Origin of the sequence: Enteractinococcus fodinae (genome assembly GCF_031458395.1) — a bacterium.
Classification (GTDB): domain Bacteria; phylum Actinomycetota; class Actinomycetes; order Actinomycetales; family Micrococcaceae; genus Yaniella; species Yaniella fodinae.
The window spans coordinates 173,015-287,295 of the sequence record NZ_JAVDYJ010000001.1 but is presented as its reverse complement, the minus strand read 5'-3'; the positions used below and the strand labels follow the sequence as shown (position 1 = coordinate 287,295).

The following is a 114,281-nucleotide window of genomic DNA, read 5'->3' as shown; positions in this document are numbered from 1 at the left end:
CTCGGTGACCTCTGGGTGGTTCTCAACCGGGGTTTCGACTTCGGCGGGTGCGGCCGCTGCGGGTTTGCGGCGACGTCTGCGACGGCCCGGGGTATCTTCTTTCGGCCCGGATCCGACCAGAGGAGCTTGGACGGGTGCATCATCGTCGTCGTTGTCCGTGCCACCCGCGGTGATCTGGATGGCAAAAAAATTATCCCCGACGTTGACGGTGTCGCCTACTTGAACGTAGAGCTCTTTGACGGTCCCGGCCCACGGGCTGGGGATTTCGACCAGCGATTTGGCAGTTTCGATTTCTGCGACGACTTGATTGACGGTCACGGTGTCTCCGACGTCGACCAGCCAGTTGACGAGGTCAGCTTCGGTGAGTCCTTCGCCCACGTCGGGCAGGGTAAAAATCTTCAATGTGTGCTCCTTGCGCGGCGTCTAGTAGGTGAAGGTTTCGTCTACGGCATCCAAGACCCGATCCACCGAGGGCAGATAGTCGTGTTCCAGCCGCGACGGCGGGTACGGCATGTGGTAGCCGCCCACGCGTTGCACCGGCGCTTCGAGGCTCAAAAAGGCGCGTTCCATGAGCCCGGCCGAGATTTCCGCTCCGAACCCGGCAAACGTGGATGCCTCGTGGATGATGATCGCCCGGCCGGTGGTTTTCACGGCTTGCGCGATGGTGTCCATATCCAGCGGCGATAGGCCGCGGATATCCAACACCTGCAGGTCGTAACCGTCTTCTTCACCGGCTTCGGCGGCAGCCAGGGCGGTGGCGACCTGAGGCCCCCAGGCCATCAGGGTCGCGTCTTTACCGGGGCGTACTTCAACCGTGGCGAAGGGGTCTTCCACCGGCTGGTCGAAGTTGACCTCACCGCGCACAAAGTAGTGTTTCTTGGGTTCCAAGAGCATGATCGGATCGGCCGATCGGATTGCGGCCCGGGTGACCCAGTAAGCATCGTGGGCGTTGGAATAGGTGACGACTTTCAGCCCGGCAGTGTGAGCGAAATACACTTCGGGAGATTCACTGTGGTGTTCAACCGAACCGATGCCACCGCCATAGGGCAGGCGAATGGTCACCGGGAACTGTTGGGCCCCACGGAACCGGGAATGCATCTTGGCCAGCTGCGATACGATCTGGTCGAACGCCGGGTAGACGAACCCGTCGAACTGGATCTCTGCCACCGGCCGGAAACCGGCCTGGGCCAGCCCGATGGAGGTGCCCACGATCCCCGACTCTCCCAACGGTGCGTCCACGACCCGGTCAGAACCGAATCTGGCAGCAAGTCCCTCCGTTACCCGGTAGACCCCGCCCAGGGCGCCAATGTCTTCACCCTGGAGCAGGACCGAATCGTCTGAGGCCAGTTCATCACCGAGGGCGCGGTTGACGGCTTGGCCAATCGTGAGCTTCTGCGTACCGGATGCGACTTCATCAAATACCGTGGTCACGCTTGCTCGTCCTCCATCCACCGGTCAAATTCTGCTGCCTGGGCTTCAACCAGGGAATGCTCTTCGGCGTAGACCAGGTCAAATTTTTCCCGCAGCGAGACGGTATCGGGGGCATCAATGATATTGTCGCGCAGCTTGGCGGCGAGCTGTTCACCTTCTTCAGTGACCTCGGAGAAGAACGCATCGCCGTAGTCGAAGCGGCGGCGCAGATATGCTTCGGTGCGAACCATCGGGTCGGCCTGAGCATGGGCTTGTTCTTCTTCTTTGGTGCGGTACTTCGTCGGATCATCAGCGGTGGTGTGGGCCCCCATCCGGTAGGTGTGGGCTTCGACCAGCACCGGTCCCCCACCACGACGAGCATGATCCACGGCCCGGTCCATCACGGCGGCAGTGGCGATTGGGTCGTTGCCATCGACGGCGAAACCATCGAAACCATACCCTTGGGCTCGTTTGAACAGCGGCACCTTGGATTGAACTTCGAATGGGGTCGAGATAGCCCAGTAGTTGTTTTGAATGAAAAACACGACCGGCGTATCGAAGGATGCGGCAAAGACCATGGCCTCGTGAATATCGCCTTCGGTCGAAGCACCGTCCCCGAAACATGCGATGGCTACGCGACCTTCGGCTTTGCGTCGTGCGTCAGTCCAGCCGCGTTGCTGCTGAGCAATACCCCAGCCGTAGCCCACGGCGTGCGGTACTTGGGCTGCCAACACAACGGTGTAGGGCTGCATGTTGTAGTCGTTGGGGTTCCAACCGCCATGGACTGCCCCACGGAAGAAATCAAAAACGTATTCGTCAGGGATGCCGCGACCTCGTGCCATGACGTGCTCGCGGTAAGTAGGAAAGATCCAGTCCCGGTCCTCCAGGGCGGTCACCACACCGGCCTGGGCTGCTTCTTGTCCTACTGAGGGGGTCCACAGCACTAATTGGCCTTGGCGCTGAAGGTTGACCCCTTCTGTGTCCAGACGGCGAGTGTGGGCCATGAGCCGGTACATTTCGGCCACTCGTTCGTGTCCGATAGCGGTGGCATCGTCAACAAAATCTTTTGCGGCATCGGTGGGATCAATGAACCCGTCGGCCGATAGAACGCCAATGGCTTCTTCAGGAAGTTGATGCCCGGTCGGGGACGAAATAGTAGACATATTTGCTTCTCCTGGTGAGAGACAGGCGACGCCGCTTCGGGTCAGAATAGGCGCCGCGACTTGCAGGACTTACCCCCATCGTACCCAATGGTGGAGGGTACTCGTGAGGCTAGTCACATGTATTGTACACCCCTTCGACTGGTCGCGTGTGCAGCATGCTATACGCCGTCGGTGCGAACTGGTCAACCGTGTACATGGCGCGGAAATCCGCGGAAATTGCCACATGCATGCGAGCGCAACGATGTGTACCATTTGCGGGCAGGTTACACCTGAAAAATACTGGAATATCTCCAGTATTATGCTCGATGTGACGCTTTCGGTCGAACGTGTCGGAAGTCATGGCAAAGAATTCTTCATAGTACGTGTCTTTGACCGCAGTGCTCGCCTCGTAGTTGGCAGGGGAAGTTTGTAGACTCGAGACAAGATTGCTTCTTCAACGTGGGAGGATGGCGTTATGGCCGCTTCGAAGGATGTACTGGTAGCGGGGGCAGGGCTCATTGGCTTATGCACCGCCTATTCACTGGCTCGAGCGGGTCATCGTGTGACGCTCATTGATAAAGATAAGGTCGGTTCGGGCGCGGCTCGCGGCAACGCCGGGGAGATCACGCCGATACAAGTCACGCCGATGCCACAGCCCGAACAGCTGAGCGAAATCGTCAAAGGGCTCACCACGCGTCGGCACTACCTCAATATTTCCCCGCTTTCCACGCCGCTATTGTCAGCTTTTGGTGCGGGGTTTATCTATAACACGCTACCCTCCAGAGTCCGGAAAAACACTCGAGATCTCGACCAGCTCGCCCGCGGCGCTTTTGCAGCCTTTGACTCCTACCACCAGGACGGTATCTCGCTTGCAGGTGGTGGGTACGGTTTCCTGAATACCCATGTGTCAGCCGATGCGCTGCAGGTGTTCCGTGATAACCAAGTTGCGCGCGCAGACATGCTCGGGCAGAAGCGCCCCGGACAGATCATGCTCGACGGCGAGCTCCACGATTTTGAACCCGTCCTCGATGAGCACGTCCGGGCAGGCTTTTTGGCGCCCACCGAACGCTACATCGATCCAAATATCTTCGTTGACGAATTGCACGCCAAACTGCTCGACTATGGCGCCCAGATCATGGAGCACACCGAGCTGGTGGGCATCGATAGCCATCAGGCCACACTGCGCAGCGCAAGCGGGGAAAGTCAGCTTGGATTCGATCGGGCTGTGGTTGCCACCGGGGCCTGGACCACCCCTAAAATCAAAGGGCTCGAAGCCACCAGGACGACCTGGATTACCTCGGGAACCGGCTACTCCTACCACGTCCAACCGGACCGCCTACCGGGCTATCTGGTCGCGTCGATCGATCGTAAGACCATCGGCGTCCCGTTGTCCGGTGAGCTGCGTGTGGTTGGGTTGATGGATTTCTCGACCGAAGTGGAGAAATTTGAGCCACAACGCATCCACCACCTGGCCTCTCAGGCATCCGCATTCATCAAGGGTATCGGCGACAAGCCGCGCTATAACGAATGGACCGGCCCGCGCCCGATGACGCCGACCGGCCTGCCGATTATTTCGCCGCTCAAATCCGCACCGGATGTCATCGTGGCCACGGGGCACAACATGCACGGCCTCTCACTGGGACCGGTCACCGCCGAAATTGTGACATCCATGGTCGAGGGCAGACCCGGCATCGTTGCCGGCGCCGAAGTCGACATGACGCCCTTTTCGCTCTAACGGTTCAGGCGTTGTTCAGCGAAGGCGGTTGCCACCTCGATGAGGCGATCGTTGGCTTCGACTTCGCCGATGGACACTCGCACGCCCTCGGGGTGGAATGCACGCACTGACAGCGCTTGCTCCCCGCAGGCATCGGCGAACGGTTGAGCCAACTCCCCCAGGGGGAGCCAGACGAAGTTCGCCTGACTGGCCGGAGGCGCATAGCCGAGGCCATCCAGAGCTTCCCACACCCGCGTCCGTTCTGTAACGACCTGCTCAGTATTGGCCAGCACTTCGTCCAGATGCGACAACGAGGCATGAGCCGCCTGCTCGGCAAGACTTGAGGTAGCAAAAGGCGGATGGATAACCTTCAACGGCTGCGAAATTTCAGGTTGAGCGACACCGTATCCGATGCGCAGATTGGCCAACCCGTGTGCTTTGGAGAAGGTCCGCAGCACGGCGACGTTCGGATAGTCGCGATACATGGCCAGCCCATCGACGGCAGCCTCGTCGCGGATGAATTCGATGTAGGCCTCATCGATCACGACCAGGATGTGGGATGGCACCCGTGCCATGAAATCTCGGACCGCCTGGGTACTCAAGACCGCACCGGTTGGATTATTCGGCGTGCACAGCATGATGATGCGCGTGCGATCGGTGATGGCCTCGAGCATGGCCTCTAGATCCAACTCACCGGTATCTTGCAGCGGCACCATGACGTCGCGTGCTCCGGCCGTGCGGATGACGATGGGATAGGCCTCGAATGAGCGCCACGGGATGATGACTTCATCTTGGGTGCCGTTGTCGTTCGTGCCGGCAAACGTCTGCACCAGCGCGGTGAGTACGCCCAATGATCCTGCACCAACGGTGATGTCATTGAACGGCACCTGGTAGGTTTCGCTAATCAATTCCCGCAAGTGCGCGTAGGTCGTCTCCGGGTAACGCTGGACCGACTCCGCGGTCGCTGCTTGCATCATCGCATCGGTGGCCGCCTGAATCGGGGCATACGGATTTTCATTCGAAGCGAGCTTATAGGAGGTTAGCCCCGGCGTCGCAGCCGGAGGCTTGCCAGCCTGGTAGGTGGGCAAGGTGTTCAGCACGGAACGCGGAGTGATAGCAGAAGAATCCATACGCGTTAGTCTAGCGAGCCAACTGGGATCCCGGCATCATCAGGCACGACCAAGCTTGTCGGATAATGCTAAGCCCCCGCAGCAGTAGTCGGCCGGCCCGTGCTAACCGGCGGCGCTCTGTTTGGGCGCTGTCGGTTGTTCGTGTCAGAATACGGATATGAATTATCTTTTGCGCGTGTTGGTGACTGCGGCATCGTTCTGGGTGGCAGTGTGGCTGCTGCCCGGCATGGAAGTGATGACCGATAGCGGTGCTCCAGACACCGGTGAAACCGTTATTGCGCTACTGATTGTATCAGTGATCTTTGGCGTGGTGAATTCGATCGTTCGCCCGATTGTGAGCTTGTTATCGCTCCCGATCACGTGCATAACCCTGGGTCTGTTCACGCTGATTATCAATGCGGCGATGCTCGCGCTCACCGTGTGGCTGACCTCGTTTCTACCGATGTACGTGGTAATTGACAGTTTCTTTTGGACCGCCATCCTGGCAGCGCTGATTATCTCAGTCGTCTCGACCATTATGAACTGGTTGGTCTCTTCAGTCACCAGCTAGAAAGGCTGCCGTCGGACGGTGCCGGTCAGCCACTCATCTAACGGTCGGATCGAGACCGGAGGGGATCCCGCACCGGAGCGTTTGGGCCCGCGGGGCGCTTCGAAAGGATGTTGCGGCACCGGCGCCTGCTGCCGCTTCAACGTGAACTGTTGAATCGCCACCGGCCCGCCCATCTTCATCTCTAAGTTGCCGAAGGGAATTTCGGTCGCCCGAGCGACTTCTGGATCGTCCAACGCGGTTGCTAACTGCTGATCAATCACCGAAATATTGTGTTCGGCCCCGAATACCCCGGCCTCAACGTCTTCAGCGGGATAGCCATGGACCTCCACGGTGGTGCGATTGACTCGGGCCTCATTGCTGGCCCCTGTCAGGGCCGTGACTTTGTCGTGTTGATGTTCGATGTGCACAAAGTTTGTCGACAGATCATCGGTGCTCCGGTGTCCCGTCGGGGCCGCAACCGTGAGCGCGTCGGAAACCTCATATTTTGAAGTGACCTTCTTGCTCAGGGCCACATTCATGGCGTGCATCCCGCCTTGGCTATACCCCATCGGAATGATCTTCGCCCCGGCGGGGACACCGGCTTGGGCAAGTATCTGCAGCGTGGCTTCCTCAACATGTGCCGAATCAGCAGCGATGGCTTCCACCACACCGGTCGCGCCGAACGCCGCATCATCGCGGAGGGCGCCCAACGGGCCACTGTCATCACCCAACGGGGTCGTGCCCGGATACATCACCGCATAGGCATCAGAACCGTCCGATTGACCAATCCGAGCGATCGTCACCGTATCGGCCTCTTGAGCGTAATCCTGCAATAGGTCCATCGCCTGCATCGAACTGTCCATCCCGAGGCTGTCACGAGTCTGCCAGCCATCCGCCGCGGGCTGCGGGGTCACATTGTCAACGTCGTAGGGTGCCAATCGCATGAGTCCTGCGTGTTGTAAGGCGTGGGCCAACATGCCGTAGGTTCGCTGTGAGGGGTCCACGTCCCAAAGACTTTCCTCCAGTCCAAACATCCACCCGATGGCATGTCCCATCGCAAGTTTTGCGCCCGGCACGGTCCCATCCAGTGCAGTGAAGGCGGCTTCAACCGGAGCCCACATGTAGGTATTAGCGCCCCGGATCGCGATTTCGTACATGTCATTGGGGACGTTCAGGCTCGTGGTGAGCCCCAGAATGCTCAGCATCACGGCCGTTGGAGTCACCGCGAAGTCCACCAGATTCGAAATGTGAGCTTCGGCTTCCAGATATCCCGCTACCGCATATTCGACACCTGTGGTGAGCGCTTGCACTTCAGCCCGCATGGCGATCAGCCCGGTCGAAATGCCCACCGTGTTGGCGCCGATCAGCGGACCCTGCGGGGTCATGATCGTCACGCCCGCCAGCAAGCCGCCCGCTGCGGCGGCGTCACCAGCTAGCCGCATGGTTTGTTCGGTAGCTTCTTGAAGCCGGGCCGCTCCCAGGCCAAGCTCATCAAGATTTGCACGCCAATGCGTCGGCCCACCGGTCACGTTGGCACTCATGCGCACACCTGCGCAATCGCCCCAGAGGCAACATCACCCATTGAGGCTCTGGCGGTTGCAAGCAGGGATTGCAGACTCGCAATCATCGTGCGCAACTCATCGATCCCCTGTCCTGCTAGTCGTGCGGTCTCCTGGGTCATGCCCGCTAAATGTTGGGCCTGGTTCTGCCTTTCGCCCACAGCAGTCCGAAAGGCTTCACCGGCCGGAGAATGCCATTCCATGATCAATGTGGCACCCAACTGCCGCTGCACATCCTCGATACCCGCAGCCACCTCCCGCAATTTAGCTACGAGTTGTTCTAACACCTCGATCTGCGCGGCCACTGCGTTCAACCCCGCCTGCGCAATTGAGGGACTGGACACGAACTGTTGGACCGTTTGAGATGCCATCTCACAGGCGCCCTGGGCCACCAGACCCATCCCGGTACCGATCTCTGCCATCGAGGGGATCTCAACCATGACCATCAGCTTCCTCCTTTGCCACCGCCCACCTGTCATTCATGCGCTCTAGCGTAGGAACCCGGGCCGTGGGAGGTAGGGGTCCTAGCCCAAGCTGTGGACAAGCGTTGCCGGCGTATCTCGATGTGGAAAAGGCTGGGTCAGATGTGTCACGGGCCTGACATTGATCGGCAGCCTGTCACTGCCAGTGGCAGAATAAGGGACATGACTGAAAATATGCGCGTGCGTTTGGCTGAGACAGATATTCCTTTAGGCCCCTTGGATGGCCGCTACCGTGGTTACGTAGCAGATTTAGTGGACCACCTCTCCGAGGCAGCCCTGAACCGCAACCGCGTCCACGTCGAAGTCGAGTGGTTCATTCACTTGGCCGACGGCATGGTGGTGCCCGGCCTGCAGCGTCTCACCGATGCACAGCGCGACGGATTGCGCGCTATCGTCACCGAATTTGATGAGGCCTCGGTGGCTGAACTGGCCGAAACGGAAGCTGTGACCGTCCATGACGTCAAAGCTGTCGAATACTTCATCGCCAACCGACTTGAAGGCCTGGGGCTCGGCCATCTCAGCTCGCTGGTGCACTTCGCCTGCACCTCTGAAGACATCAACAACCTGTCCTATGCGCTGGGTGTGCGCGATGCGGTCCAGGATGTCTGGCTGCCAGCCGCTCACAAGATGGTCGACTCGATCGCCGAGGTAGCCAAGGCCGCGGTCGAAACCCCGATGCTGTCGCGCACCCACGGCCAACCAGCCACCCCCACCACACTGGGCAAAGAGCTCGCAGTCTTTGTGCACCGCTTGAACCGCCAGTTGCGCCGCATTGCAGCACAGCAGTACCTGGGCAAAATCAACGGCGCTACCGGAACCTACGCGGCGCACGTGGCCGCAGTCCCGCACGCTAACTGGCCGGTCATCGCCCAAGACTTCGTTGAAGGCCTAGGCCTGACCTTCAATCCGCTGACCACCCAGATCGAAAACCACGACTGGATGTCAGAACTGTACGACGACATCGCACGTTTCAACCAGATTCTTCACGGCTTCTGCGTCGACGTCTGGAGCTACATTTCCATCGGCTACTTCGCGCAGATCCCGGTCGCTGGTGCCACCGGTTCCTCAACGATGCCGCATAAGGTCAACCCGATCCGTTTTGAAAACGCCGAAGCCAACCTCGAGCTGTCCAACGCCCTGCTGAACACCTTGGGTTCCACGCTGATCGAGTCCCGCTGGCAGCGCGACCTGACCGACTCCACTTCCCAGCGCAACATTGGTGTCGCACTGGGACACTCCGTCTTGGCACTGCAGAACGTCACCCGCGGGATGGGCCAGCTCGATGTCGCCGAAGACGCCCTGGCAACCGATCTCGATGGCAACTGGGAAGTCCTGGGTGAAGCTATCCAGACCGTGATGCGTGCCGAAGCCATCGCCGGGGTGGAAGGCATGGATAACCCCTACGAGCGCCTCAAAGATCTCACTCGTGGCCAGCGCGTTGATGCTGCACGGATGCGGGAATTTGTCGGCGAGCTCGGCCTGCCAGAAGCCGCCGAACAGCGCCTCAAAAACCTCACCCCGCACACCTACACCGGTCTAGCCGCAGATCTGGCTCGCGAACAGCTCGACAGCTAAGCTAACGCACCTTATTGCAAAAGCCCTCGGGACAGACGTTCTAGAACGTCCGCCCCGAGGGCTTTGCTGAGCTTTACCCGGTCGCACCCGGCCGCATGGCAGGATGAGCGAATTCTGTGGAGATCCGAATATTCACGACGGCAACCCCGTCTGCGCCGCTGCTTAACCACTGGGCAAAATCATCAAGGTCTTCCAGTGTGTTAACGGTGATACCAATGCCGCCCATAGCTTGCCCAACCGCGGCGAAGTCGACATATGGCAGATACATGGCGCTCGGATCGGCTCCTTGTACGGCATACTGATGGATCTCAGCCCCGTATGCTGCGTCATTGAAAACGATCACTGCACCGCGGTCTGTCTGGTTGATGAAGGTCCCCAAGTCGGCCAGTGCCATTTGGCCGCCGCCATCGCCGGAAATACAGACCGTAAATTTCTCCGGACTCCCGACAGACGCTCCAACGGCGGAGCCAAAACCGAGACCAATAGATTGGAAGGCCGTGCCCACCGCAATGAGGCTGGCCGGGTCTGGGATGTCGAAGCGTTCGCCGATCCAGGTGATGTAGTGGCCGCCGTCCAGCACGATCTGGCGGTTGGCGGGCAGGATTTCGTTCAGTTTCGCCGCCACGTGGCGTGGATTGAGGTATCCGTCGGTACCGTAGACCGGTTCGTGGTCGAGCCCGTCTGTGCCGATGAGGCCGGGCAATTCTTGGCGGTAGGAGGATGGCCGCGGCTGCAGCGACTCGACGGCATGCAGCAGTCTGGGCAGCGCGTCGGTCAAGTCCGCGAAGACGGTCTGTGCGGTCGGCAGGGTCTGGTTCCATTTATCGCTGAGATCAATCCGGTAAATATTGTCCGTCCCGAATAAGGTGCCCTTCCGGGTTTGGAACGCGTTGCTGGTGGCGCCCAGGATGAGCACCATGTCAGCGGCGTGCACCGCAGGAAGTTTGTGTTCCGGGGTGAAACCACCGGCTATGCCCAGGCTATGCTCTGAGCCGCAGACGTTCGAAGCGGTCAAGGAATGCATAAAGACTGCACCTACCGCATCACCGAGTCGGCGTACCAGTTGGCCGGTACCGGTGCGGACCACGCCACCGCCGGTCACAATCAGGGGTCGCTTGGCTGTCACCAGTGCTTGGGCGATCGTCTGCAGTTGCTCATCGCTGGCAGTCGGCTGCGCGATGGGTTCATATGCCTCATGCGATGCCCGATCACCCGCAGGGCGTGGCCCAAGGTCGTAGGGCACCAACACCATGACCGGTTCCTGGCCATCTTCAGCCATGTCGAAAGCACGGGTGAGCGTCGCGGTGACATTATCGGCGCTGATCGTCATGACCGGGATGTTCAGCCCTACGGTCACGGTCTGCTGGTCGATATCGAAGGGGCGGCGCCCTGTCGAAGGAGCGTCACCAACCACAACAACCATCGGGATCCGAGCCAATTGCGCTTCCGCCAAGCCGGTCGCCATATTAGTGAATCCCGCACCGTACGTTGCCGTCGCCACCGCGAGTTTGCCCGTGGCCCGGTAGTAGGCATCGGCTGCGGTGACCGCTGCGACCTCATGACGCACGCCGGTAAAAGCGAAGCCCTGCGATGTCAGCCCGGAAATGAGTTCGACGTTGCCGTTCCCCATCAGCCCGAATACTCTGTCGACCCGTTGGGTGATGATACGAACCATTTCTTCGGTGACGGTGGTGTGTTGGACCGGTGACTGCACCATGGTGGGATCTCCTGCTCGCTATACTCATGATCAGCATCACGCAAGGCAGCAGAACGGACAAGAGCTTTAGAAAAAATTGAGCATTATGCCGAGTACAACGTAGAAAGAAGAGCAGAATGACAAACAGGGATGCCCGTCGTGAACTGGACGGGCTGGACGCTGAGATCCTGCTGGCGCTGATCGATCAGCCGACGGCCACTACAGTGGCACTGGCCCAACGCTTATCGGTGTCACGGAATACCGTGCAGGCACGGTTACAGAAACTCAATGACAACGTGCTGGACTCGTTCCAGCGTCGCCTGTCCCCTCGATCATTGGGTTACGAGGTGAGTGCGTTTATGAATGCTTCGATCCGGCAGGGGTATGACAAAGAAACCATGGCCGCGCTCTCCGAGATTCCCGAGGTGCTCGAGATATATGCAACGACCGGGGATGCTGATCTCCGGTTAACAGTCGTGGCTGAGTCCCCCGAGGACCTGTATCGCGTCAACCGGCTGATCTTAGAGATCCCGGGTATCGTGCGTACCTCAACCGCAGTGGTGTTGAAGGAGTTTCTGAGCTACCGCATCAAACCGTTGTTACAGCGGATTGCTGATTAGTACTCGTCATCGAGCAGAAACGCACCGCGGTTGGTGAGCGCATAGATGAGGTCGTCTTGGGTGACTTTTGCTTCATTGCGCATGATCGCGGCCTTAGCGGCTGATCGTGCTGCAATGGTCAGCTCAGCCTGCGACAGCCCTTCGAAGTACTGTTCGTAGATGTCGACTTCGTTCATCACGGGTTCTGGCGCTCGGTCGCCGAGCTGGGAACGAATGACGCGCATCGCCTCCTCCGGGGAGGGCAGCGAGAAAGTTAGCACCGTATCGAAGTGCCGGAACATCGACCGATCCAACACCCCGCGGCGGTTCGTGGCCGCAATCGCCACCGACCCCTTCCCCAGCACGTCCACAAAGAGCAGGAACGCTTTAAACACCCGACGGGTCATCCCTGAGGCGGTGTCGTCCCCGATGGTGTCGAACACATCGAAGAGGTACACGGCACGGCGCCGCGCGAGCCGGTCGAACACCTCGCGTAACGAGGGGACGTCTTCTTCGGCCGAATACACATTGAGCAGGTTATCCAGATAAACGGTGACCAGCGGAATGCCCAGTTCAGCGGAGATCACCTCGGCGGTGGCGGTCTTACCGGTACCTGCCGGGCCTTCCATCAGCACACGGTGGGCGGGGGTGAATCCGAAATCGCGAAGCAGTGCTGCGTTGCGGTGCTCTTCGAGAATCTGGCGGACGCGTTCTACGAGGTCGCCAGAGATGGTGAGTTCGTTGAAGTCTGCATCTGGTCTGGCGACCTGAATGAATTCGGCGAGATCCGAGTCGATATCGACCCCGAGGTCGTCTTCTTCAACGGTCTGCAGTTCTACGGCTTCTCCGCGTGCTTCTTCGATAGCCTTGCGGATTTCGGTCGCTGCGTTTCGTCGACCTTCGGACAGTTCCCGGTGTGCCACGTCTAGGGCCACCGCATAGAAACCGTCTTCGTCACCAGCAGCGTGGTTCGCCACCATAGCCGCGATATCGTGGCTGAGTCCTGACATTGTTGTATCAAATCCTTGAAAAAATGAATCGCTGCAACACTACCATCAACTATAGTGAGCATGCTGTCTAACCTCGAAAGGTGCCATGAGTTTCGCTAGCATTGTTGCACTGATCGGGCTCGCGTTCCTGGATGCGTCGACATTATCAACGCTGCTCATACCCTTGTGGCTAATTTCCAAGCCCGGTCCATTTCAGCCGCGACGACTCGTCACCTACTTGGTCGTGACCGCCGGGACGTATCTCGTCTTGGGGATCGTGGTCCTCACGGTCGCGTCGCATCTTATCGATACCTACCTCGACACTCTCCAGGGGCCCCTTGCGGATCGGATCTTCATTGGGCTCGGGGTGCTGGTCATCATTATGGGCATCATCGGCATTTTTCGTAGTCGGCGAGAAGCCAAGCCGGGGCCCTCAGTCATCACTCGATTACGCGATAAGGCGCTGGCATCCAACACGTCGACGGCTACCCTGGCGGTGGCCGCGATCGCAGTGGAAGCCGCGACGATGTGGCCGTATTTGGTGGCGATTAGTCTCATCGCGACCAACGGTTCCGGGCTACCCCTCGATATTTTTTGGCTGGCCTTCTACAACGTCTTGATGATCCTGCCGGCCATCATCCTGACGTGGGCGCGAACAAAATATCCAACACAAACTGACCTGCTGTTATCCAAAACCCAGGAGACCATGAGCGCTGCGGGTTCGACTTTTACGTCGTGGTTGGCGATTGTAATCGGTGCGGGGATTATCGTGGCGCAGCTACTCTGACCGTTAAACGTTCATAGCGGCTCACGGTGGGGGCCTTCTTATTTGAGACAGCAGTTAAGCGCTTATGTGCGTTGAGTAGCGTTGGTCGCTGACCTGCCTGTGCGGTTTCGATGTGAAGCAAGCAAGGACAGGACAATCAGTGCGGCTCCGACGAACCAGGAAGTCATGATCGCGGTACGCTCTTCTGTGTGTGCGTTGAAGAATGCCGAGACGATGATCACGGCACCGAGCACCATTTTCATAAACTCAGCCAAAGTCGACGATGCTGTGCTTCCAGCCCACACGGAGACAGCGACGACTAGGAGACCTAACGTCATGAACAGACCTACCGGCGCACTCGGGGTCCAGAGTGGCGCTAAGGCAAAGTAGATGCCGAGTCCCACACTGACCCAATCCTGCCAAGCCGCCCAGCGCCGCCTCTTTCCAACCACCGCGTCATGGACTAACGGGTGACGAAGCGTCCCAGGGGCGTCCCTCTTTTGCACCGTAAAAGTGGTTTTCGATTGTACAGCTGAGTTAGCATGCTTCTTAGCCATCAGCCTCGCCTCCAAAGTCTCCATAGGACGTGTTTTGCGGTCGGCTCGCGAACAATGGCGTTACTACAATTGTAGCGCTGGCGCTTCCGCGTCACCATGGGGAAGTAGCCAAACTTTTAGTAGTCGAGGCGACGATTTTTCTATGATGGATCACCGTGTCCTACCAACCCGCCCACCTGGATCCCTCGTGGATGTGGCTCTATACAATTTCAGGCCGGGTGGGATTACACTGGCGGTATGCATCGCGCGCACCTTTTGCCCACGTCACCACCGAACCGGCGCAGTATCCCGTGGCGGCACATCGCATGGTTCATCGTCCTGACCTTCGGGCTGACATGGCTCGTCGCCTTACCGTTGTATCTTGTGGACGAGCCGGTCACCATGCAACTGTTATATCTGCCCGTCTCGTTGGTCATGATGGGGATCCCCGGGTTCATCGCATGGCTCATCGTGCGCAAAAACCGACCCAAGGGACAGCGCGCTGCAGCACTCGGATTTACCCGGCCTCGGCCAGTGCCACGCTTCATCGGATATCTGGCGTTAGCGTTTATCATTCCGGTCGGCATTGGCCTGTTGAGCTTACCGCTGGCCGCGGGGCTTGGCCTCTACGAAGCCGACTTCGCGAACCTGTCCGGACTGCAAGACACCTTTGCTGACGCAGGGGTTACCGGCATTCCAATTGAAGTCTTGCTCATCGGCCAATTCATCAACGTGGTGCTGGCATCCTGGTTCATTAACCTGCTGCCGGCACTCGGCGAAGAGATCGGTTGGCGCGGGTGGCTGACACCTCAGCTCCTACCCCTCGGCGTGCTGCCGACCATCATCATTACCGGGCTGATATGGGGGCTGTGGCACACCCCGTTGATGCTGCTGGGCCACAACTATCCCCACCTGCCCGGCTGGCTCGCGGTGGTGTTCATGGTCATCTTTTGCACCCTCATTGGCGGGGTGCTGACCTGGCTGACGATCCGAACCAACTCGGTCTGGCCCGCCGCCCTGGGTCACTCGACTATCAACGCGACTGCTGGACTACCCCTGCTCTTCTCAGCCGATGGTACCTATGATCCCGCCCATGTGGGGATCGCTGGCACCACCGGGTGGATCATCACCGCGGTCCTGGTGGCGGTCCTTCTCCTGACGAAGTCATTTCGAACTGCACCACCTGCGGAGGTCGATGCGGGCAAGGCATGGCCAGGAGATTTCCCTACACACGCGCCCGATGCGCCACATCCCGGGGCGCCAGACAGCAAAAAGCCCTAGAGCCCGACGCGCTCGGACCCTAGGGACTTTTCACCCGGACGTTATGGAGTCGGGATGCCTCCATTGACATGGAGCGTTTCACCGATCACATAGCTCGATTCGGCTGAAGTGAGGAATACGAACGCGGGTGCCACCTCGGTTGGCTGACCGGCACGACCCAGCGGAGTATTCTGCCCAAAGTGCGGCAGTTTTTCCTTTGGCTGCCCATCGGATGGCTGGATTGGTGTCCAGATCGGACCGGGAGCTACGGCATTGACGCGGATCCCTTTGGGTGCCAGCTGTTGGCCAAGCCCCTTGCTGAAGTTATTAATCGCCGCCTTGGTGGAGGCGTAGTCAATGAGCATCGGGTTGGGGTTATACCCTTGGATCGAGGTCGTATTCACGATGGTTGATCCCGCCGGCAGATGCTTGAGCGCGGCCTTCGTGATCCAAAACATCGCCTGGATGTTGGTCTTGTATGTTTGTTCCCACTGATCATCGGGCAACTCAGTCAGGTCCTCGGCGATAATCTGCTTACCGGCGTTATTGACCAACGCATCCAGACCCTCGAGCTGGCGGGCGGCATCTTCAACTAACTGCGTGCAGAACTCTTTGTCGCGAATATCCCCTGGCAGGGCGACCGCCTTGCGACCGGTCTCGCGGATGGTTTCGATGACGTGCTGTGCATCTTCTTCTTCGACTTCAAGATAATTTAGCGCGACATCGGCGCCTTCACGGGCAAAGGCGATGGCTACTGCCGCACCGATCCCGGAGTCAGCGCCGGTGATGAGTGCTTTTCGGCCCTCAAGTCGTCCAGTGCCGCGATACGATTCTTCCCCGTGGTCTGCCTTGGGGGTGATCTCTTCATCGAATCCGGGTTCGGGCTGATCCTGTTTCGGTGGGCTAATTTGTGGGAAGCGGTCTACTGGGTTCTGGAAGGTCAACTGGTCTGTCATCATGCAGCCTCCTTACGGCCTGTGTTCGGCGTGAACGTCTAAGAGTTTTTCGATGTGCGGCGGTTGCTTTCTTTTTGTAGCGCGTCGATCAGTTCGTCTTTGGTCATTTTTGAACGGCCAGAGATGTCGAGCTTTTTAGCCTGTTCATACAGGTGTTCTTTCGAGGCGTTCGTATCGACACCGCCTGATGTGTCACGGTCTTGTCCGCCCTGCTTTTTCTCTTCGGACTTAGGTTCAGAAGGCCCGGAGTCCCCCGGCTTGGGTTCCCAGCGGTCCCCTACCTTCTCATGGGTTTGTTTGAGCGCGTCATAAGCCGTGCGGTGTGCACGCTCTTCGTCGTTATATTGGTCCATCGCGGAGTCATAGGCTTTGGCAAATGTCCGCTGTGCCTTCTCATTCGAGCGCTTCAATGTGTCAGGAAGTTCAGATTTCTTTGCGTCGCCAGATTTCGAAGTTTTCGGCATGGAGTCCACTCCTTCTAGTAGGCGGCCGGTGCTCACTACGCTAACAATGCTGTTCGGCACGACGGAAGATCTGTTGGGTTGAAGCTTTTCAGCTTGGGAACCACGCTTCTGGGTTCCTTGTCGGTCGGAGGTGAAGGCCAAGAAGGCTCTCTTGTTCGCGTTCAACAAATGTCACATCCTGGATTTTTCCTCAAAAGCGCACTCCCTTCCGCAGGATCATGCGATCGCAGCAAATCCGAATTTTCAGCTACCGTTCAGTTAGAAGAATTTTCAATTTTTTCGACCAGAATCCCTTGTATTTTTCTTTCTGAATTTCCTAACGTGGAGGGCGGAAGCAAAAGCTTCACAGTGTGTTTCAGGCACACTCGGTGTAATCGAAAGGAGACTGTAAATGGCTGATAACAACAACCCAGGACAGTTCGGAAACCGTAACGATACCGAGGAACAAGCACGCAAAGGCGGCGAACAGAGCCCAGGCCAGTTCGGTGCAAGTGAAGGCGCTGATCCGTCGCGCGCCGGCCAAAAAGGCGGCGAAGAAAGCCCCGGTCGTTTCGACGGCTCGGAAGGCGCCGACCCATCGAAGGCTGGTCAAAAAGGTGGCGAACAGAGCCCAGGCCAGTTCGGTGCTAGCGAAGGCGCAGATCCAGCAGAGGCTGGACGTAAAGGCGGCCGCAACTCCTAAGCGAGTGCCCACGCCACAATAATCAAATATTTCCATCGGCGGGAGGTGTAGACCTCCCGCCGATGTTGTGTTAAACACCACAAATAAACACACTAAAAACCATTACAGTAGCGTCGATTCGTTATGTTCAAACGAGCCGCTGTCTCTTAAGCTTGAACCCATCGCAGAAAACACTGCGCTATGGAAGGAGATACTTATGTGGCTCATCCTAATTTTGGTTGGTCTAGCAATGATCCTCTTCGGTGTACTCGTTGAGGCCGCCCAAGTACTGATCTGGCTCGGGGTAATCCTCGCAGCCGTTTCGGTTATCCTGTGGATCGTCCGCAACGCCAGAGCAGGCTAGCCGAAGTATCGAACACCAGAAAAGCCAAGGGCCACGGATTTTTCCGTGGCCCTTGTGCTATCAAGAAAGCTGGTTAGGCGAAGGCGCCGTGACCGGTGATATCGCGTCCGACCAGCAGCGCCTGGACCGATTCGGTTCCCTCATAGGTGTGAATACCTTCGATATCGGCCATATGCTGGATCACTCCGTTTTCTAACAGGATCCCGTTGCCGCCGAGCATATCGCGCGCATCAGCGGCAATTCGGCGAGCGACCCGAGTGTTGTTGTACTTTGCTAGAGCAGCCTGGGTCGGTTTGAGCGTTCCGGCAGCTTCCAGTTCAGCGATGCGAACCATGTATAACTGCATCGACACCAGATCAGACAGCATCCGGGTCAGGCGCTCTTGGATCATCTGATGTTCGGCCAGGTATTTTCCGAACTGTCGACGCTGGGTCGAATATGAAAGTGCGGATTCAAAGACGGCCGTTGCATGCCCCAGAGCGGACCAGGCGACACCGATGCGGGTTGCATACAGTACCTCGGAAACGTTGCGGAACGATTTCACACCGGGGATCAATGCATCCGTACCGACTTTCACGTCGTCGTAGTAAATGTGAGCTTGATCGATGGCCCGTAGCACCCCTTTGTGGCGGATGGGTGTCCCGCTATACCCTTCGGCGTCTTGCGGCACGATAAACCCACGGACTTTGCCATCGTCGTCGGCGCCTTGATCAGCCACGCGTGCAAAGGTGATCGTGATGCCACCGGAGGAACCGTTGCCGATCCACCGTTTAGAACCGCGGATGACATAAGAGCCATCGGTCTGGCGGGTTGCGGTGGTTTCCAGTCCGGTGGAGTCGGAACCGTGATCCGGCTCCGTCAGACCAAACGCGGCTGGCAGGTCCACGTTGGCGATGGCTTTGACGTATTTGGCCTGTTGTTCCTCGGAGCCAAACATCGTGATGGTGCGCAATGCTAGGCCACCCTGGACGGCAAGGATGGTCCCGAGCGAGCCATCCACACGCGAAAGTTCCATGTTCACTAGACCGGCTGCCAGTGGAGAGAATTGTTCGAGATCTGGGTGGTCTACGCCGTCATTGATCAGGCCTACCTGGCCCATGGCCCGAGCGACTTCTAGCGGGTAGTGGTGGTCGTTCCAGCCCTGGCGCATGGTTTCGACGTGGGCCTGGGCGAAGTCTCGGGTGCGCTGCCAAATCTTGCGATCCGCCTCAGGGATATCGGAAAACACTGCGTAATAGTCCGTGTCGAGCGCGTCGGTGAGTTGGTATTCCGGTTCTTGGTTTCCAGGGAAGGACTTGGCCATGAGACCTCTTTCAGGATCGCGACAGGTATACCTCTCAATCTAGTCCGGTTTTGAAAGCACCGAAATATCATGAACGCGCGGTATCGGGTACTGTGACCTGTCTGGAGACCGTGGGCTATTCGGACCGGTTAAACATCCAGAGTCCAATGCTGGCACCCAGTATTTTTACCGAACCCAGCCCAATCATCACCCAATGTTCTGTGGTGAGCTGGCCATCGCCGGTCAGTATGTTGAGCACCGCAGCTCCGGCAAGTAAGAGTCCAACGATCAGGGTGAAGACCCAGAGGACTTTGATGCCGGATGCGTGTTTATGCATCAGTCATCTTCGGCCGCGAGCTGTCCGCAGGCGCCATCGATTTCTTTTCCTCGAGTATCACGAAGGGTGGTTGGTACGCCGGCATCGTTGAGGCGGTCAATGAATTCTTGCGTGACGTCTGGTTCCGATGCGGTCCATACCGAACCCGGGGTGGGGTTCAGCGGGATCGGATTGACGTGGGCCCACCCGCGGCCGCGGGCATTGATTTTTTTGGCCAACAGATCGGCACGCCAACCGTGATCATTCATGTCTTTGATCAGAGCGTATTCGATAGAAACACGACGCCCAGTTTGAATGTAGTAGTTGAAGGCCGCATCGAGCGCTTCGTCAGCGTCCCAGCGGGAGTTCACGGGGATCATCTGATCGCGCAGTTCATTATCGGGCGCGTGCAAGGACAGCGCAAAGGTGACTGGGATGCCCTCGGCGGCAAGCTTGTTAATCGCAGGAACCAGCCCAACGGTGGATACGGTGATATTGCGGGCTGACATCCCCAAACCGGCAGGTGCATCATCGACCATCCGGTGGACTGCGTTCATCACCCGGCGATAGTTAGCCAGCGGTTCGCCCATGCCCATAAAGACGACGTTGGTGACGCGTTCGATGTCGCGGCCACCTTCTGGCACGCCAAGTTGTCCGTCGGCAATCACCCGGTTGGCTGCGATAATTTGGTCGACGATTTCGGCGGTGGAAAGATTTCGGGTCAGTCCGGCCTGCCCGGTGGCACAGAACGGGCAGTTCATGCCGCAACCGGCCTGCGAAGAAACACATAGGGTGATGCGGTTTTGATAGCGCATCAGTACGGATTCGACCAGCACACCGTCGAAGAGTTTCCACAGGAATTTGATGGTCTGGCGGTCTTCTGTCTCGATCCTGCGCACTTCGGTCAGCAGCTGCGGGAAGAAGTTCTCGACAAGGTCTTGACGCTTATCAGCCGGTAGATCTGTCATATCGGCTGGATCAGTCGTGTAGTGGCTGAAGTAGTGGGTCGACAGCTGACGAGCCCGGAACGCCGGTAGGCCCAGTTCCTTGACCTTTTCTTCACGCTCAGACATGGACATATCCGCAAGATGCTGAGCGGGCTGAGTGACTCGCGGCTGTTTAAACTGCAGCAGCGGACGACCTTCAGTATCGGTCTGCTGGGTCCAGCCTTCGGTGCGAGGTTGCACCTGTGGACGGGGGCGTTCCATCGCTGGACGGACACCGTTCTGGGCAAGGCGCGCGCGCTCATCGGCGAGCTGCTCTACCTCGGGATCCAAAAATTGTTTGCGCGGCGGGTTGAGCTTCAGACGACCGGAGCGGTCTTTCTGAGGCTTCATCGGCCGGGTGCCAGGTTCGCGAGGTATATACTTCTGTGCCATCTGCCATATTGTCTCACACGGCTTCACGATATGATAATGCAGATTTCTCACTTCTCTTGCGGCGATAGTTCCGCGTGTGCTTTTACGAGCACGAACTGTTGCAGAGTAAAAATCTGCTGGGTAGCGTCGAAGCCACCAGCTGGCTCTCTATCAGCTGTTTAACAACTCAACTGACCCCAGAGGTTCTAAGCACATTCTGTGTACGAAGGGAGAAACGTTGACAACGACTCAAGATTCAACCACCCACGATCTCTATCCCACTCGTTCCGTTCCAGAGACGCGAGTATTCGACCGTCAAGGACCCGTGGTGTACGGCAGCGCCGAAGACGGCCCCATGGATGCCGAGCTGCTGAAACACTTTGACGACAAGGGTTATCTGGTCATCGATCAGATCATCACCAAAGATGAACTGGCCGAACTCCAGGCTGAACTGAAACGCCTCGCCGAAAACGCCGACGTAAAGGCGGACGACCGCACCGTTGTGGAACCCAAGTCCAACGAAGTGCGCTCGATCTTCGAGGTGCACAAGACCAACGAGATTATCAAAAAGATCGCGAATGATCCGCGTCTGGTTCGCCGCGCCGAACAGATCCTAGGCTCCCAGGTCTACATCCACCAGAGCCGGATCAATTACAAGCCCGGCTTTGCCGGCAAAGAGTTCTCCTGGCACTCGGATTTCGAAAGCTGGCACGCCGAAGACGGTCTACCCGAACCTCGCGCCCTGAGCATTTCGATCCTGCTGACCGACAACTACTCGTTCAACGGTCCGCTGATGATCATGCCGGGCTCGCACAAGAAGTACATTTCCGTACCGGGTGCCACACCAGAGAATAACTACAAACAGTCACTGGTCATGCAGGGTGCAGGCACCCCGAGCGAAGAAACCCTGACCGAATTTGCTGACACCTACGGCATTGACGTGCTCACAGGCAAGGCAGGCGATGCCATTATCTTCGACTCCAACTGCATGCACGCCTCGAACAGCAATGTCACCCCGTTTTCTCGCTCGAATGTGTTTTTGGTGTACAACTCGGTGGAAAACGCTGCCGTTGAGCCATATGCGGCTCCAGGGCGTCGTCCCGAGTTTATCGCGAGCACGGATTTCACTCCGGCTGGCTCCTAGCATGATCGCTTGATCCCGGCAGACCGGTCAAAACGATCGGACCACCCGGGTAGATCATTCAGCTGCCCTGTCAGGACATCATCCAACTGACAGGGCAGTTGCTTTTCGCGCTCCCGTAGACCGAGCTACGGGAGGCATATCCGAAAACCAAGAGATCTGCTGCCCCCCTACACCAAAAACCGCAGCGGTTCTTCTACAACGCTCACTGCTCTAGAGCTCAGGTGCCCCTAGTTTCGTCGTCGGGATGGCGCTGAGGTGTGAACCTCGACCCGCTGACCTGCCTGATGAGGCTCGTAAAGATTCTTTTAAAGTTGCTCAAATGATTGCACCGCTATTTTGTACGTGCCTATAATAAGCCTGGCCTGTGATGCTCATCACGTTTACCCGCGAGGGTGAATCCATCGTCCAGGGCACACCTATGTGGCTTCGCAAGTAGGCCAGGAGAGCGAGTGAATATGAACATATCCGGAAACGCGTCAAGAGAAAAGCAGCGCCTCAGGGCAGTCGTGACCACCTGCGCGGCACTGGCTTTGCTAACTGCTTGCGCCGGCGACGCTGGCAACGCAGACGCTAGCGATGGAGGCGAAGGGTTTCCCTACGGCGCCGAACAGTCAGAAGTCGATGCGGTACTCGAAGGCCTTGAACCGGTCCAACTTACCGTACAAGCAGGGGCACCAGCGGAGAACTCCATTTCTGGTCGGCGCATGATGGACTTCAAAGAAGAAATCGAGACTCGATCAAACGGACAGATCGAGATCGACATCGCCTGGGGCATGGCGGTGGCCGGATACCCAGAGGCGGTCGATGCGGTAGTCGACGGGCGCGTAGATATTTCCTATCACCTGGTTTCTTATGAGCCGCAGCGGTTCCCGGAGGCAAGCGCTATTGGCACCGCGCTCGGCCTCGTCGAGTACTCCCCGAAGGTCGGAGAGATGGTGACCAATGCGGTCGCAAACGAGATCGGTTGGAATGACGAGGCGCTTTTAGATCGCTACGAGGCGGAAGGCGTCACGACGATTACCCCTCTGCTCGGCAACGGAGCATACTCGCTCAACTGCAACTCAGAGATCAATACCGCAGAGGACCTTGCCGGCTCGCAAGTTCGTGCCGGCAGTGCTGGACAGAGCGATGCGATCGCCCACTTCGACGCCGTTCCTTCGAGCCTTGAGTTTACCGAGGCATTCGAAGCACTGCAGCGTAATACGATCGACTGTGATTTATCGCCGATGAGCGCCAAGGAGATCAGCGGCATCTATGAGGCCGCCCCACACCTTGCATATTCGACTCAGGCAAACTGGCCGCGCTTCTCCGGCACCTACATCGCCGGACCAAGTTTTGAGCAGCTGCCCCTGGCGTATCAGCAGATCATTTTCGACAGCGCGGCAATCATCACAAGTGGCTCAGCCCAAAGCTACGTTGACTCTAACGCTCAGCACATTCAAGACCTCGCCAGCGTCGACGGGACGATCACTGAATTTGATGATGCGTTCCAAGAGGAACTCCAACAGGTGCTCATCGGTCAGGTTGAAGAACAAATTGCGGAGGGCTACCTGCCGGAAGATACGGTCGCAAACATTGAAGAGCTGACCGAAAAATGGTCGCAGCGTGTTGCCGACCTCGGATTCGAAGATGGCGGCGACATGGAGTCGATGGACGAATGGTACTCCGCCGATGAAGACTGGTCGAGCTATGCCTGGGACATGTGGGAGAACTCTGGAGCCCTTGACCACCGCCCCGGGAACTGACCCCGCTCTCATCTCAGAAGCTCTGATCGAGATCAATAGTCTGAAAATTCAGCCGAATGGTCGTCCAGACACACCGGGGCGCCCCGGTTTTTACCCGACCGGAGCGCCCCTGCGACATGTGTCTATGACATGTTAGGCGTAATCGTCGTCGTCTTCTTCAATCGGGACATCGGTCTGTTGGTCCACCCAGTCCACCTCGCTGACCGTGTCCGGCTTGGCCTGCGGGAGCACCAGCTGATCTTCCTCCTCGTCATCTCCGACGAATTGATCGATCAGCACTTCTTCAGGAACTTCAACCTGCGGTTTTTGGTTTTTCGCTGGCATAACGACTCCTTTCGCTGGGCTCTCAGCCTTACATCATCACCACTGAGTTTCAAGACCATAAGGGCTTAGACTCATAAAACCATCGTGCTAGAACCAGCTGCCGCGGCGCAACCCAAAATCGACGCTTAAAATTCTCCACTGACAAGCTTGAAAGCTAAACTTCCCCTAGTCAGAAGCGCTTGCTTTATTTTAGGAATTATGGTATATCCATGAACTATAGGAGGTATGTACCTCCTGTACTACCCGTGGTTTAACGTCCAATGAAAGGAGTATTCATGCTGATGCGCACAGATCCGTTCCGTGAGATTGACCGACTCACCCAACAGCTGTTGGGCACGACCGGCACAACATCGCGTCCGACCATGATGCTCATGGACGCCTGGCGTGATGGCGACACCTTCCACGTCGAATTCGACCTTCCCGGCGTGGATCCGTCGAGCATCGACCTAGACGTCGAGCGCAACGTCGTGACTGTCAATGCACACCGCGAATCGATGGCCGATGAAGTCGAACGGCTAGCAGCCGAACGACCACGCGGACACTTCAGTCGGCAATTGGTGCTCGGTGAGAACCTCGACACCGACAACATCACCGCGAACTATGCCGATGGTGTACTGGCGTTGGAAATCCCGGTCGCGGAATCTGCCAAACCACGCAAGATCGAAATTGGCCATAACGCCAACTCGAGAGGAAGCGCAAAGTCGATCACGTCCTAGCGCATCTACACCCGAACTCGGCCACGAGTTCACCCCGTTATGATCCGAAAGGAGGCACCTGAAAATGAGAAAAACCACCCTCTTCAATTTCTTGACCCCTACCCCTGGCACCCCGCCACTTCAGGTGCCAGATGACGAGTTGGAGTTCGATTGGATTCAGGTATCTGAAACACCCTGCTAATCCATAGGACTCTTTGGTAGATGCGCCGCGGCCCTTTTAGGACCGCGGCACATTTATGCTACCCATGCGCCACCGTTGTCATTACGCTAGAGCAGGTGAGCACTACGCGGAAGAACGTCCATCCCATCCCTGACGAAAGTTGACCATGACATCGCGCGATATTTTTTACACCTCTGACATCTACGACGCCGCTGAACACGAAGTAGCCTCACTGGACCTCCAGCTGGAAAGCCTCGGGACACACCGCCAGTTCCACGGTCGAATTCGCACCGTCTCGTGTCTCCACGACAACGGGCTGGTCAAAGCTATCGCGAATGAACCCGGTGAGGGCCAGGTTCTGGTGGTCGATGGTGGTGGCAGCCTGCACAGCGCGCTGATGGGAGGCAATATCGCCCAAGCCTTTGCTGACAACGGCTGGGCCGGGGTGATCATTCACGGTGCCGTACGTGATCGTCACGAGATCAACGCGCTACCGATGGGTGTCAAAGCGCTCGGCTCGAATCCGCGTAAATCCGCCAAAGACGGCGTCGGCGTTCGTGATATCCCGGTGACCATTCACAACGTCGAATTCATCCCGGGAGCCAGGGTCTACGCCGATGAGGACGGGGTCATCGTCGACGCCCGCGATATACAACCGCTGTCATAGCTTCTAGCCGGGACCTGCAACGCCGACTAGGGTGAAGATCACGACCTGTCCTTCCGAGCGTTATCCCTATGGAAGCGAGCACATCATGGACACTGAAAACCCCATCACCCAGCTCAGCGCAGAAGACGCCCTCAAATTTCTGTCTGAAAGGTCTCTTGGCAGACTCGCGATTTCAATCAATGGCCGGCCCGACGTTTTCCCGGTCAACTATGCCATCAACGCACGTTCCCCCGATGATGTCGTGGCCTATATTCGAGCTTCTGCGGGCAATAAATTATTCGCCACAGCCGTCGGCTCACCGCTCGCCCTGGAAACGGATCTCGTCGAAACCGAAACTGCCACCAGCGCTATCCTGTACGGCACGGCTCGACAAGTCCAATACCCGGACGAACTTCAACTGGTCGACTCTATGGGCCTTACCGCCTGGATTGCCGACTACAAACCCGAAGTCATCGCCATCGATGTCGAGCGCATCTCGGGGCGCACCTTTAAACTAGGTCCCGCTCCGGATAACCCCCTCACCGAGACCCCCGACTGAGCCGGTCAACCGCGCCAAATCTGTGAACAATGCCTAGCCAACCAGGAGCGTTGCGCCTAGGTTAGAAGATGCCCCCTGCCCTTGAACACCGGCAAGAATTGGATGTCAACGATGGCACACAACGTGACAGAAAAGCTCATCCACAGTCACCTGGTCAACGGCACCGCACAGCCGGGCCACGAAATTGGACTACGCATAGACCAAACCCTGACCCAAGATGCCACGGGCACCATGGTGATGCTCGAATTAGAATCTCTGGGTCTGGACCGCATTCAAACCGAATTATCGGTTCAATACGTGGACCACAATTTGCTGCAAACCGATGCGAAGAACCCTGAAGATCACCAGTTTTTGCAGTCTGCAGCCCAGCGCTACGGCCTCTGGTTTTCCAAACCCGGCAATGGCGTATCCCATCCGGTGCACCAGGCCAGATTCGGCCGGCCGGGTGTGACCATGATTGGTTCAGACTCCCACACGTGTGCCGCCGGGGCAATTGGCATGCTGGCCATCGGCGCCGGTGGGTTAGAAATCGCAATGGCCATGGCCGGGGACCCGCTGTATGTGCAGATGCCGGAAGTCTGGGGTGTCGAACTGACCGGACAGTTGCCCGACTGGGTCTCGGCCAAAGATGTCATCCTTGAAATGCTGCGACGCCACGGGGTCAAAGGCGGGACCGGGCGAGTCGTGGAATACTACGGCGACGGCTTGAAACACCTGACTGCGATGGACCGCCATGTGATTGCCAACATGGGCGCCGAACTGGGCGCGACCACCAGTGTCTTCCCGGCCGACGATGTCACCCGAGAATTCTTTGAAGCCGTGGGACGCCCCGAAGACTTCACCGAGTTGATCGCCGATGAAGGCGCAACCTACGACGTCCAAGAACACATCAACCTATCCGAACTCGAACCGCTCATCGCCTACCCATCCTCACCGGGCAACGTCGTCCCCGTGCGCGAAGTCGCCGGGGAAGACGTCTTCCAAGTCGTCGTCGGGTCGTCTGCGAATCCTGGGCTGCGCGATTTCGCGATCGTGGCGGAAATACTTCGCGGACGCCAAGCACACGATCAAGTCTCCTTAGACATCAACCCCACCTCTCGAGAGATCCTGATGGACCTGACCAAAGGCGGATGGACCTTTGAGCTGCTCAGTTCCGGCGCTCGCCTGCATCAGTCCGGCTGTATGGGATGTATCGGGATGGGCCAAGCCCCCGCGATCGGCCGCAACAGCTTGCGCACGATGCCGCGAAACTTCCCCGGCCGTTCAGGTACCGACGAAGACGCCGTCTGGCTATGTTCGCCCGAAACCGCAGCAGCTGCGGCACTGACCGGCAAGATTACCGACCCTCGTGAGCTGGACATGGAATACCCCAGCTTCCAGTTGCCCAAGCAGTACAGCGTCAACAATGACATGCTGCTGCCGCCTCTGGACGAGGAAGAGGCCCGGAAAGTCGAACTGGTCAAAGGCCACAACATCGAGTCCTTACCGGAGTTCGATGATCTCCCCGACGAACTTGAATTGCCCGTCCTGCTCAAGGTCGGTGACAACGTCTCGACCGATGAAATTATGCCCGCCGGTTCACGCGTGCTGCCGTATCGCAGCAACATCCCCAAGATGGCCGAATTCGTGTACATCCAGGTTGATGACACCTATTCCAAGCGAGCCGCGGACAACTCCGGCGAACATGCCATCGTGGGTGGGGACAACTACGGGCAGGGCTCCTCACGCGAACACGCCGTCATCGCGCCCCGATATCTGGGGTTACGCGTGGTCGTAGCGCAATCATTTGCGCGCATTCACTGGCAAAATCTGGCCAACTTCGGGGTGTTGGCCCTCGAATTTGAAAACCCGGAAGACTACGATCGGCTCAGCCAAAACGATGTGCTGCGCTTCACCGGACTTCACGAGGCACTGAAACAGGGTTCGACGATTACCGCTGACCTCAACGGCGAAGAGCTCACACTGCGACACCGGTTGTCCGAACGACAAGTTGACATGGTCTTAGCTGGTGGTCGCATCCCACACCGCGCAGCCGAAAAAGCTAGCTCCGAAGAGACTCCGGAAGAAGAGATCCGGCCCATGCAGCCCGAAGGCTAGCCGGATCACCACATTCGCTCCCTCATGGCATCGTCCCAGGAAGTTCCTGGGACGATGTTTTCGTGTGAAGACTCATTCTTGCACTCTGCCGCAAGCAAATCAGGCTTGACCTATACCCCTAGGGGGTATAGAAATGAAGCTAGCGTTCCAAACGAAACTAGGTGACCCTATGGCAACCACACAAGCTTCGGAACCCGATTCGGTCGGCTATTCCGATACCAAAGATGACTACGTCAAACGGCTTGCTCGTATTGAAGGCCAAGTTCGTGGCATCAAGCGCATGCTCGAAAACGATACGTACTGTATTGATGTGCTCACTCAAATTTCGGCGGTCAATAAAGCGCTCCACTCGCTGAGCCTGGGACTGGTGACCGACCATATGAACCACTGCGTCATCGATGCGGTCGCATCCGGCGATGAAGCAGTTATTGAAGAAAAAGTACAAGAAGTCTCGGCCACTATCGGCCGGCTCCTACGGTAAAGGACGGACATCTCATGGCACAGACCACCCTGCAACTTGAAGGCCTTACCTGCCAGAACTGCGTCGGCTCAGTCTCGAAAGCGCTCTACGGGCTTCCGGGCGTTGCAGAGGTAGACGTTGACTTGGTCAACGATGGTATCTCAACCGCGATCGTCACCTCGAACCCGACGCCTTCCCCCGAACAGTTCCAGACCGCCATCAACGACGCCGGATATACCGTCGTTGACTACTCCTTCAACATCTAAGGAATTTCATGACAACCGACACGACGGATTCCACCCGCGAAGTGCAACTCGATATCAGCGGCATGTCGTGTGCCGCGTGTGTCTCGCGGGTGGAACGTCAGCTCGAAAAACTTGACGGGGTCGAAGCCTCCGTCAACCTGCCGCTGAACCAAGCCTTCGTCAAAGCCCCCGTCGGCCTCGAAGATCAGGTCCTCGTCGAGGCGGTCTCCAAGGCAGGTTACGACGCGACCCTGCCGGGACAGCAACAACCCACTCAGGGCGAAGACGACGAGCTGGAATCACCAGCAGTCGATGACGCTCCCGGCGCGGCAGAGCTGAAACCGCGGCTAATCGTCTCGGCAATTCTGACCGTGCCGTTGTTCCTGATCTCGATGTTCACCGCTTTCCAGTTCCCGCACTGGGGCTGGGTTGCGATGGTGCTGTCGTTTCCGGTGACCTTCTGGGGCGGTTGGCCATTCCACCGGGGCGCGGTCATGGCCGCCCGGCACGGCAGCTCGACCATGGACACGCTGGTCTCGATCGGGGTGACCGCCGCGTGGGTATATTCGACGGTGGAACTGGTGCTGCACCCGACCATGACCGCAGCGGCCGGCACGCACGACCACTCGCTGTATTACGAGACCGCCGGCGTGGTGACCACGTTCTTATTGTTGGGTCGCTATTTAGAAGCCCGAGCGAAAAACCGTGCCAGCGAGGCCCTACGTTCGCTATTGAACCTGGCCGCAACCAAGGCCACCGTGTTGCGCGATGGCCAAGAAGTCGTGATTGATGCCGCCGAACTGCAGGTGGGCGATCAATTCGTGGTCCGTCCCGGTGAAAAGATCGCCACCGACGGGTTTGTGGTGTCCGGTCAGTCAGCTGTGGATACCTCATTGATCACCGGTGAATCGGTCCCCGTGGAGATCGCTGAACACGATACTGTCATCGGCGCGACGATGAACACGTCGGGTCGGCTCGTGGTTCGAGCAACTCGGACCGGATCAGACACGACCTTGGCCCAGATGGGGCAGCTCGTCTCCCGTGCGCAGTCCGAAAAAGCGCCAATCGCCCGATTGGCTGACCGCATTTCGTCGGTCTTCGTCCCCATCGTCTTGGTCATCGCGCTGGTGACGTTGGCGGTCTGGTGGCTGTTGGGTGAGCCAGCGACCGCGTTTCGTGCGGCCGTCACCGTGCTGATCATTGCCTGCCCGTGTGCCTTAGGCCTGGCGACCCCGATTGGCCTGCTGGCCGGGACCGGCCGGGCCTCACAAATGGGGATTCTCATTAGCGGCCCACAGGTATTAGAAGATTCTCGCGGGGTCGACACCGTGGTGCTCGACAAGACCGGGACCGTGACTGAAGGGAACATGGCCGTTTCCAACGTTGTCGCCTTCGGGAATCGCGATGCCGAAGATGTCCTGGTGGCTGCAGCTGCCGTCGAGCTCGGCTCAGAGCACCCGATTGCCCAAGCGATTGTTGACGCTGGTCAGCAACACACGACGCTGCCGCAGGTGATGGGCTTTTCGTCAACTGCCGGTGGCGGCGTCACCGGCACGATCCTGACACCTGATGCGCAGTACAAGGTTGCCGCGGGACGCTCGGTCTTCATCGCGGAGCACGTTGAGGGCCTGACTGCAGAACACGAACAAATGTTCGCTGAGGCGGAAGCTGCTGGAGCGACTGCCGTTTGGGTCGCAATTGACGGGCAGATCGCAGGCATCATCTCGCTGCAGGATCAGATTAAAGCCACCTCGGCGGCCGCCATAGCCGAGTTGAAGGACATGGGCCTGACCCCAATCCTGCTCACCGGTGACAACGAGCATGTGGCCCGGCAGGTCGCGGCGGAAGTTGGAATCGATCCGGCGCACGTATTCGCCGGGGTGCAACCCCAAGACAAGGTTGACAAGGTCAAAGAGCTCCAAGCTGCGGGTCGTACCGTCGCGATGGTCGGCGATGGGATCAACGACGCGCCCGCCCTGGCACAAGCTGACCTGGGGATCGCCATGGGATCTGGCACCGATGTGGCCCGCGAAGCCGCAGACATCACCGTTATGGGCTCATCTGTCACGCAGGTGTCCCAGGCACTGCAGCTATCTCGGAAGACACTGCAGATTATCCGCACGAACCTGTTCTGGGCATTTGCCTATAACACCGCGGGCATCCCCATTGCTGCCCTGGGGTTACTCAACCCGATGTTCGCAGGGGCTGCGATGGCGGCCTCGTCAGTCCTGGTGGTACTCAACTCCCTGCGGCTGACCCGATTCGGGCGCTAATCCACCCGTAAGATGCCTGCCGCGCGCGGCAGTGGTGAGCCGGTCAACGAACCGGGCTGCCACTGCCGCCGTTGCGTTCGTGGGGTCCAGGCTCGGGCTAAGTTCCGCGATATCGGCGTGTACCAGCTTGCCCGAGGACGCCACATGATCAATCACCGCAGACACCAGCGGCAACGGCACACCATAGGTCGCCGGGGTACTCACCCCCGGCGCAACCGCTGCCGGCAACACGTCCAGGTCAATCGTCAGATACACGATATCGACTTGTTGGAGTAATTGCGCGACCGATTGCCCGGCATCACTTGGGTAGGTGATCCATCGATCGTCGGTGACCCACCCGATACCGGATTGGCGTGCTCGGTTGAAGAGATCGGCCGTGTTGGACGCCTCGGCGATACCCATCGCCGAGACCAGTGTGGGGCGTCCGGCTTCAGCTGCCATAATTTGCGCGAATCCGGTACCCGAGGTGGCGATTTCGGTGGGCCGATTATCGAAATGGGCATCCAGATTGATAATGCCTAACCGTGCATCAGGGAACGCACCGCGCACGCCCAAATAGGATGCCCAGGTAATTTCGTGGCCCCCACCCAGCCCTACGGTCAACTTCCCTTGGCGCAGCAACTGGGCCAGCGCTTCACCATAGCGCTGCTGTGCTGATTCAAGATCTCCGTCCACGACCTGCACATCGCCGCCATCAAATAACGGAATATCATGGTGGACGGCAATGGAACCTAACTGAGCTCGAATTGCTGCTGGACCGTCGACCGCCCCGGCACGGCCCTGATTCCGGACCACGCCCTCATCAGAGGCCAACCCCAACAGCACAAACCCAGCAGTTGCCTCGTCAACCGGAGCAATTCGGGAGTGCCAGCGGGCATGTTCCGGGCCGGGACCATCATTGCGACCGGTCCATTCGGGAAATTCAAAGTCAGTCATGGTCTCTAGCCTAGGGGCTCTCGCGTCGTATCCGCCGAATCAGCCTTGGATATACCGGGCGCCGGCCCGATCGACATCAAATCCTGGCAGGGCGTCGGTGAAAACCCGGTAATAGGCCAGCTGTTCGCGGGATCGCAAGGGCGGATTCACCTCAGTTGCTTCCTGTTGGAACACCGCTTCAGGGATGGTGTCCTCAAAATGGTCTTGCAGCACCTCGTTCATGCCGGTGCCCTCACCAAATTTTTCTTTACGGCGCCAGAGAATGTCATCGGGCAACCATCCGTCAAAGGCTCGCCGCAGCATCCACTTGGCGGGTCGTTCTGCGCTGAGTAATTTCCATTCCGGAGGCAACGCGAGAGCCAGTTCGACGACATCGAGATCGAGGAATGGCAGCCGGGCTTCGAGCCCATGCGCCCCCGCAATCCGGTCAACTCGCTGGAGACCACTGATGTGCATCCCTTCGACCATGGCCACCAGATCTTCGTGCAATGCTTCACCGGTCTCGTGCCGAGCGTAGGACGCATAACCGGCAAATAATTCATCGGCACCTTCGCCGGCGAGAACAACTTTGACCTTGTCGGCCGCCAGCTGGTTGACGAAATGATGAGGGACCGCGCTGTGGACTAAGTTGGGGTCGAAGGACTCGAGCTGCGCGATGACGCGAGGAACCAGGGCAATGGCATCCTCTGCGGTGTAGGTGAGTTCATGGTGCTCGGTACCGGTGTGTTCAGCTACTGCTCGTGCTGCGAGCAGATCTCCGCTATCAGCCATGCCCACCGAGAAGGTCGGAAGGGTCCACCCGCGTTCTGCTGCCAGTTTGGCGGCGATCGCGGTGACGATGCTGGAATCCACGCCACCCGAGAGCAAAACCCCCATCGGGACTGCAGCGTCCATCGAGCGTTCGACCGAACGGATGATGGTGTCACGGATGGCGTCAAAGATCCACGCCGGTGGCTCTTCGCTGGGAGCCCGACTCGTCAGTAACACCGGGGTGCTCGCGGGGAAACGCGGTCCGGTCTCCAGGCCACCGCTGGGCGTCCAGATGTACCCGGGCGGGAATGGCTCCACTGCTGGCCGCCAGTCTTCGTCGAATGCTTTGAGTTCCGAGGCGAACACCACGGTGTCACCACGTCTGGCCCAATAAAGCGGAGCGACCCCGAGTGAGTCACGGGCCGCTACGAACTGTCCATCGGCAGTCGCCACGACGAGCGCAAAGGCACCCCAGAGTTGTTCGAATGCCGCCAAACCTTGGTCTTCAAAGAGCAACAGCGCGGCTTCAAGATCCGTGTTGGTGCGGAAGCGTTCCGTCCCGAGGCGCTCCCGGATGCGTCGGTAATTATAGATTTTCCCGTCACCGATCATCCACGTTCCTGGTTGGTGTCCAGCTACCGGTTGATACCCATTTTCTGGATCGGTGATGGCCAAATACCGTGATCCCAACACCGCTGGGGTTTCGGCTCCGGTTTGTTGTATCCCCACCCCGTCTGGGCCTCGATGGGCGAGACGATCAAGCATGCGTTGCACGTCTGACGTTTCGAAAGGGCCGTGTGCTGCCACAATTGCGGACATGGGTGTGTACTCCTCGCGCGGTTCGGGCCGTTGCTGCATCTGCTAATTCAAGGTCTGCAAGCCATTCTAGAATACGACCGCCAAAGAGCAGAGGGGAAGGAACGACCGTTCGACGTTGTCAACGGCGACCTAGGCATCTCGACGAGCACAGCGACTCAGCGCTCATCCTTGAGCACCGAGTATTATGCTGGAAGACACCTTGACTATGCCAGACGAGCGTTTGGAGCCGCATGACAGATCCCGATCGCCATCACACGCTGCCCGCTTCAGTTGATCCTGCCACGGTCGTGCGCGGCGATTTCGGTCCGCATGATCATCCCATTTTGGGCTCACCAGACCGGGCGCCGGAGTGGCTGGGATTTCACGTTTCCGAATATGGCGACGGCTATGCTCGGGCGCACATGCGGGTCCGGGCCGATATGCTCAACGGTTTCAACATCGCCCACGGTGGCATGATCTTTGCCTTTGCCGACACGTGTTTCGCGTGGGCGTGCAATAACCCCGACGGGGACGGCTCGGTGGTCACCGTAACGCAGGGTGCTGACGTTAATTTCCTGTCTTCACCCGCAGAAGGTGCCATGCTGACTGCGATCGGCGTGCGTCACTCCTCGACCGGTCGATCAGGACTGTGTGATGTCACTGTCACCGATGATCAGCAACAAGTCGTTCTAGAATTCCGCGGCCGGTTCCGCACTGTGACACGGCGTTGAGAAGAGAGGTTGATGCACGATGGCGAAAGGTTCAGGCGGATTGAAACGCGGCCTGTCGAGAGCGATTTTGACTGCTGCCGGGACCACGCTGACGGCAACTGACCAGGACGGCGACGAACCACATTTTCCGTCCCAGGCAATCTATTACGCCAACCATTCCTCGAACCTGGACTTCGTGGCGATCCTAGCGGTCGTGCCCAAGGAGCTGCAGCCGCACGTGCGACCCATCGCAGCTGCCGACTATTGGGGCAAGGGCCTCCGGGGTGCCGTGGCGCGCGGAATTTTCAACGCGCACCTGGTGCAGCGCTATAAAGACCGGCCCTATACGCGCGCCGATATGCGGGTCACGCTGCGCACGGACTCTGGCAGCTCACCGAAGGCAGCGCAACTGGCCGGGATGACCGAAGTCCTGGACGAGGGTAACTCGCTGATTATTTTCCCGGAAGGCACCCGTGGACCCTCCGATCATGTCGCGAGGTTCCACGCCGGGCTCTACCGGCTAGCTCGGCACGCGCCGCAGCTGCCGGTTGTGCCGGTGACGCTCAAACATTTGGGGCGGGTCCTGCCCAAGGGCGCGATTTTCCCTCGAGCCCATCCCTCCCAAGTCGTCGTCCACGACCCGATCTATTTGGGCGACAACGAAGCACAGGATGATTTTTTGGCTCGAGCTCGAGAGATTATCGCAGCCGAACTGCAACGGGAAGGTTAGTGCTCCACCTTCGAGGCGGCGGCTTCGTCGAGGTAAAACGTGCAGTCGCTGTGCATCTGCAGGGATGACCCCGGACGTTCTTCTGCCGGTGGCTCCTGCAAGGAGTCGCGAATCGCGTCGGCTTTGGCTTCCCCGAATGCCATCAGGATGGCTTGGCGGGATTTCAAGATGGTACCGATCCCCTGGGTCACGGCTAGCGGTGGGACTTCTTCCACGCCGCCGTCAAAGAATCGGGAGTTGTCTTTGCGGGTCAGTTCGGTCAATGCGCCAACGTGAGTCGGGGCATCGAACGGCGTACCGGGCTCGTTGAAGCCGATGTGGCCATTGCGACCGATGCCGAGCAGCTGCAAGTCGATGCCGCCAGCTTCGGCGATCTTCTCGTCGTAGTAGCGGACCGGGCCTTCGGTGGAATCGTCACCGGCCTCTGGGATGTGTACTTGAGACGGGTCTACCTTCAACGGTTCGGTGACCGTGCGGTTGATGACCGCGTGATAGGACTCCGGGTGGTCCCACGACAACCCGATGTACTCGTCCAGGGCAAAAAACTGAAGCTGGGAAACGTCGGTATTGTGCTCTTGAATCTTGTCTGCCAGCAGCGCGTAGGCCAGTTCCGGGGTGGAGCCGGTGGCAACACCGATGACGGCGTTGGGCTTTTCTACGATGAGGTCGTGCAACCGTTGTGCGACTTCTTCGGAGGCGTGTTCTTTATCGGGCAGAATTTTGACTTTGACCATTGTGTTGTCCCCGTTTCGATACGTTACACCGGTTAAGTGTACTGGCCAGCTGGCGTATCGCCTATCTTCCCGAGTTGTGCGCGCCGGATTTTTTTCAGTTGATATTTCAACTAACTGTGATCATCGCTGCCGAGCTGCTTAGCGGTCGAGTCCCCGCACGGTCAGGGCATCGGCGACGTCGTCGGCATGTTTGAGCGACAGCACCAGCACGGGCACGACCCAGGACCAGGGAGCCAGTCGGACCCCGCGGGCGCGCTGGGCCTCACGTACCTGCCGGATGAAGCCGACGATTTGTCCCAGTGCCGACAGCATCAACGCCACGGCCAAGGCGACCTTATAGGGGTTCACACCCAGGGGTTTTAACGGGGTGGTCAGCCGCTCGACCGTGGCAATCAAATGTTTGATCCGGGTGGTGCGGGTGAAAAGTTGAGCAGCCAAAATGATCGTTGTCAGCCGCGCGATGACGGTTGCGGCGACTTCCGGTTCGTTGAAAATCAACTGGGTGATCAACAAGAAGACGAGTAACAGCGCCATCCGCAACACATCGGAGCCCAGGATGCGCAGCGGGAGTCGGGCCACGAGGTAGCCCAGAACCGGGACGGCCACCACTGCCACGGACCAATACGCATTGGGTAGCCAGAACAGCGCGATCGACCCGATGGCAAGGCACAACAGTTTCAGCCAGGTTGGGGTGCGGTGAATGAAGGAATCTGCCGGGTAGTACAACGAGAGCATTAGCCGATGTGCTCCCGGTACTTACAGATGCTGTCGGGACCGCGGTGGGCGACCTGGGCATCGTGGACCCACAGGATGTCGTCACATCGGGCCGCGAGCTCTAGGTCATGAGTAATCAGCACGAGCTGCCGGTCGGATGCGGCGAAGAGTTGGTCGGCGACGAGCTTGGCGTATCGGGCGTCCAGCATCGTCGTGGGCTCATCGGCGATGAGCACATCGGGACGTGTCGCCAACACGGTAGCCAGCGCCAGTCGCTGCAACTGGCCCGACGACAACGACAGTGCTGGACGGTCCGCCAGTTCGGTCAGGTCGTGCTCTGCCAGGACGGCTTCCAGCGTGGCCTGGCGTTGGTCTTTGGGCAGGTGACGCAGCGAGAGTTCGATGTCTTCGGCGACCGAGGGCATAATGACCTGGGCTGCGGCGTTGGCGATGATCATCCCGACCCGCCCGGAGAGCGCTTTGCGTCCGGTGGCCACTTCGATGCCCTGAATTTTTGCCGAGCCGGTGTAGTCCAGCAGGCCCGCGAGGACTTTGGCCAGGGTAGATTTGCCCGACCCGTTTTCTCCGATAATCGCCGTCGTTGGCTTGTCGAGGGTCAGCGAGACGTTGTCGAGCAGGACCGCGTCATCCGGTTTGACGGTGACGGTCACGTTGGCAAGTTCGATCATAGTTTCCTGGTTAATACCGCGACACCCATGCCGCCGGCAATTGCTGCGGCGGTCACGGCGAAGGTACCCGATGGTGAGGTGTGGAGTTGTTCGAGGGTGGTCAACAAGGCGATCGCACCGGAAGCCGCCCACGGATGCCCGTGTGCCAGTGCCCCGCCGCGCTGATTGACCGTCGAGGGGTCAACGCCCAGCCGCTGGCACACCGCCAAGACTTGGGCCGCATAGGCTTCGACAATATCGAGCACCCCGAGCTGCTGGATAGCCAGTTCGTGAGCGGCCAACAGCGTTTCGATGGCCGGTGCTGCGCCGAGTCCGGGCAGGGCCGGATCAGCTCCGACGAGCCGATAGTCGACGACTTCGACACCCAAGTGGTCTTGTAGAACTGTCTCAGGGGCGAGCTGCACGGCGGCTGCGGCATCGGCGATCCGCGCTGCAGACAGTGCGGTCACGGTGGCTTGTGGATGATCGGTGACGGTGTCGAGCCGTCCCAGCAATTTCTGGATGTCGCGCGGGCCATCGTCGCGGTGTTGCCCCACGATCCACGCTGACGGGTGGGCCATGGCCCGGTTGTGGCTTTGCCGCGCGTATGCCTCTTGGGCTTGGCGAGTCAGCCCGCAGGTGACGGCGAGTTCGTCGGCGGCGGTGGTCATGTCGGGATCCGCAAAGCCGGCCGGGGTGAACGCGGTTTGAGTGCGTTGCGTATCCGGCCAGGCCGTGGATGGTGACTCCGTACCACCCGCGACCACGGTTTGGCCGGTGAGCTGGGCGTGTGCTGCCGCCTGCCCGATCGCGACCAGGCTCGAACCGCACTGGGCGTCCAAGGTCACTGCGCCGGCGGTTTCCCAGCCTGCGGCCAATCCGGCGATGCGAGCAATATTGCCACCGGGGCCCACGGTGTTGCCGATCATGATGACCTCCGGCTGGACGGGCATGGCGGCGAAGACGGTCGCGGCCAGTTGGTCGTCGGTGAGGTCAGCTTGACCGCGATGCCAGCCGGTCACTGCGGTGCGGGCACCGGCGGTGACAACAATGCGGGTCATATTACCTCCGGGACTACTCGCCGAATCTTACCCGACGCAGTCCGATCCAGCCGGTCGACCGTATGCCATTGCACGGGCTGGGCGGCTTTGGGCAGTCGCGAGCGCACCCAAGCACGCAGCGTAGCGACCTCCGGGCTCCCTTCAACCCAGGCCACGACACGCTGACCTAATAACGCATCCGGTTGACCCAACACCAGGCTGGCGGTCACGTTTGGGTGCTGGTTCAGCACAGCCTCGACGTCGGCTGGTACGACGGTGGCGCCCGCAGTCAGGATCGCGTTGTCCGAGCGTCCGCAGAATTCCAGGGCGCCGTCATCGGATGCGTGTACGCGGTCGCCCACGGTGGCCCATTCGATCCCGTCAAGATTGGTACGGCGCAACGTCCCGCGGAGTACCTGGCAGGCGATGTGCGGGCCGGCCACCCAGAGTTGCCCGTCGATGATGCGCACGGCAACGTGCGGAAATGGGCGCATGCCGTCGCCGAGATCCCACGCGATGAAACTGAGCTCTGCGGCTCCCACGTAGCTGACGATGCGTAAGCCCACCGCCTGGGCTCGGGCGGCCAGAGCTGGATCGACTCGGTCACCGCCGACCAGCACGGTTCGTATTGTGCTGGGTTCGCCGGCTTCAAGCAGTTCTACCAGGTGCTCTAACCAGGTCGGGGTGACATGGGCAGCCACAGCACGCGCGACTCCAGGGTCCTCGGGAGTCGGGAGGATGAGGTCGAGTCTTGATTCCTGGGCCCACGCGGCCGAAAATAACGCCATGGATGACACGTGGTGCACCGGCATCCACAGCCCGTCACCGGGGGTTAGCCCAAGTTGGGTGTCGAGTGGTTTGAAAGCGACTCGCCAGCTGTCGGCGCTGCGGACGACCACTTTGGGCGCTCCCGTGGTGCCCGAGGTCAGCGCTGCCCAGGCCGCTTCGTCGGGCAGTCGGACATTAAGCAGCTCACTGGCCACCGGCGCCCGCGGATCGATCATCAGCGGGACCCCGTCGTTGGCCCGCACGCTGAGCGCGAGGGTGAGGGCGTCCTGCGCGTTCGAAGCCTCAATGACTGACAGGTTCGGGCGCTGCGGCACGTTTCGGTTCTCTTTCAAAGGCGCGCGGATAGGCGCGGTACAGTCCCATCGTCACCAGTGTTGCCACTGCAACCTTGAAGAGGTCGCCGGGTAAAAACGCCAGGGAGGTGATAATGGTTTCGCCGATGCTCAGTTGCGTCAGCCAGGCTTGCACTGGGATACCGAAGAAATAAATGACCAGGATGCCGCCGACGATCGAGCCGACCACCACGCGCCACCACACCGGGCGGCTGCCGACGATCAGACCGATAATGATCGGGGCGACCAGCCAGCCGATGAGATAGCCGGCCGTGGGCGACATAAACACACCGATCCCACCGCGGCCCCCGGCGAGTAGTGGCAGCCCGATGGCAACCCCAAGCAGCAACAATCCCATCGACGCCGCACCGCGCCACGGTCCCAGCACTGCGCCGGCGAGCATGACACCCAGCGTTTGCAGCGTGATCGGCACCGCGCCACCGACGCTGATGGCCCCGATCAGCCCCATTCCCGCGGTCAGTGCCGCAAACACCGCGATGCGCGCTATATCTCTGGCCGACATGTTGCTCCTTAGTGCAGAAGTGATTGAACACCGTTCAATGAACAGTGTTCAGGATAGCGTATTGTGCCCGCATCGCCAACTGCACATCGAGTTGATACATTGGGCCCATGAGTGATCTTGGTTCCCTCTTGCAGCGATTGGATGGCGCCGGCTACGGCAGTTACAAGCAATTGCGCGGCACCCACCGGTTGACCGACCAACTCGAGCTCAGCGTTGATCGCGTCCAATCTGATCCGTATGCGCCACCGTCCCTCATCCAAGTGCACGTGCCACTTGCAGCGACCGGCATCTCCCCCAACCTTGTCACCGGTGACGGCGCCGTTGCGGTTGCAGATCATCTCACCCGACGCGTGGCCCTCGCCATCGCGGATTTGGCACCCCACGGTGGCAAAACCGGTGGCGGTCTGAGTATCGATAGTCCGCGCCAACAGGTGCTGGAGCGTTCATCGGTGGTCTTCACCGGCCAGCCTGTTCCTGAGGTGACCGTCCGGCTGGAAGCCGCGCTTCCGGCCCAGGGTCGGCGCATCCGCGGACGGGCCGCAGCCACACTGTTGACCCAGACCCTTCCCAAGGTGCTCGACGCAGCATTGTTGCAGATTGACCACGGCGAGCTCGATGCGGCCGTGGCGCTCTTTGCAGATCAGCTGCGCTTACGCGAACTGTTAGTCGAACACGATCTGGTGGGCTTTGTCGCCAACGGATCCGTGCTGCCCCGTGCGGCAGGCAACTCAGATCTCCCGGCGCACCAGGCCGTGCCATTTGAGGCACCTGCGTCCTTAGAACAGACCTTTGACCTGCCGTCTGGGCGGACCGTGACCGGCATGGGCCTGCCGCGGGGCGTCAGCTTGATTATCGGCGGTGGGTATCACGGCAAGTCAACCCTGTTACGCGCACTGGAACGCGGCGTGTATAACCATGTGGCCGGTGATGGTCGGGAACTGGTGATCACGGTGGACGATGCGCTTGCGCTGCGCGCAGAAGACGGGCGCAGCGTGGCTGATGTTGATATTTCCACGTTCATTGCGGATCTGCCGGGCGGTACTGACACCACACGGTTTTCTACCACGAATGCATCCGGTTCGACGTCTCAGGCGGCGAGTTTGATGGAAGGTTTGGAAGCGGGCGCATCAGCGTTCCTCATCGATGAGGACACGTCAGCCACCAACTTCATGATTCGCGATGATCGTATGCGTCAACTCGTGCCGGCACATAAGGAACCCATCACCCCGTTACTGGATCGAGTGCGAGCACTGTGGGAGGACCAAGGTGTCTCCACGGTGTTGGTCGCAGGGGGCTCCGGTGCGTTCGTCGATGTCGCCGATCGGGTTTTGCTGCTAGACCATTATCGCGTGACCGATATGACGGAACGCGCCCAGCAGCTAGCCGAACCCATTGCGCCCCAGCGACCATTCCCACCGGCCCGGCATCGCGCACTGCAACCGACACGAAAAACTGACGGGCGGCAGTCGGGTGGTCGCTCGCGTGGTCCCAAGCCGCCGCAGGCAAAGGGCACGCATGCCATCCGCCACGGTCGAGGCACTATCAATCTGGGCGCGCTGAGTCAGTTGGTCGATCCATCACAGACCAACAGTATTGCGGCCATCATCGCTTTGGTGGAGTCCCGTGCCGACGGGCAGCGCACGCTGGTCGACCTGATCAGCGAAGTGTTCGAGGAGATGAACGCCGCGGGGTTAGAGACCATTTCGCCGCACAAGGGACATCCCGGCCGGTTGGTCGCCCCACGGCTTGCCGAAGTCGTGGCGGCGATCAACCGAAACCGGGATGTGTGCGTTGCTGATTAGGCGCTATGCGTCCCAGGTGGCGTATGGCTTATAGTCATCGGGCAGGACGTTGAGTAAGTGATCCACTTCGCCGTCCGAGACTGCTTCCATGAGCACCGAAAATGCAGCGTGGGTACGGGTTTGGCTCTCATCCAAAGCGGTGTCCAGGCGTTTGCCAACCCGGCGCACCATATCGGAAGCGTCGAAGCGCTCTTTGACTTCTGGAGCGTTACCAGTCAACACTTCGGCGTATTCTTTGGGGAGTTGGGCCGCGAAGGCTTCGCGTTCTTCGCCCAGATCACGGTAGGCAAGCACTTCCAATACGGCTAGTACCGTGTCATTGGCTTCTTCAAATGAGTCCAATCCGGCGCGTTGTTGTACTCGTTCGGTAATTTCGGTGGGTTGCATAGTGTACTCCTTGACTCCGCGGTCGTCACCGCGTCAGTTGCAAATTGGTTAGCGGGCTGTGCCACCGGGCTGGTCTACGCCTTCGGGTTCCTGAGGCACCGCATCAGCCACATCGTCGATGCTGCTGAATTCACGGTCGGGTAGGGCGTGGAGTGCCTCGAGGGTTTTGGCGTCCGCACTGCGAGTTTGTGCGTAGTGCAAGACTTCTTCTTTCGTTTTGGGGAAGTCTGCGCCCTGCAGTGATTTGGCAGCTCGGATGTCGTCACGTTTAGTCATGGGTTCCTCCTAGCGGGTGGCGGCTTCGAAACGCAAGAGCGCTGCCACACCATCTTCGACTTCGGTTTCAACCAGTCTGGCCTCTGCACCGGTGCGCATTGCAGCGGCGACGAGTTCAGCCTCGTTGGCTGCCGGGCGATCATATTCCAACAACAGGGTCTCGACTGCACCCTGCTCAGCGGCCTGCGCGACTGCGTCAGCGCCTGACAGTGCCGTATTGTGGGCTAGCCCGTATTCGTAGCGTTGGGTATTGTCTTGCATGCGTTGCTGGGTGAGCTCTTCGGCCAGCGATTGTAGTTCTTCGGTCAGTATTGCTTCGGCGGTGTCATCCTCGATGCCGCCTTTTTCGATCTCGCGCAGTGCCAACTGTTCGTCTGCCAGTTCTTCGCGCAAGGCGCTGCGACCTTGTACTTCACCGGCCAGCACAACGACGTCGGGATGCCAACGACGTGCGACCTCGGTGATGTGGTCCGCGACGTCGCGCAGGTTTTGTCTGACGACTTCATCGGCGCGGTTCTGAATTCTCGAATGTGCCATGCCGTTTTCGCGCAGTTTCGAGACCGCGTCATCGCCGTCAATATCGGTGCTGGAGCGTTGATCTACGCGGTGGGACTCAGCCACGTGTAGCTGCCGGATGGTGGCCCCGGTCTGGTCGGTAATCGCCACCAGCATTTGTACAACGCGGTCGCGTTCGCGCAGATAATCACCGAGTTCTGGTGCATCGCGCCAGTAGATGCGATCACCGGTCCCTTGGGACGCATCAAACGCATCGTCAAGTAACACTCCATCAGTGTTGGCGACCAGCACCTTGCCGGTGGACTGCACTTGAGTGAGTTCAGCGGCGTACACGGCGTCATCCAGCGATTCCAACACGCTGTCTGGCGCGCCTGCTTCCGCCAACTGGTGACGCAGATCGTCCCAGCGTAATTGCAGCTGGTGTTCGGCATCTGCTGCCGGGGACCGGGACTCGAGATAGACAGTCGCAAACGGTCCTTGGTGGTCGTACAATTTCCGTAGAGTTTCAAGTTGCATTACTGGAACTCCTAACCTCTAACGGTTCAATTCGGTCACTTTTCTATTGTGAACAGATTCAACCCGAACTTGGCAACAGGTGATTGGATCAGGTTTCCTGAGAGTTGCCTTGACGGCCCATGTCGAAGCCAGAGACTATGATGAAACATAATGTCTACAATTACTCGCCATGAGCTCAGTCGCGTGGGGTTGCGCTTACTTGCCGAGCACGGACTCGCCGACGTCTCGATGCGTCGGGTTGCTAAAGAATTTGATGTCGCGGTGTCGGCGTTATATTGGCATGTCAAAGATAAACAGTCGCTGTTGGGCGCGATGGTAGATGAATTATTAGCCAACGTGGATTTCGCTCCGCCGACTGGCGACTGGCGTACGGATCTCGCCACGCGGGCCGAGCTGATTTATGACACCATCTTGCATACGCGAGATGCGGCTGAACTGACCGCCTCGGTCTTGGCGCTGGGCACCGGTGGCACCAAGCTGCGCGAGGCTCTTGACGAGGTCTCCCCCGACGCCGTCACCACCGATGCCATTATGTCGTTATTGATCGGTCATGCCACGCTGCATCAACAGCGCATCCAGGCTCAAGCGCTCGGCATCGATGTCGCACCGACCACGACCTCAACGTTCCGCCAGACTCTTGAATTAGTGATCTAATATTTGCAGTTCGTACTACACAACCCAGTGCGTGTAGTCGGCTAGGTCATCTGGGAAGTGGGAGACGAAGCGGTTTCGCTCTTCTGTGGGGACGTTTTCGACCAACGCGGTCAATGCGGCACGGGTCCAGGTCTCACTTTGCGGATAACTAACATTTGCACGTTCGCCCACGCGCCGAATGAACTCCTCCACATCGAAGTGCTCATGCGAGGTGCGATCCGGATCATTTAAAATGGCGCCGTATTCTGGAGGAAGTTCTGCTGCAAAACCCGTGTGGGCACCGCTGAGGTCACGTTCGGCCAGCGTCTCGAGTACGGCATTGATCAAACGTTCGGCCGTCTCGGGTGATATCTCGCCGATTCGCTGCTGGACTAGGTCCACAATTGCATTCGTTGCCATCGTGTTCTCCTTCGATCAGATTATTTGGCTCAATACCGAGTCATACGTTGTGCACTTTTCATCAGGCAATTCGGGCCCGTAATCTATTGTTTTCAGATCCCCTGGGGCACTGGCAAGGGGCAGCTATCGAAGGTCGCCACCCTGCTGCTTTCCGCGAAGCTTGGGTTGGTCACCTGCGTTCGCTAGCCCAGCAGATTATGATCCACCCCGGACGAGTGCGGTCCCGAGGTTAATTGCGCAGCCGTGTCTTGAAGGTCTCCATTGGGCTTCGCGAGTGAGCAGATAGGTACCTAGACGTGCCCCAGCGTCTAACGCAGAATCAACTGGATGAACTAAGCATGCTGCATCCTGCTTTGGATAATGAAAGCATGCCTGATTGCCTGCCTCATCGTGACGGCACAGCGTTAGGCGGCGACGGGCCAGGCGATGTCGATGGGTCCCATGGGTGGGTCGGTTGTGTCGTGCCGGAATTGGCTGATCGGGGGTCGGGTGGGCACCGTGTACTGGTGCCCGGTCGGGGTGGTGACCATCAACAAATCGGGGGTGCCAGTGTAGCTCCAGCCACGATTCTCTTTGCGCTGGTTACAGCGTTTACACAGTCCGGTGGCGTTGTCCCAGCTGGTGGTCCCGCCTTTTGCCCAGGGTTTGCGGTGGTCAGCATCCTCGACGGGGCTATTACACCACGGCGTGGCGCAGGTGTCATCCCGGATGGCCAACATCTTGGACAGCCCCTCAGGGAAGTGGCGTCGTTTGGACTCTAAGGCCACCAGTTGGCCATCGGTGGCCCGGGTGTACATGCGTCGGAAAAACTTCGCCGCCTCAGGATCTGCCAACCATTGCTTGACCATGCCCGCAGGCAGGGGCCCGTGGCCGGGGATCCAAGCCGGCACATCATCATCACCAAACAGGCTGCTATCGTGCATCACGACCACGACTTCGGCGGTGACCCCATCGGCGGTGGTTTGGCCGGTGAGCAGTTCCACGAACACATCGGCCATGGTCTGGTCCCGGCTCAAGGGCTCGGCCGCAGGGGTGTCACCGGCGGCTTCGGCCTCGGTCTGCCGCCGCCGGTGGGCGGCCAGGCGTTTATTCGTCTGTTGCTTTAGTGCGTCCATGACCGCTACCGCTTGATGGGTGGGTAACTCGGCGGTCAGATACGAGAGGCCGTCACTGCCCGGATCCAAACAGACCCGACGGTCACGCTTATTCTGCGCGGCGCGCTCCTCAGCGGCCGCACGATCCAACCGGTAGGCATGCCCCAAAATCAGCTTGCGCAGCTGGGAGCTGGAGGCCTTCCCCAACCGGTGGGCAATCAGGCCATCAATCTCCCGACGATGCGCCTCTGAGAGGTGGCTCGTCTGCTCGGCCACGATCCGAGCATGATATTCGCTGACGCGCCCATCAGCTAACGCCTCGTAAGTGTTCGGTAGAACGTTACACAGCGCGGTGGCCGTATACGTCAGCGCGGCCCCGACAAACGGGGATTCCCCACGAGCTAGCCCGACTTCGGCCTCAATGCCTTTGAGCTGTTCAGAGGTCGTGATGCGCATGCCGGCTTCATGGGCCTTACGCTGCTCAACAAACGCATTCGTGGCACTCGCTTGGGCAGCCGCCAACGCGCGTTTCGCACGCTCAAGATGCTGCAGCCGGTCAATGTTGTCTTCCTCGGACGCAGCAGGCGGCAACGAGGTCAGGGAGTCAATGAACTCCTGGACCCGATCTGCCATCTCAACTGCTGTTTCCATACCCTTAATGCTACCTATTCACACGGACACGATAAGCCAGAGCTCGCAGTTTGTGGACAACCCCGCGAAGGTTTCCGAGCCTGTGGATAAACGCCACTACGCTCTCGCTTAGGATATACTTCTCCCAGTTTGTTCCATGCACGCTGGCTTGTCTGTGCAAACTTTTAGTCCGGGTCTCAGTACGACCACTAGCTGTCCGTCTCACTGGACTACCCGCCGCTTTGGTCCGACCTTCGAAGGCCCCCACCCTCTAGTGCTTCTCATTTTCGTCTCATCTGAATAGACCATAATGGACGCATGTCTCGCACCGTACTCTCCCGGATTGTTTGGACAGCGATCCTCTTGGCAGCCGTCATCGCTGGGGTCTGGGCTACCCAGAATGTGTTCGCGGGTCCCGAAGATCATGACCTCGGCCCGGTCGTGGTCAACACCCACGAACCACTGCCGACCCCATCGCCAGAACCGGAAGACACGCCCACGCCCGCAGAACCGCCCCCAGCTAGTCCCGAGCCGACGCCGGTCGAACCGGCACCAGTCCAACCCGCGCCGCCCGTGAGCGTCGACGACGATTGGGACGACGATGATGACGATGACGATTGGGATGACGACGACGACTGGGATGACGACGACTGGGACGACGATGACGACGACTAACGCGCCGCAACGTGCCGCGGGTAGTCGTGTTCCGGTCCGTGTTCGTCTCCTGACTGGCATGATGCTGCTAGCAGGCCTGACCCTTCTAATTGCCGGGGCGGTGAACTATCTGGTCGAACGCAAAAACCTCGCGACGACCTTAGATGAGGCACTCGCGCGGGACGTCGAAGAGGTCCGTGTGCTGGCAGATACCGGGATCGATCCGGAGAGTCAACAGCACTTCACTAATGCTGCAGATCTGATGTACATAGCAATGCAGTACAACCAACTATCTGAGACGCAAAGTATGTTGGGGATGCAGGACGGGGAGATCGTGTGGAGTGCGCCAGAAAACGTTTCGCTGCGCCTCGAAGACGACCCCGAATTTGTCAGCTGGGCTGCGAGCCTGAACCCTGATTCCGTATATCTCACGACCGTGGATACCGCACACACCACTTACCGCGCCGCAGTGATTCCGATCAACTTGGCAGAAGACACTACGCCGGGCGTGTTTATCGAAGCCTTCGATGCAACAGCCGAACACCGTGCGTTGCAAGTGTCGCTGGTGATTTTCACGGCCGCTGGTGCCGGGGCACTGCTGCTCGGTGGCATCATTGCGTGGCTGCTTGTTGGGCGGGTGCTGCAGCCGGTTCGTGCGCTACAAGAAACCGCACAGCGCATTACCGAACAAGATCTCGACACCCGCATTCAAGCCCGCGGGCACGACGAATTCGCGGAACTGACCGAAACCATCAATGAGATGCTCGACCGGTTGCAACAGGCCCTGGAACAACAAAAACAGCTGCTCAATGATGTCGGCCACGAGCTGCGCACGCCGATCACGATTGTCCGTGGGCACCTGGAGCTCATGGATGCCAACGATCCAAACGACGTCAACGACACCCGCGACATCGGGCTCGACGAGTTGCAGCGGATGTCACTGTTAGTCAACGACCTGGTAGTCCTGGCACAATCCAACCGGACTGATTTCATCCGCCCGGCGCCCGTGGATATCGCCGCACTCATGCGCGACATCGGAGCCAAAGCCGCAGCGCTGGGGCATCGCAACTGGCAGCTCAAAGCCAACGCCGAGGGCACCGTCGACATTGATGCTTCCCGAATCACCCAGGCCATGCTGCAGTTATGCGCCAACGCGGTGAAGTTCTCTGAACCCGGCACACCGGTGGAGCTGGGCAGCGCGATCCGGGAAAACCACAACGGAACCACCGAATTATTTTTGTGGGTTTCTGATGCTGGCATCGGGATCGATCCGGAAGACCAGCAGGTCATTTTCAAACGTTTCGGTCGGGCAGGCAACGGCGAACGGACCCAGGGGTCCGGACTGGGGCTGAATATCGTCGCCGCCATCGCCAGCGCACACGGCGGTGACATCCGCGTGGAATCCGCCCCGGGCGCGGGCTCGATCTTCATTCTCAACATCCCATTGCACCCCGGCAGTAATGCACCCGAGGTAACGAATATGCTGGAACCATCCCCAGGTCAGGAGGCCGCCCAATGAACCGCATCCTCATCGTCGAAGATGAACCACGGATCAGTTCATTTCTCGCCAAGGGGCTCAAGGCTGCCGGCTACACCACCTTGGCCGTCGGCACCGCGGCCGAAGGCCGAGCCCAGGCCGTCACCGCGACCTTCGACCTGATCATCCTGGATCTGGGCCTGCCCGACGGGGATGGCTACAGCGTGCTGAGCTACATTCGGTCGCTGGGCCTGGATATCCCGGTCATCATCCTGACCGCACGTAATTCGGTCCACGACACCGTGGCTGGTCTGCAGTCGGGCGCCGACGACTATATGGCCAAGCCGTTTCACTTCGACGAATTGCTGGCCCGCGTGCAATTACGTTTGCGTCCGGCGGCCCAAGAAGCCGAAGTCTCGATTCTGTCGCATCACGGACTAGAACTCGATCTGTTGCGCCGAGTCGCGACCGTCGACGGGGTCGAAGTGGATCTGTCGGCCCGCGAGTTCGAATTAGCCGAAACGTTTCTGCGCCACCCCGGCCAAGCACTGTCCCGGGAACAGCTACTGTCCAGGGTGTGGGGATATGACTTCGACCCGGGCTCCAACGTCGTCGATGTGTACGTCCGGTACTTGCGCAATAAACTTGGCGCCGAGCGGTTCGAGACGGTCCGCGGGGTCGGATACCGTCTCGCGGCTCGAACCGAGGCCTAGGCCGCGCGAACCCAGTCGTGGCGGGTCAGCAGCCTGGACCACTTATTGGCCGGCAGCTCAGGATGCAAGGCGGCCACCCCCAAACAGTACTTGGACATACTCACGGGCCGGATGCCGAGATCTGCGAGCGCCCGATCAGCTGCACCTTGCCCATCGGCTGATTTCGTTTCCACGATCACCATGTCGGGTCCGTGCACCGCTGTTGCAGTATTGGAGTACTGCAGTTCGACGTCGCAGGTCACCCGTTCCCCATTGACCGCGTTGACGAAGGTGGCACGCCGATACGCATTATGCATCACCGGGTGCAGTTCGGGCACCTGCTCCCCGTATTCGGTGGCGAGGACCTGGGCGGTGAACTCGACGTTCTGCGGGGTCAATTCGTGGGCCTGGTCTATCGACTGTTCACGACGGTGTTTGATCGTTGCCCCACGTCGCCCTTTCGTTTTGATCTCGAACATACACAGCTCCGAATCCACGTAGGTGCGCGACCGGACCTTATACCGACGACGGCGTCCTTGCCGGTGGGCGCGGTATTGCTCGAAGTCTGCGGTATCAAAGTAGGTCGACCGGTAACGAAACGTGCGCAGCCCATCGATCTGCATGACCGAAAACTCTGGCCCCAGCCTGGCAGTGAAGTTCGCAAACTGTTCGGGGGTGAGCAGGAACTTCTTATCCACCCGGGTCTGCAGCGCCGCATTCTCGACCACGTCGGCGAGCGCGATGGTGGTGCGGTCAGACACCGCGGCCTCCAGAGCGAGCCGGGACTGACTGGGCGTTGGAGGTTTGATAACGGTGTGGTTCATCGCCGACCTCCGGTGAACTGTTCCGCGGGTTGTGGCACGCTGACGGTCTGTTCAGCTGTGATGGGGCCAGCCCAGGATGTTGGTTGGTGGACGGTGGGTTCGGTGGGCGGGTTGGTCTTGTACCGGACGTCGACGATGGTCAGGTCTCGCACCATATCTAATTCCAGTACCACGGTGCGCAGGACCTTGGCATTCAGCAGGTCTTCCAGGGCCTCGATGCGCTGGTCTTCCGAGGGGTAGGCGCGATCCAAGGTGACCGTTTGGCGTTGCGTCCGAGCCCCGACCCAGTGATGGTCCGCCACGTACATGACGGCAACGAGCAACGCGGTGATCGTGGGCGAGACCCACGCTGGATCCGGGTGCAACCCGTTGATCAGCCCGATCGCCAGTGAGATGAAATAGTAAGCGACCTCTTCTTGGGTCAATGTGTCCGAACGCAGTCGGATGATCGACAGGATCCCAAAGAGTCCAAGGCCTAGCCCCAAGCCCGCTTCGGATTCGGACAACAGCAGGGTCACGGCGAAGATCCCCATGCTCAAGGCGATATACGCTAGCGCCAAGTCGCGCCGGAAGTGCCGACGAAAATACACCAGATACACCAGGACGGTCATCCCAAGAACATTGGCCACCAGGCCGATCCACAACGCCAACATGAGCGGTCTCCTTTTCATTTGTTTTTCGCTTCCTGTTCACTGTAGGAAGTGATTGTGAAGCGAAAAGTAGAAGACGATGAGAAGATTCTCATGGAGACTGGCACCTAGGCTGGGGGACGAAACGTATCCACGCAATTTAGGACAGGTGATCACGATGGCAGCAACTCCGCGACCGCAGGTAACCGAGCTTGAACAAGGCGAAGTGTTCGAGACCAAACGCATGGAAGCAATCGAGGGGGTGCAATGGCCTCCGCATAAAGCATCACATGAATCGGTGCTGGTGGTGACCGAAGGCCGACTCACCGTGGAATACCCCGATGCTCAACCGGTGGTACAGGCCGGCGAGAGCATCGTCATTCCGGCGGATACCTGGCACGAGATTGTCCCCGACCCAGCCTTTAGCGCGATTCACATCATGCCCAAAGGCATCCGGTTTACTTTTTCTGCCTGAGTGATCGGAAACGCCGCCCGCAAATTAGTGATTGGGTTGTGTGGAGAAACGACGCAAGGTCAGGGCGGGATTGGTGGTTCGAGTGGTCTCCAGGCGCTCTGGGTTCAGCTGGGCCCGGGCGATGCCCACTTCGTCACCGATCAACGCCAAAGGAATGCCCATCGGATCGATGATCGCACTGTGGCCGATCCCGACGGGTGCTGACTGGTCAGCACCCAAGACATAGGCGGTGTTCTCAATGGCGCGTGCGCGCAGCAGCGTCATCCAATGAGTTTCTTTAAGCGGCCCCGGAACCCACGCGGCCGGAGTGACCAGCACATTGGCGCCAGCATCAACCAGCATGCGCGCAACTTCTGGGAAGCGGAGGTCGTAACAGGTCTGCAAGCCGAACCGCAGCCCGTTGATGTCGATGAGTTGCGGCTCTTCAATGCTTCCGGGCGTGACCCAGTCGGATTCTCGCATTCCGAAAGCATCATAGAGGTGTATTTTGCGATAGGTCGCTTCGATCTCACCGTTACGCATAGCGACCAGCGTATTAAAAATCCGGCCGTTGCCGTCGGGCTCGTGGACGCCAGCGACGAGAACGATATCATGCTCTTCAGTCAGTTGCCGCAGCGCGCTGACCGACAGACCATCCAGTGGTTCGGCGGTTTCAACGTAGGTCTCATCGAGCCCGAATTTCGCATACGTCGCGTACTCGGGCAGGACCGCGATATCGGCACCCTGCTCAGCGGCCTGCATCACGTAACCTCGGATTGTGTCCAGGTTCGCGGCTTTATCTGTGGTCGGCGCGAATTGGATGACTGCCGCTTCGACGCTCATAATGCTCTACCTTCCATCGGCGGTTCCTTGCACACTAACGGAAACTCCCACGTCCTGGGAAGGCGTTCGGCACGCCCGACGCACGAAAAAGCGGTGATGACTGGCTGATCTTCGCCAGTCACCACCGTTTTCCTCACGGAGTGTGTTGTTAGAAGCTGTTAGGACGGTTTAGCGTTTGCTTTCCAGACTGCGTATGGGCTGAGATCTTTTGGTAGGGCACTGAGCAGATCCAGCTGTTCGCCATCCGAGACGGCCTCAGCCAAGGTTGACAGCGCCGCATGGGTGCGGGCCTGAGTATCTTTCTGGGAGGTGCCCAGTCGTTTCCCGACCCGGTTGACGAACTCGTCAGCGTCAAATTTCTCGCGGCTGCTTTTATCACCCTGTGTGATGACGGGAGCGATCTCTTCGGGCAGCTGCGCGGCGAAGTTATCATGCGCTCCGTCCAGATCACGTTCGGCCAGAGTCTCGGCAACTGCCTGCAAGGTTTCCTTGGCGGTCTCGTTTGAATCGATACCTGCTCGTTGTTGTACGACGTCGATCATTTCTGTCATTTGCATAGCGTTCTCCTTTCGGAAGTGCTAACTGCTCTGCCTCTATTGTGAGCAAAGTTGTGGGGGCAAATGCAAGGGGAAAGACTCGATTTTGCGGGAATCTTCAGCATCCGTTCACTCGCCAGCCAGCACATCAACGTGTACGTGGTCGAGATGGCGCAGAATCTCATTGTCAGGGTCCGGGGCGTCATAGTCTGCCCACTGTCCGCGGGTGCTGTGGACACTCCAGACCAGGTCGTCGAAAATCACGTACTCGATGTGGAGTTCATTCGCGTGGGCCACGAGCCATTGGGCCAATATCCAACCCTCGCGACGATGCTCTTCGGTGACCGGACGAAAGAAGACGTCGATGGCGCGACCGTCGTAGTGGGCGGAGCCCGGCATATGCCCTTCCTCCACGCCACCGGGTGCAAACCCGCCCATCGGCACCTCGCCGAATACCTCAGTGATCGCTTCGCGGACGCGCTCGGCGCGTGGGGTCAGGCCTGTTTCGGTCGGCTCTTGAGCTGGCAGGTCAGCCTCGGCCTCTCCCTGGCAACTCAAGCTTGGGCCGGCATCGTCGGAGGGCCCCTCGGCCAACTGTTCTAACACCCTGTCGTCGATATCCGAGGTATCTGGAGTGTCGAGGCCACGGGCCGCCAATGCCACCGCTGAGATGGCGCGTTGCGCTTCGTCTCGATCCAGCCCGATGGTTTCGTCGGCGTTCACGGTGCATTCCGAAAACACGTGGAACGGGCCTTCGCTGTTTTGCATGCTGCGGAATAGACCCGGCCCGAAGTAAGCCAACCCTCCGATAATTGCCACGGTCATCACAAGAGTAAGGACAATGCGGAGACCGCTGCGGCGCGGGCGGGAAGCTGTGGTCATCGGCGTGCTGTGTTAGGCCTCCGGGTGATCGCTTGGACCAACCGAGGAGTCCGTGTGCTGCCGGGCGAGCGGGAAAGGGCCCCGCAGTCCTAAGAATTCAACGGGATTTTGCCGCGCAAAGTATACCGTTCGTGGATGACATCCAGGGTGGCAGTGGTTTCTTCGGCGTTGACGCTGCGCGACACCGTGGCAAAGTGTAAAACGTGGCGGACAAAGGCGATCATGGCGACCAGCACCGGCTCTAAGAATTACGGAGAGAAACACACCTGCCACTCTGCCGAAGGGTAGTCGTTCGTTTTCTGGGGCATTAGGGTTCGCCGCATAAGCGGGCTTTGCGAAGAGGGATTTCACGATCTCTCGTTTCGTCAGACGTCAAACATGAGGAACATGCTTTCACGATATGAAAATCGGGTTTCAAAAGGTAAGCGACAGTGTATCGCGCCTCACAAGCTGGCAGTCAAGTTAATTACCAGTAACTCGAAAGCGCAGCGCATCCTGCCCCAGCTGGCACCCCATCCCAGGCCCCTCAGAGTCGTATGAAGCACTCAGCAACACCTCGCTTGTCTGCAACCCCAACATGTGCAAGGACAACTCAGGCGACGGAACGTGACGATTGACACATTTGCACATTCACGCCAAACTAGTTCTCGTCGCATAGAAAGATGATTTCACGATGCGGAACCCTGGTCTGCATCGCGTAAGACGGCGCGACACCAAAACGAGACCCACGGGATCATGACTCAAATGAGACAGTCCGGGTGCAATGATACAGAACTATCGAAGGTCGTCAATGAACGCGATAAACACTGACCAGCTACAAGACACTCGAAACCCTAAACGGCGATTTAGCGGCCTCGATAAGTTTTTCGAGATCACCGCGCGAGGTTCATCAATCAAGCAAGAAATCCGCGGGGGCATCGTAGCGTTTGTCGCAATGGCATACATTGTCGTCCTCAACCCCTTGATTCTTGGCGGCTCGGCCGATGTGACGGGCACCAGCCTGGATTCAGCACAGCTGACAGCGGTCACCGGCCTCGTAGCCGGGGTAACCACCATCCTATTTGGCGCGGTGGCTCGGTTACCCTTCGCCCTTGCCGCAGGCCTGGGGATGAATAGCTTCCTCGCTGTCTCCGTGGTACAAGATGTGACTTGGCCCGAAGCTATGGGACTGACCATGATCAATGGTGTCATCATCGTCGTCCTAGGGGCTACCGGCATCCGGACAGCGATCTTTCACGCTGTTCCCCATGCTCTGAAAGTCGCGATCACGGTAGGCATCGGGTTATTCATCGCCTTCATCGGGTTTGTCAACTCTGGTTTTGTGACGGCCACCGAGGCAGGACCACCAGTGCAGTTAGGGCAAAACGGTTCCATCAGCTCGCTCCCTACCCTCGTGTTCATTCTGGCACTCGTGCTTATCGGCACCCTGGTAGCTCGCGGAGTCCCCGGTGGCATCCTCATTGGCATCGTCGTTGCGACCGTGATCGCGATTATCGTTCAAGCCTTTGCCAATCTGGGTACAGTTGGTGACCCACAAAACCCAGACCCAGCCGGCTGGAACCTTGCACAACCACAGCTACCCGACCAGATCGTGGCACTTCCCGACTTCGCGCTTGTCGGTGCTTTCGACCTCTTCGGAGCCTTCGAACGCATCGGGCTGCTGGCTGCCACGATGCTCGTATTCACGCTAGTCTTCACGAACTTCTTCGACGCAATGGGCACCATGACAGGACTGGCCCGCAACGCAGGACTCCAAAACGCAGACGGCACATTCCCGCGCATTCGCCAAGCTTTTGTGGTTGAAGGTGTAGGAGCCATCGCCGGTGGTGGCGCGTCGGCATCATCGAATACCGTCTTCGTCGACGCCGCCGCAGGCATCGCTGAGGGGGCACGAACTGGGCTGGCAGCCATTGTCACTGGCGTACTGTTTCTGGCCTCAATGTTCTTTTCACCCCTAATTGGCGTGATCCCTATGGAAGCCGGGGCTGCAGCGCTCGTGGTGGTGGGCGCCATGATGGTCACCTCGATCCGAGATATCGACATGAGTGACTTCCGGGTTTCCCTGCCGGTCTTCCTCACCATGGTCACGATGCCGCTAACCTATTCCATCGCAAACGGCATCGGTGTCGGATTCATCTCATGGGCTGTCATTCACGTGCTGAGCAAACGGGGGCGCGACGTGCACTGGTTGCTGTGGGTCGTCTCACTCGGCTTTGTCTTATACTTTGTCCGCGAACCGATATCGACTATGTTGGGGGCATGATGAATGTGATCTATTGCACCGCTTGGCCGAAAGGCCGCATCGCCCACGGACGATGAAGCATTGATGTCCGCGGCCTTCTTTGCCGCGTAGTACGCGATGTTCTTCACTACTGTTCGCATGGATAACCAGGAGTCTCGAAGAACCACATAGTTGTTCTAACCATGCATGGTGCGCCTCAAAATTGAGGCACAGGAGGATGGTGCGATGTCTGCGAAGACATTTCGCTCGACAGTACAAGTATCTGTCAATGGGGAAACCCGCGATTTTGACGGCCCACCACACTCAAATGCCCTCGATTTTTTGCGCGCGCAAGGGCTCACAGCAGCCAAAGAAGGCTGCGCCGAGGGCGAGTGCGGTGCCTGCGCAATCATGGTTGCGCGACCTGACGCCGATGGCACCACCCGGTGGACGTCGGTCAACTCATGCCTAGTTCCCGCCGCGTCACTCGATGGCCAAGAAGTTGTCACCGCAGAAGGGCTAGCCAACGGCCGGGTGCACCCGGTACAACAAGAGATGGCCGAACGGGGCGGTTCGCAGTGCGGGTATTGCACCCCCGGTTTTATCTGCTCGATGGCCGCCGAGTTCTATCGCCCAGAACGCGCCGAAGACGCCGAAGAAGGTTGCAGTAGCTGCGGCCCAAATGGCTTTGATCCGCATTCATTGTCAGGCAACTTGTGCCGCTGTACTGGCTACCGGCCAATTATTGACGCCGCCTATGCCCTCGACCAGCCCGCAAGCGATGATGCACTCGCTGCGCGCCGCGAGCAACCAGCTCCTGCTCCTGTCGCAACAGACTACTCCGCCGCCGATACTGCAAGCGGAAAGACGGGCCGCTATCGCCGTCCTGCCACGCTGGCTGAAACGTTGGAGATCCTAGCGGCCGAACCTGCAACCCAGCTCGTCTCGGGGGCTACCGATTTCGGTGTGGAGGTCAATCTCAAACACGTTCGGGCTAAATCCGTGCTCGCGATCGACCGGCTGCCAGAATTGCGCGGGGTTCAACGAACACCTGCACATATTGAGCTCGGTGCGGCACATACCCTGTCCGAACTGGAACGCGAACTCGATGGCGAAATTCCCTTGCTCGGCAAGCTCTTCCCGCAATTCGCCTCACGACTCATCCGCAACGCAGCGACTATTGGCGGAAACCTCGGCACGGGCTCGCCGATCGGGGATACTCCACCAGCCCTACTCGCGCTTGACGCCAAGCTCGTGCTGAGCTCCGTCCGAGGCCAACGGGTCGTCGACATCGCCGATTATTTCACCGGTTATCGACAGACCGTGGCCGAACCCGATGAACTCATCAGCGCGATCCGTATTCCGCTACCGTTGGCGCCGCTGACGTCGTTCCAGAAGATTGCGAAACGCCGGTTCGACGATATTTCTTCGGTTGCGATCGGTTATGCGATCGCCGTCGAAAACGACATCATTCAACATGCGCGCCTCGGCCTGGGTGGTGTGGCAGCCACCCCGATACGCGCCTATAGTACCGAAGCCGAGCTCGAAGGGGCCAAATTTAGCCTAGAAACTTTCCGAGCAGCCGCAGAGGTCATGGCTACCGAGGGGACTCCCATGGACGATCACCGGGCTAGTTCTAAATACCGGATCGCGATGCTGCGTTCCTCATTGGAGCGGTTCTACGCTCAGCAGGTGGGCTTAAATCACGACGCCGGCGACCTGAAAGGGGCAAACCGATGACCAGTCTCTCACAGCGACCAGCCAATCCCATTGTCGGCGAGTCACACTACCACGAGAGTGCATACGAGCATGTCACCGGCCGAGCGCTCTACACCGATGACCTCGGTGGACGATTCACGAACCTGCTGCACGCGTATCCCGTGCAATCAACTATCGCCCACGCTGAACTCAAGTCGGTTGATACATCAGCGGCCTATGAGATCCCAGGTGTCGTGCGTGTGGTTACCGCCGAAGACATTCCTGGGGTGAACGATCAGGGCACCAGGGGTGATGAACCCATGCTGCCGGTTGATGAGATCATGTTCTACGGCCAACCTATCGCCTGGGTCTTCGCTGAAACTCTCGAGGCAGCAAAAGAAGGCGCAGCCCAAGTCTGCGTCGAGGTTGAAGAGCTGCCGTCCCTGATCACTATCCAGGATGCGATCGAAGCGGACAGTTTTCAGGGCGTTCAGCCGGTTATCAATAAAGGCGATCTTGAGGGCGGTTTCCAACTTGCCGAGCACGTTTTCAGCGGAGAATTCGAGTTTGCTGGCCAAGACCACTTTTATCTTGAGACTCAAGCTTCACTGGCGCACTTCGATGAAAATGGCCAGCTGTTCATTAATTCATCGACGCAGCATCCAACCGAAACCCAAGACATCGTCTCCCATGTGCTCGGGGTTCCCGCCCACGAGGTTACCGTGCAGTGCGTGCGCATGGGCGGGGCATTCGGCGGCAAGGAAATGCAATCGCACGGTTATGCAGCCGTTGCGGCGCTCGGCGCCACCCTCACCGGCCGACCAACCAGGGTGCGGCTTAATCGTACGCTCGATATGACTATGACTGGCAAACGTCATGGTTTCCACGCGAGCTGGAAAGTGGGCTTTTCCGACGAGGGGAAGATTCTGGCTCTGGATGCAACGCTGACCTCCGACGGCGGTTGGAGCATGGACCTTTCCGTGCCGGTGCTCACCAGAGCGTTGTGCCACATTGATAACGGTTACTGGGTGCCCAATATCCGCGTCCACGGACGTATTGCAAAATGCCACAAGACTTCCCAAACAGCTTTTCGAGGTTTTGGCGGTCCTCAGGGCATGTTAGTCATGGAAGATTTGTTGGGACGGGTAGCTCCAAAGCTGGGCTTGAGCCCAGCAGAGCTTCGTCGTCGGAATTTCTATTCCGAGGATCAAGATACGCCCTACTTCCAACCGGTCCGCCACGCAGATCGACTCAAAAGTGCGTGGGATCAGGTGATATCCACCGCTGATATTGAAGCCAGGCAGGCTGCGATCGCTGACTTTAATGCCCGCAATACTTACGTCAAGCGAGCACTCGCCATGACACCGGTCAAATTCGGGATTTCGTTCAACCTCACGGCCTTCAACCAGGGCGGGGCGCTCGTGCTCGTCTATAAAGACGGTTCGGTGCTCGTCAACCACGGGGGCACCGAGATGGGTCAGGGCCTGCATACCAAGATGCTGCAGGTCGCCGCCACGAGCCTCGGTGTGCCATTATCGATGGTGCGTTCGGCTCCGACCCGGACAGATAAGGTTCCGAACACCTCCGCAACGGCCGCCAGCTCGGGAACTGATCTCAACGGTGGGGCTATCAAAGACGCTTGCGATCAGATCAAGACGCGGTTGGCGCAGGTTGCCGCCGGCATGCTTGGCGTACCCGCCCACGAAGTGCGGTTCGCTCGTGGGGTCGTCTCGGGGCTGTCGACCACCAAGACGGTTGAGTGGCAAGAACTTATCACCGTTGCTTATATGCAGCGGATCCAGCTCTCGGCCGCCGGTTTCTACCGGACCGAGGGACTGTACTGGGACTTGGCCAACATGAAGGGCGAGCCTTTTAAGTACTTCGTTTACGGAGTGTCAGCCAGCGAAGTGGAAGTCAGCGCGTTTGACGGTTCGTACAAGATTCGCCGTGTCGACATCGTCCATGACGTTGGTGATTCTCTCTCGCCGCTGATCGATATCGGCCAGATTGAGGGCGGTTTTGTCCAAGGCGCCGGCTGGTTGACTCTTGAAGACTTCCGGTGGGATACCTCTGACGGCCCGGGACGCGGACGGGTCGCGACTCAAGGCGCCAGTACCTATAAGATTCCGAGTCTATCCGAAATGCCAGAGATTTTTAACGTAGACCTGCTGGATAAAGCGCACGAAGATGGCGCCATTTATGGTTCCAAAGCAGTCGGTGAACCCCCGCTGATGCTTGCCTTCTCCGTGCGCGAGGCACTGCGGGAGGCAATCACTGCGTTCGGTGCTCCAGGCACCAGCGTGGAACTTGCCTCACCAGCTACCCCGGAGGCTGTGTTCTGGGCTATCGAGTCCGTGCGCGACCAGCAGGACGCTAGCCAAGACATTCCTGCACGTGACGCGCTTGACGTCAGGAACGTCCCTTCATGACCTGGATTGATACGGCAGCTAAACTGCGTGACGAGCAGGTGCCGGCTGTTTTGGTAACGATTGCTGCTGTCCGGGGCCACGCACCCCGGGATGCAGGAGCAAAGTTCATTGTCACCGCTGATAAGTTCTACGGGACCATTGGCGGTGGCAATCTGGAAATGACAGCCACTACCCGTGCCCGGGAATTGCTGGCCGAAAACCTTACCGAACCCGAGATGCTCACGCTGCACCTCAACGATAGAGCTCCGGTGAAGTACGGTAAGCAATGCTGCGGTGGAGAAGTCACGATCTTGTTCGAGCCGCTGACTGTCCCCGAAACCGTCGCGGTATTCGGCATCGGTAACATTGGGCTGGAAATCGCGCGCATCCTTGGCCGACAAAATCTCCGGTTAGAACTGTCTGATTCCCGGCTCGACTATCTGGCACAACTCGACAACCTCGAGACGCCAGTCGCGCACATCAACCGACACCACTCGGTAGCTGGCGAACAGGTCATCTCCAAGTTGCCGGTTGGAGCGCACGTACTGATCATGACGCATGACCATGCCGAAGATCTCATGCTCTGTGATGCAGCATTGCGCCATAAGGAGCTCGGCTCTATCGGGCTCATCGGTTCCAACGCGAAGTGGCAGCGGTTTCGCAAGAAGCTCTTAGCCGAGGGCCACGACGCCGCAGACATCGACACAATTGACTGCCCGATCGGACTACCTGACCTGCCCGGAAAACAGCCCGCAACCATCGCTGTGAGCGTCGCGGCCGAGCTGCTACGCCGCATGGCCTAAAACCTCACTTGACTCACTGCCCAAGGACACCACATGTACATTTATCGTGCCCGAGTATTCGATACCCCCACCAACCCATTTACCGGTGGAACACTCCGCACCGACACTGACGTCGCTCTTGTCGTAGACGATGGCGAAATCATCGCACGCACCGACATCAATTCGGCGACCGAGTCCTACCCCACAGTCGAGATCATCGATGTACGCGACGGCATCCTGATTCCCGGGCTGGTTGACACCCACGTCCACTATCCCCAAATCCGGGCGATTGGCCACTTGGGCAAACCTCTGCTCGAATGGCTCGACGAATGTGCCTTACCCGAAGAGGAAAAACTCGCCGACAACACGTACGCGCACCAGTTAGCTGGAGAGTTCCTGACCGGCTTGATTTCTTCGGGGACGACCTCGGCGATGGTGTTTGGCTCGCACTTTGCTTCAGCCGTGGATATTCTGTTTGAGCGTGCTCAGCATTTGGGCCTCCGGATGACCGCCGGATTGGTCACCAGTGACTGCACGCTGCCCGAGCCATTACTGACAACCATCGATCAGTCGTTGGCTGAAGCCCAGCAGCTCATCGATCGTTGGCACGGTACCGACCGGTTGCGCTATGCCGTCACACCCCGTTTTTCATTATCGGCGGGCCCGGACCTCTTAGCTGCCCACGGGGAACTCGTACAAGATCGTCCCGGCATTTGGGTGACCTCCCATATCAACGAGAATCAGGATGAAATCAGCGATGTCGCGGCACTCCATCCCGAAGCGCAGGATTACCTCGACACGTATGACAAGGCAGGCTTGCTCAGCGCGCAGACGATTCTTGCTCATAATGTCCACCCCACCGAGCGAGAACTGTTGAGAATGGCCGAAACCGGCCTCGCCGTAGCGCATTGCCCGACGTCTAATTCGGCGCTTGCCAGTGGGTTCTTTCCGCTCAAACGCCATATCGAGACCGGAGTCAACGTCGCCCTCGGTTCAGACGTGGGCGCTGGAAATGGTTTCAGCCTCCTCAAAGAAGGCGTGCAGGCCTATTTCATGCAGCAGCTTGATCCCAGTGGCGGACTGCCCATGACCGCGGCACATCTGCTCTATCTGGCCACCTCGGCCGGGGCGCAGGCGCTGCAGCTCGATGCGCAGGTTGGTGACCTATCCGTGGGGAAACGCTTTGATGCAGTCCTCATCCGTCCTACCGCGGGACACCCACTTGACGTCGGCCTCGCTCATGCAGCCGACGATGAAGGCGCACTGGCGAAAATCTTCGCACTGGGTACTCCCGCAGATATCGAGTGTGTCTGGATCGACGGCCAACAGGTCAAATCACACAGTCAGTATCAAGCTGCTGGTTTATAAGAGTGTTACGGCGGGTTAGGATTCTCGCTGTCCAGCGGCATTCTTACTCAGAGGGAAAGGTCCGCGCAGACCTAAGAATTCGACCGTTTTGCCACGTTCGGTGTACCGCTCATTGATCGCGTCCAGCATGGCACCTGTCGAATGGTCCCAGACGTTTGCTTCGCGCAGGTCTATGACGACATGGGCTGGGTCGAGTGCGTATTCGAACTGATTGGCCAGATCATGCGAGGAAGCGAAGAACAGCTGGCCCTTGACCAGGTACGTCGCGGTCGATTCGTCGGCATTGACGCTGCGCGACACCGTGGCAAAGTGCGAGACGTGGCGGACGAAGGCGATCATGGCGGCCAGCACGCCCAGCCCCACACCGATGGCCAGGTTTCCGGTCACCACGGTTGGGACAACGGTGATGAGCATGACCAGGGTCTCGGATTTGGGCATGTTCTTCAGGGTGCGCGGTGCAATTGAGTGCCACTCGAAGGTCGCGTAGGCAACGTAGACCATCACGGCGACCAGTACGGCCATAGGCATCATCCCGACGATGTCGCCCAGTCCGATGGCCAGCACCAGCAGGAACACGCCCGCAACGAAGGTGGAGATTCTGGTGCGAGCACCTGAAGCGCGCACGTTAATCATGGTCTGGCCGATCATCGCACAACCGCCCATGCCGCCGAAGAACCCGGCCAGGATGTTGGCCCCGCCTTGGCCGACGGACTCGCGGGTTTTGCTCGATGGGGTGTCGGTGATGTTGTCGACCAGTTGAGCGGTCATCAGCGATTCCAGCAACCCAACGACCGCCATGGCCAAAGCTGCCGGGAAAATGATTTCCAGTGTCTCCAGCGTAAACGGCACATCCGGGATGAAGAAGAACGGCAGCTCATCTGGCAGGTCGCCCTTATCCGAAACCGTGGGCACGTTGACGCTGAAGATCACGACAATCAGGGTCACGACGACGATGGCGACCAGCGCTGATGGGATGACTTCGGTGACCTTAGGCCACAGGAAGATGATGGCTAGCCCGAGCGCAAACAGCGGGTAGACGGCCCAGGGCACATCGATGAGGTCTGGCAATTGGGCAATAAAGATCAGGATCGCCAGCGCGTTGACGAAGCCGGTCATGACCGACTGCGGGATGAATCGCATCAACTTGGCCACACCAATCACACCCAGCACGATCTGCAAGATCCCAGCCAGGATGACGGTCGCGAACAGATACTGCACCCCGTGGGAGGCAACAATGGGCGCGACGACCAGGGCCGTGGCGGCAGTTGCCGCCGAGATCATCGCAGGACGTCCGCCAAGAAACGCAATAGAAATCGCCATGATGCCGGCGGCATACAGGCCGACTTTCGGGTCGACGTTGGCGATGAGTGCAAACGCAATCGCTTCGGGGATAAGTGCCAGTGAGACCACCAAACCCGCGAGCACTTCAGTGCGCAGCCACGCTGGCCGCTTGAAAGTCTCTCGAACCGATTGGCGTAATGCGGGAGTGACCGTCTCCGCAGACATAGAACACCTCTGTCGCAAAGTATTTGTAGTCAGACACGCGAGCGCGGGCGTAGTCTGGGGGATATGAGTGAACATACGCATTCTACCGACGATGTCCGGGAAGTTGACACTGGGTCTTTCACGATCAGCTACCAAGCGCGCGTTGGAGCGGAACCCTTCCAATTGTGGGAACTGGCGGCAAACCCGCACCGACATCACGAACTCGACGGTGGCGGGACCCTTTCGGCCAAAGTCTCAGGCCCAGAATATTTGACCGAAGGTGACACGTTTAACATCTGGATGCGCCGTCTCGGGCTGCCCTATACCCTCACCATGCGCGTCGTCACCGCCGACCCGGAACGCGAGATCGCCTGGCAACATCCTGCCGGACACATCTGGCGGTGGGCATTTCAACCAGCCGAGGGGCAAGGCACCTGGGTCACCGAAACTTTCGACTACACCCAGGTCAAACCCATCGTCATCCGAGGCTTCAATTGGGCAGGCGTCTTCAATGCCAACGCACGACAGATGCGCAACAGCCTGCTGCAGCTCCAAGAACGTTACCCGGTGAGCCATGACTGAGCCCCGAACCAATGGTCTCCGTCGAGTGACCGTCTATACCGGATCAAAACACGGCAACTCTGACGTGTGTGTCGAGGCCGTCGAAGCCTTCGCTCAAGCAGTGGCCGACCGTGGCATCGGTGTGGCGTTTGGCGGTGGCGACGTCGGCCTGATGGGTGTACTCGCCGACACGGCCCTGGCTGCCGGGGCGGAAGTCTTCGGTGTGACACCCGAGTGGCTCTTGACCTCAGAAACCCCACACCAGAGGCTGACCCAGCTGGAGATCGTGGCCGATATGCATGCCCGCAAACACCGGATGGCTGAACTCGGTGACGCATTCGTTGCACTGCCCGGCGGGATCGGCACACTCGAGGAATTTTTTGAGGTCTGGACCTGGCAACAGTTGGGCATCCATACCAAACCGGTCGCACTGTTGAATACGGCAGGTTTTTGGGATCCGCTGCTTGCCATGATCGATCACATGGCCGCCCAGGGGTTTGTGCGCCGGTCGTTTACCGAAGCGCTCATCGTGGAAAGCACGCCGGACGCACTGTTGGACGCCCTGGCCTCGTGGCAGCCCTCGACCCAGCACACCTCTGCCCCAGGCGATTAACCCCGCCACGTTGTCCACAGTCGTATCGGCTAAGGCTGAGTTTTCCACGTTAACCCACTTGCGGTACCCCAGCTAGGCGATGTGCTGCTGAAGTTGCGATATGACACAGCACATCGAAACCGAGGCCAATCCCGCATCGCTGGTAAGCCAAGCTGATCGGCTCGTGTCGGATGCGTTGCGAACGTACCGAGAACCCGATGCATATACTCGGCTTGCACGGTTCCAGAGCGACCAGGCTGCAATTGATTGGGGCACCGTGTGGGGCACCGGCGAGCCCCCGGACGCGACCATGCAAGCGCCGGACATACCGTTTCCTGTTCTGCTGCGCAACATCGAGCAACTGGCGCGCAAAGTCGAGGCGCTGCAGATCATCACGGCGGGCTTCGCAGCCAACGCGTACGCTTCAGAAACTGAACGGGCAGACATCTTTGGCATGCCCACGGGCAAAGCAGCCTTCCGCAACATCGCCGAATATCTGCGTGATGCCCTGAGCATCTCGCTGCGGGAAGCCAAAACACGAGTCAAACTCGCCCAGGAACTCATCCCGGCACCCAGCCTGGACGGTGGGCATATGCCCGACTCTCGCTATGAAGAGGTTGCGGCACGGTTCTTTGCAGCAGATATCGATGCGGCAGCCGCCGATATTGTGGTGGATACCGTCAATCAGGTCGAGCGCGCTGCCGCTCAGGCCAAGGTGCTCACACCACAGGTCCAGGACCGTCTAGCAGCGGGCCAAGCACAGTTGGCGGAACAGGCCAGCCTCTTGGATCCCGATGGGTTGCGCCAAGTCGCCAAACGGTGGTCGCAATACATCACGTACTGGTTCGATCAGGATGGCGCACCAGATCATGAGGTCCTCGATCGTAAACGCGGGGCGTTCTACCGCGGCCAGGCCCAAGGGCTGCACAACTGGGTATTGCGCGTTGATGCGCTCTTCCACGAACGGCTACGCGTCTTAGCGTCCGTGGTGAACAACCCGCACGCCAGTTTCGAACCGCTTAAAGCACTGCTAGAAAACCTCTTTGGGACCACACTGCCGCACTTCACCGCCCCGGTGGTACGAAAAGCACTAGAAGACCACGGCCAGCAAGCACTATTTAGTGAAGATGAAGTCGGTGAGCCCATCCCGGCGGCTGATGAGCGCACCCGTGAACAGAAACTCCTCGACGGACTTACAGCTGTCTTCGACACCGGCATGTCGCTGGCATCGACCACGTTCCCGACCGTTGGTGGGCTCCCGCCGCAACTCAGCGTCATCATGGATTACCAAACCCTCTACGAGCAGTTGCCCCACGACTGTTCAGCGACCGGACCATCGCGGCCCACCGCCCCGAACTTTATTTCTCAGGCCCTGTTCACCGGGCCGATCTCACCGGCTTCCATCCGGCCCCTGTCGTGTGAAGCAGAGCTGATCCCCGCAGTCCTGGGTTCACACGGCGCGATCTTAGACCTAGGTCGCAAGGCCAGGCTCTTCACGCCCGACCAACGACGCGCCCTCATTGCACGCGATCGAGGTTGTGCTGCACCCAACTGCACCATCCCGGCACCGTGGTGCGACGCGCACCACGTCAATCCGTGGCATTCCGGTGGCTCTACCGCGATTGCCAATGCGGTCCTCCTGTGCTCCCACCATCATCACGCGGTGCATGCCAGAATGTGGAGCATCACGATGCACGACGGCATCGCGTGGTTTGTGCCAGCACCGTATCTGGATCCAGACCAACGGCCACGCCGCAACCGATTCTGGCGGTAGTCACGTCTTGTGATCATTGACGGTCGCGAGGTTGTTAGTCACCTTGTGTCATTCGATATGCTGACGAATACACAACGACCGCTACCCACTGATGCCGGCAAAGGAACCGTTCGCCATGATCCGGAAGCCATTCAACATGCCGCCGAAAGCTTTTGGTCCCGCAGAAGCCGACCCAAACGCCGAGGTCTCGATCTTTCCGGTGACTGACGCTCCACCACCGCGCACGGGTACCCCACCATCAATCTCGCGAAAGCTTGAAGGGGACGGCGCGAACCTCATTTTTCTAACCTTCGCACCCGGCCAAGTGCTGCGCTCCCATACCTCAGCCCATCCCATTACCGTGCAAGCGCTCCAAGGGCAACTGCTCCTGACGACCGACCAAGGTGAGATTTTGCTTGAACCCGGCACAGTGGTTCACCTGCGCGCCATGGTCGTGCACGAGGTGTCCGCAGCCCAAGATGCCCCAGCAGAAAACGTCCTACTGCTCACGATGCTCACCGGCGAGCGCCACTCGACGGAACCGATAGCTCAAGACACCACAGACTAAGAGCGTGCATTCAAAGACGCGGTGTCCTATGTGTGAGTCAGCGAGGATCGTCGAGAACGGCGTGTAATCACCAATGCAGATGTCGCAGCCCACGCACGAATAATCTCTACCTTCTAGTGCAGCGCGCTGCGCGAGACTTGATCGTCAAAGATCATGAAGGTTTGGGTATCGACCACCCCGGCCAAGGGCTGGATCTCATCGAAGACCACTCGACGGAGATCAGCAGTATCGCGAGCTCGGACCAGCAAAATCACATCCATCGGCCCGCCGGTCAAGGTCACATGCCAGACTTCGGGAATGGCAAGCAGCTTTTGCCGTAAAGCCCGCCAATTATGTTGGCGAAGTTTGAGGATCACATGTGCCGAAGCCCCCAGCCCAAGTTTGGCTGGGTCGACGTTGATGGTGAAACCCGTAATGACGCCTGACTTCAGCAGTTGCTGAACTCGTGCGTGACAATGCGCCCGCGAGATGTGCACGGAAGCTGCGAGCGCGGTCATCGACATCCGTCCATCTTTGGCAAGCGCTGCGATGATTTTACGATCCACGGCATCCAACACAGTCGTCTCAGCCGTGTGCGGATCGTCAGCTGTCATCGCCTCCACCATCCTGTTCAGGAAATGCCCTCTTGTCGAACGAATTGATCACCAGCATAGGTACATTTCGCCAATCTGTCTGCACTTTTCGAATCCCACCCCACAATTCGTAGCCTTTGGCTGATACTAGTGTTATCTACTTCACACGAACGCTGGAGGGAGTGCCCGCCATGATGCCGGAAAACGCACAACCTGATCTGTCAGAAGAACAAGCCAAGAAACTGGGGATCAGCTTAGAAGATTATCTGTTGCCCACGCACGGTCGGATCCAGATGATCTCAGAGAGCGGGGAACTCTTATCCATCGAGGAGCAGGGATCCACCCCCGGCCACGAGTACCCGATGCCCACCCGGGAAGAACTCTTAGCAGGCTACCGCCAACTGGTCATTGGGCGCCGGGTCAATGACCAAAACTATGCGCTGGTCCGTCAGGGTCGGATGGCCGTCTATCCCTCGTCGCACGGGCAAGAGGCTTCGGAAGTCGCAGCCGCCTTATGCCTGTCGCCGCGTGACTGGCTGTTTCCTACATACCGGGATACCGTGGCGGTCATTACTCGAGGGGTCGATCCGGTCCAGGTGATGACGAACTTCCGCGGTGATTGGCATCAGGGCTATAACCCGCACGAGCACAACACCTCGATCCAATCCACCCCGTTGACCACTCAACTGTTGCACGCCGTTGGCATGGCCCAAGCGGCCCGGCTCAAGGGCGAAGAAATGGTGGTCCTGGGCATGGTTGGAGAAGGTGGCACATCCGAAGGTGACTTCCACGAAGCACTCAACTTCGCCTCGGTCTTCAAACTCCCTGTTATTTTCTTTGTGCAGAACAACAAGTACGCCATCTCGGTCCCGCTGTCTAGGCAGACCGCAGCACCATCCCTGGCACATAAGGCCGTGGGGTACGGCATGGCAGGCGAACTCGTCGACGGCAATGACCTTGCCGCCCTACTGGCGGTGCTGGGTCGTGCGGTCAAACTCTGCCGAGAAGGTGGCGGACCCTATCTGGTCGAGGCTGATACCTATCGCATCCAGTCCCACACCAACGCTGACGACGCGACCCGATACCGGCACAGTGCCGAGGTCGACGAATGGACCAAACGCGACCCGCTGCATCGAATGCGGACCTACCTCCAGAACGAAGGTGCACTGACCGAGGAGCTTGAGGCGCAGTACCAAGACGATGCCGAACAGGTCGCTGCGTCATTACGCGAGGCGATGGGTCAGCAGCCCGACATTGACCCGCTGGAGTTATTCGATCACGTGTACACGGTCCAAACCCCGCAGCTGGCGGAACAACGCGCACAGCTCGCCGATGAACTGGCCCGCGAATCGCAGACCGAACAGGCCTAAGGAGCACGCTATGAGTAAGGAAAAATCGTCACTCACCCTAGCGGCTGCACTCAATGCGGCCCTGGCCGATGAAATGTCCCACGACGACATGGTCGTGGTCTTTGGCGAAGACGTCGGTACCCTGGGCGGGGTCTTTCGGATTACCGAAGGCCTCAGCCAGCAGTTTGGCGACCACCGGTGCTTCGACACACCGCTGGCCGAATCCGGCATCGCCGGCACTGCCATCGGCATGGCCCTTGGCGGGGCGCGCCCCGTGATTGAAATGCAGTTCGATGCCTTTGCCTATCCGGCATTCCAACAACTAATGAGCCACTTGGCCAAGATGCGCAACCGTACCAGGGGTCATGCTTCGTTGCCGGTGACCGTTCGCATTCCCTATGGCGGCGGTATTGGCGGGGTCGAACACCACGCCGATTCTTCTGAGTCCTACTATGCCCATACGCCGGGCCTGAAGGTCTACACCCCGGCCACGGTAGAGGACGCATACCTCATGCTGCGCTATGCGATCCGCTTGGATGACCCCGTCATCTTTATGGAGCCCAAGAAACTGTATTGGACTAAGGCTGATGTCTCGCTCGAGGAGTTACGCCACGAGTTCGATCGCCGCTGGGCTCAGGTGGAAACCCAGCGCGACCACGGCGAACCCTACGCACGAGCCAATGTGGCACGCACCGGCGAAGACGTCACCCTGGTCTCGTATGGACCATCCGTCGTGACGTGCCTTGCCGCCGCCGAAGCCGCGGCCGATGAAGGCATCAGTGTGGAAGTCGTGGACCTGCGCAGCATCAACCCGTTGGATGAGGAGACTATTATCGACTCGGTCACCAAAACCGGTCGGGCCGTGGTCGTGGCCGAAGCCCAGGGATTTGCTTCCGTCGCGTCGGAGCTGACCGCTCGGATTCAGCAGCGTTGTTTTCATTCCCTTGCCGCTCCGGTCCTGCGCGTCACCGGTTTCGACATCCCGTTCCCGCCCCCGATGCTCGAGAAATACCACCTGCCCAGCGTCGACCGGATTATGGACACCATTGATGACCTGCAGTGGGACGATACACCCGTAGACTACAGCCCCCGCGTTGCAGTAGGAGGACGGTCATGACCCGTCAGGTATTTGAACTCCCCGATCTCGGTGAGGGCCTCACCGAAGCTGAACTCGTCAACTGGCTGGTCGCAGAAGGCGACGAAATCGTCGTGGACCAAGCGGTGGCCGAAGTCGAAACGGCCAAAGCGCTCGTCGAAGTCCCCTCCCCCTACGGCGGGACGGTGCTGACCCTGCACGGCCAACCCGGTGACACGCTCATCGTCGGATCTCCGCTTATCACCATTGGCGACCCAGCCGACGAGGCATCCCAGCCCAGTGAACAAGCCGGAGCGTTAGATTATCGCGAAGAAGAACGAGCCGGCATTACCGCGGCGGAAGAACCCGCTGATGGCGCTTCGGGCAATGTCCTAATCGGCTATGGCACCACGGGCGGGACCAGCTCGCGTCGGACACGCACTTCGAAGCGCTTGGCCACCGCATCCCAGAACGGTTCGAAGCAACCTACCCCCAGCACGACAGCCCCGCGGGTTATCTCGCCGTTGGTCCGCCAGCTGGCCAAACGGCACGGCATCGACATCGGTCAGTTGACCGGCAGCGGCCCCCAGGGGATCATCCTCCGAGCTGATGTCCAGGCCGCCATCGACGCGACTGGCGCAAGCGCTTCTAAGGAAACCGTCTCGGCTTCCGTGGTCGAAGAGCCAACTCCTATCACCCAAGAACGACACGACTCCCGCTCCGGGCTGGCGATTACCGAACGTATCCCGATCAAAGGGGTCCGCAAGATGGTCGCCGAGCAAATGGTGCGCTCGCGGTCGCAGATCCCCGAGGCAACCGCGTGGCTTGATGTGGATGTCACCGAACTCGTCGAGCTCCGTGCGCAGTTGAAGCATGAAAACCCAGAGACCGCACCCAGTCTGCTCGGGCTCATCGCTCGGTTCACCACCGCAGCCCTTCGACGCTATCCGGTGATGAACTCGCGCATCATGGACTCCGAGGATGGTCAAGAGATCGTCTACTTCGACGGGCTCAACCTGGGGTTGGCCGCCCAGACTGACCGTGGCCTGGTGGTCCCTGCGGTTGAGCACGCCGAACGACTCTCTGCCCGTGAGCTGACCAGCGAAATCAACAGTCTGGTTGAGAAAGCACGGCGTGGTGAGTGCACCCCCGCCGAACTGACCCGTGGGACGTTCACGTTGAATAACTACGGGGTTTTTGGCACCGATGGTGCGGCCGCAATCATTAATGCTCCCGAGGTCGCCATCCTCGGGGTCGGCCGAATCATAGATCGGCCCTGGGTCGTCGACGGTGAACTAGCCGTTCGTAAAGTCACCGAGTTGACCCTGTCCTTTGACCACCGGGTGACCGACGGTGGTACCGCCTCAGCGTTTTTGACGGCGGTAGCAGCTGCGATGCAGCATCCGGTCTCAGCACTGGCAGATCTCTAGCTGCCGACACACTCACACCGTGCACTAGCGGGAGGGCGGTCTCGTCCTCCCGCTAGTACAGTGCAGCGCTACCCCTCTGGATCGATCAAAGACTTCGTATGACGGATCAATGCATCGAGCCCGAAATAAAATGGGGGATCTGCATATTGATTCCGAGCAGGGCTAGCAGCGGCGGGTAGATCAACGTGCGATTCTTCCTTCGAAGCGGTCACGACGCGTTCCAACCACTCGCTATCTTCCGTTACCTCCGCGGTATCGAAAATCGTTGAGGGTGCATCCACATCGAGGGCTGAGCCGAAAAGGAACGACTCAAATGCCACAATCACGTTGATGACTTCTGAATCAGGCAGGCCCGCACTAGCAAGGGCCTGCGAGACCGTGTTGTACATGTGGAGGGTCTTGGGAGCTTCGGAAACTGGGGTGACCGCAATCGTCGGGATGAGCGAGGGGTACTCCGCAAATACCGCCCGATATGAGGACGCCCAATCCTTGAGGGCGGCCTCAAGTGTCGTTTGTTGATCAATGAGTTGCTGCATACCATCTAAGGACACTCGGGAAACCAGCGCATCTTGAATCAACAACACGATATCCGCTTTATTCGTCACATGGTTATAGAGCGCTGAAGCCGCGACTTTGAGTCGCTTGGCCAGTTTCGTCATCGTCAGATGCTCGAGCCCCCGAGCCGTGACGAGTTCAAGCGCCTCAGCGCCAATTAATTCCCGGCTCAGGACGGGCTGGACAGGTCGACCTGCGGTTCGTTTTTCACTCTTCAATGTGTCCCCAGATTCGGATGAAATACGCGTCCCATCTTACCTTTCCGCTCACCACGTCCGGCCCATGCGGGTTCGTTCGATGGGGTATACAACAACACCCCTCTTGTGTATCATGTCACTAAATGAATGACGTTCATTATGCGAGGAAGACGTGACGAGTTTGTTTACATCCGCTGAAAATACCCCCCTCATCGAGCGCGACGTTGTGGTCATCGGTGCGGGACCGGCTGGCCTCATGGCCGCCTACACCCTGAAAAAGGCCGGAAAATCGGTCGCCGTACTTGAAGCAAGAAATCGAGTGGGAGGTCGGACGTGGTCCGGCAAAGTTCAAGACGATCGCGGTCACGAGCACTTCATTGAAATCGGTGGTCAATGGATCTCGCCCGATCAGACCCGACTTATCGAACTCGTCGAAGAGCTGGGATTAGCCACCTTCTCGCGCTATCGGGAAGGCAAAAACGTATATGTTTCCCCGGATGGCACCCGCCATACTTACACCGGGGATCAACTACCGGTAGCCGAAGAAACTGCCGCCCAAATAGAAAAACTCATTGGCTTACTTGATGCGAAAGTCGCCGAAATGAACGTGACCCAACCCTGGAACATGCCAGACGCCGAGGTATTGGACAGCATCTCGTTCCGCGATTGGTTGAAACAACACTCTGATGATCAAGAAGCTATCGATAACGTTTCGATCTATATCGCCTCCGGCATGCTCACCAAACCTGCCCATACGTTCTCGGCACTTCAAGCGATCCTCATGGCAGCCTCAGCAGGTTCTTTCTCCAATCTTGTCGACGAAGACTTTATTCTCGATAAGCGCGTGGTCGGTGGCATGCAGTCGGTGGCCCTAAAGCTGGCGGAAAATCTCGGAAATGACGTGTATCTGTCTTCTCCGGTACGACAGCTGAACTGGGCCACCGTCGACCCCCAGACAGCAGATCCGCTCAACCAGGTGTTAGCTGACGTGCGCAACGGGGTAATAGATGATGGGGCTCCAGCAGAGGTCACCGCATACTCGGACACCGTGACCGTGAAGGCAAAAAACGCCGTCCTGGCTATTCCGCCGAACCTCTACCACCGTATTCAATACGTTCCCGCCCTACCGCGTGAACAAATGATTGCTCACCAGCACATCTCGATGGGTCTGGTCATCAAAATACACGCGGTGTACGAGACCCCATTCTGGCGTGACAAGGGCTTATCCGGCACCGGGTTTGGAGGCGGGCGTATGGTGCAAGAAGTATATGACAACACCAACTACGGCCCGAACCTGGTCGACGAGCACGAGGGGGAAAGCCCCCACGGTACACTGGTGAGCTTTGTTTCCGATGTGCATGCCGAGACGCTTTGGGCCCTTCCGGCTGCAGAACGCAAGCAATGCATTCTCGAAGAGCTCGCAACGTATCTGGGAGACGAAGCGCTGCGGCCAATCGCGTTTTATCTTTCTGATATGGCAGCTGAAGAATGGACTCGGGGCGCCTATGCCACAAGTTATGACCTCGGTGGGTTGAGTCGCTGGGGGCATCTACAGAACCGCCCAACCGGTTCAATCTATTATGCCTGTTCCGATATCGCAGCCGAAGGATACCAACACGTCGACGGCGCGATCCGGCAAGGCGAAAATGCCGCCCAACGCATCCTTGCGAGACTGCAGTGAAGCCTCCAACCTTCCGGAACCTGGTCATCGCCTACACCGCGACTCCCACGGGCCGCGATGCGCTGAACCTTGGGATTGCCATGGCCCGCACCTCGGGAGCACACCTCAATCTCGTGACGGTGTTACCCGAAGATAACGTGTATTCGGCGGTTTACCCGGCCGATCGCGGGCATATGCCCATCATCCAGGCGAAAGTTCGGGCTTGGTTAGAGGAAGCGCAAGCTTCCTTGCCGCCAGAGATCAATAGCAGTATTCACACTGTGAGTAACTCCTCGGATGCGGCGGGGTTGCTGTCGGCAGCCGAACAACTCGGTGGTTCGGCCATCGTTCTAGGTGGTCAAGGCGCAGGGTTACTGCAACGCTATCGGCTGGGATCAACAGCTACCACACTGCTGCATTCCAGCCCCGTCCCGGTGGTGCTGGCACCGGGTGGATATCAAAACCAAGACAAACTGTCATGGCTCACGGCGATGTTCGGGGCACGCCCCGGCGCTGAAGCTGTCATTCAGTATGCGCTGCAGGCCGCCCAGACTTTCGATTTGCCCTTGCGCCTCGTGTCCTTATTATTTCTCGATAAAGAGCGAACCGATTTCTTACCCGAAGGCATGCATGCGGCAGATCTCATTGCCCAAGTCGAACAGTTTGGCAACAGGCAATTAGCCGACCAAGCAGCGGACATGGTGGCGAGGAAGCTCGCCTCGACCGTCGTCGCCACCGGGAAAGATGTCCACGATGCAGTCGATCAGCTGACCTGGATGGATCACGAGCTGGTCATTTTCGGCTCCTCTCGGCTGGCGTCCCAACAGCACATATTTCTCGGCGCAACCGCTGCCAAAATTCTGCGACATATCCCCTCCCCCATGATGATCATCCCCGCGGAGACCAACTAGCAGAGCGCTGGCACTCACCCTGAGGCCAACGCCACGAACCGAAAGAGGTTGTCATGAGCACCTCCCCTCCCCTCAGCACCCCAAGCTCAAAATCCCCTGGTCCAACGTCCGAGCGAAAGCATTCACCGAAAGGACTGGCCACCGGTCAGATCGGCATTATCGGCGCGACCGTGATCGGTGTGTCCTGTATTGCGCCTGCCTATACGCTGACCTCGGGACTCGGGCCGACCATCTCCACGGTCGGCACTCAAGTGCCCGCCATTTTGCTCGTCGGTTTTATTCCGATGCTGCTGGTGGCATTTGGTTATCGCGAACTTAACAACCGCGTCCCGGACTCCGGCACCTCGTTCACGTGGAGCGCCAAAGCGTTCAACCCGTGGATCGGGTGGATGAACGGCTGGGGATTGATCGCAGCGACCGTCATCGTGTTGTCGAATCTCGCCGCGGTGGCCGTGGACTTTTTCTATATTCTGTTATCCCAAGTGTTTGGCAACCCTGATATCGCAGCCTGGACGCAAAATCTTTGGATCAATATCCCCACGACGCTGCTCTTTACTGCGATCGCCGCGTGGGTGGCCTACCGTGGTCTGGACACGACCCAAAAGCTGCAGTACTTGCTGGTGACGTTTCAGGTCCTTGTGCTGGGCGCGTTTGTTGTAGCCGCGCTCGTGCAGGCCAACAGCGGGCAAGCCTATGACCCCACTCCGGTGAGCTTGGACTGGTTTAATCCACTCGAGATCACCGACTTCTCGGTTTTCGCAGCTGGCATCTCGCTGTCCATCTTTATGTTTTGGGGTTGGGACGCAGTGCTGACGATGAATGAAGAAACCAGGAATCCGGAAAAGACCCCGGGGCGTGCAGCAACGCTGACGATTCTGATCATTATTACGCTCTACATCCTGGTGACCATCGGGGTCATCACGTGGGCTGGTATTGGTGATCAGGGACTGGGCGCAGGCAATCCGGACAATCAAGAGTCGATTTTTGCTGTGCTCTCTGGACCAGTACTGGGTCCGGTCGCTATTTTGATGTCGATCGCTATCCTCGCGTCGTCCTTCGCATCGCTGCAGACCACCATGATCTCGCCGTCAAGAACCATCCTGGCCATGGGGTACTACAAAGCGTTTCCGCCGGCTTTCTCGAAGATCTCGCCTCGTTTCCGCACCCCCTCAGTGGCAACCATCGCCTCGGCGGTAGGCACCGGTGGCTTTTACACGATTACGAGACTGATCAGCGAGAACGCACTGTGGGATACTATTACCGCCTTGGGCTTGATGATCTGCTTCTACTACGGGATCACCGCCATGGCGTGCGTGTGGTATTTCCGTAAAGAACTCACCGGCTCCATCCGAGATTTCCTCTTCCGGGGGCTGTTCCCGGGCCTCGGCGGGATCGTGTTGCTGGTGATGTTTTTCCAGACCGCAGTAGACTCAATCGACCCGGACTATGGATCCGGAACTTCCCTTGGCGGCATCGGTATGGTATTCATCCTCGGTATGGGAGTGCTATTCCTCGGCGTCGTTCTCATGATCTGGGCACGTATTAAACACCCTGCGTTTTTTGCTGGTGAGACCTTACCGAAGACCACGTCCGTCACCGATGACACCACAACAATCACCACGATTTAGGAGCACCATTGGTTACCTCGAACGTATTTCAAACGATCAACCCGGCCACTGGAGAAGTGGTAGCAGAGCATCCAACCATCACCGATGCCGACGTTGACCGTCTCGTCCAGAAGTCTCGAGACGCTTTTTCGTCCTGGCGCGCTCTCAGCATCGACGAGCGTGCCGCCAAAGTCGCCCGGCTTGCTGACCTGCTGGAAGAGCATGCCGACGAGCTTGCGGCGATAATGACCAAGGATATGGGCAAACCGCTGACCGAGGCGAAAGACGAGACGGAGTTCAGCGCCGAGATCTTCCGTTACTACGCAACCAACGGCCCCCGTTTGGCAGCCGACCAGAAAGTCAGTGAGGATGACGAGACCGTATCCTATATTCAGCGTCGCCCCATCGGGCCGTTGCTGGGCATTATGCCGTGGAATTTTCCGTACTATCAGATCGCTCGCTTCGCGGCACCCAACTTGGTGTTAGGCAACACCATCATCTTAAAACATGCCGAGTCGTGTCCTGAGTCGGCGCTGGCGATGCAGCGGATGATGGATGAGGCCGGTATCCCCGAGGGCGTCTATCAGAACGTCTTTGCAACCCACGACCAAATTTCCCAGTTCATTGCACATCCGCACATCCAAGGGATATCACTCACCGGTTCTGAGCGCGCCGGGGCAGCTATTGCAGAACAGGCTGGCAAGCACTTGAAAAAGGCTGTTTTAGAGCTGGGCGGTTCAGATCCGTACGTGATTTTGAGTACCGACGATGTGAAGGCCGCAGCCCAACAGGCTTTTGCGGTGCGGATGGAAAATACGGGGCAGGCCTGTAATTCAAATAAACGCATTATCGTCATGTCGGATATTTATGACGATTTCTTGGCCGAAATGGTCAAGCTTGCTTCCGATCTCAAGCCCGGCGACCCAAGTCAGCTTTCGGACGACAGCTATGCACCATTGTCATCCGAAAAAGCGGCGGAACAATTGGTAGACCAAATTCGTCGAGCCAAAGACGCCGGCGCGACAATTCATGTCGGCGGGGATCGAGCCGACCTGCCGGGCTTCTACGTGCAGCCGACAGTGCTGACGGATGTCCCGCAGGGTTCAGAGATCTATTACGAGGAGTTCTTTGGCCCGGTCATTAACATTTTTCGGGTGGATTCTGACGAGGAAGCGTTGCGGTTGGCCAATGATACCCAGTACGGGCTCGGGTCTGCAGTATTTGCCACGGATGACGAAAGAGCACGACAATTCGCAGAGCAGTTGGAAGCCGGGATGGTTGGCTCCAACACCTCTCCCGAAGAATCCGCCGAAGTACCCTTCGGTGGGGTGAAACGCTCCGGTTACGGGCGCGAACTCGGTCCGGTGGGCATGGACGAATTCGTCAATAAGCGACTACTCACCGTCAAGAAATAATTTCTTGAGCAAGAACAAATGCGGGAGCCAGCACATGCTGACTCCCGCATTCTCATCAGACGTGACGTTTCACGTTCGCGTCGTCTAGTACGCCTGTTTGCGCTGCTCCACGATCAGGTGGATCAGCGCGAACTTGCCCTCGTTATCGATCGCGTTGTAGCACGCCTCAAGCGCATCCGAGATCTGGGAGTTATCGGTGACTCGGACACCGTACCCGCCAAACGCATCGGCCATGGCCGCGAAATCAGGGTTCTTCAACTGTGTGCCGGACACCCGGCCCGGGTAGTCGCGCTCCTGGTGGGTACGGATCGTGCCGTACTCTTGGTTATCCATCACGATGACGAGCGGGGTGGCACCGTATTGTGCCGCGGTGGCAAGTTCTTGACCGTTCATCAAGAATTCGCCGTCCCCGGCAACGGTCACGACGCGTTTGCCCGGGTTGTCGAGCGAGACAGTCACCGCAGAGGGGATCGAGTACCCCATGGAGCCGTTGCGCGCGGAAATCAACGACGCGTAGTGGTGGGTTGGGAAGTACCGGTGCACCCAGTTGGTGTGCTCGCCGGCGCCGAAGGTGACCATCGCGTCATACGGCAAGGTTGGGACGAGCTTGGCCATCATCGCATCCATGGATGCTGGCCCTTCGTCGATATTTTCTGTTGGGAGTGCCGCGAATTCTTCTTGCTGGCACCGCATCTTGGCGGTCCAAGCTTGCCACTCTGGTTTATTCGGCAGCTCCATGCGGACCAGGTCGCGCACGAAGTCGGCCGGTTTGGCCACGATCTGGTGGGAGACCGGACCCGAGCGCCCGCGTAGGGCCGGGTCGATGGTGACCAGGAAGTTTTTCTTATCCCAGTTCTGTCGGATCGTGAACCCGTCGGTGACCGTATCGCCGGGAACCGTCCCGACGAACACAATTAGGTCGGTTTCTTCTAAGAGGTCATAGGTTGGTTTCGGACGGCCATACCCCATGGGCCCAACATAGGAGGGCGAATCGAACGGGATGGTTCCCTGGGTACGCCACTCAACCGCGCCGGCGATCTTGTGCTCTTCCAACCATTCGCTTAGCTGTGTGGAGGCTTCATGCGTCCAGTCGTTACCACCGGTAATGAACAGTGGTTTCTCAGATTCAAGCAGCGCCTCGCGCAGCTGTTTCCAATCGTCGACGGTCATACCGCCCCCGGCGACCGGAATCTTCGGGTGCAACCGGGCATCAATTTCTTGCTGAATGATGTCTTCGGGCAGACCGACAACTACCGGGCCGGGACGTCCCGAAGCCGCGGCAAACATCGCCTCTGCCACGATTTCCGAAGCTCGATCGGCGTGGTCGAGCACCATGACGCGTTTGGTTCCAGTGCCGAACCAGGCGTGTGGGTCGAATTCTTGGAAGGCTTCTTTTTCGCGGTGTTCGAAAGGAATCAACCCCACAAACAGCACCATGGCCGTTGAGTCCTGCCAAGCGGTGTGCAGCGCAACGTGAGCATTGGCAGCACCGGGGCCACGGGTTACCATGGCCACACCGGGTGTTTGGTGAAGCTTCCCCTCGGCCTCGGCCATGTAAGTGGCGCCACCCTCGTGACGGCACACAATGTTTTGGATTGGGGAATCGGCGAGTCCGTCGAGAACATCTAAGAATGATTCACCAGGCACGCTATAGACGCGCTCGACGCCGTGGGCAACCAGCGTATCGACGATGACGTGACCTGCAGATTTCCGCTGGCCGTTACTATTATGGGGGTAGTTCATACAGGAAAGCTCCTTGACTGAAAAAATGTAGGTTCAGCCCAGTCGCCATTGACCTGTGGGCAGCACTAACCAGTATAAGGTACCAATTCCACTCCGGAATACGTGAACTGTAACCCCACGTTGCATCAGAAGAGACCCATTACCCGCTCTATTCGCAGCACCCAGAGTGCCGCACTTGGAGGAAGTACACCATGGCAAAAGTGATCATCATAGGTGGCCACGGAAAAATCGCTCAGCTGGCAACCCCACTATTGATCGAGGCGGGCCACACGGTCACCTCGATCATTCGGAAACCCGAGCAAGAAGACCGAATTAAAGAATTAGGCGCCACGCCCCAGGTGTTTGACGTCGAAACCGCTACCCAGGATGACTTTGCTGGCGTACTCGCCGACCACGATGCAGTGGTATGGGCAGCCGGGGCCGGTGGTGGCAACCCAGACCGCACCTATGCCGTGGACCGTGATGCAGCCATCGCCTCCATCGACGCAGCCCAAGGGGCAGGAGCGATGCGCTACATCATGATCTCCTACCTGGGTTCTTCGCTAGATCACGGGGTGCCCGAAGATCACGCGTTTTATCCTTACGCCCAGTCCAAGGCGCTTGCTGATGAGCATCTGATGGATTCCGATTTGGACTGGACGATTCTGGGCCCTGGCGCGCTGACCGATGACGAACCCTTCGGCATGATCCGTCGCCTGGGGCGTCAAACCGATGAAGAGCTCGGCGAAGATGAAAGCCGCGACACCTCGCGCGGCAACGTTGCCCAGGCTATCGTCGCAGCACTCGGGGCAGATGCCAGCATCCGCACCATCGTGGATTTCGTTGATGGGGACACTCGAATCGAAGAGGTCTTTGGAGGTTAAGCCCTCCCACCCTGTGCATCTGCTGCGCGTTCTGTAGGAGTTATGGGCGGTCTCGACCCTTCGAGGTGACCGCCCATAACTTCATGCCTGTCTTATCGGTGTTGCTCGAGAGTCCATGTGAAGCTCGGACTCTGGCGCTTGGCAAAAGCTGCACGGCCGGCTGCCAGATCCTCACCCACTCTGAAATCATGCCAGATTTCTGACCATAGCTCCTCGTATTCGGGTTCGTTCTCCTGCTTCATCAAGCGTTTCATTGAAACAGTCGAAAATTGAGAACGCGCCACGACAGTCTGCAGGATTTCTTCACGTCTTAGTTCGAATTCGTCTGCGGGTACCGCGGTGGAGACGAGGTTCCAGTTTTCGGCTTGCTCTACGGTGACCTCGTCGGCTGTCATCAGGAGGAAGTTTGCCCGCTTTTCTCCTACCTGTCGTTTGAGGCGTTCCAAACCGGAGCGTGGATAGATAATGCCAAGCTTTGATGGGGTGATCGCTATCCGAGTGTTACTCGAGGCAACCACTACGTCTGCAGCAGCAGCGATTTGCCAGCCACCGCCCATACAGATACCTTCTACGAAAGCGAACGTTGGTTTTCTGACACTTGAGATAGCTCGATCCGCCAGGCTCAGTTCATCGACACCATCATCGTGCGCAGTAGCTCCGGAGAACAGCACGCTATCAAGATCCTTCAGGTTTGCACCCGCCGAGAAATTCCCCTCGGCACCACGGATTGAAATAACCTTCACAGCGGGGTCGTTATCGAGCGTGTACATCGCTTGAACCATTTGGCGGCACATCTGAAGGTTGAATGCATTCTTACGTTTCGGGTTGTTGATGATCACATGTCCGATGTGATCTTCAATCTCGACCAGAATTGTTCCGGTTGAGACTTCCTGCTGTGTTGATTGATGATCAAACTGCTGCTTTGGCATGGCCTCCGACGACTCCCTTATCGATCAATTCTTCTGTCGTGTCTGTAGTTATCCCTGCACAGAACAGTATCGCGAATGTGTTCTGGGATAGTTCACTGGGCCCAGCGTTGAAAGAGCCGGAGGTGAGCAAAAGTTGCACTGCCGCTTTCCCTATTGAGCGCACATTCCGTCGAAGCATTACATAGCGCGTTTTGCGGCAGAAGGTGTCGCTCCCTATGCTCCGGCGTCCCTGCGCCAACAAGGCCCCGAAGCATGGCCAATTGTCAGATGAACTTCCTACACTTGACCCATGGACCTACAGCAGACTGATAACACGAGCGCGGAACTGATGGTTGGACCGCCAAGTTCACTTCCAACCGATCACGGCACCTTCACGTTACGTGCCTATACATTCAACGGGGTCACTCATGTTGCGATGACGATGGGTGATCCTGCTAGCTCTGATGCACCGCTTGTGCGGATGCACAGCGAATGCCTCACCGGAGATGTGCTGGGTTCACATCGGTGCGACTGCGGTGATCAGCTGGAGGCAGCGCTGCAGGCTATTTCTTCGGCGGGTGCTGGCATCTTGTTGTATTTGCGTGGCCAAGAGGGCCGGGGCATCGGGTTGGATAATAAGCTTCGGGCCTACGCACTGCAGGATACCGAAGGGTTGGATACCGTCGAAGCGAATCGTGCACTCGGGCTGCCGGATGACGCCAGGGACTATCGAGTCGCAGCCGAAATGCTTCGGCACCTGGGCACCCAGCGTATCCGGTTATTATCTTCGAATCCTGCCAAGTCAGATGCGCTGACCGAACACGGCATTACCGTCGTGCAGCGCCTCAATTTGCAACTGCCCGATCGGCCCGAAAACAGCGCCTATTTGCAGAGCAAACGCCAGCGGATGAACCACGACGTGCCCAACGGGCATCCGGAGTTGGATCATTCTCTGGAACTGGATGTCTACAAGACCATTGCGACCCACGATGAAGTCATCGCGCAACTGGCCCAAAGCGAAGACGGCTTTATTGCTGCCCGCACCGGGGATGCCGAGTTCGTCTCGGGTGAGCTCGATCGTCGTCACCTGCATTGTATGCGTGCAGCAGTGGGCGCTGTCCTGGTCGGTGTCGGCACCGTCGCGGCAGATAATCCGCAGCTGACGGTGCGGGCAGTGGAAGGTGAGAACCCAGTGCGCGTAGTTCTTGATCCCCGCGCACGCGTGCCACGGGACTCCACCGTGCTGCAGTCCGACGATGCGCCAACTTTATGGTTGGTCGGCGCTGATGTGCAGATCAACGAGCAACTGGCTGACCACGTCACCGTAGCCCAGCTGCCGCAATCATCTGCTGACAAGATTGATCCGCACGCGGTGATTGCGCTGATTCGCAAGCACGTGTCCGGTTCGATCTTGATTGAAGGCGGCGGACAGACAGTGTCCGAGTTCTTATCAGCCGAGGCGTTAGACCGCCTGTTTCTGACGAAAGCACCGGTGCTGATCGGTGACGGCGTGCCCGGCATCCGGTTCGAAGGCTCCGGGCAGATGAGCAAGGCCCTGCGGTACCCGTTCCGGCGCTACATTTTCGGGCAGGATGTCTGCACCGAGTACATGCTCAGCCCCGCAGCCCGGGAACACTCCGCGCAAATGCCCGCTCAACTCCGCGGCGTCCAGAACGCGGACGTGGTTGCCGAAGCTCAACCTTCAGCCTGAGCGCACGGACTCCAACACGTCCAGAACGGTGTTTGCAGTGGCCTGCCAGCCATACGATAAGCGCTGGCGGGCCACTCGCGCGTCTGCCTGAAATGTTTCGCGCAGGCTGGGCTCGGTCAGCCACCGTCGTAGCGCTTCGACCCACGCGGTCTCTTCGAGCGCCAGCGCGGCCCCACCCCCGAGCGCCTCTTCAGCACCGGTCCCAGCGGTAACGAAAGCCGGGATCCCCGCTGCGGTGGCTTCGCGAACCACGAGCCCAAACGTTTCAGCCCGCGACGGGAACACCAACAGGTCAGCGGTGTCGTACAGTGCTGCGAGCGCGTCCGCATCTAACTCACCAGCCAGGGTGGTCCGCGATCCGGGCAGTTGCGCCAGATCGCGGCGCAGGCCAGCGGCATAAGCGGCATCGGTGGCTGGCCCGGCAAATGTGCAGTGCCAGGCGGTGAACCCCAGCGCATCGAGTTGTCCAAGCACGTGTGCCAGGAAACGCTGGTTTTTATTGGGTTCGATCCCGCCCACACTGATGAAATGGCGGCCCTTGCTGCCGGTGGCCACCGGTCGGGGTTCGACTCCCGGGGCAGCCACCACCACGTCAATGTCGTGGCGTTCTTGCAGTGCCTCAGCTGCGAAGTGGCTCGTGGCCACGACCGCGTCAGCTGCCTTCAGACAGTTCCCTTCGCGGCGGGTGGCCGTTGGGGATTCGGCCAGCGCGTGCACAAGTTGAACTATGGGCACGTCTGCGCAGACGGGTGCGTCCAGAGCACACCCGATCAAACCGTCGAGCAACACGGGTCCGTCGAGCCGACGCAGAAGGTCGGTTAGGGCCTGCACATCTGCTCGGGTCGGCTGGGGCCAGGCGCCGGGTAATTCGTGACGCTGAATCTTACCGGCTGCGGCATCTATCACGGCGTGGTTGTAGCGTAACCCTCCGCTGATTCTGCCAAGCTGCGGTTCGACCAGATGGAACATTATTGACGGTCGGGCACGGTGTAGCTCACGCGAGCCCGCGGGTTTTCGTGGATGGTCACCGATACTCCGACTTCGGGCAAATCTGCCAGGTTGTCAGCTAGTTTATCGCCGACATACTGGGCGATGACTTCCGAGGTGGATAGCCGTCCTTTGAAGTCTGGGTGCGAGTCGAGATCGGCATAGCGTAGCGGCTCGAGTGTATCATCTAGCAGTTGGGTGGCGTGTCCGATATCAAGAACCACGGAGTGCTCATCGAGTTGCGGCCGGGTGAAGGTCGCTTCCACGGTCAGGGTGGCGCCGTGCAATTGTTGGGCCGGGCCGAAGAATTCGTTGGGCAGGCTGTGAGCAATCATCACGTAGTCGTTGACGGTCAGACTAAACATCCGGTATTCCTCTTTCTATGTCGTGGTAGGTAAAAACATGGCATAAGGTTGCGGCGGCAAACTCACCGGGTTGGGTCACGGCGTCCATGACTGCGGGCAGTTCGTGCCAGGCAGAGACCCCGGAGATGAGATTCTCAAATCGTGGGTCGGTTAGTGACTCGAGCCCAGCTCGCTGACGCTGTTGCGTGGTCCGGCGGTGCCGATGCCCAACGGCAACTTGGCCGACCTGGCTCGCGACAATGTTGAGCCGACGGGCGTGAAAATCGGCGCCCAGTGGGACGGCGGGTGCGTTTTCACCGTACCAAGACGCTTCGATGACGGTGCCATCATCCCCGGTGATCTCAAGTGCTCTGGCCAGGCCTGCTTCGTGACCGGAGACGTGAATGGCGAGATCGCAGTCGGCTGATGCCTCTTCGGGCGCTACGGCGGTGATGCCCCAGCTGCTGATCAACTCGCGCCGTGCCGGGTTGGTTTCAAGCACTTCGAGACGCTCTAGCGGAAATTTGGAGGCCAGCAGCGCCGTGGTGGCACCAATCATGCCGGCCCCTACAATCGCGATGCGATCCGCATAGCGTGGAGGCTGTTGCCACAGGATGTTGATGGCTGTTTCTGCGGCACCGGTTAGCAGTGCCCGGTGATCCGAAATCTCATCGGGGATCACTAGGAGCTCGGAGGGGTCCACCACGTGATGACTGTGGTGCGGCAGCAGGCCGAACACTCGTTTGTCGAGCCACTCGTCGGGGCCTTGGTCGACGATGCCCACGCCCAGATACCCGTAGGAAACCGGATAGGAAAAATCACCCAGTTGGTGCGGGGCTCGCATGAGTGCGGCGATGTTGGGTGGCACCTGGCCGTTGTGCACTAAGGTCTCGGTGCCTTTGGATATGGCCGATGCTGTGGTGCGGATTCGCACCTGATGTTGGGTGTCGATGGTTGGAGTATCGACTTGCCGCCATCGTCCTTGACGTGGAGATTCCGTCCAATATTGCCAGGCCATGAGTGCATCCTACTGGCTCACGCGAACAGAGGCTATGACTGACTCCACGGCCGCTGAAGCTTGCGGCTAGGTGTTGGCCAGGGTAGATAATCCGAGGCTGCCGAATTTGGCGGGCACGTCGTGAGTTCCGATCGGAGCGTGGGCAACCATGCCGGTAAAGCCTTTTGGACACTTCAGGATCATCAGTGAGCTGCGACCTTCGTCGAGCCGGCATCCATACATGCGTTCCCATCCGGCTACCGTCCAGTGTTGGATGGTGTGGGGTCCATAGCCAGGCAGTGTGCTGGCCAAACCACCTGGCTCGAAGACCTGGGACATCCATTCCATCACGGGCCCATCGTCATTGATAATCTGACGTAGCAGCACCAAAACATCATTGGCGGTCGTCACACCGTGGAATCCCTCACCAGCGGAGAGTTTTTCAAGGCCGGTGATGGTGGTATTTGGGAGATGGGCAACAGCTTGACGGCCGCATTCGAGAATGTCGATCCCCTCTGCCTCGAAATACTCGAAGAGGGCTTGGACTGCTGCTCCATCGCCCGAGCCGGTGACGAGCCGCATCGCGTCATCAACTGTGAGTTTCAGCTCGCCCGGGAGATGCCGAAGTGTGCCGGTCTCGGCGTGTTCGCGATGCTGTGCACGGATTGGGATGACGCGCTGTAAGAGCTCAGGATTCGTACCTGCTGCTTCGACCACGGCCTGGGCGAAGAAGATCTTGCCGATACCTGAGAAGGTGAACTCGACGTCGGCATTGACCGCACGACCGCCTTCCACCGCAAAAAGCAGTTCGCCAAGTTCTTGTTCCCAGAAGTCAGACTCGATGACTTGCCGGTGCACGATGGGGACCGGCGTGCCGTCTAGGAAGGTCTGTTCGACGACCTGACCGATGGCGGCAAAACATTCCATGGCCCGAACCCGCCCTGGCGTACCATCAAACAGCTCGACCGGGACCGATTCGGCAAATACCGCGACTGAGGCGACCGGTTGGTTCTGGTGATCTAGCAAGATCCCGACCTGGGAGAGCCCACGAATGCCCCGCCCGTTCTTCTCAACAAATCGGCCCTGGGTGACATAAGCCCCCAATAGCGGGGTGTAGATATGGCTCATGAGCTCTAGCGCGAGCTGACACAGTTCGGTGGTGAGGCGGAGTTTCTTAGCGTGCTCATCGTCCATGGCCCCGTGGGCGAGGTGTTCTAAGAGGAGCGCTTGGTCAGTGGCCGAGGTGACCGTCATAGCATCGATCGGATGTGACCAGGCCAGCTCAGCTGACCGCGGGAAGACCTCGCGATGCAGCGTGTGGTACATGCCCAGTTGTGCGCAATAGTCGTTGACCCATTGCAGCGCATCCCCGGTGGCTTCTTCCATGGCACGGAACACGAGTTGAGTACAGATGTTGTCGGAGGTGATCATCATTTGCGCCAGATGATCTCGCAGGCTGAGCTCAATACCGGCCGATAGATTGCGCATCACCCCGGCTTGCACCCCGTCTTTGAGTGAGGCATCAATGGGGTAGGTGTCGTCTAGGGAGAGTTTCTGCACATGCACGAGCGCCAGACATGCCAGCAGCACACTGACTTTCCTGGTGCTAAAGGCACCGATGACCTGCTCTCCACCCTGGCTAATGTGCTGCCCCGAGGCGATCTCGCGAACATCCCAGTGCACCGCGAAAGGGTAGTGCTGAGTAATGCCGTCGATGCATTGCGCCAGCTGGTTCAGGTCCTGTGCCATGTACCCCACACTTAGTTTTTTGGAAGAGTTGATTCGCCAATCACTATCATCACGTTAGCCTGGACGGCACGCTCGGTACATGTCCTTTAGTTGAATCGTGACTCCACTACGATACCTGAAGTAGCAGGCTTGCCTCACAATAACAAGCCTGTCGTAGGAAACTTCGGCACCCCAAACGATGGTCCGCAGCGGTGGCGAGTTGTTCAATTCCAGCCTCATAGTCTCGGCAATAGCGCCGAAATCATCCCTCATGAGACCAGGAAAGGTCATCAAAAGGCAGGCAGGAGGCCTAGAGTTGGCGCAGAAAGTCTCTGATCCATTCTGCGGTTTGCGCCACACCGCCAAAGGTATAGAAATGGACGCCGACGTTACCTGAATACTGTGTTGCCGCGGTTTCAGCGGCCAGGTTGTGCAGGAAGTTGTCTGGGCCGGCGCTCCCCATGAGATTAGCTAACGAGAATCCGTATTTTTTCACGATGCCCGTCGAGGATGCGACCCCAAATCTGCGGGCATAACCTAACAGTCGCTTGATGCCGGCCGGTCCTGGGACGCCAATACGGACCGGCACTGAAATCCCCAGGGCCTCTAGCTCACTGAGCCATCTGGCGATTGGATCCGTATCGAAGCCAAACTGCGTGATGATCACCGTCTGAAATTCACGTTCTGCTAACAGCTCGAGTTTGCTTTTCAATTCGCGGGCCAGCAGGTCATCGGCGATTTCTGGATGTCCTTCGGCGTAGCCTGCAACTGCGATCTCGTCCACCTCGTAGTCATCAAAGAGCTCCGATGCCAACATCTCGCGAGCCGAGCTATAGGGCCCCATGGGCTCGGCGGGATCCCCACCGACAGCAAAGAGATGCCGCACTGCATCGACCCTGGCTAACTCTTCCAAGAACCTGAGCAGTTCGGTTTCGCTGCGTAGCCGTCGGGCCGAGATGTGCGGCACCGGGGTGAAGCCGAGTTCTTTGACGGCCCGGGCTGCGGCGACTCGCATCTGAAGATCTTCATTGCCGAGAAACGTGACATTGATGCGCGTACCTTGCGGAATGGCGGGCGCAGCTTCCCGCAGCGCGTCGACATCTTTGCCCGTCATCTCTAAAGAAAAGTCCTGCAGGAGCGAATGGACTTGGGTGGTATGGCCGGAATCAGACATTCGTACCCTCACTGTTGCATCGCGACGGGGTCGATCCATGTCGCACCTCACATACTACTGAGGTGATGGGGCAGGTTGGCAAGAGCATGCCAGGCGCTACTGCGGCGCGCTGGGCGCCGCAGGGCAGTTACACCTTGTAGGCTGCGGGCAATTCCACCTTGCCACTAGGTAGCAGAGCATCCTCGTCGAGCACACGAACCTGCAGCGCTTCTGTTTGATCCGCCCAGTCCGCGGTGATGCCGAGCTTCGAGGCCGGGCGGAAACCAAAGCGTGGGTAATAGTGCGGGTAACCATAGACCAGCACAAACGGTTCGCCGTCTTCACGGGCGAGCTCAAGCACTGCTTCAATGACCGCGGTGCCAGCACCCTCACCTTGATGCTGGGGCAGCACTCCGGTCGGGGCAAGCATCAAGCCGGGCTGGCCACCCACCGTGCAGCGGTGCAGCAAAGCATACGCGGCGGCACTTGTCTCGAATTCGGAATCAGGTATCGCGGCGGTGAAACCCAACACTGAATACCGGGAGATCCAATGCGTCTGCTCATCGCGCAGCTCATCGACGAGATCAGCCTCCGCATCCGTTCCGAAAGCAGCTTCCAAGATCCTCCGGATCGAGGCTTGATCTTCAGCCGAACCTTCTCGCTCACTGCGTGTTCGCCATAGATGACCGGTACGCCGCATTGCAACTCCTTCTAGGACAGTTGAATGCATTCTATTGGAGCCCACCCTGCTATTCAATGCTGCGCTCCTAGGACACCAAGACTTGCACCTGCGTGCCTTCACCCCGTACTCTTCCCGATTCGCGATGGACCAAGCGGACACATGTGGCGTATATTGTGAACCACATCACAACGTATTGGAGTGTGATGCCATTCCGACCGGTCAGTACATACATTGGGTGAGTTGGGTAGACGAGATTTCATAGCGGCGCTGCACGGTCGGCAGTTCATCTCATAACCTTTGGAGATCACCATGAGCGCATCGACCTATGATGCTAGGCAACGTTCGGAGGAACGCCGCGTTCTAGCAGGCACGTTGGTCGGCACCACCATCGAGTGGTACGACTTTTTCATCTACGCCCAGGCTGCTGCCTTCGTCCTGGCGCCCTTATTCTTTGAGCCACTATCCGAAGAGAACGCGCCGCTGGCCCAAATCGTCGCGTGGGCTTCAGTTGGTGTTTCCTTCCTCTTTCGGCCCCTGGGGGCCATCGTTATTGGCCATCTTGGCGATAAATACGGGCGCAAGATCATGCTGGTCATGACGCTGCTGGGCATGGGCGTGGCCACCACTATCATTGGTTTACTCCCCACGTACGCCACAATCGGCGTCGCAGCCCCAATCTTGTTGATCCTGATGCGCATCCTGCAGGGCTTCTCAGCAGGTGGTGAATGGGGTGGTGCTGCACTGATGGCAGTTGAACACGCACCACGCAACCGTCGATCGCTCTTCGGTTCAGCACCGCAAATAGGCGTGCCCCTGGGCATGTTGCTGGCTACGTCGTTCATGTTCGCGCTGACCTCAGCTCTGACGGAGGAACAATTCATGGCCTGGGGCTGGCGCATCCCGTTTCTTTCCTCGGTCATTTTGATTGTCGTGGGACATCTCATCCGGCGAGCAGTCGCCGAATCCCCGGTCTTTACTGAACTGCAAGAACGGAAGAAGAAATCCTCAGCACCCCTGCGCCAACTGCTGCGCAATCACAAACGCCCGGTCGTGTTAGCTGCACTCATCTTCGCTGGAAACAACGCAGCCGGCTACCTGGTCATTGCCTTCTTTGCATCCTACGGAGCAAATGTACTTGGCATGCCGCGCTCAGCGACATTGGTGGCTTCACTGGTTGGCGGCGTCGGCTGGTTTATCTTCACCCTGTTGGGCGGTTGGCTCGGCGATAAAATTGGCAAGCGCACGACCTTCACGATTGGGTATGCCTGGATCGTCGTCTGGTCTATTCCGATGTGGTTCCTGCTCGACACTGCTTCGCTTACCCTCTTCACCCTTGCGATTGTCCTGCTCACCGTTGGGCTTGGACCTTCATATGGCCCCCAGTCGGCGCTCTATGCAGAGATGTTCCCAGCATCGGTTCGGTATTCGGGGGCGTCCATTGGTTATGCTTTCGGGTCCATCATCGGGGGCGCCTTTGCGCCGATGATCTCGGAGATGATCCTGACCGCGACCGGACAGTCATGGATGATCGGGCTGTATATCGCACTGATTTCATTGGTCTCGCTGATTGCGGTCCGGCTGGTCTCGAAAGATATCGAGGGGCGCAACCTCACCGATGAAGACCATGGCGACGTCACCACCGATGACCAAGCGAAACCCGATCTCGCCGCAGGCTGAGTCGAAGGAGGTACTATGACTCGTCACGATGTTCCCCAACCGTGGACCCCGTCTGCACCGCCAACCGATCCTGGCCAGTTAGATCCTGAGGAGCACTACCATCAGGAACAGATCCGGGAGCTACAATTTGAGCGGCTGCGCTGGACCCTGCACCACGCTTATCACAACGTCCCGGCATATCAACAGCTCTACGATGAGCACGGCGTGCATCCACGCGATTTCACCTCGCTGGAGGACATCACGCTCTTTCCTTGCATTGACAAGGAGTTCCTCCGCGCGGCGTACCCGCTGAAGGCACTGGCAGTCCCGATGGATAAGGTGCGTCGCATTCACGCCTCCTCGGGTACTACCGGCCAGCCAACCGTGGTGGCGTATACCGAAAACGATCTGCAGATGTGGGCCACCCTGGCGGCCCGGTCATTGCGCAATTCCGGTGTTCGACCGGGCCACATTGTGCACAATGCTTATGGTTATGGCCTGTTCACCGGTGGGCTGGGCGCCCACTACGGCGCTGAACGCCTCGGCTGTCCAGTCGTGCCGATGTCTGGCGGTCAAACGGAAAAACAGGTGCAGATGATCACGGATCTGCAACCTGATGTCATCCTGTGTACGCCCACGTACCTGTTAGCCCTGGCCGATGGGTTCACCAAAGCGGGTATTCCACCCCGGGACACCTCATTGAAGGTGGGAGTGCTCGGGGCAGAACCGTGGACCGACGGGATGCGTGTCGAGATCGAATCGCTGTTTGATATGAAAGCTTGCGATATTTATGGCCTGTCGGAGCTGCTAGGTCCCGGGATGGCCAGTGAATCAGTTGAAACCCAGGACGGGTGCCATATTTGGGAGGACCATTTCTATCCTGAGATTCTCGATCCGTTCACCAGCGAGGTATTAGAAGATGGTGAGCACGGCGAGTTAGTGTTCTCGGCGCTGACCCGGGAAGCGCTGCCGATCATTCGGTTTCGGACCCACGATCTGACCACCCTGCGGCCGGGAACCGCGCGGGCCGGTCACCGTCGCATGGATCGTATCGTCGGGCGCTCAGATGACATGATTATCTTGCGCGGCGTCAATCTGTTCCCGAGCCAGATCGAAGAGATTGCGCTCGAAATTGAGACGCTATCGCCGCACTTCTTGCTGGAGATTACCCGGCCCAAGAGGCTCGATGAACTCACGATCAAAATTGAGCGGAGGGAAACTGCGAGTGCTGCAGAAGCCGAAGCTGGGGGCCAAGAGCTCCGGTCACGCATTAAGAACCGGATCGGGTGTACGTGCAATATTGAAATCGCAGAACCGCATTCGCTAGCGCGATCCTCAGGGAAGCTCCGGCGAATTTACGATCTGCGTAATGCCCATTAACGACGACACCTCGTCTCGGCTTTCCTGCCGAGACGAGGTGGTCAGCCGAGGCTAAGAAACTTAGGCTGAGAAGAAGTCGTCCGTGGTGGCGTTAGGGTGTTTCGCCAGCGGGGTGACGTGGACGTTCATGTACGGGAACATCGGGAACCCCGACAAGATCTCGTGGAACTCATCGTGGCTGTCCACATCGAAGATCGAGTAGTTGGCGTATTCTCCCACGACCCGCCAGATGCCTTTCATGACACCTTGGCTCTGCAGGTTGCCGGAGTACTCTTTTTCACGTGCCTGGAAATCAGCTTTTGTTGCTGCGTCCATCGACTCGGGGAAGGTCACGTCCATACGGGCAAGAAATAGCATGCCTCTCCTTTCATTTGTAGGGTGGTTTCACAGCGTCAGCAGTTTATAAGCTCACGCCAAAGATGAGTGGGACCAGAGTGTAGAGCATCAACATGATGACCCCAATGGAAATGATGTTGAGCCAAATGCCAGCGCGCGTCATCTGCTTAATCGTGATCTCACCCGAACCGAATGCAACCGCATTAGACGGCGTCGCTACAGGCAGCATGTAGGCCGAGCAAACTGCCAGCGTCACGGCAATGGTCATAAAGAGTGGATCGATACCTACCCCAAGAGCGACGGCCCCGAAGATCGGGAAGAATGCAGCGGCCGTAGCGGTATTCGAGGTCAGCTCGGTCAGGATCAAGCTGACGAGAATGACCGCAATGATGATAATCCAGGAGGCCATCGCACTCATGCCGGAAACTTGTTCTCCGACCCATGCACTAAAGCCGGTTTGGGTGAACATGGCAGACAGCGACAAACCGCCACCAAAGAGCAGCAAGAGGCCCCAGGGGATTTCTTTGGATGCCGACCAGCGCAACAGTGGCGCCCCGGTCGCGTCATCACGGCGGCGTTCAGCTGGGACAATAAAGCATGCGACCGCAGCGGCCATCGCGACTTGCGCATCGCTGATGGTGCCTAAGAAGGCGAGGTTTTCTGCGACCCATCCGATCTGGGACAACAGCGGGACGGCAATCCAGAAGAAGATCGCTGCTGCAAAGATCCAAGCCACACGGCGTTCCGGTGTGGTCATCGAGCCCAGTTTGGCATGCTCTTGGTCGATGAGTTCTTTACCGCCCGGCAGGGCGTCGATTTCTGGGCGGTACACGATTTTGGTCAACACGACCCAGGCGATGGTCAGCATAATGATGGCCCATGGGACACCAATGAGCATCCAGGTACCAAATGCCATATCGATGCCGTGAGAATCCATCAGATAGCCCTTCATCAGGGCCATCGGAGGTTGTCCAATGAGGGTGGCGGTAGAACCGATGGTGACACCGTAGGCCACACCCAACAGCAGTGATGCAGCGAATTTTTTGCCGGCCGCCTCGGGGTCGATGGACCTCACGAGGTTCAAAATAGACACGGCAATCGGCACCATGATCACAGCGGTGGCGGTATTGGACACCCATGCAGAAATGAAGGCCGAGGCAATCATCAGGCCCAACACGATTTGGGATGGCTTGGTGCCGACGAGCTTGATTGTCCACAAAGCCACACGCAGATGCAGGTTGGACTTCTCCGTCGCCAGACCCAAGACGACCCCGCCCATGACCAGGAAGATCACGGTGCTAGCGTATGGTGCCGCAACTTCGCCGAGCTCCCCGATACCGAATAAGGGGAACAGCACCAGCGGTAACAACGAGGTGACTGGGATGGGTGCCGCTTCGGTCATCCACCAGATGGCCATCCAGAGCGCGATGCCTGCAACGGCGCGGCCTTCAAAGGACAAGGTATCGGGCAGGATGAGCCCGAGGATGAGCCCAGCAACCGGGCCTAACCCGACGAGCCACCAGTTGCGTTTGGTCGCGCGGTCGAGGGCATCCTGGGAAGCCTCATGTTCAGTACTGGCGTTATTACCAGCGGCAAGCTTTGATTCGGGGGCCGTAGCCATCGATCCTCCACACTTAGGTAGGTGCAGTGTGACTTTGATGAGTCAGCAAGTTTTCATGTCAGTGGTCACCGTCGCTGATGACTCGATTCACTATAAAGCTTCTTATCGAGATGTAAAAGTACGCCAATGGGCAGTATTGATATCCTGAGCATATGAATATCGCTCCAAAATGTCTTTCACTTGTGCCTCCCAGTCCCCCTACGCTATTGACATCGCCAGCCATGATCGCATCGTTGTATGCGGCGAAGCAGTAAGGAGAAGCCATGGTTGAACTGCGACACCTGCGCTACTTTATTGCCGTCGCAGAAGAACGACACTTCGGGCGCGCCGCGGATCGACTTCATATGGCACAGCCGCCATTGTCGAACCAGATTAAACAGCTAGAAGCTGAACTTGGCACCGTTTTACTCGAGCGCACGACCCGACGCGTTGACCTCACCGAAGCAGGGGCGCTGCTTTTGGAACGCGCGCGACAGATTCTGGCCGATGTCGAGGCAACAGAGATTGACGTGGCCGAAGTGGGCCGGGGTGCCGCAGGTGTGCTGCGGCTCGGATTCTCCGGTACCGCCACCTACCGCCTTATGCCAGAAATCGTGCGCGTCGCTCGCGAGCGCCTACCTTTGGTACGACTTCAGATCTCCGGCGAGATGCTCACTCCGCACATGGAAGAAGCCCTGCTAGAAAACCGGTTGGATATAGCGGTCTTGCGACCACCGGTCCGCTCAGCGCAGCTTGAACTCGACCAGATCCAAGCTTCACGCCTCGTTGTGGCCTTACACCGCCATCACCCCCTAGCAGCAGACAGCGGACCAATCTCTATCGAAGAGCTCGCCGAGGAAGATCTCGTCAGCTATCCCCAAGGTTCTTCGGTGTTCTCTGTGGTGGCGGAACTCGCGCGTCAGGCAGGTTTCCGCCCACGCATTGTGCAAGAAGCGACCGAAACCTCAACCCTCATCGCCTTGGTCGGGGCGGGTTTGGGCGTTAGTTTCCTTCCGGGCTCCCAATCGCTGCCACTGAATGCCTCCATTGTCATCCGACCGCTCGCGGACGACGTTTCACTTGGCCTGGCGACCGCGTGGAAGTCCGGCAATGACAGCCCGTTGCTGACCTCGTTTATTCAGCTGATTCGCGAATCTGCAGAAAATTTAGAAAACCTCGATCAACAATCTCAAGAAGAAGTCCTGGAGGGACCATGAAGATCACAGCTATTGAAGCGATTCCCTATGCGATTCCCTATACGCATCCCCTCAAATTCGCCTCCGGCGAGGTAACCACCGCAGACCACATCCTGGTGCGGATCCACACCGACGCCGGCATCACAGGAACCGCAGATGCCCCGCCGCGCCCATACACCTACGGGGAAACACAGACTTCAATTAAAGTGATCGTCGAAGACGTCTTCGGGCCAGAGATCATCGGCTTGGATCCCTTCGATCGCGAGAAGGTACACGAAGTGATGGACCGGACGATCAATAACCAGGTCGCAAAAGGTGCCGTCGATATCGCTCTGTGGGACCTGGTGGGTAAGGCTTTACAGATCCCGGTTCACAAGCTGCTGGGCGGTTACACCGACTCCATGCGTGTCAGCCACATGCTCGGCTTCAAACCCGCCGAAGAATTGCTAGAAGAAGCCCAACGATTTGGCCAGGAATATGGCATCACGACCTTCAAGCTCAAAGTCGGTCGGCGCCCGCTGTCACTGGACATCGAAGCGTGCCACGTGCTGCGCGAAGGCCTCGGCGACGACGTGGAGATCTATCTCGACGCCAACCGCGGCTGGAGCGCGAACGAAGCCATGGAAGTCCTGCGCCAGACCGCTGATCTCGGCTTGACGATGCTCGAAGAACCCTGTGACGCCAAAGAAGCCATGAGCCGACGCCGTCTGGTCGACCACTCCCCAATTCCGATCGTCGCCGACGAATCCGTACCGACCGCAGGTGATGCATCACGCGAGCTCCTCTCCGGCGGCGCTAACGCCATCTGCATCAAGACTGCCCGCTCTGGGTTTACCGAAGCCACAGAAATCCTCGGCCTGTGCACCGGCCTTGGGGTTGACGTAACCATGGGCAACCAGATCGACACTCAAGTGGGCTCTATGGCCACCGTGACCTTTGGGGCTGCTCACCGTGCCTCATCGGCACGCGCCGGCGAACTGTCGAACTTCCTCGATATGTCTGATGACCTACTCGCCGATCCGATCCAGATTCACAACGGTCGCATCTCGGTTCGCGATCTACCCGGCGTCGGGGCTGAAATTGATGAAGACAAACTCAACCACTACCGCATAGACAAGTAAACCTTGCTGCACCACACGGCCTGGTTCCTCGGATCTCCGAGTGACCAGGCCGTTTTGTCATTTCATCCCGCTTCTAAAAAACTTCGTCTCCAACTTGTGACTACCCTCACAGTGTGCCATAATATCTTTTCAGACCGATCGTTCAGTGAGTTAAACCACATCTGCGCACCGGGCCACACACAGCCCGACATCTCAGCACTGAAAGGTCTGCCACACCAATCATCAGATCACTGGGGAGACTATGACTACCTCTGCTCATGCAACGCGCTCGCGCTCAGAAGAGCGCCGCGTCCTCGCTGGAACTCTCGTTGGCACCACCATCGAGTGGTACGACTTCTTCATTTACGCCCAGGCCGCCGCGTTCGTCCTGGCGCCACTATTTTTCGAACCGCTCTCTGAAGACAGTCCCGCCCTCGCGCAGATTATCTCGTGGGCCTCTGTGGGTATTTCATTCCTGTTCAGACCGCTTGGTGCCGTCGTCGCCGGCCACCTCGGCGACAAGTTCGGCCGAAAACTCATGCTGGTGCTGACCCTGATGGGGATGGGTGTTGCGACCGCAGCAATCGGGCTGTTGCCAACTTATGCGTCCATCGGTATCGCTGCTCCAATTCTGTTGATCCTGATGCGTATCCTCCAGGGTTTCTCCGCTGGCGGAGAATGGGGCGGTGCCGCCCTGATGGCCGTTGAACACGCTCCGACAAATCGCCGTTCGTTCTTCGGCTCGTTCCCCCAAATTGGCGTTCCACTGGGCATGATCCTGGCAACGCTGTTTATGTTCTCGTTGACCACCTTCCTCACCGAAGAACAGTTCCTCGCCTGGGGCTGGCGTATCCCGTTCTTGTCATCAGTCGTACTGATCCTGGTCGGTTACCTCATCCGTCGGGCAGTAGCAGAGTCACCGGTCTTCACCGAAATGCAAGAACGCCGCAAAGAATCTTCTGCCCCACTGGGCGAACTGCTGCGTAACCACAAGCGCCCGGTCATCTTGGCCGCCCTGATCTTCGCCGCCAACAACGCCGCCGGGTACCTGGTCATCGCCTTCTTCGCCTCCTACGGTGCCAACGTGCTGGGCATGCCACGCTCCGCGACGCTAGTTGCCTCAATTGTCGGCGGGGTCGGCTGGCTGGTGTTCACCATGTTCGGTGGCTGGATCGGCGACAAGATCGGCAAGCGCAAGACGTTCATCATCGGGTACGCCTGGATCATTGTCTGGGCCATCCCAATGTGGTTCCTCATTGACACCGCTTCGCTGGTGCTATTCACCCTGGCGATCTTTATGCTCACCGTGGGCCTCGGCCCATCCTATGGTCCACAGTCTGCGCTCTATGCCGAGATGTTCCCGGCCTCGGTGCGCTACTCCGGCGTCTCGATCGGCTACGCATTCGGCTCGATCATTGGTGGTGCGTTTGCCCCGATGATTTCCGAACTGATCCTCAATGCGACCGGCCAGTCCTGGATGATCGGCGTTTACATCGCTGGCTTGGCAACGGTCTCGCTCATCGCCGTCATCATGGTCCCGCGCTCCGTTGAAGGACGCGACCTATCCGACGTCGTCGAGACACCGAATGCCACCGGAGAAGTTGCACCGGCTAAGGTCTAAAGTACATATCGCACTGACGTACATGATGGCGCTGGGCACCACCGAAGGGTGGCACCCAGCGCCATCGCATGTTCACGTCGCCACCGTTGACGAAAGGACATCATGCCCACTCCTCTGGACGAGCTGCAGGCACTTGCCGAACAATTCGAAGCGCTCGATGTGCGCCTGGACGATGACAGGCCAGACCGCATCGTCGCCGCCATGAACCGCCCCAAGGTGCTCAACGCCATCGATGAAACCATGGTCAAGGAATTCCATGCGCTGTGCCAGTGGTTAGAAGACCATCCGATGATCTTGATCATCACCGGCACCACCACCCCGCACCCGAAAGACTCGTCCCGTCAACGCGGCATCTTTGCCTCTGGGGCAGATATTGCGCAGCTGCGCGAACGACGCAGAGCCGATGCCTTGCGCGGGGTTAACTCCAAAATCTTTTCTCGCATCAAAGCACTGCCCATGCCGGTCATTGCAGCGGTGGACGGCTTCGCACTGGGTGGTGGCGCCGAACTCGCCTGGGCGGCTGACTTCCGGGTGGCCACCACAAAGGTTCGTGTCGGCCAGCCCGAGGTGGGGTTGGGTATTTCGCCGGCGGCCGGTGCGATGTGGCGCATCAAAGAACTCGCCGGGGAGCCCATCGCACTTGAACTTTTACTCACCGGGCGTATCCTCAACGCTGAAGAAGCCCTCGAGCACAAACTGGTGAACTCGGTCCACGAACCCGAAGACCTCATGGCTGCCGCCCACGAACTCGCCGACAACATCGCCAAGCAAGATCCCTTGGCAGTACAGGTCACCAAGCGCGTCTTTCAGATGCCACCGGCAGCGCATCCGTGGGTCGATGATCTTGGTCAGGCGATCCTGTTCGAGTCGGAAGCCAAGTTCGATCGGATGCAAGCGTTTCTGGATGGTCGAAAGAAGTAGGTGACAGCGGGCGTGACCCGCGTCGCAAAACGAGCTGGCCGGTGAATGTAATCTGCGCTATACTGGCCACAATTACTGAACGACCGTTCAGACTGTAATGAAGGAGTTTTTCACCTCATGACAATCAATGCACCAGCACATACGATCCTGCCCTCATTTGCTCAGGGACAGTGGCAGGCCCCTGAAAATCCGGAAAAAGTTGCGCAAGTATTTGACGCAAACACCGGCGAAATCATCACCGGCGTTTCCTCCGAGGACATCGATATTGCCGGCATGGTCGACTATGCCCGCACCGTTGGTCAGAAATCATTAGGTGACCTGACCATCCACCAGCGCGCTCTGAAGCTCAAAGAACTTGCCCAGTACCTGAACGGTCGGAAGGAAGAGCTCTATGAGATCTCTTTTCGCGCCGGTGCCACCCAGCGCGACCACTTGATCGATACTGACGGCGGCATTTCCACGCTCTTCGTGTTCTCTTCGAAGGGTCGCCGCGAGATGCCAAACAGCAACGTGGTCATCGATGGCCAGACCGAAGTGCTCTCCCGTGATGGCTCCTTCCTGGGTACCCACATTTATAACCGCATCCCCGGTGTAGCCGTTCAGATTAACGCGTTCAACTTCCCCGTGTGGGGCATGCTGGAGAAATTTGCACCCAGCTTCATTGCCGGTGTGCCAACCATCGTCAAGCCTGCAACCTCCACCGGGTATATCACCGAAGCTGCAGTCCGCATGATGTTGGAATCAGGCATCCTGCCGGAAGGTTCCCTCCAGCTGCTCTCAGGCTCGGCACGGGATCTGCTGGATCACCTGGACTACCGTGACCACGTTGCCTTTACCGGTTCGTTGAACACTGCCAACACCCTGCGCAGCCACGAAAGTGTGCTCAACGGTGGTGTACGGTTCACCGCCGAAGCTGACTCCCTCAACGCGGCAATTCTTGGCCCGGATGCCACAGAAGACACCCCAGAATTCGATGCTTTCGTCAAGGCCGTGTTCGTGGAAATGACCGCCAAGGCCGGCCAGAAATGTACCGCGATTCGTCGCGTCATTGTTCCTGAGTCGATCAAAGAGCCCTTCATTACTGCCTTGGCTGATCGTCTCAACGACAAGGTCACCGTAGGTGCCGCAAACGCTGAAGGCACCACCATGGGCCCGCTGGCTTCGAAAGACCAGCAACAGGATGTTGCCGACGCAACCCAGCAGCTCATTGATGCTGGTGGCAAGGTTCGTCTTGGTGGGCCAGATCAGGTCGCTCAGTACGATGAAGCCGGTGCGTTTTTCCCACCGACCATCTTAGAGTTCGACGACGCCGACACCGACGCGGTCCACACCGTGGAAGCATTCGGTCCGGTCACCTCGGTGATCACCTACCAGGATGACGTCAACGAAGCGGTTCGTTTGGCCGCTCGTGGCGCCGGCTCGCTGGTTGCCACCGTGACCTCCAACGACGACACCTTCGTCGCCGACGCGACGCTGGGCATTTCAGCCCACCACGGTCGTGTGCACGTGTTGAACCGTGACACCGCCAAGTCATCAACCGGTCACGGTTCCCCGCTGCCGCACCTGGTCCACGGTGGACCCGGTCGTGCAGGTGGCGGCGAAGAACTCGGTGGCGTGCGCGCGGTCAAGCATTACATGCAGCGCACCGCTGTGCAGGGTTCACCCGATATGCTCACCGCCATCACTGGCGTCTGGCATCAGGGGGCCAAAGCCAACACCGTCACGCGTGAACAAGTGGACAACGGCACGGGCGAACACCCATTCCGCAAGCCACTGGATAGCCTGCGGATCGGTGACCAGTTCGCTTCTGAACTGCGCCACGTCAGCCTGCAAGAGATCCTGGACTTCGCTGAAGAAACCGGTGATAAGTTCTACGCACACGTCGATGAAGAAGCCGCCATGGCCAACCCATTCTTCCCGCGTCGCGTGGCCCACGGTTACCTGCTGGTCTCTTGGGCAGCCGGTCTGTTCGTCGATGCCGCACCAGGTCCCGTCCTGGCCAACTACGGCTTAGAGAACCTGTCGTTCATCACCCCGGTCACTTACGATGACTCGATCCGAGTTACGTTGACCGCCAAGCAGATCACCCCGCGTGTCACCGATGAATACGGTGAGGTCCGCTGGGATGCCGTGCTGCACAACCAGAACGATGAGATCGTGGCAACCTACGACGTGCTGACCCTGGTCACTAAGACCTGGCCTGAACAATACCCACAGCAGTAAGCGTCGAAGCGCTCGTCCCGGGGCCGGTATGATTCCACGCGAATTGTATCGGCCCCAGGCCGTTAAGGGCGCTCTGTCAACACGGTGGCGAACTGTTCGCGCAGTTGGGCTTTTTGGACTTTGCCCATGACGTTTCGCGGCAGGTGCTCCACTTTCCGGTACGCGCGAGGACGTTTATAGCGGGCCAGCTGGTCTGCCAGCAGGTCGTTGAGTTCCGCTTCACTTGGCAGCCGCCCGTTGGTGGTCACCACCACGGCCACCACTCCTTCACCCAGGTCTGCGTGGGGCACACCGATAACGGCAGACTCCACCACTGCGGGATGCTCATCGAGAAGTTGTTCAATTTCTTTCGGATACACGTTGTACCCACCCGAGATGATCATGTCTTTCGATCGTCCGGAGATATGAAGGTACCCGTCGGTGTCATAAAATCCTTGATCACCGGTGATAAAGAACCCGGTGTCGCGTTTTTCTTCATGAGTTTTCTCGGGATTTCGCCAGTACCGGTCAAAGACGTTTGGGCCACGCACTTCGATCGAACCGATCTGCCCGGCGGGCAATGCTTCACCGGAGTGCGGCTCCACGACGCGTACTTCCACCCCGGGCAACGGTTGCCCGACGCTGCCGGCTTTTCGTAGGCCGCGGTACGGGTTGGTGGTATTCATACCTGTCTCGGTCATCCCATAGCGCTCCAGGATGTGATGACCTGTGCGGTCGTAAAACGCGTCGAAGTCTGCGCTCAGCAGCGGCGCGGAGCCCGAAACGAATAAGCGCATGTTCGCTGTGGCGCTGCGTGTCAGCCGATCAGAGGCTAGCAGCCGTGTGTAGAAGGTGGGGACCCCCATCAACACGGTCGCCGTCGTGAACCGGTCCACCACCCCATCGACGTCGAACTTGTCCATCCACAGCAGCGTGGCGCCCGACGTCAAACTCATGTTGATCGCGACGAAGAGCCCGTGAATGTGAAAGATGGGCAGCGCGTGGATGAGCCGGTCGGTTTCGGTGAATTCCCACGCTTCTAAGAGGGCACGACAGTTACTGGCCAGATTCTCGTGGGTCAGCACCGCGCCCTTGGACCTCCCGGTCGTGCCAGAGGTGTAGAGGATCGCTGCAGGATCTCCTGGCCCCACAGGGGTCACGGCCGTGAGTCTGGTGTCAGAGGCACTCAGGGTGCCATTTCCCGCCGCATCCAGGGTAAACAGCGCGGCGGTGGGTCGCATGTCGCGCACCGTGGAGGCAGCAGCGGGATCCACTACGACGGCGGCAGGTTCAGCGTCGTCGAGAAAATATTGCAACTCGGCACCGGTATAGGCGGTGTTCAGCGGCAAATACACGCCACCGATTTGTAGCACAGCAAGGTAGGTCGCCACGGCGCGCACAGATTTTTGGACTTGGCAGGCGACGCGGTCACCGGGCTGTACGCCTGCCGTGGCCAGCATCGAAGCGATGCGTTGCGATTTTTCGAGCAGGTCGCGATAGGTGACCGCGGTGCCGTCGTCGCATTCCACAGCCGCCTTGTTCGGGTGGGTTTCGACCCGGTCTACAAAAGCCGTATAAATGTTATCCATCGAAGGTTCCGCCACGACTATCCGTCCCATTGCTCTACAGTGGTGCCGCTACGTCACCCAGCGGATTCCATCGGGAAAATCAACAGCGAGCTCGAAGCGGTCGCCACAACTTTGCCAGCCGCGTCGAGGACTTCCCCTTCAGCAAATCCTACACGGCGCCCGGCCTTGACCACGCGGCCCGTGCAACTAAGAGGAGCGCTGTCAACCGTAACTGGGCGCAAAAAATTTGTGTTAATATCAATGGACGTGTAACCGACACCTGCCGGCAGGGTCGTGTGGAGTGCACAACCCAGGGCCGAATCGAGCAGCGTACACACGTATCCGCCGTGCACCATGCCGATGGGGTTGTAGTGGGACTCATCTGGTGTGCCCTGGAAGGTGACCGTGCCGTGTTCGACCTCGGTGATCGTCATGTTCAGATGACTGGCCATCGGGGCCCCCGGGAGCTCTCCGGCGGCGATCTTTTTGATGAAGTCAAGACCAGCCATCGTGGGCATCTGTGCCAGGCCCGGTTTCGGGTCTTCCCAACTCACTACGGTTTCTCTTTCTGTCGTACGCGCGCTCATCTACAAGTCCAATCTATTTCTACTATTGTCAGTGGTCCTGTCGGATTGACGAAGCCACCGCCTCACGCAAGAACTCTCCACCGGAGGAAGATGGCGGAGGTGGCTGTTCCCGCTTCCTGTCGATTGCTAATGCTCAAGCTAGAATACCCCAAATGTGCTGTCAATCACTTGTGGCAAGCTTCTGCTTACGACGCTCGGCGCTTCCTCTTGACTTTCCTCGCGTGAAGCAGTTCACTGTACTACGCGACATGGAATACAGATTTCACATGGTGGAGGATATCTCGCGTGGATGTGCAGACTTTTAATGAGCTCTCGCCAGCCGAGGCTGAAAAGCTGGTTAGGCCGTGTCTCGACGTCCCACGCTGGATGGACGATATCGTCCAAGGTCGGCCCTACACCGACGTAAACGAGCTCCTTGATCGTGCCGAACAGTCCGGTAAGAAGTTAACACCATCTGAAGTGAACCAGGCACTGGCTCATCACCCTCGCATCGGCGAACGAGCCGAAGGTGAGACGGAAGAAGCGACGCTCTCCCGACGTGAACAGGCCGGTTTAGGTATCGACGACGATACCCAAGCTCAACTAAAGCAAGGAAACGCTGAGTACGAGAAGCGATTCGACCAGGTCTTTCTCATCCGGGCGGCAGGTCGTAGCTCCCAGGAAATTCTCGCAGAGCTACGCCGACGTCTCCAGAACTCACCCGAAGATGAAGTGGCCGAAACCGCAGAGCAGCTTAATCAAATCGCACGACTTCGGTTAGAAGGATTGTTTTCATGAGTTTTGTTACCGCCCATGTGCTAGATGCCTCCCTTGGCACCCCTGCTGCAGGTGTGCATATTTCCTTGCAGCACAGCGATGGTGTCGAGATTGCCCAGGCTGTCACCAATGATGACGGTCGTGTGCCCGATTTGGGCCCTGAAACCCTGGCGTCCGGAATTTACCGGATTACCTTTGGAACCGGCGACTATTTCGCCAGCCGGAACGTTGAGACGTTCTATCCGTCTATCACCATCGATTTCAAAGTCGATGCCGGGCAGAAGCACTATCACGTTCCGTTGCTGTTGAGTCCGTTCGCGTATTCCACCTACCGCGGCAGCTGACCCAGGAGTTGACCGGAGATTCCGTCAGCGGTTGCCGCAAGGATTTAACGGAACCATTTAGGAGATCATGCAATGACCAGCAATACAGCGGAGACAAAACAGGCAGGATCCGGCACTGTTCGCCTCGCCGCTAATCAGTACGGGAAAGCCGAAAACCATGTGGTGCGTGTGTATCGCGATAGTGCACGCCATAGCATCCGGGATCTGAACGTTACCTCTCAGTTGCGCGGCGACTTTGAACTTGCCCACACTGAAGGTGATAACGAACACGTCGTAGCGACTGATACCCAGAAAAACACCGTATTTGCCAAGGCCAAGGAAAACGGCATTGAGTCACCGGAACAGTTCCTTCTGGGGCTTGCAGATCACTTCACCAGTAATTTCGACTGGGTGACCGGCGGCCGGTGGGCTGCCGAAGAATACGGGTGGTCACGGATCAATGACCACGACCACTCATTCTATAAGTCTGCGCCAGAAATTCGTACGGCTGTTGTAATGCGCAACGGTGACCGCGACATTGTGATCTCCGGGTTTTACGATCTGACCGTCCTCAAGACGACTGCTTCAGGCTTCGTGGGCTACCCGAAAGATAAGTACACGACACTGCCTGAAACCGAAGACCGTATCCTGGCGACTGATATCGCCACCCGCTGGCGCTACAACACGACAGATATCGATTACGATGCTACGTACAAGCGCGTGAAAGAGATCATTTTAGAGACCTTCACCGATCACTACTCTTACGCGCTGCAGCACACGCTGTATCAGATGGCAGAAAAAGTCATCGCCTCGGTTCCCGAAATCGATGAAATCAAGTTCTCGTGCCCCAATAAGCACCACTTCCTCTACGACCTCGAGCGCTTCGATATCGACAACCCCAATGAAGTCTTCCATGCGGCGGATCGTCCCTACGGCCTCATCGAAGCAACGGTTGCACGGGCTGATGTCGAACTTGATGAACGTGATTGGATCGGTATTGCAGGCTTCTGCTAGATCGTCCCAGCGGTAAATACGACAACGTATGCCGGTGGGGCTTCGATCTCACTGGGGATCGAGCCCCACCGGGTTTTTGGTGGTATTACCGAAGCTCTTCTAGCTCAGCCATGGCTTCGCGGCATTTTCCTTTCCCAGGCCGCCATGAAGGCGCACTACAGGGCGATAACCAGCTCAAAGCTCGACGCGATTAAGGTCCGCGCTGATGTCTCGGGCAGCCGCTTGCAACAGGGGCACAGCTCGCTCCGCAAATTCATCATCGAGTCGGCTTGTGGGGCCCGAGACCGAGACGGCCATTGGGGTTGGGGCACCATCAATATTGACGGCAAAACACCGGACCCCAAGCTCTTGCTCCTCCTCATCGATGGCATAACCGCGCTCGCGAATGCGTTCCAGTTCTGCTTTGAGTTCCCCAAAATCCGTGATGGACTTCTCTGTCAGTCGCGGCATACCGGTGGAGTGGATAATTTGTGCGACACGTGCTTCTTCAAGGTTTGGCAGAACGGCTTTGCCGACACCCGTGGCCGAAAGATGGACCCGACGACCGACCTCGGTGAACATTCTCATAGAGTGCTCCGAAGGCACCTGGGCAGCGTAGACCATCATGTCACCGTCGAGCACGGCAATGTTTGCTGTCTCGCCTAAGGAGGCCACTAACCCTCGAAGATGCGGACGAACAATGTCGCCAATCTGCTGACCGGCAAGATCTCCCAAACGCATCAGCGTCGGCCCGAGCGCATACCCGCGATCCTGCAATTGCCTAGCGCAACCTAAATTTACCAGTGTACGCAAGAGACGGTGAATCGTTGGCATGGGCAGATCAGCTCGCTCAGCCAGTTCGCTGAGTGTAGCCTGCCCACCGGCATCAGCAATGAGACCCAGCAGCTTAAACGCCCGCTCAACAGACTGCACACCTGCCTTTGCAGACTTTGGCGAGGTCGGGGTGTTTTTCTGCTGCGTGTCGATCATGATACCTATCCTTGCTTACCGCTCGTGCCATCCGCGCTGTAGTGATGTATGACACGTTACCTTGGAATTTGGAAAAAGACTTCCACTTGCCGAAATGAATGTGATCAGGAATACTATATTCCACAGAGTAAACATGGATTTCCATTATACGGAATTCGCTGAGCCTTTCATGAGGAGTGTTCACGGTTGCACCGAGCCCTGGTTATTCACTCATCGTGCCACCCTCCCCGTCGGCGAGTTTCACCGCGAGGTCGGATCCGCAACCAGAAGTCGTCCCAGACCTTGCAGCTCCTGCAATGGCCGCAACCGGCCGATCGGAATCTTCAACTCGAATTCATAACGTGCTGGCGTTCCCCGGATCCTTCCGTGACTTACTAAATACAGGAACCCATAGCACCACCGACGCCTAGTCTTTTCTTCACGACCGACCCCACTACACCACAGGAGTGCATACCTATGACTACAGAAACTGCAACCATCAAAGTCGTCGGACGCCGTGACTTACCTGGCGCCGAAGAAATCCTCACTGCAGAGGCACTGAACTTCCTTGAAAAACTCCACCAGCGCTTCGCGGCCACGCGAGAGGAGCTACTCGAAGCTCGCGTGACCGCACGTGAGGAAGCGGCTAAAGCGGGCGGTATGGACTTCTTACCCGAAACCCGTGAGGTCCGCGAATCCGAGTGGCAAGTCGCCCCGGCACCGGAGAAGTTCCGCGACCGTCGCGTCGAAATAACTGGTCCCGTTGCCCCAGCGAAAATGGCAATTAACGCACTGAATTCCGGGGCCAAAGTCTGGCTGGCTGACCTTGAAGATGCTTCGGCACCGTTCTGGAGCAACGTCCTGGAATCCCAGCTGAACCTCTACGACGCGGCTCGTCGCCAGCTGTCCTTCACCTCTCCCGATGGTAAGTCCTATAGCCTCCGCGAAGACGGAGAACTAGCAACCGTCGTGGTACGTCCACGCGGCTGGCACCTGAGCGAAAAGAACATCGAAGTCAACGGTGAACGTGCCATCGGAGCCCTGGTCGATTTCGGTCTGCACTTCTTCCACAACGCAGCACTGCTGCATACCAACGGCGAAGGCCCGTTCTACTACCTGCCGAAGCTTGAGTCTTACCTCGAGGCGCGGCTGTGGAATGACATCTTTACCTTCGCCGAGGCTGAACTCGGCCTCGAGCACGGTATTGTGCGAGCGACTGTGTTGATCGAAACCATTCCGGCCGCTTTCCAGATGGACGAGATCTTGTACGAATTGCGCGATCACGCCGCCGGACTGAACGCTGGTCGCTGGGACTACCTGTTCTCGATTATCAAAACTTTCCGTGAAGCCGGCGAAAAATTCATTCTGCCCGACCGTGCCGATGTGTCGATGACCGCACCGATGATGCGCGCCTACACCGACCTACTGGTCAAAACCTGTCACCGCCGCGGCGCGTTTGCGATTGGCGGTATGGCAGCGTTCATCCCGAACCGTCGCGAGCCAGAAACCACAAAGAACGCCTTCGAGAAGGTGCATGCCGATAAGAAGCGTGAAGCAGAAGACGGCTTTGACGGCTCATGGGTCGCACACCCAGACCTCGTGGAAATCTGCGTTGAGGAATTCACCAAAGTCCTCGGCGATAAACCAAATCAGCTGGACCGGCAACGGGACGATGTCAATGTCACCGCTGAAGATCTGCTGGATGTGTCGTCCGCTCCAGGGCAGGTGACCGAGGCAGGAGTGCGTGACAACCTGTATGTCGCAGTGGCTTACATTGCGGCCTGGCTCGGTGGAAGCGGGGCTGTAGCAATCCACAACCTGATGGAAGACGCTGCAACCGCAGAAATTTCACGCTCCCAGATTTGGCAACAAATCGCCAATCAGGTCACCGCAGCAGACACCGGTGAAGTTATCACAGCAGAGCGAGTCGCGACCATCCTTGAAGAAGAGGTCGCCCGCCTGCGCGAGGAAGTCAACGACGATGAACGCTTCGAACGCTACTACCAACCGGCTGCTGACATCGTCAAGCAGATGACCTCCGGCCGCGAAGAAGATTTCGTTACCTTCCTCACCATTCCTGCCTACGAGGTGATCGACTAGTGACGCTAGATCAACGGCTCCTCGACCAAGTGGATCAGCAGCTCGCCCGCACAGATGAGCTGCTGTCCCAGCGGTACCCAGGTGATGACGGTCGGCGCCAAGCCGTCCACACGGTCTACACGCCGGCCGATCAGTTCACGCCTGACGTGGTCGCACGATGGGGCCAGCAAGCCCTTGAAGCGGTGCAGCAACAGGGCTCTATGATCGACGTGGTGACGCAGGTCCTTGATCAACGTGCTGACGATGCCCAATACGTCGAACGTCTGGCTGATCTTGTCGAACGCAAGCTCACCAATGAACCCATCGAAGATCTGCGCATCGATTTCGAAGACGGCTATGGGCGTCGATCAGATGCCGAAGAGGATCAGCACGCAATTCAGGCGGCGAAGGGTGTCGCTCAGAGTCTGCGTGACGGCATCGCTCCACCATTTATCGGGATTCGTTTCAAATGCATGGAATCCGATGTGCGAGCTCGCGGTCTGCGCACCTTAGATCTCTATCTTTCGACCCTCGTCGACGAAATAGGTTCGCTACCGGAATCAACCGTGTTGACGTTGCCGAAGGTAACGACGGTCGACCAGGTCAAGGCGATGAACGATGTCGCGTCCGCGCTGGAGTCTGGACTCGGGCTCGATGAGAGGCAACTGCGCTATGAAGTGCAGGTCGAAACACCGCAGCTTATCGTGGGGGCCGAGGGCCAAGCTGAGGTCTCCCGCGTGATCCATGCCGGAGAAGGGCGCATCACATCCCTACATTATGGGACCTATGATTACTCGGCTTCCTTAGGGATCGCCGCCGCCTACCAGGCGATGGACCACCCGGCTGCTGACTTTGCCAAAAACGTGATGCTCACGGCAGTCGCGGGCACCGGGGTACACCTATCCGACGGATCAACCAACATTCTGCCGCTGGGTAACCCACAGGAAGTCCGTGAGGCCTGGGGGCTGCATGCTCGCCTCGTGGCACGCCATCTTCGTCGTGGTATTTACCAGGGCTGGGATCTGCACGCAGCGCAGTTGCCAACGCGGTTCATCGCAACGTTTGATTTTTTCAACCGCTCGCTCGAGTCTGCGGTGGATCGGCTCGGACGATATGTTCGGGTCGAGTCGGGCTCGATCATGGATGAACCGGCAACGGCCAAAGCCTTGGCGCGCTATATTGTGCGAAGTACCTCGTGTGGCGCAGCCAACCCTGCAGAAATCCAACAGCGGCTTGGCATCAGCGAGGACGTATTGCTTACCCTGGCCGCCACCGGCTTGACACCCCAGATGTCGGCGAACAATTAGAACAGCTCAAGGAGAAACATTTTCATGACCGCATCGTATTATGCGCCCCACGGTGGCCATCCCCCACAAACCGACCTCCTGACGGATCGGGCGGTGGTTACCGAAGCATATACGGTCATACCGCGAGGGGTTTTACGAGACATCGTGACCTCAGTACTGCCAGAATGGGAAGGTACCCGATCATGGATACTGAACCGGCCAGTCAGTGGCGGAGCGACGACCTTTGCACAACTGCTGGTTGAAGTCGAACCTGGTGGCGGCTCGGATCACCCCGAACCACAACCGGAAGTCCAAGGACTCATTTTCCTCATGGAAGGAACCCTCGAGGTTACCTACCAGGGTGAAACGCATGAGCTCACACCGGGCGGTTTCGCCTATTTACCGGCTGGAGAGCAGTGGCGTATACGAGCTACCGGAGATGCGCCGGCGCGGTTCAACTGGATCCGCAAGCGCTACGAACCGCTCGCTGGCCATGTTCCCACCGCACAGTTTGGCAACGAGCAGGACCTAGAACCTTCCGGTATGCCTGGAACTAATAATGCTTGGCGTACAACACGGTTACTGGATCCTGATGATCTCGCATATGACATGCACGTCAACATCGTCACGTTCGAACCCGGCGCGGTCATTCCGTTTGCCGAAACGCATGTCATGGAACATGGGATTTACATCCTGGAAGGTAAAGCCGTCTACCGGTTGAATACCGACTGGGTAGAAGTTCAAGAGGGCGATTACTTCTCGCTGCGGGCGTTTTGTCCGCAAGCCTGCTATGCGGGCGGCCCTTCGAACTTCCGCTACCTGTTATACAAGGACGTAAACCGTCAGGTTATGCTCTAGAGCACGAAGGACTCTGCTAGCTGCATAGCACGATGATTTCACGGCACTGGGCTTCGGCGACCACTCATGGTCGCCGAAGCCCACGCTGTTTAAGGACGAATGAACCGTCCCTTCCCCTCTGAGTTCTCTACGTGCTTACCGCGCAGCCAAGTGGAGATCACTTTTCCAGTGAGTTCTCGCCCCTCATATGGGGTAATTGGGTTGCGGTGATACAGTGCGCCAGCGTCGACGGTCCATGTCGCCTTCGGATCAAAGATGACGAGATCAGCATCGTAACCAACCGCTATACGACCTTTGGAGGGTACGCGCGCGATCTCCGCTGGCGTGGACCCCATCCATGAGACGACTTGAGCCAACTCAAAACCGCGCTGCACTGCTTCGGTCCAGATGACCGACAGGCCTAATTGCAACGAAGAGATGCCGCCCCAGGCCGTGTCGAAATTGCCCTCCCCGTGCTCTTTGAGTTCAAGTGTCGACGGCGAGTGATCTGACACAATGATATCGATCGTGCCGTCTTGCAGGCCCTGCCACAGTCGATCCCGATTCTCAGCTTCACGGATGGGTGGTGCGCATTTGAAAGCAGTCTTGCCATCGCCGATTTCTTCGCTCAACAACGTCAGATAGTGCGGACACGTTTCCACGGTAAGGGGTAGTCCTTCAGCCTTTGCCCCTGCGATAAGTTCTAGACTGTCAGCGTCCGACAGGTGCAGAATATGGGCGCGGACGCCAGTGTCACGGACGCCCTCGATGATGGATCGGATTGCAGCTTTCTCGGCCTCTCGAGGTCGTGAAGCCAAGAAATCGATGTACTTGGGGCCGCCGCTGACGCCTCGACTACGGGTGTGTTCCAATGTATGCGCGTCTTCTGCATGGATGATCATCACACCGTCGAACGTCGCGATCTCTGCCATATGGGTCCGCATCTCCTCGGGTTCAAGATGTGGGAACTCATCAACGCCTGAATGCTCGAGGAAACATTTAAAACCGAAAACCCCTGCATCATGCAGCGGTTTCAGATCATGGATGTTATCGGGAATTGCGCCACCCCAGAACCCCGTATCAATATAGAGCTGCCCTTGTGCGGCCTGTTGTTTCTGCTGCAGGGCATCAACATTGACGGTCGAGGGTACGGAGTTCAGTGGCATGTCGATGAGGGTCGTGACGCCACCTGCTGCAGCGGCCTTGGTAGCGGTTTCGAACCCTTCCCACTCTGTGCGGCCCGGTTCGTTGACGTGCACGTGGGTATCGACCAGTCCGGGCATGAGGATCTGCTGTTCTGGCACTTCGATGACTTTGGAAGCGCCCAGACCAGCACCCAGCGGCTCAATCACCTCGATCTTCTCATCACGCACTGCAACTTCTAATGCTGCGATACGTCCTTGGAACAGAGCCTGGGGGGCTCGAAATACCACATCAAAATCGGGTTGCGTCATCCCGACCCTCACTTTCTAATTGCCCTAAGTTGTAACTAAAGTAGCACCAATCTGCTCACCAACAGACTCTAATAACAGCATGGCTTGGGACATTAATACCTTGGGGCCTGACATTAGAGGGGTCGCAAATGTCCCAGCCATCATTACTTATGATTTCAGATCGTGAAATTTATTTTTCGCTTCGTGAATCTCCTCATCGGATCATTGTGATCTATGTCAAACATTACTGAGATCTACTTGACAGCCCGTACGTGAACTGGCTTACTGTTATGGATACTCCTTGAAACCACAATTTCACGCTGTGAAAACTCATCTCACTCCCAGAGAATAGGGACGCCTTGAAATCTCGCTTACTAAAACCCGACTACGTCCGCAATCCGAACGCGCCAGAAAATGAGAAACTCCCGTTCGGCAAGACGGTGGCCTTTGGCTTACAACACATCCTGACGATGTACGGTGGCATCCTCGCGGTACCCCTCATCATCGGAAATGCAGCAGGCCTCTCCGCTGACCAAATCGCCACGCTCGTGACCGCGAGTTTATTTGTCGGTGGGCTCGCGACCGTGTTGCAGTCGGCAGGGCTACCGTTCTTAGGGTCTCGTCTCCCGCTCGTGCAGGGCGTCTCATTTGCTGCGGTCGCCACCATGCTTGCCATCCTGTCAGGCAACGGCTCCCTAACAGACGTCTTCGGCGCGATCATAGTTGCCAGCATTATCGGGTTTCTGATTGCCCCGTTCTTCGCCAAGATTATTCGGTTCTTTCCACCGGTCGTGACCGGTACGGTTATTACCGCCATCGGGCTAACACTGTTCCCCGTTGCTGCCAACTGGGCTATGGGTGGCAACGCAGAAGCTGAAGGTTACGGGTCAACGATGAATATTGGCTTGGCCGTGATGACCTTCGTCATTATTATGATTTTCTCGAAGGTCGGCGTTGCAGCACTGTCCCGGCTGTCGATCTTACTGGGCCTTTTTGTCGGGACGATCATCGCTTCCTTGCTCGGCCAGGCTGATTTCAGCCAGGTCGGATCCGGGTCGCCGATCTCGTTTCCGCTCATCTTCGAGTTTGGCCTACCCACCTTTGATCTTGCAGCCATTATTTCAATGGTGATCGTCATCTTGGTCATCAAGACCGAAACTACCGCAGACATTATCGCGGTGGGAGAGATCATTGGGAGCCCCGTCGACTCGCGGCGTATCGCCGATGGGCTCCGCGCAGATATGCTCTCGTCAGCCATCGCACCGGTTTTTGGTTCGTTCACGCAATCGGCTTTCGCACAAAACGTTGGGCTCGTCGCTCTATCGGGCGTGAAGTCGCGCTGGGTCGTAACCGCTGGCGGCGGCATCATGGTCGCTCTAGGACTCATCCCGTGGTTGGGCCAAATCGTGGCAGCCATCCCAATGCCGGTTCTCGGTGGTGCAGGCATCGTCTTGTTTGGCACAGTAGCCGCCTCGGGTATTCGGAACCTATCAACCGTTAAGTACGAAGGCAATATGAATCTCATCATTGTTGCCTCGGCGCTAGCCTTCGGCATGATCCCCGTGGTGCAACCAGAGTTCTACAGCGGCTTCCCTTCTTGGATAGAAACCATCTTCGAATCAGGTATCTCATCGGCTGCTATTGTGGCTGTCATTCTCAATATCGTCTTCAATGAGCTCAAGATCGGTAACTCCCCAGACCCCTCGGTATTTGCGGCCAAACCGATCAGATTTCTGACGAAAACCCAATTGGAAGACTTGGAAGACGGTGACGTCTTCATTGATGGCAAACTCGTGGACTGCGACGGCGAAGAGGTCCCCGTGGTACCCGATGAGAAGGTTGATGAAATCCGAGAGCGCATTGAACACGGTGAAGTCACCTCCACCCAAGAATTAGTGAAAGTCGTTCTCGAAGAGCAGCCGACAGCTTCGTCAGATAAAGATCAGAGCCCACCTCGTAAGTAAACAACCTTGAAGCCACAAGATCCCGGTCTTCAACTTACCGAAACCGGGATCTTGGCAGGCGGCGGTATCGCGGACGGGTAGCTTGTCGTTTCTCCAGAAAAATGCTCTAAAACTTTCAGGGCATGGTCTCAGTGTCTCAACCGAAACCATGCCCTGAACAGGTAGGTGTGCCCCTTTAGTCGTCGTAGGTGTAGAAACCCTTACCCGACTTGCGGCCTAGCTCGCCGCGCTCGACCATGTCGCGCATCAATTGTGGAGGCTCGAAGCGAGGTCCGAGTTTATCGGTCAGATACTCAGCGACGCCCAAGCGGACATCCAGCCCGACAATGTCGGTCAATGCCAGCGGGCCGATCGGGTGCTTATAGCCCAGGGTCATCGCGTTGTCGATGTCCTCGGCAGAAGCCACGCCTTCTTCGACCATCCGGATGGCTTCCAGTCCAAGGGCCACCCCGAGCCGCGACGAAGCGAATCCTGGAGCATCGTTGATGGTCACCGCAGTTTTGCCAATACCTTCAACCCACTGTGCTGCCAGGGCTTTGAGCTGGTCGGAGGTCTGTTCACCGATGATCACCTCGACGAGTTTCGACGCTGGCACCGGGTTGAAGAAGTGCAGACCGCAAAACTGCTGCGGACGTTGCAGCTGTTCTGCCAACCCGTTGACCGACATCGATGATGTGTTGGTCGCCAGGTAGGCATCGTCGCCCAAATGCGATTCGACGGCCTGTAGCGATGAGACTTTCAAGTCAAAGTCTTCGGGTACCGCTTCAATGACCAGACCGGCGGTGGCGAAGTCGCCGTGATCGGTCGTGACCGACAGGTTGGCGGCGAGCTCGTCTACGGTGCCGTCGACTTTGCCGCGCTCGACCGAGCCTGAGACGTCGCGCAGGATGCGGTCGCGGGCTGCGGTCGCTGATTCGGTATCGCGTTCTACGACAACGACCTGTGAGCCCGAGGTGAGAAACGCGTGGGCAATACCGGCGCCCATACGACCCCCGCCGAGCACGC

Annotated in this window: 109 protein-coding genes (2 of these 109 running past the window's edge); 57 read left to right on the top strand and 52 right to left on the bottom strand. The window is 58.3% G+C overall.

Annotated elements, in window-relative coordinates; genetic code table 11:
- The 3 genes in view from J2S62_RS01340 to J2S62_RS01330 are tightly spaced (at most 21 nt apart) and all read right to left on the bottom strand, a layout consistent with a single transcriptional unit that may run on beyond the window.
- Positions 1-402: the beginning of a dihydrolipoamide acetyltransferase family protein gene (locus J2S62_RS01340; protein WP_310170407.1), read on the bottom strand. 921 nt of this gene lie to the left of the window's left edge; only the first 402 of its 1,323 coding nucleotides appear in the window; it begins with the start codon at positions 400-402; its stop codon lies beyond the left edge, outside the window.
- 21 nt (positions 403-423) lie between these two features.
- Positions 424-1,431: an alpha-ketoacid dehydrogenase subunit beta gene (locus J2S62_RS01335; RefSeq protein ID WP_310170406.1), complete on the bottom strand. Its 1,008-nt coding sequence runs from the start codon at positions 1,429-1,431 to the stop codon at positions 424-426.
- Positions 1,428-2,573 carry a thiamine pyrophosphate-dependent enzyme gene (locus J2S62_RS01330; RefSeq protein WP_310170404.1) on the bottom strand — a complete coding sequence of 382 codons (1,146 nt, stop codon included), beginning with the start codon at positions 2,571-2,573 and terminating at the stop codon, positions 1,428-1,430. The genes J2S62_RS01335 and J2S62_RS01330 overlap by 4 nt, the downstream gene beginning before the upstream one ends.
- Positions 2,574-3,027: 454 nt before the next feature.
- On the opposite strand from J2S62_RS01330, the gene J2S62_RS01325 reads away from it, so the two are divergent.
- Entirely contained in the window at positions 3,028-4,287 is a 1,260-nt protein-coding gene (locus J2S62_RS01325; protein ID WP_310170402.1) for an NAD(P)/FAD-dependent oxidoreductase, read from the top strand.
- Here the strand turns inward: J2S62_RS01325 and J2S62_RS01320 are convergent.
- Positions 4,284-5,396, bottom strand: a complete 1,113-nt coding sequence (locus J2S62_RS01320; protein WP_310170400.1) for a histidinol-phosphate transaminase — start codon at positions 5,394-5,396, stop codon at positions 4,284-4,286. The genes J2S62_RS01325 and J2S62_RS01320 overlap by 4 nt on opposite strands.
- Before the next feature lie 157 nt (positions 5,397-5,553).
- On the opposite strand from J2S62_RS01320, the gene J2S62_RS01315 reads away from it, so the two are divergent.
- Positions 5,554-5,946 carry a phage holin family protein gene (locus tag J2S62_RS01315; protein ID WP_310170398.1) on the top strand — a complete coding sequence of 131 codons (393 nt, stop codon included), beginning with the start codon at positions 5,554-5,556 and terminating at the stop codon, positions 5,944-5,946.
- On the opposite strand, the gene J2S62_RS01310 is transcribed toward J2S62_RS01315, so the two are convergent.
- Together J2S62_RS01310 and J2S62_RS01305 are read right to left on the bottom strand one after the other, a co-directional pair.
- Positions 5,943-7,466, bottom strand: coding sequence for a hypothetical protein (locus J2S62_RS01310; RefSeq protein ID WP_310170397.1), 1,524 nt, complete (start codon positions 7,464-7,466; stop codon positions 5,943-5,945). The genes J2S62_RS01315 and J2S62_RS01310 overlap by 4 nt on opposite strands.
- The gene (locus J2S62_RS01305; RefSeq protein ID WP_310170396.1) at positions 7,463-7,924 is read right to left on the bottom strand and encodes a hypothetical protein; all 462 of its coding nucleotides are present in this window, start codon (positions 7,922-7,924) and stop codon (positions 7,463-7,465) included. Before J2S62_RS01305 ends, J2S62_RS01310 begins: the two co-directional genes overlap by 4 nt.
- A 204-nt stretch (positions 7,925-8,128) precedes the next feature.
- On the opposite strand from J2S62_RS01305, the gene purB reads away from it, so the two are divergent.
- Positions 8,129-9,541 carry an adenylosuccinate lyase gene (purB, locus tag J2S62_RS01300; protein WP_310170394.1) on the top strand — a complete coding sequence of 471 codons (1,413 nt, stop codon included), beginning with the start codon at positions 8,129-8,131 and terminating at the stop codon, positions 9,539-9,541.
- Between the two features lie 73 nt (positions 9,542-9,614).
- Here the strand turns inward: purB and J2S62_RS01295 are convergent, their stop codons facing one another.
- A complete protein-coding gene (locus J2S62_RS01295; RefSeq protein ID WP_310170392.1) occupies positions 9,615-11,258 on the bottom strand; it encodes a thiamine pyrophosphate-binding protein in 1,644 nt (547 codons plus the stop codon).
- Positions 11,259-11,374: 116 nt separating this feature from the next.
- Here J2S62_RS01295 and J2S62_RS01290 point away from each other — a divergent pair, with 116 nt between their 5' ends.
- On the top strand, positions 11,375-11,857 hold the full coding sequence (locus J2S62_RS01290; protein WP_310170390.1) for an Lrp/AsnC family transcriptional regulator: 483 nt from the start codon (positions 11,375-11,377) through the stop codon (positions 11,855-11,857).
- Here the strand turns inward: J2S62_RS01290 and J2S62_RS01285 are convergent.
- Complete coding sequence (locus J2S62_RS01285) at positions 11,854-12,846, bottom strand: ATP-binding protein (protein ID WP_310170388.1); 993 nt, start codon at positions 12,844-12,846, stop codon at positions 11,854-11,856. The two genes, J2S62_RS01290 and J2S62_RS01285, sit on opposite strands and share 4 nt — an antisense overlap.
- Before the next feature lie 85 nt (positions 12,847-12,931).
- Between J2S62_RS01285 and J2S62_RS01280 the strand changes: the two genes are divergently transcribed.
- Positions 12,932-13,612, top strand: coding sequence for a GAP family protein (locus tag J2S62_RS01280; RefSeq protein WP_310170386.1), 681 nt, complete (start codon positions 12,932-12,934; stop codon positions 13,610-13,612).
- A gap of 62 nt (positions 13,613-13,674) precedes the next feature.
- Here J2S62_RS01280 and J2S62_RS13605 read toward each other — a convergent pair whose 3' ends face one another.
- Entirely contained in the window at positions 13,675-14,148 is a 474-nt protein-coding gene (locus J2S62_RS13605; RefSeq protein WP_456077485.1) for an SPW repeat domain-containing protein, read from the bottom strand.
- A 237-nt stretch (positions 14,149-14,385) separates the two neighbouring features.
- Here J2S62_RS13605 and J2S62_RS01270 point away from each other — a divergent pair, with 237 nt between their 5' ends.
- Positions 14,386-15,408, top strand: a complete 1,023-nt coding sequence (locus tag J2S62_RS01270) for a CPBP family intramembrane glutamic endopeptidase (protein ID WP_310170381.1) — start codon at positions 14,386-14,388, stop codon at positions 15,406-15,408.
- Between the two features lie 41 nt (positions 15,409-15,449).
- Here the strand turns inward: J2S62_RS01270 and J2S62_RS01265 are convergent, their stop codons facing one another.
- Together J2S62_RS01265 and J2S62_RS01260 are read right to left on the bottom strand one after the other, a co-directional pair.
- A complete protein-coding gene (locus tag J2S62_RS01265) occupies positions 15,450-16,343 on the bottom strand; it encodes an SDR family oxidoreductase (RefSeq protein ID WP_310175682.1) in 894 nt (297 codons plus the stop codon).
- 38 nt (positions 16,344-16,381) lie between these two features.
- Positions 16,382-16,807 carry a ChaB family protein gene (locus J2S62_RS01260; RefSeq protein WP_310170379.1) on the bottom strand — a complete coding sequence of 142 codons (426 nt, stop codon included), beginning with the start codon at positions 16,805-16,807 and terminating at the stop codon, positions 16,382-16,384.
- 391 nt (positions 16,808-17,198) lie between these two features.
- Here J2S62_RS01260 and J2S62_RS01255 point away from each other — a divergent pair, with 391 nt between their 5' ends.
- Both J2S62_RS01255 and J2S62_RS01250 read left to right on the top strand, forming a co-directional pair.
- The gene (locus J2S62_RS01255) at positions 17,199-17,489 is read left to right on the top strand and encodes a stress protein (RefSeq protein ID WP_310170378.1); all 291 of its coding nucleotides are present in this window, start codon (positions 17,199-17,201) and stop codon (positions 17,487-17,489) included.
- A gap of 196 nt (positions 17,490-17,685) precedes the next feature.
- On the top strand, positions 17,686-17,832 hold the full coding sequence (locus J2S62_RS01250) for a hypothetical protein (protein ID WP_310170376.1): 147 nt from the start codon (positions 17,686-17,688) through the stop codon (positions 17,830-17,832).
- A gap of 73 nt (positions 17,833-17,905) precedes the next feature.
- Here the strand turns inward: J2S62_RS01250 and J2S62_RS01245 are convergent, their stop codons facing one another.
- The 3 genes from J2S62_RS01245 to rlmN form a co-directional block, all read right to left on the bottom strand.
- A complete protein-coding gene (locus J2S62_RS01245) occupies positions 17,906-19,135 on the bottom strand; it encodes an acyl-CoA dehydrogenase family protein (RefSeq protein ID WP_310170374.1) in 1,230 nt (409 codons plus the stop codon).
- Positions 19,136-19,250: 115 nt separating this feature from the next.
- Positions 19,251-19,451: a hypothetical protein gene (locus tag J2S62_RS01240; protein WP_310170372.1), complete on the bottom strand. Its 201-nt coding sequence runs from the start codon at positions 19,449-19,451 to the stop codon at positions 19,251-19,253.
- Positions 19,451-20,809, bottom strand: a complete 1,359-nt coding sequence (gene rlmN, locus J2S62_RS01235; protein WP_310170370.1) for a 23S rRNA (adenine(2503)-C(2))-methyltransferase RlmN — start codon at positions 20,807-20,809, stop codon at positions 19,451-19,453. The genes J2S62_RS01240 and rlmN overlap by 1 nt, the downstream gene beginning before the upstream one ends.
- Positions 20,810-21,026: 217 nt before the next feature.
- Here rlmN and thpD point away from each other — a divergent pair, with 217 nt between their 5' ends.
- Positions 21,027-21,932, top strand: a complete 906-nt coding sequence (gene thpD / locus J2S62_RS01230; RefSeq protein ID WP_310170368.1) for an ectoine hydroxylase — start codon at positions 21,027-21,029, stop codon at positions 21,930-21,932.
- Between the two features lie 455 nt (positions 21,933-22,387).
- The gene (locus J2S62_RS01225) at positions 22,388-23,677 is read left to right on the top strand and encodes a type 2 periplasmic-binding domain-containing protein (RefSeq protein ID WP_310170365.1); all 1,290 of its coding nucleotides are present in this window, start codon (positions 22,388-22,390) and stop codon (positions 23,675-23,677) included.
- A 132-nt stretch (positions 23,678-23,809) separates the two neighbouring features.
- Here J2S62_RS01225 and J2S62_RS01220 read toward each other — a convergent pair whose 3' ends face one another.
- Positions 23,810-24,001: a hypothetical protein gene (locus J2S62_RS01220; protein ID WP_310170363.1), complete on the bottom strand. Its 192-nt coding sequence runs from the start codon at positions 23,999-24,001 to the stop codon at positions 23,810-23,812.
- A 275-nt stretch (positions 24,002-24,276) separates the two neighbouring features.
- On the opposite strand from J2S62_RS01220, the gene J2S62_RS01215 reads away from it, so the two are divergent.
- The 7 genes from J2S62_RS01215 to J2S62_RS01185 all read left to right on the top strand — a co-directional run bounded on the left by J2S62_RS01215 (position 24,277) and on the right by J2S62_RS01185 (position 31,157).
- Positions 24,277-24,717, top strand: coding sequence for an Hsp20/alpha crystallin family protein (locus J2S62_RS01215; RefSeq protein WP_310170359.1), 441 nt, complete (start codon positions 24,277-24,279; stop codon positions 24,715-24,717).
- A gap of 326 nt (positions 24,718-25,043) precedes the next feature.
- On the top strand, positions 25,044-25,544 hold the full coding sequence (gene rraA, locus J2S62_RS01210) for a ribonuclease E activity regulator RraA (RefSeq protein ID WP_310170357.1): 501 nt from the start codon (positions 25,044-25,046) through the stop codon (positions 25,542-25,544).
- An 85-nt stretch (positions 25,545-25,629) separates the two neighbouring features.
- Positions 25,630-26,082 carry a pyridoxamine 5'-phosphate oxidase family protein gene (locus J2S62_RS01205; RefSeq protein WP_310170355.1) on the top strand — a complete coding sequence of 151 codons (453 nt, stop codon included), beginning with the start codon at positions 25,630-25,632 and terminating at the stop codon, positions 26,080-26,082.
- A 111-nt stretch (positions 26,083-26,193) separates the two neighbouring features.
- On the top strand, positions 26,194-28,179 hold the full coding sequence (locus tag J2S62_RS01200) for an aconitate hydratase (protein WP_310170352.1): 1,986 nt from the start codon (positions 26,194-26,196) through the stop codon (positions 28,177-28,179).
- Between the two features lie 169 nt (positions 28,180-28,348).
- A complete protein-coding gene (locus J2S62_RS01195) occupies positions 28,349-28,660 on the top strand; it encodes a metal-sensitive transcriptional regulator (RefSeq protein WP_310170350.1) in 312 nt (103 codons plus the stop codon).
- A gap of 14 nt (positions 28,661-28,674) precedes the next feature.
- Positions 28,675-28,905: a heavy-metal-associated domain-containing protein gene (locus tag J2S62_RS01190; protein WP_310170347.1), complete on the top strand. Its 231-nt coding sequence runs from the start codon at positions 28,675-28,677 to the stop codon at positions 28,903-28,905.
- A gap of 8 nt (positions 28,906-28,913) precedes the next feature.
- A complete protein-coding gene (locus J2S62_RS01185) occupies positions 28,914-31,157 on the top strand; it encodes a heavy metal translocating P-type ATPase (protein WP_310170344.1) in 2,244 nt (747 codons plus the stop codon).
- On the opposite strand, the gene hutG is transcribed toward J2S62_RS01185, so the two are convergent.
- Both hutG and J2S62_RS01175 read right to left on the bottom strand, forming a co-directional pair.
- Entirely contained in the window at positions 31,107-32,093 is a 987-nt protein-coding gene (gene hutG, locus J2S62_RS01180; RefSeq protein ID WP_310170342.1) for a formimidoylglutamase, read from the bottom strand. The two genes, J2S62_RS01185 and hutG, sit on opposite strands and share 51 nt — an antisense overlap.
- A gap of 39 nt (positions 32,094-32,132) precedes the next feature.
- Positions 32,133-33,662, bottom strand: coding sequence for an asparagine synthase-related protein (locus J2S62_RS01175; RefSeq protein ID WP_310170339.1), 1,530 nt, complete (start codon positions 33,660-33,662; stop codon positions 32,133-32,135).
- Between the two features lie 230 nt (positions 33,663-33,892).
- Between J2S62_RS01175 and J2S62_RS01170 the strand changes: the two genes are divergently transcribed.
- Both J2S62_RS01170 and J2S62_RS01165 read left to right on the top strand, forming a co-directional pair.
- Positions 33,893-34,372 carry a PaaI family thioesterase gene (locus J2S62_RS01170; RefSeq protein WP_310170336.1) on the top strand — a complete coding sequence of 160 codons (480 nt, stop codon included), beginning with the start codon at positions 33,893-33,895 and terminating at the stop codon, positions 34,370-34,372.
- Between the two features lie 19 nt (positions 34,373-34,391).
- Positions 34,392-35,081 (top strand): lysophospholipid acyltransferase family protein, encoded by a 690-nt coding sequence (locus J2S62_RS01165; RefSeq protein ID WP_310170334.1) that lies wholly within the window; start codon positions 34,392-34,394, stop codon positions 35,079-35,081.
- Here the strand turns inward: J2S62_RS01165 and J2S62_RS01160 are convergent.
- The 6 genes from J2S62_RS01160 to J2S62_RS01135 all read right to left on the bottom strand — a co-directional run bounded on the left by J2S62_RS01160 (position 35,078) and on the right by J2S62_RS01135 (position 39,881).
- The gene (locus J2S62_RS01160) at positions 35,078-35,815 is read right to left on the bottom strand and encodes a glucosamine-6-phosphate deaminase (protein ID WP_310170332.1); all 738 of its coding nucleotides are present in this window, start codon (positions 35,813-35,815) and stop codon (positions 35,078-35,080) included. The two genes, J2S62_RS01165 and J2S62_RS01160, sit on opposite strands and share 4 nt — an antisense overlap.
- Before the next feature lie 138 nt (positions 35,816-35,953).
- Positions 35,954-36,550, bottom strand: coding sequence for an energy-coupling factor transporter transmembrane component T family protein (locus tag J2S62_RS01155; RefSeq protein WP_310170328.1), 597 nt, complete (start codon positions 36,548-36,550; stop codon positions 35,954-35,956).
- A complete protein-coding gene (locus tag J2S62_RS01150) occupies positions 36,550-37,218 on the bottom strand; it encodes an energy-coupling factor ABC transporter ATP-binding protein (protein ID WP_310170326.1) in 669 nt (222 codons plus the stop codon). The genes J2S62_RS01155 and J2S62_RS01150 overlap by 1 nt, the downstream gene beginning before the upstream one ends.
- Complete coding sequence (locus tag J2S62_RS01145; protein WP_310170324.1) at positions 37,215-38,258, bottom strand: thiolase family protein; 1,044 nt, start codon at positions 38,256-38,258, stop codon at positions 37,215-37,217. Before J2S62_RS01145 ends, J2S62_RS01150 begins: the two co-directional genes overlap by 4 nt.
- Positions 38,255-39,340: an AMP-binding enzyme gene (locus tag J2S62_RS01140; RefSeq protein ID WP_310170321.1), complete on the bottom strand. Its 1,086-nt coding sequence runs from the start codon at positions 39,338-39,340 to the stop codon at positions 38,255-38,257. The genes J2S62_RS01145 and J2S62_RS01140 overlap by 4 nt, the downstream gene beginning before the upstream one ends.
- On the bottom strand, positions 39,309-39,881 hold the full coding sequence (locus J2S62_RS01135) for a biotin transporter BioY (protein ID WP_310170319.1): 573 nt from the start codon (positions 39,879-39,881) through the stop codon (positions 39,309-39,311). Before J2S62_RS01135 ends, J2S62_RS01140 begins: the two co-directional genes overlap by 32 nt.
- A gap of 107 nt (positions 39,882-39,988) precedes the next feature.
- On the opposite strand from J2S62_RS01135, the gene J2S62_RS01130 reads away from it, so the two are divergent.
- Positions 39,989-41,683, top strand: a complete 1,695-nt coding sequence (locus tag J2S62_RS01130) for an ABC-ATPase domain-containing protein (protein ID WP_310170318.1) — start codon at positions 39,989-39,991, stop codon at positions 41,681-41,683.
- Between the two features lie 3 nt (positions 41,684-41,686).
- Here J2S62_RS01130 and J2S62_RS01125 read toward each other — a convergent pair whose 3' ends face one another.
- The 3 genes from J2S62_RS01125 to J2S62_RS01115 are packed head-to-tail and all read right to left on the bottom strand — an operon-like array spanning position 41,687 to position 43,378.
- The gene (locus J2S62_RS01125) at positions 41,687-42,070 is read right to left on the bottom strand and encodes a DUF2267 domain-containing protein (RefSeq protein WP_310170314.1); all 384 of its coding nucleotides are present in this window, start codon (positions 42,068-42,070) and stop codon (positions 41,687-41,689) included.
- Between the two features lie 48 nt (positions 42,071-42,118).
- Positions 42,119-42,346, bottom strand: a complete 228-nt coding sequence (locus tag J2S62_RS01120) for a DUF2795 domain-containing protein (RefSeq protein ID WP_310170312.1) — start codon at positions 42,344-42,346, stop codon at positions 42,119-42,121.
- A gap of 9 nt (positions 42,347-42,355) precedes the next feature.
- Positions 42,356-43,378 carry a baeRF2 domain-containing protein gene (locus tag J2S62_RS01115; protein ID WP_310170310.1) on the bottom strand — a complete coding sequence of 341 codons (1,023 nt, stop codon included), beginning with the start codon at positions 43,376-43,378 and terminating at the stop codon, positions 42,356-42,358.
- Positions 43,379-43,528: 150 nt separating this feature from the next.
- On the opposite strand from J2S62_RS01115, the gene J2S62_RS01110 reads away from it, so the two are divergent.
- Positions 43,529-44,032 (top strand): TetR/AcrR family transcriptional regulator, encoded by a 504-nt coding sequence (locus tag J2S62_RS01110; RefSeq protein WP_310170308.1) that lies wholly within the window; start codon positions 43,529-43,531, stop codon positions 44,030-44,032.
- A gap of 15 nt (positions 44,033-44,047) precedes the next feature.
- Here J2S62_RS01110 and J2S62_RS01105 read toward each other — a convergent pair whose 3' ends face one another.
- Both J2S62_RS01105 and J2S62_RS01100 read right to left on the bottom strand, forming a co-directional pair.
- The gene (locus J2S62_RS01105; protein ID WP_310170306.1) at positions 44,048-44,431 is read right to left on the bottom strand and encodes a DUF2267 domain-containing protein; all 384 of its coding nucleotides are present in this window, start codon (positions 44,429-44,431) and stop codon (positions 44,048-44,050) included.
- A gap of 404 nt (positions 44,432-44,835) precedes the next feature.
- Positions 44,836-46,176: an HNH endonuclease gene (locus J2S62_RS01100; RefSeq protein WP_310170304.1), complete on the bottom strand. Its 1,341-nt coding sequence runs from the start codon at positions 46,174-46,176 to the stop codon at positions 44,836-44,838.
- Between the two features lie 297 nt (positions 46,177-46,473).
- On the opposite strand from J2S62_RS01100, the gene J2S62_RS01095 reads away from it, so the two are divergent.
- From J2S62_RS01095 to J2S62_RS01085, 3 genes are read left to right on the top strand one after another with little or no spacing between them, the layout of a single operon-like run.
- Positions 46,474-46,830, top strand: coding sequence for a hypothetical protein (locus J2S62_RS01095; protein WP_310170303.1), 357 nt, complete (start codon positions 46,474-46,476; stop codon positions 46,828-46,830).
- A complete protein-coding gene (locus J2S62_RS01090) occupies positions 46,817-48,328 on the top strand; it encodes a sensor histidine kinase (protein ID WP_310170300.1) in 1,512 nt (503 codons plus the stop codon). Before J2S62_RS01095 ends, J2S62_RS01090 begins: the two co-directional genes overlap by 14 nt.
- Complete coding sequence (locus tag J2S62_RS01085; RefSeq protein ID WP_310170297.1) at positions 48,325-48,999, top strand: response regulator transcription factor; 675 nt, start codon at positions 48,325-48,327, stop codon at positions 48,997-48,999. Before J2S62_RS01090 ends, J2S62_RS01085 begins: the two co-directional genes overlap by 4 nt.
- Here J2S62_RS01085 and J2S62_RS01080 read toward each other — a convergent pair.
- Together J2S62_RS01080 and J2S62_RS01075 are read right to left on the bottom strand one after the other, a co-directional pair.
- The gene (locus tag J2S62_RS01080) at positions 48,996-49,802 is read right to left on the bottom strand and encodes a polyphosphate polymerase domain-containing protein (protein ID WP_310170295.1); all 807 of its coding nucleotides are present in this window, start codon (positions 49,800-49,802) and stop codon (positions 48,996-48,998) included. The genes J2S62_RS01085 and J2S62_RS01080 overlap by 4 nt on opposite strands.
- Complete coding sequence (locus J2S62_RS01075; protein ID WP_310170293.1) at positions 49,799-50,455, bottom strand: DUF4956 domain-containing protein; 657 nt, start codon at positions 50,453-50,455, stop codon at positions 49,799-49,801. The genes J2S62_RS01080 and J2S62_RS01075 overlap by 4 nt, the downstream gene beginning before the upstream one ends.
- Positions 50,456-50,609: 154 nt before the next feature.
- Here J2S62_RS01075 and J2S62_RS01070 point away from each other — a divergent pair, with 154 nt between their 5' ends.
- Positions 50,610-50,906 carry a cupin domain-containing protein gene (locus J2S62_RS01070; RefSeq protein WP_310170291.1) on the top strand — a complete coding sequence of 99 codons (297 nt, stop codon included), beginning with the start codon at positions 50,610-50,612 and terminating at the stop codon, positions 50,904-50,906.
- 24 nt (positions 50,907-50,930) lie between these two features.
- Here J2S62_RS01070 and J2S62_RS01065 read toward each other — a convergent pair whose 3' ends face one another.
- The 4 genes from J2S62_RS01065 to J2S62_RS01050 form a co-directional block, all read right to left on the bottom strand.
- Positions 50,931-51,728 carry a carbon-nitrogen hydrolase family protein gene (locus J2S62_RS01065; RefSeq protein ID WP_310170288.1) on the bottom strand — a complete coding sequence of 266 codons (798 nt, stop codon included), beginning with the start codon at positions 51,726-51,728 and terminating at the stop codon, positions 50,931-50,933.
- A gap of 158 nt (positions 51,729-51,886) precedes the next feature.
- Positions 51,887-52,285: a DUF2267 domain-containing protein gene (locus tag J2S62_RS01060; protein WP_310170286.1), complete on the bottom strand. Its 399-nt coding sequence runs from the start codon at positions 52,283-52,285 to the stop codon at positions 51,887-51,889.
- 108 nt (positions 52,286-52,393) lie between these two features.
- On the bottom strand, positions 52,394-53,146 hold the full coding sequence (locus tag J2S62_RS01055; protein ID WP_310170283.1) for a competence protein CoiA family protein: 753 nt from the start codon (positions 53,144-53,146) through the stop codon (positions 52,394-52,396).
- Between the two features lie 89 nt (positions 53,147-53,235).
- Complete coding sequence (locus J2S62_RS01050) at positions 53,236-53,370, bottom strand: hypothetical protein (RefSeq protein ID WP_310170281.1); 135 nt, start codon at positions 53,368-53,370, stop codon at positions 53,236-53,238.
- Between the two features lie 566 nt (positions 53,371-53,936).
- Here J2S62_RS01050 and J2S62_RS01045 point away from each other — a divergent pair.
- From J2S62_RS01045 to guaD, 5 genes are all read left to right on the top strand, one after another.
- On the top strand, positions 53,937-55,409 hold the full coding sequence (locus tag J2S62_RS01045) for an NCS2 family permease (protein WP_310170278.1): 1,473 nt from the start codon (positions 53,937-53,939) through the stop codon (positions 55,407-55,409).
- 204 nt (positions 55,410-55,613) lie between these two features.
- Positions 55,614-57,107 (top strand): xanthine dehydrogenase small subunit, encoded by a 1,494-nt coding sequence (locus J2S62_RS01040; RefSeq protein WP_310170276.1) that lies wholly within the window; start codon positions 55,614-55,616, stop codon positions 57,105-57,107.
- Positions 57,104-59,494, top strand: coding sequence for a xanthine dehydrogenase molybdopterin binding subunit (xdhB, locus tag J2S62_RS01035; RefSeq protein WP_310170274.1), 2,391 nt, complete (start codon positions 57,104-57,106; stop codon positions 59,492-59,494). Before J2S62_RS01040 ends, xdhB begins: the two co-directional genes overlap by 4 nt.
- Positions 59,491-60,276, top strand: coding sequence for a xanthine dehydrogenase accessory protein XdhC (gene xdhC, locus J2S62_RS01030; protein ID WP_310170272.1), 786 nt, complete (start codon positions 59,491-59,493; stop codon positions 60,274-60,276). The genes xdhB and xdhC overlap by 4 nt, the downstream gene beginning before the upstream one ends.
- Positions 60,277-60,309: 33 nt before the next feature.
- Positions 60,310-61,623, top strand: a complete 1,314-nt coding sequence (guaD, locus tag J2S62_RS01025; protein WP_310170270.1) for a guanine deaminase — start codon at positions 60,310-60,312, stop codon at positions 61,621-61,623.
- A gap of 15 nt (positions 61,624-61,638) precedes the next feature.
- On the opposite strand, the gene J2S62_RS01020 is transcribed toward guaD, so the two are convergent.
- Positions 61,639-63,129 (bottom strand): SulP family inorganic anion transporter, encoded by a 1,491-nt coding sequence (locus tag J2S62_RS01020; protein WP_310170267.1) that lies wholly within the window; start codon positions 63,127-63,129, stop codon positions 61,639-61,641.
- Positions 63,130-63,192: 63 nt separating this feature from the next.
- On the opposite strand from J2S62_RS01020, the gene J2S62_RS01015 reads away from it, so the two are divergent.
- The 4 genes from J2S62_RS01015 (at position 63,193) to J2S62_RS01000 (ending at position 66,582) form a co-directional block, all read left to right on the top strand.
- Complete coding sequence (locus tag J2S62_RS01015; RefSeq protein ID WP_310170264.1) at positions 63,193-63,690, top strand: SRPBCC family protein; 498 nt, start codon at positions 63,193-63,195, stop codon at positions 63,688-63,690.
- Positions 63,683-64,282: an LOG family protein gene (locus J2S62_RS01010; protein ID WP_310170261.1), complete on the top strand. Its 600-nt coding sequence runs from the start codon at positions 63,683-63,685 to the stop codon at positions 64,280-64,282. The genes J2S62_RS01015 and J2S62_RS01010 overlap by 8 nt, the downstream gene beginning before the upstream one ends.
- Positions 64,283-64,382: 100 nt before the next feature.
- Positions 64,383-66,035, top strand: a complete 1,653-nt coding sequence (locus J2S62_RS01005; protein WP_310170259.1) for an HNH endonuclease signature motif containing protein — start codon at positions 64,383-64,385, stop codon at positions 66,033-66,035.
- Positions 66,036-66,150: 115 nt separating this feature from the next.
- On the top strand, positions 66,151-66,582 hold the full coding sequence (locus J2S62_RS01000; protein ID WP_310170257.1) for a cupin domain-containing protein: 432 nt from the start codon (positions 66,151-66,153) through the stop codon (positions 66,580-66,582).
- Positions 66,583-66,695: 113 nt separating this feature from the next.
- On the opposite strand, the gene J2S62_RS00995 is transcribed toward J2S62_RS01000, so the two are convergent.
- Positions 66,696-67,175, bottom strand: coding sequence for an Lrp/AsnC family transcriptional regulator (locus tag J2S62_RS00995; protein ID WP_310170254.1), 480 nt, complete (start codon positions 67,173-67,175; stop codon positions 66,696-66,698).
- Between the two features lie 173 nt (positions 67,176-67,348).
- Between J2S62_RS00995 and J2S62_RS00990 the strand changes: the two genes are divergently transcribed.
- Genes J2S62_RS00990 through J2S62_RS00980 form a run of 3 tightly spaced genes read left to right on the top strand, consistent with a single transcriptional unit; the run spans position 67,349 to position 71,008 of the window.
- A complete protein-coding gene (locus J2S62_RS00990) occupies positions 67,349-68,524 on the top strand; it encodes a thiamine pyrophosphate-dependent enzyme (RefSeq protein WP_310175680.1) in 1,176 nt (391 codons plus the stop codon).
- 10 nt (positions 68,525-68,534) lie between these two features.
- Positions 68,535-69,620: an alpha-ketoacid dehydrogenase subunit beta gene (locus J2S62_RS00985; protein ID WP_310170249.1), complete on the top strand. Its 1,086-nt coding sequence runs from the start codon at positions 68,535-68,537 to the stop codon at positions 69,618-69,620.
- The gene (locus J2S62_RS00980; protein WP_310170246.1) at positions 69,617-71,008 is read left to right on the top strand and encodes a dihydrolipoamide acetyltransferase family protein; all 1,392 of its coding nucleotides are present in this window, start codon (positions 69,617-69,619) and stop codon (positions 71,006-71,008) included. The genes J2S62_RS00985 and J2S62_RS00980 overlap by 4 nt, the downstream gene beginning before the upstream one ends.
- Positions 71,009-71,076: 68 nt before the next feature.
- Here J2S62_RS00980 and J2S62_RS00975 read toward each other — a convergent pair whose 3' ends face one another.
- Positions 71,077-71,781 carry a TetR/AcrR family transcriptional regulator gene (locus J2S62_RS00975; RefSeq protein WP_310170244.1) on the bottom strand — a complete coding sequence of 235 codons (705 nt, stop codon included), beginning with the start codon at positions 71,779-71,781 and terminating at the stop codon, positions 71,077-71,079.
- A gap of 160 nt (positions 71,782-71,941) precedes the next feature.
- On the opposite strand from J2S62_RS00975, the gene J2S62_RS00970 reads away from it, so the two are divergent.
- Genes J2S62_RS00970 through J2S62_RS00955 form a run of 4 tightly spaced genes read left to right on the top strand, consistent with a single transcriptional unit; the run spans position 71,942 to position 77,353 of the window.
- Positions 71,942-73,441, top strand: a complete 1,500-nt coding sequence (locus J2S62_RS00970; protein WP_407650003.1) for a flavin monoamine oxidase family protein — start codon at positions 71,942-71,944, stop codon at positions 73,439-73,441.
- On the top strand, positions 73,438-74,331 hold the full coding sequence (locus tag J2S62_RS00965; protein WP_310170239.1) for a universal stress protein: 894 nt from the start codon (positions 73,438-73,440) through the stop codon (positions 74,329-74,331). Before J2S62_RS00970 ends, J2S62_RS00965 begins: the two co-directional genes overlap by 4 nt.
- 53 nt (positions 74,332-74,384) lie before the next feature.
- The gene (locus tag J2S62_RS00960) at positions 74,385-75,959 is read left to right on the top strand and encodes an APC family permease (RefSeq protein ID WP_310170237.1); all 1,575 of its coding nucleotides are present in this window, start codon (positions 74,385-74,387) and stop codon (positions 75,957-75,959) included.
- 8 nt (positions 75,960-75,967) lie between these two features.
- Positions 75,968-77,353 carry an NAD-dependent succinate-semialdehyde dehydrogenase gene (locus tag J2S62_RS00955; protein ID WP_310170235.1) on the top strand — a complete coding sequence of 462 codons (1,386 nt, stop codon included), beginning with the start codon at positions 75,968-75,970 and terminating at the stop codon, positions 77,351-77,353.
- An 84-nt stretch (positions 77,354-77,437) separates the two neighbouring features.
- On the opposite strand, the gene J2S62_RS00950 is transcribed toward J2S62_RS00955, so the two are convergent.
- Complete coding sequence (locus J2S62_RS00950) at positions 77,438-79,096, bottom strand: thiamine pyrophosphate-dependent enzyme (RefSeq protein ID WP_310170234.1); 1,659 nt, start codon at positions 79,094-79,096, stop codon at positions 77,438-77,440.
- A 191-nt stretch (positions 79,097-79,287) separates the two neighbouring features.
- Here J2S62_RS00950 and J2S62_RS00945 point away from each other — a divergent pair, with 191 nt between their 5' ends.
- Positions 79,288-79,959 carry an NAD(P)-dependent oxidoreductase gene (locus J2S62_RS00945; protein ID WP_310170232.1) on the top strand — a complete coding sequence of 224 codons (672 nt, stop codon included), beginning with the start codon at positions 79,288-79,290 and terminating at the stop codon, positions 79,957-79,959.
- Positions 79,960-80,051: 92 nt separating this feature from the next.
- On the opposite strand, the gene J2S62_RS00940 is transcribed toward J2S62_RS00945, so the two are convergent.
- The gene (locus tag J2S62_RS00940) at positions 80,052-80,888 is read right to left on the bottom strand and encodes an enoyl-CoA hydratase/isomerase family protein (protein WP_310170230.1); all 837 of its coding nucleotides are present in this window, start codon (positions 80,886-80,888) and stop codon (positions 80,052-80,054) included.
- A 289-nt stretch (positions 80,889-81,177) separates the two neighbouring features.
- On the opposite strand from J2S62_RS00940, the gene ribA reads away from it, so the two are divergent.
- On the top strand, positions 81,178-82,578 hold the full coding sequence (gene ribA / locus J2S62_RS00935) for a GTP cyclohydrolase II RibA (RefSeq protein ID WP_310170228.1): 1,401 nt from the start codon (positions 81,178-81,180) through the stop codon (positions 82,576-82,578).
- Here ribA and J2S62_RS00930 read toward each other — a convergent pair.
- The 6 genes from J2S62_RS00930 to J2S62_RS00905 all read right to left on the bottom strand — a co-directional run bounded on the left by J2S62_RS00930 (position 82,570) and on the right by J2S62_RS00905 (position 88,487).
- Positions 82,570-83,547 carry a glycosyltransferase family 4 protein gene (locus J2S62_RS00930; protein ID WP_310170225.1) on the bottom strand — a complete coding sequence of 326 codons (978 nt, stop codon included), beginning with the start codon at positions 83,545-83,547 and terminating at the stop codon, positions 82,570-82,572. The two genes, ribA and J2S62_RS00930, sit on opposite strands and share 9 nt — an antisense overlap.
- Positions 83,547-83,930 carry a 6-pyruvoyl trahydropterin synthase family protein gene (locus J2S62_RS00925; RefSeq protein ID WP_310170222.1) on the bottom strand — a complete coding sequence of 128 codons (384 nt, stop codon included), beginning with the start codon at positions 83,928-83,930 and terminating at the stop codon, positions 83,547-83,549. The genes J2S62_RS00930 and J2S62_RS00925 overlap by 1 nt, the downstream gene beginning before the upstream one ends.
- Complete coding sequence (locus tag J2S62_RS00920; protein WP_310170221.1) at positions 83,923-84,927, bottom strand: zinc-dependent alcohol dehydrogenase; 1,005 nt, start codon at positions 84,925-84,927, stop codon at positions 83,923-83,925. The genes J2S62_RS00925 and J2S62_RS00920 overlap by 8 nt, the downstream gene beginning before the upstream one ends.
- 66 nt (positions 84,928-84,993) lie before the next feature.
- Positions 84,994-86,655 carry a serine hydrolase gene (locus J2S62_RS00915; RefSeq protein ID WP_310170219.1) on the bottom strand — a complete coding sequence of 554 codons (1,662 nt, stop codon included), beginning with the start codon at positions 86,653-86,655 and terminating at the stop codon, positions 84,994-84,996.
- A gap of 289 nt (positions 86,656-86,944) precedes the next feature.
- Positions 86,945-87,847, bottom strand: coding sequence for a methylenetetrahydrofolate reductase (locus tag J2S62_RS00910; protein WP_310170217.1), 903 nt, complete (start codon positions 87,845-87,847; stop codon positions 86,945-86,947).
- Positions 87,848-87,935: 88 nt separating this feature from the next.
- Entirely contained in the window at positions 87,936-88,487 is a 552-nt protein-coding gene (locus tag J2S62_RS00905; protein WP_310170215.1) for a GNAT family N-acetyltransferase, read from the bottom strand.
- 291 nt (positions 88,488-88,778) lie between these two features.
- On the opposite strand from J2S62_RS00905, the gene J2S62_RS00900 reads away from it, so the two are divergent.
- Complete coding sequence (locus tag J2S62_RS00900) at positions 88,779-90,146, top strand: MFS transporter (protein ID WP_310170213.1); 1,368 nt, start codon at positions 88,779-88,781, stop codon at positions 90,144-90,146.
- Positions 90,147-90,161: 15 nt separating this feature from the next.
- On the top strand, positions 90,162-91,505 hold the full coding sequence (locus J2S62_RS00895; protein WP_310170211.1) for an AMP-binding protein: 1,344 nt from the start codon (positions 90,162-90,164) through the stop codon (positions 91,503-91,505).
- A gap of 60 nt (positions 91,506-91,565) precedes the next feature.
- Here the strand turns inward: J2S62_RS00895 and catC are convergent, their stop codons facing one another.
- Together catC and J2S62_RS00885 are read right to left on the bottom strand one after the other, a co-directional pair.
- Complete coding sequence (gene catC / locus J2S62_RS00890) at positions 91,566-91,862, bottom strand: muconolactone Delta-isomerase (protein WP_310170210.1); 297 nt, start codon at positions 91,860-91,862, stop codon at positions 91,566-91,568.
- Between the two features lie 43 nt (positions 91,863-91,905).
- Complete coding sequence (locus tag J2S62_RS00885) at positions 91,906-93,462, bottom strand: SLC13 family permease (RefSeq protein ID WP_310170208.1); 1,557 nt, start codon at positions 93,460-93,462, stop codon at positions 91,906-91,908.
- Positions 93,463-93,725: 263 nt separating this feature from the next.
- On the opposite strand from J2S62_RS00885, the gene J2S62_RS00880 reads away from it, so the two are divergent.
- The 5 genes from J2S62_RS00880 (at position 93,726) to paaZ (ending at position 100,502) form a co-directional block, all read left to right on the top strand.
- Positions 93,726-94,658 (top strand): LysR substrate-binding domain-containing protein, encoded by a 933-nt coding sequence (locus tag J2S62_RS00880; protein ID WP_310170207.1) that lies wholly within the window; start codon positions 93,726-93,728, stop codon positions 94,656-94,658.
- A complete protein-coding gene (locus J2S62_RS00875) occupies positions 94,655-95,758 on the top strand; it encodes a mandelate racemase/muconate lactonizing enzyme family protein (RefSeq protein ID WP_310170205.1) in 1,104 nt (367 codons plus the stop codon). The genes J2S62_RS00880 and J2S62_RS00875 overlap by 4 nt, the downstream gene beginning before the upstream one ends.
- Positions 95,759-95,999: 241 nt before the next feature.
- A complete protein-coding gene (locus J2S62_RS00870; protein WP_310170203.1) occupies positions 96,000-97,358 on the top strand; it encodes an MFS transporter in 1,359 nt (452 codons plus the stop codon).
- Between the two features lie 102 nt (positions 97,359-97,460).
- A complete protein-coding gene (locus tag J2S62_RS00865; RefSeq protein ID WP_310170201.1) occupies positions 97,461-98,279 on the top strand; it encodes an enoyl-CoA hydratase/isomerase family protein in 819 nt (272 codons plus the stop codon).
- A gap of 117 nt (positions 98,280-98,396) precedes the next feature.
- Positions 98,397-100,502 (top strand): phenylacetic acid degradation bifunctional protein PaaZ, encoded by a 2,106-nt coding sequence (gene paaZ / locus J2S62_RS00860; protein ID WP_310170199.1) that lies wholly within the window; start codon positions 98,397-98,399, stop codon positions 100,500-100,502.
- A 62-nt stretch (positions 100,503-100,564) separates the two neighbouring features.
- On the opposite strand, the gene J2S62_RS00855 is transcribed toward paaZ, so the two are convergent.
- Together J2S62_RS00855 and J2S62_RS00850 are read right to left on the bottom strand one after the other, a co-directional pair.
- On the bottom strand, positions 100,565-102,070 hold the full coding sequence (locus J2S62_RS00855) for an AMP-binding protein (protein WP_310170196.1): 1,506 nt from the start codon (positions 102,068-102,070) through the stop codon (positions 100,565-100,567).
- A 53-nt stretch (positions 102,071-102,123) separates the two neighbouring features.
- Entirely contained in the window at positions 102,124-102,603 is a 480-nt protein-coding gene (locus J2S62_RS00850; RefSeq protein ID WP_310170194.1) for a PaaI family thioesterase, read from the bottom strand.
- A gap of 318 nt (positions 102,604-102,921) precedes the next feature.
- Between J2S62_RS00850 and uraD the strand changes: the two genes are divergently transcribed.
- From uraD to pucL, 3 genes are all read left to right on the top strand, one after another.
- Positions 102,922-103,413 carry a 2-oxo-4-hydroxy-4-carboxy-5-ureidoimidazoline decarboxylase gene (gene uraD / locus J2S62_RS00845; RefSeq protein WP_310170191.1) on the top strand — a complete coding sequence of 164 codons (492 nt, stop codon included), beginning with the start codon at positions 102,922-102,924 and terminating at the stop codon, positions 103,411-103,413.
- Positions 103,410-103,736: a hydroxyisourate hydrolase gene (uraH, locus tag J2S62_RS00840; RefSeq protein WP_310170187.1), complete on the top strand. Its 327-nt coding sequence runs from the start codon at positions 103,410-103,412 to the stop codon at positions 103,734-103,736. The genes uraD and uraH overlap by 4 nt, the downstream gene beginning before the upstream one ends.
- A gap of 72 nt (positions 103,737-103,808) precedes the next feature.
- On the top strand, positions 103,809-104,729 hold the full coding sequence (pucL, locus tag J2S62_RS00835) for a factor-independent urate hydroxylase (RefSeq protein ID WP_310170184.1): 921 nt from the start codon (positions 103,809-103,811) through the stop codon (positions 104,727-104,729).
- Positions 104,730-104,903: 174 nt separating this feature from the next.
- Here the strand turns inward: pucL and J2S62_RS00830 are convergent, their stop codons facing one another.
- Positions 104,904-105,698 (bottom strand): IclR family transcriptional regulator, encoded by a 795-nt coding sequence (locus tag J2S62_RS00830; RefSeq protein WP_310170180.1) that lies wholly within the window; start codon positions 105,696-105,698, stop codon positions 104,904-104,906.
- 456 nt (positions 105,699-106,154) lie between these two features.
- Between J2S62_RS00830 and aceB the strand changes: the two genes are divergently transcribed.
- Genes aceB through J2S62_RS00815 form a run of 3 tightly spaced genes read left to right on the top strand, consistent with a single transcriptional unit; the run spans position 106,155 to position 109,900 of the window.
- Positions 106,155-107,777, top strand: a complete 1,623-nt coding sequence (gene aceB, locus J2S62_RS00825) for a malate synthase A (protein ID WP_310170179.1) — start codon at positions 106,155-106,157, stop codon at positions 107,775-107,777.
- On the top strand, positions 107,777-109,063 hold the full coding sequence (locus tag J2S62_RS00820; RefSeq protein WP_310170176.1) for a DUF6986 family protein: 1,287 nt from the start codon (positions 107,777-107,779) through the stop codon (positions 109,061-109,063). Before aceB ends, J2S62_RS00820 begins: the two co-directional genes overlap by 1 nt.
- A 24-nt stretch (positions 109,064-109,087) precedes the next feature.
- Positions 109,088-109,900 (top strand): bifunctional allantoicase/(S)-ureidoglycine aminohydrolase, encoded by an 813-nt coding sequence (locus J2S62_RS00815; RefSeq protein ID WP_310170174.1) that lies wholly within the window; start codon positions 109,088-109,090, stop codon positions 109,898-109,900.
- Positions 109,901-109,989: 89 nt separating this feature from the next.
- On the opposite strand, the gene allB is transcribed toward J2S62_RS00815, so the two are convergent.
- Entirely contained in the window at positions 109,990-111,333 is a 1,344-nt protein-coding gene (gene allB, locus J2S62_RS00810) for an allantoinase AllB (RefSeq protein ID WP_310170172.1), read from the bottom strand.
- A 338-nt stretch (positions 111,334-111,671) separates the two neighbouring features.
- Between allB and J2S62_RS00805 the strand changes: the two genes are divergently transcribed.
- Positions 111,672-113,276, top strand: a complete 1,605-nt coding sequence (locus J2S62_RS00805; protein WP_310170170.1) for a nucleobase:cation symporter-2 family protein — start codon at positions 111,672-111,674, stop codon at positions 113,274-113,276.
- A gap of 175 nt (positions 113,277-113,451) precedes the next feature.
- Here the strand turns inward: J2S62_RS00805 and J2S62_RS00800 are convergent, their stop codons facing one another.
- Positions 113,452-114,281 carry the 3' portion of a 3-hydroxyacyl-CoA dehydrogenase family protein gene (locus J2S62_RS00800; RefSeq protein ID WP_310170168.1) on the bottom strand. Its footprint extends 31 nt past the window's final position, so only the last 830 of its 861 coding nucleotides appear in the window; its start codon lies beyond the right edge, outside the window; its stop codon occupies positions 113,452-113,454.

Coding starts and splice junctions, on each gene's coding strand:
- J2S62_RS01330 (WP_310170404.1), bottom strand. CDS start 2,573: ATGTCTACTATTTCGTCCCCGACCGGGCATCAACTTCCTGAAGAAGCC.
- J2S62_RS01000 (WP_310170257.1), top strand. CDS start 66,151: ATGATCCGGAAGCCATTCAACATGCCGCCGAAAGCTTTTGGTCCCGCA.
- J2S62_RS01100 (WP_310170304.1), bottom strand. CDS start 46,176: ATGGAAACAGCAGTTGAGATGGCAGATCGGGTCCAGGAGTTCATTGAC.
- J2S62_RS01050 (WP_310170281.1), bottom strand. CDS start 53,370: ATGATCGCCTTTGTCCGCCACGTTTTACACTTTGCCACGGTGTCGCGC.
- J2S62_RS01115 (WP_310170310.1), bottom strand. CDS start 43,378: ATGCAACTTGAAACTCTACGGAAATTGTACGACCACCAAGGACCGTTT.
- J2S62_RS01320 (WP_310170400.1), bottom strand. CDS start 5,396: ATGGATTCTTCTGCTATCACTCCGCGTTCCGTGCTGAACACCTTGCCC.
- J2S62_RS01290 (WP_310170390.1), top strand. CDS start 11,375: ATGACAAACAGGGATGCCCGTCGTGAACTGGACGGGCTGGACGCTGAG.
- J2S62_RS01040 (WP_310170276.1), top strand. CDS start 55,614: ATGTCTGCGAAGACATTTCGCTCGACAGTACAAGTATCTGTCAATGGG.
- J2S62_RS13605 (WP_456077485.1), bottom strand. CDS start 14,148: ATGGCTAAGAAGCATGCTAACTCAGCTGTACAATCGAAAACCACTTTT.
- J2S62_RS00870 (WP_310170203.1), top strand. CDS start 96,000: ATGACTACCTCTGCTCATGCAACGCGCTCGCGCTCAGAAGAGCGCCGC.
- J2S62_RS00985 (WP_310170249.1), top strand. CDS start 68,535: ATGAGTAAGGAAAAATCGTCACTCACCCTAGCGGCTGCACTCAATGCG.
- guaD (WP_310170270.1), top strand. CDS start 60,310: ATGTACATTTATCGTGCCCGAGTATTCGATACCCCCACCAACCCATTT.
- J2S62_RS01245 (WP_310170374.1), bottom strand. CDS start 19,135: ATGGCCAAGTCCTTCCCTGGAAACCAAGAACCGGAATACCAACTCACC.
- J2S62_RS01215 (WP_310170359.1), top strand. CDS start 24,277: ATGCTGATGCGCACAGATCCGTTCCGTGAGATTGACCGACTCACCCAA.
- J2S62_RS00920 (WP_310170221.1), bottom strand. CDS start 84,927: ATGGCCTGGCAATATTGGACGGAATCTCCACGTCAAGGACGATGGCGG.
- aceB (WP_310170179.1), top strand. CDS start 106,155: ATGACTACAGAAACTGCAACCATCAAAGTCGTCGGACGCCGTGACTTA.
- J2S62_RS00910 (WP_310170217.1), bottom strand. CDS start 87,847: ATGGATCGACCCCGTCGCGATGCAACAGTGAGGGTACGAATGTCTGAT.
- J2S62_RS00945 (WP_310170232.1), top strand. CDS start 79,288: ATGGCAAAAGTGATCATCATAGGTGGCCACGGAAAAATCGCTCAGCTG.
- J2S62_RS01150 (WP_310170326.1), bottom strand. CDS start 37,218: ATGATCGAACTTGCCAACGTGACCGTCACCGTCAAACCGGATGACGCG.
- J2S62_RS00950 (WP_310170234.1), bottom strand. CDS start 79,096: ATGAACTACCCCCATAATAGTAACGGCCAGCGGAAATCTGCAGGTCAC.
- J2S62_RS00905 (WP_310170215.1), bottom strand. CDS start 88,487: ATGCGGCGTACCGGTCATCTATGGCGAACACGCAGTGAGCGAGAAGGT.
- J2S62_RS01015 (WP_310170264.1), top strand. CDS start 63,193: ATGAGTGAACATACGCATTCTACCGACGATGTCCGGGAAGTTGACACT.
- rraA (WP_310170357.1), top strand. CDS start 25,044: ATGACATCGCGCGATATTTTTTACACCTCTGACATCTACGACGCCGCT.
- J2S62_RS01195 (WP_310170350.1), top strand. CDS start 28,349: ATGGCAACCACACAAGCTTCGGAACCCGATTCGGTCGGCTATTCCGAT.
- J2S62_RS01125 (WP_310170314.1), bottom strand. CDS start 42,070: ATGCAACCCACCGAAATTACCGAACGAGTACAACAACGCGCCGGATTG.
- J2S62_RS01220 (WP_310170363.1), bottom strand. CDS start 24,001: ATGCCAGCGAAAAACCAAAAACCGCAGGTTGAAGTTCCTGAAGAAGTG.
- J2S62_RS01010 (WP_310170261.1), top strand. CDS start 63,683: ATGACTGAGCCCCGAACCAATGGTCTCCGTCGAGTGACCGTCTATACC.
- J2S62_RS01285 (WP_310170388.1), bottom strand. CDS start 12,846: ATGTCAGGACTCAGCCACGATATCGCGGCTATGGTGGCGAACCACGCT.
- J2S62_RS01155 (WP_310170328.1), bottom strand. CDS start 36,550: ATGCTCTCGTTGTACTACCCGGCAGATTCCTTCATTCACCGCACCCCA.
- rlmN (WP_310170370.1), bottom strand. CDS start 20,809: ATGGCACAGAAGTATATACCTCGCGAACCTGGCACCCGGCCGATGAAG.
- J2S62_RS01045 (WP_310170278.1), top strand. CDS start 53,937: ATGAACGCGATAAACACTGACCAGCTACAAGACACTCGAAACCCTAAA.
- uraH (WP_310170187.1), top strand. CDS start 103,410: ATGAGTTTTGTTACCGCCCATGTGCTAGATGCCTCCCTTGGCACCCCT.
- J2S62_RS01200 (WP_310170352.1), top strand. CDS start 26,194: ATGGCACACAACGTGACAGAAAAGCTCATCCACAGTCACCTGGTCAAC.
- J2S62_RS00880 (WP_310170207.1), top strand. CDS start 93,726: ATGGTTGAACTGCGACACCTGCGCTACTTTATTGCCGTCGCAGAAGAA.
- J2S62_RS00855 (WP_310170196.1), bottom strand. CDS start 102,070: ATGGATAACATTTATACGGCTTTTGTAGACCGGGTCGAAACCCACCCG.
- catC (WP_310170210.1), bottom strand. CDS start 91,862: ATGCTATTTCTTGCCCGTATGGACGTGACCTTCCCCGAGTCGATGGAC.
- J2S62_RS01250 (WP_310170376.1), top strand. CDS start 17,686: ATGTGGCTCATCCTAATTTTGGTTGGTCTAGCAATGATCCTCTTCGGT.
- J2S62_RS01175 (WP_310170339.1), bottom strand. CDS start 33,662: ATGTCCGCAATTGTGGCAGCACACGGCCCTTTCGAAACGTCAGACGTG.
- allB (WP_310170172.1), bottom strand. CDS start 111,333: ATGACGCAACCCGATTTTGATGTGGTATTTCGAGCCCCCCAGGCTCTG.
- purB (WP_310170394.1), top strand. CDS start 8,129: ATGACTGAAAATATGCGCGTGCGTTTGGCTGAGACAGATATTCCTTTA.
- J2S62_RS00915 (WP_310170219.1), bottom strand. CDS start 86,655: ATGGCACAGGACCTGAACCAGCTGGCGCAATGCATCGACGGCATTACT.
- J2S62_RS01110 (WP_310170308.1), top strand. CDS start 43,529: ATGTCTACAATTACTCGCCATGAGCTCAGTCGCGTGGGGTTGCGCTTA.
- J2S62_RS00990 (WP_310175680.1), top strand. CDS start 67,349: ATGCCGGAAAACGCACAACCTGATCTGTCAGAAGAACAAGCCAAGAAA.
- J2S62_RS01165 (WP_310170334.1), top strand. CDS start 34,392: ATGGCGAAAGGTTCAGGCGGATTGAAACGCGGCCTGTCGAGAGCGATT.
- xdhC (WP_310170272.1), top strand. CDS start 59,491: ATGACCTGGATTGATACGGCAGCTAAACTGCGTGACGAGCAGGTGCCG.
- J2S62_RS00925 (WP_310170222.1), bottom strand. CDS start 83,930: ATGTTTAGTCTGACCGTCAACGACTACGTGATGATTGCTCACAGCCTG.
- J2S62_RS00885 (WP_310170208.1), bottom strand. CDS start 93,462: ATGGCTACGGCCCCCGAATCAAAGCTTGCCGCTGGTAATAACGCCAGT.
- J2S62_RS01270 (WP_310170381.1), top strand. CDS start 14,386: ATGCATCGCGCGCACCTTTTGCCCACGTCACCACCGAACCGGCGCAGT.
- J2S62_RS01315 (WP_310170398.1), top strand. CDS start 5,554: ATGAATTATCTTTTGCGCGTGTTGGTGACTGCGGCATCGTTCTGGGTG.
- ribA (WP_310170228.1), top strand. CDS start 81,178: ATGGACCTACAGCAGACTGATAACACGAGCGCGGAACTGATGGTTGGA.
- J2S62_RS00895 (WP_310170211.1), top strand. CDS start 90,162: ATGACTCGTCACGATGTTCCCCAACCGTGGACCCCGTCTGCACCGCCA.
- paaZ (WP_310170199.1), top strand. CDS start 98,397: ATGACAATCAATGCACCAGCACATACGATCCTGCCCTCATTTGCTCAG.
- J2S62_RS01170 (WP_310170336.1), top strand. CDS start 33,893: ATGACAGATCCCGATCGCCATCACACGCTGCCCGCTTCAGTTGATCCT.
- J2S62_RS00940 (WP_310170230.1), bottom strand. CDS start 80,888: ATGCCAAAGCAGCAGTTTGATCATCAATCAACACAGCAGGAAGTCTCA.
- J2S62_RS01265 (WP_310175682.1), bottom strand. CDS start 16,343: ATGACAGACCAGTTGACCTTCCAGAACCCAGTAGACCGCTTCCCACAA.
- xdhB (WP_310170274.1), top strand. CDS start 57,104: ATGACCAGTCTCTCACAGCGACCAGCCAATCCCATTGTCGGCGAGTCA.
- J2S62_RS01120 (WP_310170312.1), bottom strand. CDS start 42,346: ATGACTAAACGTGACGACATCCGAGCTGCCAAATCACTGCAGGGCGCA.
- J2S62_RS00900 (WP_310170213.1), top strand. CDS start 88,779: ATGAGCGCATCGACCTATGATGCTAGGCAACGTTCGGAGGAACGCCGC.
- J2S62_RS01310 (WP_310170397.1), bottom strand. CDS start 7,466: ATGAGTGCCAACGTGACCGGTGGGCCGACGCATTGGCGTGCAAATCTT.
- J2S62_RS01060 (WP_310170286.1), bottom strand. CDS start 52,285: ATGCAAATGACAGAAATGATCGACGTCGTACAACAACGAGCAGGTATC.
- J2S62_RS00930 (WP_310170225.1), bottom strand. CDS start 83,547: ATGTTCCATCTGGTCGAACCGCAGCTTGGCAGAATCAGCGGAGGGTTA.
- J2S62_RS01065 (WP_310170288.1), bottom strand. CDS start 51,728: ATGAGCGTCGAAGCGGCAGTCATCCAATTCGCGCCGACCACAGATAAA.
- J2S62_RS01085 (WP_310170297.1), top strand. CDS start 48,325: ATGAACCGCATCCTCATCGTCGAAGATGAACCACGGATCAGTTCATTT.
- J2S62_RS01185 (WP_310170344.1), top strand. CDS start 28,914: ATGACAACCGACACGACGGATTCCACCCGCGAAGTGCAACTCGATATC.
- pucL (WP_310170184.1), top strand. CDS start 103,809: ATGACCAGCAATACAGCGGAGACAAAACAGGCAGGATCCGGCACTGTT.
- J2S62_RS00875 (WP_310170205.1), top strand. CDS start 94,655: ATGAAGATCACAGCTATTGAAGCGATTCCCTATGCGATTCCCTATACG.
- J2S62_RS01225 (WP_310170365.1), top strand. CDS start 22,388: ATGAACATATCCGGAAACGCGTCAAGAGAAAAGCAGCGCCTCAGGGCA.
- J2S62_RS01190 (WP_310170347.1), top strand. CDS start 28,675: ATGGCACAGACCACCCTGCAACTTGAAGGCCTTACCTGCCAGAACTGC.
- J2S62_RS00865 (WP_310170201.1), top strand. CDS start 97,461: ATGCCCACTCCTCTGGACGAGCTGCAGGCACTTGCCGAACAATTCGAA.
- J2S62_RS01105 (WP_310170306.1), bottom strand. CDS start 44,431: ATGGCAACGAATGCAATTGTGGACCTAGTCCAGCAGCGAATCGGCGAG.
- J2S62_RS00830 (WP_310170180.1), bottom strand. CDS start 105,698: ATGATCGACACGCAGCAGAAAAACACCCCGACCTCGCCAAAGTCTGCA.
- J2S62_RS01020 (WP_310170267.1), bottom strand. CDS start 63,129: ATGTCTGCGGAGACGGTCACTCCCGCATTACGCCAATCGGTTCGAGAG.
- J2S62_RS01070 (WP_310170291.1), top strand. CDS start 50,610: ATGGCAGCAACTCCGCGACCGCAGGTAACCGAGCTTGAACAAGGCGAA.
- J2S62_RS01325 (WP_310170402.1), top strand. CDS start 3,028: ATGGCCGCTTCGAAGGATGTACTGGTAGCGGGGGCAGGGCTCATTGGC.
- J2S62_RS01305 (WP_310170396.1), bottom strand. CDS start 7,924: ATGGTTGAGATCCCCTCGATGGCAGAGATCGGTACCGGGATGGGTCTG.
- J2S62_RS01075 (WP_310170293.1), bottom strand. CDS start 50,455: ATGTTGGCGTTGTGGATCGGCCTGGTGGCCAATGTTCTTGGGATGACC.
- J2S62_RS00980 (WP_310170246.1), top strand. CDS start 69,617: ATGACCCGTCAGGTATTTGAACTCCCCGATCTCGGTGAGGGCCTCACC.
- J2S62_RS00995 (WP_310170254.1), bottom strand. CDS start 67,175: ATGACAGCTGACGATCCGCACACGGCTGAGACGACTGTGTTGGATGCC.
- J2S62_RS01090 (WP_310170300.1), top strand. CDS start 46,817: ATGACGACGACTAACGCGCCGCAACGTGCCGCGGGTAGTCGTGTTCCG.
- J2S62_RS01260 (WP_310170379.1), bottom strand. CDS start 16,807: ATGCCGAAAACTTCGAAATCTGGCGACGCAAAGAAATCTGAACTTCCT.
- J2S62_RS01005 (WP_310170259.1), top strand. CDS start 64,383: ATGACACAGCACATCGAAACCGAGGCCAATCCCGCATCGCTGGTAAGC.
- J2S62_RS01280 (WP_310170386.1), top strand. CDS start 12,932: ATGAGTTTCGCTAGCATTGTTGCACTGATCGGGCTCGCGTTCCTGGAT.
- J2S62_RS01130 (WP_310170318.1), top strand. CDS start 39,989: ATGAGTGATCTTGGTTCCCTCTTGCAGCGATTGGATGGCGCCGGCTAC.
- J2S62_RS00960 (WP_310170237.1), top strand. CDS start 74,385: ATGAGCACCTCCCCTCCCCTCAGCACCCCAAGCTCAAAATCCCCTGGT.
- J2S62_RS00815 (WP_310170174.1), top strand. CDS start 109,088: ATGACCGCATCGTATTATGCGCCCCACGGTGGCCATCCCCCACAAACC.
- J2S62_RS01095 (WP_310170303.1), top strand. CDS start 46,474: ATGTCTCGCACCGTACTCTCCCGGATTGTTTGGACAGCGATCCTCTTG.
- J2S62_RS01160 (WP_310170332.1), bottom strand. CDS start 35,815: ATGGTCAAAGTCAAAATTCTGCCCGATAAAGAACACGCCTCCGAAGAA.
- J2S62_RS01255 (WP_310170378.1), top strand. CDS start 17,199: ATGGCTGATAACAACAACCCAGGACAGTTCGGAAACCGTAACGATACC.
- J2S62_RS01080 (WP_310170295.1), bottom strand. CDS start 49,802: ATGAACCACACCGTTATCAAACCTCCAACGCCCAGTCAGTCCCGGCTC.
- J2S62_RS01205 (WP_310170355.1), top strand. CDS start 25,630: ATGGACACTGAAAACCCCATCACCCAGCTCAGCGCAGAAGACGCCCTC.
- hutG (WP_310170342.1), bottom strand. CDS start 32,093: ATGACTGACTTTGAATTTCCCGAATGGACCGGTCGCAATGATGGTCCC.
- J2S62_RS01295 (WP_310170392.1), bottom strand. CDS start 11,258: ATGGTGCAGTCACCGGTCCAACACACCACCGTCACCGAAGAAATGGTT.
- J2S62_RS01135 (WP_310170319.1), bottom strand. CDS start 39,881: ATGTCGGCCAGAGATATAGCGCGCATCGCGGTGTTTGCGGCACTGACC.
- J2S62_RS01055 (WP_310170283.1), bottom strand. CDS start 53,146: ATGACCACAGCTTCCCGCCCGCGCCGCAGCGGTCTCCGCATTGTCCTT.
- J2S62_RS01145 (WP_310170324.1), bottom strand. CDS start 38,258: ATGACCCGCATTGTTGTCACCGCCGGTGCCCGCACCGCAGTGACCGGC.
- J2S62_RS01240 (WP_310170372.1), bottom strand. CDS start 19,451: ATGCATAAACACGCATCCGGCATCAAAGTCCTCTGGGTCTTCACCCTG.